Source organism: Kitasatospora sp. NPDC001664 (assembly GCF_053596675.1).
Genome location: NZ_JBSFGS010000002.1, coordinates 112,933 through 225,979 on the forward strand (window position 1 = coordinate 112,933; position 113,047 = coordinate 225,979).

At 73.3% G+C, this 113,047-nt stretch carries 109 protein-coding genes and 1 pseudogene (2 of these 110 running past the window's edge); 77 read left to right on the forward strand and 33 right to left on the reverse strand.

Going from position 1 to position 113,047, the window contains the following annotated elements; translation table 11 throughout:
* Positions 1-847: the 5' portion of a hypothetical protein gene (locus tag ACWCYY_RS02905; RefSeq protein ID WP_345278978.1), read on the reverse strand. Its footprint begins 797 nt before the window's first position; the window shows 847 of its 1,644 coding nt (coding positions 1-847); it begins with the start codon at positions 845-847; its stop codon lies beyond the left edge, outside the window.
* 174 nt (positions 848-1,021) lie between these two features.
* On the opposite strand from ACWCYY_RS02905, the gene ACWCYY_RS02910 reads away from it, so the two are divergent.
* Entirely contained in the window at positions 1,022-1,453 is a 432-nt protein-coding gene (locus tag ACWCYY_RS02910; protein ID WP_449794893.1) for a thiol-disulfide oxidoreductase DCC family protein, read from the forward strand.
* Between the two features lie 231 nt (positions 1,454-1,684).
* On the opposite strand, the gene ACWCYY_RS02915 is transcribed toward ACWCYY_RS02910, so the two are convergent.
* The gene (locus ACWCYY_RS02915; RefSeq protein WP_449794894.1) at positions 1,685-3,664 is read right to left on the reverse strand and encodes an elongation factor G; all 1,980 of its coding nucleotides are present in this window, start codon (positions 3,662-3,664) and stop codon (positions 1,685-1,687) included.
* A 203-nt stretch (positions 3,665-3,867) separates the two neighbouring features.
* Between ACWCYY_RS02915 and pgsA the strand changes: the two genes are divergently transcribed.
* From pgsA to ACWCYY_RS02995, 16 genes are all read left to right on the forward strand, one after another.
* Entirely contained in the window at positions 3,868-4,518 is a 651-nt protein-coding gene (pgsA, locus tag ACWCYY_RS02920; protein WP_345279070.1) for a phosphatidylinositol phosphate synthase, read from the forward strand.
* Positions 4,519-4,520: 2 nt separating this feature from the next.
* Positions 4,521-5,420, forward strand: a complete 900-nt coding sequence (locus tag ACWCYY_RS02925; protein WP_345279071.1) for a phosphatidylinositol mannoside acyltransferase — start codon at positions 4,521-4,523, stop codon at positions 5,418-5,420.
* Positions 5,417-6,589 (forward strand): glycosyltransferase family 4 protein, encoded by a 1,173-nt coding sequence (locus tag ACWCYY_RS02930; protein WP_345278983.1) that lies wholly within the window; start codon positions 5,417-5,419, stop codon positions 6,587-6,589. The genes ACWCYY_RS02925 and ACWCYY_RS02930 overlap by 4 nt, the downstream gene beginning before the upstream one ends.
* 25 nt (positions 6,590-6,614) lie before the next feature.
* Positions 6,615-6,965 carry a 5-carboxymethyl-2-hydroxymuconate Delta-isomerase gene (locus tag ACWCYY_RS02935; RefSeq protein ID WP_345278985.1) on the forward strand — a complete coding sequence of 117 codons (351 nt, stop codon included), beginning with the start codon at positions 6,615-6,617 and terminating at the stop codon, positions 6,963-6,965.
* Between the two features lie 11 nt (positions 6,966-6,976).
* Positions 6,977-7,522 (forward strand): hypothetical protein, encoded by a 546-nt coding sequence (locus tag ACWCYY_RS02940; protein ID WP_449794895.1) that lies wholly within the window; start codon positions 6,977-6,979, stop codon positions 7,520-7,522.
* 153 nt (positions 7,523-7,675) lie between these two features.
* Complete coding sequence (gene pdxS / locus ACWCYY_RS02945; RefSeq protein WP_345278988.1) at positions 7,676-8,587, forward strand: pyridoxal 5'-phosphate synthase lyase subunit PdxS; 912 nt, start codon at positions 7,676-7,678, stop codon at positions 8,585-8,587.
* An 84-nt stretch (positions 8,588-8,671) separates the two neighbouring features.
* The gene (pdxT, locus tag ACWCYY_RS02950) at positions 8,672-9,280 is read left to right on the forward strand and encodes a pyridoxal 5'-phosphate synthase glutaminase subunit PdxT (RefSeq protein WP_449794896.1); all 609 of its coding nucleotides are present in this window, start codon (positions 8,672-8,674) and stop codon (positions 9,278-9,280) included.
* Positions 9,281-9,345: 65 nt separating this feature from the next.
* Positions 9,346-10,104 carry a YebC/PmpR family DNA-binding transcriptional regulator gene (locus ACWCYY_RS02955; protein WP_345278992.1) on the forward strand — a complete coding sequence of 253 codons (759 nt, stop codon included), beginning with the start codon at positions 9,346-9,348 and terminating at the stop codon, positions 10,102-10,104.
* Between the two features lie 120 nt (positions 10,105-10,224).
* On the forward strand, positions 10,225-10,779 hold the full coding sequence (gene ruvC, locus ACWCYY_RS02960; RefSeq protein WP_380150341.1) for a crossover junction endodeoxyribonuclease RuvC: 555 nt from the start codon (positions 10,225-10,227) through the stop codon (positions 10,777-10,779).
* Complete coding sequence (gene ruvA / locus ACWCYY_RS02965; RefSeq protein ID WP_345279073.1) at positions 10,776-11,387, forward strand: Holliday junction branch migration protein RuvA; 612 nt, start codon at positions 10,776-10,778, stop codon at positions 11,385-11,387. The genes ruvC and ruvA overlap by 4 nt, the downstream gene beginning before the upstream one ends.
* Before the next feature lie 28 nt (positions 11,388-11,415).
* Positions 11,416-12,516, forward strand: a complete 1,101-nt coding sequence (ruvB, locus tag ACWCYY_RS02970) for a Holliday junction branch migration DNA helicase RuvB (protein ID WP_345278994.1) — start codon at positions 11,416-11,418, stop codon at positions 12,514-12,516.
* A gap of 208 nt (positions 12,517-12,724) precedes the next feature.
* The gene (gene yajC / locus ACWCYY_RS02975; RefSeq protein WP_345278996.1) at positions 12,725-13,120 is read left to right on the forward strand and encodes a preprotein translocase subunit YajC; all 396 of its coding nucleotides are present in this window, start codon (positions 12,725-12,727) and stop codon (positions 13,118-13,120) included.
* Positions 13,121-13,261: 141 nt separating this feature from the next.
* Positions 13,262-15,028 carry a protein translocase subunit SecD gene (secD, locus tag ACWCYY_RS02980; protein ID WP_449794897.1) on the forward strand — a complete coding sequence of 589 codons (1,767 nt, stop codon included), beginning with the start codon at positions 13,262-13,264 and terminating at the stop codon, positions 15,026-15,028.
* A 4-nt stretch (positions 15,029-15,032) separates the two neighbouring features.
* Positions 15,033-16,151 carry a protein translocase subunit SecF gene (gene secF, locus ACWCYY_RS02985; RefSeq protein WP_345278998.1) on the forward strand — a complete coding sequence of 373 codons (1,119 nt, stop codon included), beginning with the start codon at positions 15,033-15,035 and terminating at the stop codon, positions 16,149-16,151.
* 14 nt (positions 16,152-16,165) lie between these two features.
* Entirely contained in the window at positions 16,166-16,717 is a 552-nt protein-coding gene (locus ACWCYY_RS02990) for an adenine phosphoribosyltransferase (protein ID WP_449794898.1), read from the forward strand.
* A 131-nt stretch (positions 16,718-16,848) separates the two neighbouring features.
* Positions 16,849-19,233 (forward strand): RelA/SpoT family protein, encoded by a 2,385-nt coding sequence (locus ACWCYY_RS02995; protein WP_380150339.1) that lies wholly within the window; start codon positions 16,849-16,851, stop codon positions 19,231-19,233.
* A 69-nt stretch (positions 19,234-19,302) separates the two neighbouring features.
* Here ACWCYY_RS02995 and ACWCYY_RS03000 read toward each other — a convergent pair whose 3' ends face one another.
* Both ACWCYY_RS03000 and ACWCYY_RS03005 read right to left on the reverse strand, forming a co-directional pair.
* Complete coding sequence (locus tag ACWCYY_RS03000) at positions 19,303-20,532, reverse strand: DUF349 domain-containing protein (RefSeq protein WP_345279002.1); 1,230 nt, start codon at positions 20,530-20,532, stop codon at positions 19,303-19,305.
* A 247-nt stretch (positions 20,533-20,779) separates the two neighbouring features.
* Positions 20,780-21,580, reverse strand: a complete 801-nt coding sequence (locus tag ACWCYY_RS03005; protein WP_345279004.1) for a peptidylprolyl isomerase — start codon at positions 21,578-21,580, stop codon at positions 20,780-20,782.
* 222 nt (positions 21,581-21,802) lie between these two features.
* Here ACWCYY_RS03005 and ACWCYY_RS03010 point away from each other — a divergent pair, with 222 nt between their 5' ends.
* The 4 genes from ACWCYY_RS03010 (at position 21,803) to ACWCYY_RS03025 (ending at position 26,183) form a co-directional block, all read left to right on the forward strand.
* Positions 21,803-22,510, forward strand: a complete 708-nt coding sequence (locus tag ACWCYY_RS03010) for an MBL fold metallo-hydrolase (protein WP_345279006.1) — start codon at positions 21,803-21,805, stop codon at positions 22,508-22,510.
* Between the two features lie 11 nt (positions 22,511-22,521).
* Complete coding sequence (gene hisS, locus ACWCYY_RS03015) at positions 22,522-23,787, forward strand: histidine--tRNA ligase (RefSeq protein WP_449794899.1); 1,266 nt, start codon at positions 22,522-22,524, stop codon at positions 23,785-23,787.
* Positions 23,784-25,580 carry an aspartate--tRNA ligase gene (gene aspS, locus ACWCYY_RS03020; protein WP_345279010.1) on the forward strand — a complete coding sequence of 599 codons (1,797 nt, stop codon included), beginning with the start codon at positions 23,784-23,786 and terminating at the stop codon, positions 25,578-25,580. Before hisS ends, aspS begins: the two co-directional genes overlap by 4 nt.
* Positions 25,581-25,673: 93 nt before the next feature.
* Positions 25,674-26,183: a GNAT family N-acetyltransferase gene (locus ACWCYY_RS03025; protein WP_345279012.1), complete on the forward strand. Its 510-nt coding sequence runs from the start codon at positions 25,674-25,676 to the stop codon at positions 26,181-26,183.
* A gap of 136 nt (positions 26,184-26,319) precedes the next feature.
* Here ACWCYY_RS03025 and ACWCYY_RS03030 read toward each other — a convergent pair.
* The 3 genes and pseudogenes from ACWCYY_RS03030 to ACWCYY_RS03040 all read right to left on the reverse strand — a co-directional run.
* Positions 26,320-27,411 (reverse strand): annotated as a pseudogene (locus ACWCYY_RS03030) (MFS transporter); the annotation flags it as partial.
* Complete coding sequence (locus tag ACWCYY_RS03035; protein WP_449794900.1) at positions 27,408-28,382, reverse strand: hypothetical protein; 975 nt, start codon at positions 28,380-28,382, stop codon at positions 27,408-27,410. The pseudogene ACWCYY_RS03030 and the gene ACWCYY_RS03035, both read right to left, overlap by 4 nt.
* A 64-nt stretch (positions 28,383-28,446) precedes the next feature.
* A complete protein-coding gene (locus tag ACWCYY_RS03040; protein WP_345279016.1) occupies positions 28,447-29,559 on the reverse strand; it encodes an alkene reductase in 1,113 nt (370 codons plus the stop codon).
* A gap of 118 nt (positions 29,560-29,677) precedes the next feature.
* Between ACWCYY_RS03040 and ACWCYY_RS03045 the strand changes: the two genes are divergently transcribed.
* Positions 29,678-32,734 (forward strand): BTAD domain-containing putative transcriptional regulator, encoded by a 3,057-nt coding sequence (locus tag ACWCYY_RS03045; RefSeq protein WP_449794901.1) that lies wholly within the window; start codon positions 29,678-29,680, stop codon positions 32,732-32,734.
* 19 nt (positions 32,735-32,753) lie between these two features.
* On the opposite strand, the gene ACWCYY_RS03050 is transcribed toward ACWCYY_RS03045, so the two are convergent.
* The 3 genes from ACWCYY_RS03050 to ACWCYY_RS03060 are packed head-to-tail and all read right to left on the reverse strand — an operon-like array spanning position 32,754 to position 34,199.
* Entirely contained in the window at positions 32,754-33,005 is a 252-nt protein-coding gene (locus ACWCYY_RS03050; RefSeq protein WP_449794902.1) for a type II toxin-antitoxin system RelE family toxin, read from the reverse strand.
* On the reverse strand, positions 33,002-33,256 hold the full coding sequence (locus tag ACWCYY_RS03055; RefSeq protein WP_449794903.1) for a type II toxin-antitoxin system Phd/YefM family antitoxin: 255 nt from the start codon (positions 33,254-33,256) through the stop codon (positions 33,002-33,004). The genes ACWCYY_RS03050 and ACWCYY_RS03055 overlap by 4 nt, the downstream gene beginning before the upstream one ends.
* A 49-nt stretch (positions 33,257-33,305) precedes the next feature.
* A complete protein-coding gene (locus ACWCYY_RS03060; RefSeq protein WP_449794904.1) occupies positions 33,306-34,199 on the reverse strand; it encodes a LysR family transcriptional regulator in 894 nt (297 codons plus the stop codon).
* Positions 34,200-34,431: 232 nt separating this feature from the next.
* Here ACWCYY_RS03060 and ppk2 point away from each other — a divergent pair, with 232 nt between their 5' ends.
* From ppk2 to rpsD, 3 genes are all read left to right on the forward strand, one after another.
* The gene (gene ppk2, locus ACWCYY_RS03065) at positions 34,432-35,256 is read left to right on the forward strand and encodes a polyphosphate kinase 2 (protein ID WP_345279025.1); all 825 of its coding nucleotides are present in this window, start codon (positions 34,432-34,434) and stop codon (positions 35,254-35,256) included.
* A 31-nt stretch (positions 35,257-35,287) separates the two neighbouring features.
* Positions 35,288-36,637: a replication-associated recombination protein A gene (locus ACWCYY_RS03070; protein WP_449794905.1), complete on the forward strand. Its 1,350-nt coding sequence runs from the start codon at positions 35,288-35,290 to the stop codon at positions 36,635-36,637.
* A gap of 312 nt (positions 36,638-36,949) precedes the next feature.
* On the forward strand, positions 36,950-37,564 hold the full coding sequence (gene rpsD / locus ACWCYY_RS03075) for a 30S ribosomal protein S4 (protein WP_345279029.1): 615 nt from the start codon (positions 36,950-36,952) through the stop codon (positions 37,562-37,564).
* Here rpsD and ACWCYY_RS03080 read toward each other — a convergent pair.
* Complete coding sequence (locus ACWCYY_RS03080; RefSeq protein ID WP_449794906.1) at positions 37,552-39,711, reverse strand: ATP-binding protein; 2,160 nt, start codon at positions 39,709-39,711, stop codon at positions 37,552-37,554. The genes rpsD and ACWCYY_RS03080 overlap by 13 nt on opposite strands.
* 238 nt (positions 39,712-39,949) lie before the next feature.
* Here ACWCYY_RS03080 and ACWCYY_RS03085 point away from each other — a divergent pair, with 238 nt between their 5' ends.
* The 12 genes from ACWCYY_RS03085 (at position 39,950) to ACWCYY_RS03140 (ending at position 52,213) form a co-directional block, all read left to right on the forward strand.
* Complete coding sequence (locus tag ACWCYY_RS03085) at positions 39,950-40,429, forward strand: DUF948 domain-containing protein (protein ID WP_345279035.1); 480 nt, start codon at positions 39,950-39,952, stop codon at positions 40,427-40,429.
* 5 nt (positions 40,430-40,434) lie between these two features.
* On the forward strand, positions 40,435-40,875 hold the full coding sequence (locus ACWCYY_RS03090; protein WP_380150337.1) for a DUF6167 family protein: 441 nt from the start codon (positions 40,435-40,437) through the stop codon (positions 40,873-40,875).
* Entirely contained in the window at positions 40,875-43,544 is a 2,670-nt protein-coding gene (alaS, locus tag ACWCYY_RS03095; protein WP_345279075.1) for an alanine--tRNA ligase, read from the forward strand. The genes ACWCYY_RS03090 and alaS overlap by 1 nt, the downstream gene beginning before the upstream one ends.
* Entirely contained in the window at positions 43,544-44,026 is a 483-nt protein-coding gene (gene ruvX / locus ACWCYY_RS03100) for a Holliday junction resolvase RuvX (protein ID WP_345279039.1), read from the forward strand. The genes alaS and ruvX overlap by 1 nt, the downstream gene beginning before the upstream one ends.
* A gap of 114 nt (positions 44,027-44,140) precedes the next feature.
* Positions 44,141-45,331 carry an endolytic transglycosylase MltG gene (gene mltG / locus ACWCYY_RS03105; RefSeq protein ID WP_345279041.1) on the forward strand — a complete coding sequence of 397 codons (1,191 nt, stop codon included), beginning with the start codon at positions 44,141-44,143 and terminating at the stop codon, positions 45,329-45,331.
* Between the two features lie 110 nt (positions 45,332-45,441).
* Complete coding sequence (gene mltG, locus ACWCYY_RS03110) at positions 45,442-47,136, forward strand: endolytic transglycosylase MltG (RefSeq protein WP_345279043.1); 1,695 nt, start codon at positions 45,442-45,444, stop codon at positions 47,134-47,136.
* Between the two features lie 7 nt (positions 47,137-47,143).
* Positions 47,144-47,977 (forward strand): shikimate dehydrogenase, encoded by an 834-nt coding sequence (locus ACWCYY_RS03115; protein ID WP_345279044.1) that lies wholly within the window; start codon positions 47,144-47,146, stop codon positions 47,975-47,977.
* Positions 47,978-48,112: 135 nt separating this feature from the next.
* Positions 48,113-49,297, forward strand: a complete 1,185-nt coding sequence (gene aroC, locus ACWCYY_RS03120; protein ID WP_449794907.1) for a chorismate synthase — start codon at positions 48,113-48,115, stop codon at positions 49,295-49,297.
* Complete coding sequence (locus ACWCYY_RS03125; protein ID WP_449794908.1) at positions 49,294-49,806, forward strand: shikimate kinase; 513 nt, start codon at positions 49,294-49,296, stop codon at positions 49,804-49,806. The genes aroC and ACWCYY_RS03125 overlap by 4 nt, the downstream gene beginning before the upstream one ends.
* Complete coding sequence (gene aroB / locus ACWCYY_RS03130) at positions 49,803-50,891, forward strand: 3-dehydroquinate synthase (RefSeq protein ID WP_449794909.1); 1,089 nt, start codon at positions 49,803-49,805, stop codon at positions 50,889-50,891. Before ACWCYY_RS03125 ends, aroB begins: the two co-directional genes overlap by 4 nt.
* Positions 50,892-50,905: 14 nt before the next feature.
* Positions 50,906-51,346, forward strand: a complete 441-nt coding sequence (gene aroQ / locus ACWCYY_RS03135) for a type II 3-dehydroquinate dehydratase (RefSeq protein ID WP_449795117.1) — start codon at positions 50,906-50,908, stop codon at positions 51,344-51,346.
* Positions 51,347-51,448: 102 nt separating this feature from the next.
* Positions 51,449-52,213 carry an AAA family ATPase gene (locus tag ACWCYY_RS03140; RefSeq protein ID WP_345279052.1) on the forward strand — a complete coding sequence of 255 codons (765 nt, stop codon included), beginning with the start codon at positions 51,449-51,451 and terminating at the stop codon, positions 52,211-52,213.
* A 37-nt stretch (positions 52,214-52,250) separates the two neighbouring features.
* Here ACWCYY_RS03140 and ACWCYY_RS03145 read toward each other — a convergent pair whose 3' ends face one another.
* Positions 52,251-53,612: a ParB/Srx family N-terminal domain-containing protein gene (locus ACWCYY_RS03145; RefSeq protein WP_449794910.1), complete on the reverse strand. Its 1,362-nt coding sequence runs from the start codon at positions 53,610-53,612 to the stop codon at positions 52,251-52,253.
* Positions 53,613-53,841: 229 nt separating this feature from the next.
* On the opposite strand from ACWCYY_RS03145, the gene ACWCYY_RS03150 reads away from it, so the two are divergent.
* Both ACWCYY_RS03150 and ACWCYY_RS03155 read left to right on the forward strand, forming a co-directional pair.
* Positions 53,842-54,651 carry an Fpg/Nei family DNA glycosylase gene (locus ACWCYY_RS03150; protein ID WP_345279056.1) on the forward strand — a complete coding sequence of 270 codons (810 nt, stop codon included), beginning with the start codon at positions 53,842-53,844 and terminating at the stop codon, positions 54,649-54,651.
* A gap of 59 nt (positions 54,652-54,710) precedes the next feature.
* Positions 54,711-56,375 (forward strand): peptide-N4-asparagine amidase, encoded by a 1,665-nt coding sequence (locus ACWCYY_RS03155; RefSeq protein WP_449794911.1) that lies wholly within the window; start codon positions 54,711-54,713, stop codon positions 56,373-56,375.
* 154 nt (positions 56,376-56,529) lie between these two features.
* On the opposite strand, the gene ACWCYY_RS03160 is transcribed toward ACWCYY_RS03155, so the two are convergent.
* From ACWCYY_RS03160 to ACWCYY_RS03180, 5 genes are all read right to left on the reverse strand, one after another.
* Positions 56,530-57,540 (reverse strand): DUF2278 family protein, encoded by a 1,011-nt coding sequence (locus ACWCYY_RS03160; RefSeq protein WP_449794912.1) that lies wholly within the window; start codon positions 57,538-57,540, stop codon positions 56,530-56,532.
* Positions 57,541-57,681: 141 nt separating this feature from the next.
* The gene (locus tag ACWCYY_RS03165) at positions 57,682-58,467 is read right to left on the reverse strand and encodes a hypothetical protein (RefSeq protein WP_345279060.1); all 786 of its coding nucleotides are present in this window, start codon (positions 58,465-58,467) and stop codon (positions 57,682-57,684) included.
* 150 nt (positions 58,468-58,617) lie between these two features.
* Positions 58,618-58,782, reverse strand: a complete 165-nt coding sequence (gene rpmG / locus ACWCYY_RS03170) for a 50S ribosomal protein L33 (RefSeq protein ID WP_345279061.1) — start codon at positions 58,780-58,782, stop codon at positions 58,618-58,620.
* A 61-nt stretch (positions 58,783-58,843) separates the two neighbouring features.
* A complete protein-coding gene (locus tag ACWCYY_RS03175) occupies positions 58,844-59,623 on the reverse strand; it encodes a potassium channel family protein (protein ID WP_449794913.1) in 780 nt (259 codons plus the stop codon).
* Between the two features lie 236 nt (positions 59,624-59,859).
* A complete protein-coding gene (locus tag ACWCYY_RS03180) occupies positions 59,860-61,095 on the reverse strand; it encodes an MFS transporter (RefSeq protein WP_449794914.1) in 1,236 nt (411 codons plus the stop codon).
* Between the two features lie 98 nt (positions 61,096-61,193).
* Between ACWCYY_RS03180 and ACWCYY_RS03185 the strand changes: the two genes are divergently transcribed.
* From ACWCYY_RS03185 to ACWCYY_RS03210, 6 genes are all read left to right on the forward strand, one after another.
* A complete protein-coding gene (locus ACWCYY_RS03185) occupies positions 61,194-62,057 on the forward strand; it encodes a winged helix-turn-helix transcriptional regulator (RefSeq protein ID WP_449794915.1) in 864 nt (287 codons plus the stop codon).
* Positions 62,058-62,239: 182 nt separating this feature from the next.
* On the forward strand, positions 62,240-63,259 hold the full coding sequence (locus tag ACWCYY_RS03190) for an LLM class flavin-dependent oxidoreductase (RefSeq protein WP_449794916.1): 1,020 nt from the start codon (positions 62,240-62,242) through the stop codon (positions 63,257-63,259).
* Between the two features lie 264 nt (positions 63,260-63,523).
* Positions 63,524-64,636 (forward strand): M24 family metallopeptidase, encoded by a 1,113-nt coding sequence (locus ACWCYY_RS03195; protein ID WP_345279066.1) that lies wholly within the window; start codon positions 63,524-63,526, stop codon positions 64,634-64,636.
* 70 nt (positions 64,637-64,706) lie between these two features.
* The gene (efp, locus tag ACWCYY_RS03200; protein WP_345283286.1) at positions 64,707-65,267 is read left to right on the forward strand and encodes an elongation factor P; all 561 of its coding nucleotides are present in this window, start codon (positions 64,707-64,709) and stop codon (positions 65,265-65,267) included.
* A gap of 2 nt (positions 65,268-65,269) precedes the next feature.
* Positions 65,270-65,710, forward strand: coding sequence for a transcription antitermination factor NusB (gene nusB, locus ACWCYY_RS03205; RefSeq protein WP_345283287.1), 441 nt, complete (start codon positions 65,270-65,272; stop codon positions 65,708-65,710).
* Positions 65,711-65,827: 117 nt separating this feature from the next.
* The gene (locus ACWCYY_RS03210; protein WP_380150334.1) at positions 65,828-66,652 is read left to right on the forward strand and encodes a thioesterase family protein; all 825 of its coding nucleotides are present in this window, start codon (positions 65,828-65,830) and stop codon (positions 66,650-66,652) included.
* On the opposite strand, the gene ACWCYY_RS03215 is transcribed toward ACWCYY_RS03210, so the two are convergent.
* Positions 66,653-67,525: a hypothetical protein gene (locus ACWCYY_RS03215; protein WP_449794917.1), complete on the reverse strand. Its 873-nt coding sequence runs from the start codon at positions 67,523-67,525 to the stop codon at positions 66,653-66,655.
* Between the two features lie 209 nt (positions 67,526-67,734).
* Here ACWCYY_RS03215 and ACWCYY_RS03220 point away from each other — a divergent pair, with 209 nt between their 5' ends.
* Entirely contained in the window at positions 67,735-68,592 is an 858-nt protein-coding gene (locus ACWCYY_RS03220) for a hypothetical protein (protein ID WP_449794918.1), read from the forward strand.
* 82 nt (positions 68,593-68,674) lie between these two features.
* Here ACWCYY_RS03220 and bldD read toward each other — a convergent pair whose 3' ends face one another.
* Complete coding sequence (gene bldD / locus ACWCYY_RS03225; RefSeq protein WP_345283293.1) at positions 68,675-69,178, reverse strand: transcriptional regulator BldD; 504 nt, start codon at positions 69,176-69,178, stop codon at positions 68,675-68,677.
* Positions 69,179-69,479: 301 nt separating this feature from the next.
* Here bldD and pyrR point away from each other — a divergent pair, with 301 nt between their 5' ends.
* The 15 genes from pyrR (at position 69,480) to ACWCYY_RS03300 (ending at position 86,931) form a co-directional block, all read left to right on the forward strand.
* Positions 69,480-70,088 (forward strand): bifunctional pyr operon transcriptional regulator/uracil phosphoribosyltransferase PyrR, encoded by a 609-nt coding sequence (gene pyrR, locus ACWCYY_RS03230; protein WP_345283295.1) that lies wholly within the window; start codon positions 69,480-69,482, stop codon positions 70,086-70,088.
* A gap of 75 nt (positions 70,089-70,163) precedes the next feature.
* The gene (locus tag ACWCYY_RS03235; RefSeq protein ID WP_449794919.1) at positions 70,164-71,468 is read left to right on the forward strand and encodes a dihydroorotase; all 1,305 of its coding nucleotides are present in this window, start codon (positions 70,164-70,166) and stop codon (positions 71,466-71,468) included.
* Positions 71,468-72,034, forward strand: coding sequence for a PH-like domain-containing protein (locus ACWCYY_RS03240; protein WP_449794920.1), 567 nt, complete (start codon positions 71,468-71,470; stop codon positions 72,032-72,034). Before ACWCYY_RS03235 ends, ACWCYY_RS03240 begins: the two co-directional genes overlap by 1 nt.
* Positions 72,031-73,206, forward strand: a complete 1,176-nt coding sequence (gene carA / locus ACWCYY_RS03245; RefSeq protein ID WP_345283297.1) for a glutamine-hydrolyzing carbamoyl-phosphate synthase small subunit — start codon at positions 72,031-72,033, stop codon at positions 73,204-73,206. The genes ACWCYY_RS03240 and carA overlap by 4 nt, the downstream gene beginning before the upstream one ends.
* 3 nt (positions 73,207-73,209) lie before the next feature.
* Positions 73,210-76,518 carry a carbamoyl-phosphate synthase large subunit gene (gene carB, locus ACWCYY_RS03250; protein WP_449794921.1) on the forward strand — a complete coding sequence of 1,103 codons (3,309 nt, stop codon included), beginning with the start codon at positions 73,210-73,212 and terminating at the stop codon, positions 76,516-76,518.
* An 87-nt stretch (positions 76,519-76,605) separates the two neighbouring features.
* Positions 76,606-77,703: a quinone-dependent dihydroorotate dehydrogenase gene (locus tag ACWCYY_RS03255; RefSeq protein ID WP_449794922.1), complete on the forward strand. Its 1,098-nt coding sequence runs from the start codon at positions 76,606-76,608 to the stop codon at positions 77,701-77,703.
* Positions 77,704-77,875: 172 nt separating this feature from the next.
* Positions 77,876-78,661 carry a dihydroorotate dehydrogenase electron transfer subunit gene (locus ACWCYY_RS03260; protein WP_449794923.1) on the forward strand — a complete coding sequence of 262 codons (786 nt, stop codon included), beginning with the start codon at positions 77,876-77,878 and terminating at the stop codon, positions 78,659-78,661.
* Positions 78,661-79,620 (forward strand): dihydroorotate dehydrogenase, encoded by a 960-nt coding sequence (locus tag ACWCYY_RS03265; protein ID WP_449794924.1) that lies wholly within the window; start codon positions 78,661-78,663, stop codon positions 79,618-79,620. Before ACWCYY_RS03260 ends, ACWCYY_RS03265 begins: the two co-directional genes overlap by 1 nt.
* A 9-nt stretch (positions 79,621-79,629) precedes the next feature.
* Positions 79,630-80,463, forward strand: coding sequence for an orotidine-5'-phosphate decarboxylase (gene pyrF / locus ACWCYY_RS03270; protein WP_345283305.1), 834 nt, complete (start codon positions 79,630-79,632; stop codon positions 80,461-80,463).
* 292 nt (positions 80,464-80,755) lie between these two features.
* Positions 80,756-81,082: an integration host factor, actinobacterial type gene (gene mihF / locus ACWCYY_RS03275; RefSeq protein ID WP_345283306.1), complete on the forward strand. Its 327-nt coding sequence runs from the start codon at positions 80,756-80,758 to the stop codon at positions 81,080-81,082.
* A 60-nt stretch (positions 81,083-81,142) separates the two neighbouring features.
* A complete protein-coding gene (gmk, locus tag ACWCYY_RS03280) occupies positions 81,143-81,700 on the forward strand; it encodes a guanylate kinase (RefSeq protein WP_345283307.1) in 558 nt (185 codons plus the stop codon).
* Between the two features lie 48 nt (positions 81,701-81,748).
* Complete coding sequence (rpoZ, locus tag ACWCYY_RS03285; RefSeq protein ID WP_030056185.1) at positions 81,749-82,015, forward strand: DNA-directed RNA polymerase subunit omega; 267 nt, start codon at positions 81,749-81,751, stop codon at positions 82,013-82,015.
* 165 nt (positions 82,016-82,180) lie between these two features.
* Positions 82,181-83,389: a bifunctional phosphopantothenoylcysteine decarboxylase/phosphopantothenate--cysteine ligase CoaBC gene (gene coaBC, locus ACWCYY_RS03290; RefSeq protein WP_345283309.1), complete on the forward strand. Its 1,209-nt coding sequence runs from the start codon at positions 82,181-82,183 to the stop codon at positions 83,387-83,389.
* 149 nt (positions 83,390-83,538) lie between these two features.
* A complete protein-coding gene (gene metK / locus ACWCYY_RS03295; RefSeq protein ID WP_449794925.1) occupies positions 83,539-84,747 on the forward strand; it encodes a methionine adenosyltransferase in 1,209 nt (402 codons plus the stop codon).
* An 87-nt stretch (positions 84,748-84,834) separates the two neighbouring features.
* A complete protein-coding gene (locus tag ACWCYY_RS03300) occupies positions 84,835-86,931 on the forward strand; it encodes a primosomal protein N' (RefSeq protein ID WP_449794926.1) in 2,097 nt (698 codons plus the stop codon).
* On the opposite strand, the gene ACWCYY_RS03305 is transcribed toward ACWCYY_RS03300, so the two are convergent.
* Positions 86,859-87,551, reverse strand: coding sequence for a DUF4386 domain-containing protein (locus ACWCYY_RS03305; RefSeq protein ID WP_345283314.1), 693 nt, complete (start codon positions 87,549-87,551; stop codon positions 86,859-86,861). The genes ACWCYY_RS03300 and ACWCYY_RS03305 overlap by 73 nt on opposite strands.
* A 107-nt stretch (positions 87,552-87,658) precedes the next feature.
* On the opposite strand from ACWCYY_RS03305, the gene ACWCYY_RS03310 reads away from it, so the two are divergent.
* From ACWCYY_RS03310 to ACWCYY_RS03320, 3 genes are read left to right on the forward strand one after another with little or no spacing between them, the layout of a single operon-like run.
* On the forward strand, positions 87,659-88,324 hold the full coding sequence (locus tag ACWCYY_RS03310) for a TetR family transcriptional regulator (RefSeq protein WP_449794927.1): 666 nt from the start codon (positions 87,659-87,661) through the stop codon (positions 88,322-88,324).
* Positions 88,325-88,335: 11 nt separating this feature from the next.
* Entirely contained in the window at positions 88,336-88,839 is a 504-nt protein-coding gene (locus tag ACWCYY_RS03315) for an NUDIX hydrolase (protein WP_449794928.1), read from the forward strand.
* Entirely contained in the window at positions 88,836-89,333 is a 498-nt protein-coding gene (locus tag ACWCYY_RS03320; RefSeq protein WP_380150331.1) for a hypothetical protein, read from the forward strand. The genes ACWCYY_RS03315 and ACWCYY_RS03320 overlap by 4 nt, the downstream gene beginning before the upstream one ends.
* A gap of 63 nt (positions 89,334-89,396) precedes the next feature.
* Here ACWCYY_RS03320 and ACWCYY_RS03325 read toward each other — a convergent pair whose 3' ends face one another.
* The 4 genes from ACWCYY_RS03325 to ACWCYY_RS03340 form a co-directional block, all read right to left on the reverse strand.
* Entirely contained in the window at positions 89,397-89,765 is a 369-nt protein-coding gene (locus tag ACWCYY_RS03325; protein WP_449795118.1) for a hypothetical protein, read from the reverse strand.
* Positions 89,766-89,770: 5 nt separating this feature from the next.
* Entirely contained in the window at positions 89,771-90,028 is a 258-nt protein-coding gene (locus ACWCYY_RS03330; protein WP_345283319.1) for a hypothetical protein, read from the reverse strand.
* Between the two features lie 182 nt (positions 90,029-90,210).
* Entirely contained in the window at positions 90,211-90,660 is a 450-nt protein-coding gene (locus ACWCYY_RS03335; RefSeq protein WP_449794929.1) for a DUF3237 domain-containing protein, read from the reverse strand.
* A 22-nt stretch (positions 90,661-90,682) separates the two neighbouring features.
* Positions 90,683-91,852, reverse strand: a complete 1,170-nt coding sequence (locus tag ACWCYY_RS03340; protein ID WP_449794930.1) for a flavin-dependent oxidoreductase — start codon at positions 91,850-91,852, stop codon at positions 90,683-90,685.
* Between the two features lie 116 nt (positions 91,853-91,968).
* Here ACWCYY_RS03340 and ACWCYY_RS03345 point away from each other — a divergent pair, with 116 nt between their 5' ends.
* Positions 91,969-92,583 carry a hypothetical protein gene (locus ACWCYY_RS03345; protein ID WP_449794931.1) on the forward strand — a complete coding sequence of 205 codons (615 nt, stop codon included), beginning with the start codon at positions 91,969-91,971 and terminating at the stop codon, positions 92,581-92,583.
* Positions 92,584-92,597: 14 nt separating this feature from the next.
* Positions 92,598-93,107 (forward strand): MarR family winged helix-turn-helix transcriptional regulator, encoded by a 510-nt coding sequence (locus ACWCYY_RS03350; protein WP_380150330.1) that lies wholly within the window; start codon positions 92,598-92,600, stop codon positions 93,105-93,107.
* A 163-nt stretch (positions 93,108-93,270) separates the two neighbouring features.
* Here the strand turns inward: ACWCYY_RS03350 and ACWCYY_RS03355 are convergent, their stop codons facing one another.
* The 4 genes from ACWCYY_RS03355 to ACWCYY_RS03370 all read right to left on the reverse strand — a co-directional run bounded on the left by ACWCYY_RS03355 (position 93,271) and on the right by ACWCYY_RS03370 (position 96,736).
* The gene (locus tag ACWCYY_RS03355; RefSeq protein ID WP_449794932.1) at positions 93,271-93,906 is read right to left on the reverse strand and encodes a hypothetical protein; all 636 of its coding nucleotides are present in this window, start codon (positions 93,904-93,906) and stop codon (positions 93,271-93,273) included.
* A 162-nt stretch (positions 93,907-94,068) separates the two neighbouring features.
* Entirely contained in the window at positions 94,069-94,794 is a 726-nt protein-coding gene (locus ACWCYY_RS03360; protein ID WP_449794933.1) for a hypothetical protein, read from the reverse strand.
* Between the two features lie 139 nt (positions 94,795-94,933).
* On the reverse strand, positions 94,934-95,716 hold the full coding sequence (locus ACWCYY_RS03365) for an aminoglycoside phosphotransferase family protein (protein WP_449794934.1): 783 nt from the start codon (positions 95,714-95,716) through the stop codon (positions 94,934-94,936).
* Between the two features lie 9 nt (positions 95,717-95,725).
* Positions 95,726-96,736: a hypothetical protein gene (locus tag ACWCYY_RS03370; protein ID WP_449794935.1), complete on the reverse strand. Its 1,011-nt coding sequence runs from the start codon at positions 96,734-96,736 to the stop codon at positions 95,726-95,728.
* A 58-nt stretch (positions 96,737-96,794) separates the two neighbouring features.
* On the opposite strand from ACWCYY_RS03370, the gene ACWCYY_RS03375 reads away from it, so the two are divergent.
* Together ACWCYY_RS03375 and ACWCYY_RS03380 are read left to right on the forward strand one after the other, a co-directional pair.
* Positions 96,795-97,448, forward strand: coding sequence for a TetR/AcrR family transcriptional regulator (locus tag ACWCYY_RS03375; RefSeq protein ID WP_449794936.1), 654 nt, complete (start codon positions 96,795-96,797; stop codon positions 97,446-97,448).
* A 72-nt stretch (positions 97,449-97,520) separates the two neighbouring features.
* On the forward strand, positions 97,521-98,642 hold the full coding sequence (locus tag ACWCYY_RS03380) for a DUF7638 domain-containing protein (protein ID WP_449794937.1): 1,122 nt from the start codon (positions 97,521-97,523) through the stop codon (positions 98,640-98,642).
* Between the two features lie 710 nt (positions 98,643-99,352).
* Here the strand turns inward: ACWCYY_RS03380 and ACWCYY_RS03385 are convergent.
* Complete coding sequence (locus tag ACWCYY_RS03385; protein WP_345283256.1) at positions 99,353-99,529, reverse strand: hypothetical protein; 177 nt, start codon at positions 99,527-99,529, stop codon at positions 99,353-99,355.
* A 154-nt stretch (positions 99,530-99,683) separates the two neighbouring features.
* Between ACWCYY_RS03385 and ACWCYY_RS03390 the strand changes: the two genes are divergently transcribed.
* Together ACWCYY_RS03390 and helR are read left to right on the forward strand one after the other, a co-directional pair.
* Positions 99,684-100,703: an endonuclease/exonuclease/phosphatase family protein gene (locus ACWCYY_RS03390; RefSeq protein ID WP_449794938.1), complete on the forward strand. Its 1,020-nt coding sequence runs from the start codon at positions 99,684-99,686 to the stop codon at positions 100,701-100,703.
* A 150-nt stretch (positions 100,704-100,853) separates the two neighbouring features.
* Positions 100,854-103,019, forward strand: a complete 2,166-nt coding sequence (gene helR, locus ACWCYY_RS03395; protein WP_449794939.1) for an RNA polymerase recycling motor ATPase HelR — start codon at positions 100,854-100,856, stop codon at positions 103,017-103,019.
* A 117-nt stretch (positions 103,020-103,136) separates the two neighbouring features.
* Here helR and ACWCYY_RS03400 read toward each other — a convergent pair whose 3' ends face one another.
* Complete coding sequence (locus ACWCYY_RS03400) at positions 103,137-103,736, reverse strand: hypothetical protein (protein ID WP_345283283.1); 600 nt, start codon at positions 103,734-103,736, stop codon at positions 103,137-103,139.
* A gap of 228 nt (positions 103,737-103,964) precedes the next feature.
* Between ACWCYY_RS03400 and def the strand changes: the two genes are divergently transcribed.
* From def to ACWCYY_RS03425, 5 genes are all read left to right on the forward strand, one after another.
* Complete coding sequence (gene def, locus ACWCYY_RS03405; RefSeq protein WP_345283260.1) at positions 103,965-104,510, forward strand: peptide deformylase; 546 nt, start codon at positions 103,965-103,967, stop codon at positions 104,508-104,510.
* A 175-nt stretch (positions 104,511-104,685) separates the two neighbouring features.
* Positions 104,686-105,624: a methionyl-tRNA formyltransferase gene (gene fmt / locus ACWCYY_RS03410; protein WP_345283261.1), complete on the forward strand. Its 939-nt coding sequence runs from the start codon at positions 104,686-104,688 to the stop codon at positions 105,622-105,624.
* 32 nt (positions 105,625-105,656) lie between these two features.
* Positions 105,657-105,944, forward strand: coding sequence for a hypothetical protein (locus ACWCYY_RS03415; RefSeq protein WP_345283263.1), 288 nt, complete (start codon positions 105,657-105,659; stop codon positions 105,942-105,944).
* Between the two features lie 45 nt (positions 105,945-105,989).
* Positions 105,990-107,429, forward strand: a complete 1,440-nt coding sequence (locus ACWCYY_RS03420) for an RsmB/NOP family class I SAM-dependent RNA methyltransferase (protein ID WP_449794940.1) — start codon at positions 105,990-105,992, stop codon at positions 107,427-107,429.
* Between the two features lie 90 nt (positions 107,430-107,519).
* Positions 107,520-108,494: an aldo/keto reductase gene (locus ACWCYY_RS03425; protein WP_345283265.1), complete on the forward strand. Its 975-nt coding sequence runs from the start codon at positions 107,520-107,522 to the stop codon at positions 108,492-108,494.
* Between the two features lie 80 nt (positions 108,495-108,574).
* Here the strand turns inward: ACWCYY_RS03425 and ACWCYY_RS03430 are convergent, their stop codons facing one another.
* Together ACWCYY_RS03430 and ACWCYY_RS03435 are read right to left on the reverse strand one after the other, a co-directional pair.
* The gene (locus tag ACWCYY_RS03430) at positions 108,575-108,751 is read right to left on the reverse strand and encodes a hypothetical protein (protein ID WP_345283266.1); all 177 of its coding nucleotides are present in this window, start codon (positions 108,749-108,751) and stop codon (positions 108,575-108,577) included.
* A gap of 118 nt (positions 108,752-108,869) precedes the next feature.
* Positions 108,870-110,987 (reverse strand): sensor histidine kinase, encoded by a 2,118-nt coding sequence (locus tag ACWCYY_RS03435; RefSeq protein ID WP_449794941.1) that lies wholly within the window; start codon positions 110,985-110,987, stop codon positions 108,870-108,872.
* Positions 110,988-111,189: 202 nt separating this feature from the next.
* Between ACWCYY_RS03435 and ACWCYY_RS03440 the strand changes: the two genes are divergently transcribed.
* Complete coding sequence (locus ACWCYY_RS03440) at positions 111,190-112,302, forward strand: hypothetical protein (protein ID WP_449794942.1); 1,113 nt, start codon at positions 111,190-111,192, stop codon at positions 112,300-112,302.
* 121 nt (positions 112,303-112,423) lie between these two features.
* Entirely contained in the window at positions 112,424-112,831 is a 408-nt protein-coding gene (locus tag ACWCYY_RS03445) for a hypothetical protein (RefSeq protein ID WP_449794943.1), read from the forward strand.
* Between the two features lie 29 nt (positions 112,832-112,860).
* Here ACWCYY_RS03445 and ACWCYY_RS03450 read toward each other — a convergent pair whose 3' ends face one another.
* On the reverse strand, positions 112,861-113,047 hold the 3' end of the coding sequence (locus tag ACWCYY_RS03450; protein WP_449794944.1) for a tetratricopeptide repeat protein. It continues 4,139 nt past the right edge of the window; 187 of the gene's 4,326 nt are visible here — the last part of the coding sequence; its start codon lies off the right edge, out of view; its stop codon occupies positions 112,861-112,863.

Genomic DNA, 113,047 nt, shown 5'->3' on the forward strand with positions numbered 1-113,047 from the left:
GCCGGCCCTCCAGCGGGCGCAGCTCCTCGACCACCTGCCAGTCGCCCCACCGCATCCCGGCGCCCAGGATGCCCTTGCCACCGGCGTAGTGGTGGACGTTGGTCTCCTGCTCCACCGTCAGGCGCTCCAGCGAGGCGCGCAGGTCGGTGGCCTTCTTGTCCAGGTCGTCCCGGGGCACCGCCTTGGGCACCGTCGCGGCCAGCGCACTGCCCTCGACCAGGCCGCCCCAGCGGTTGCGCAGCTCGATGGTCGAGCGCAGCACCAGGCGCTTGGCCAGGAACCAGCCCAGCACCGGGGCCAGCATCATCACCCGGAAGTACAGCGCGAACGGACCGCCGACCGGCGGGCGCAGCGCGAGCAGCACGGCGAGGCCGACGGCTGCCGTCACCAGCAGGGCGTTGTAGGCGCCGTGGCGGTTCGCCGGGCTCTTGCGCTTGAGCCAGATCCGGCCGTAGAAGACCGCGAGCCAGATCAGCGTGCCGGGCAGGAAGAGCACGCCGGTGAGCAGCGTGATCACCTGGAGCTGCCGGTCGCGCGCGTTGCGCAGCTCCTCGGCGGCCAGGCAGTGCTCGACCACCATCCGGGTGTCGGTCCCGAAGGAGGGCACCAGCGGGTTCCGCCCGGCGCCGAGCGTGCGGGCGATGATCGCCTTGGCGTAGGCCTCGCCGACGCTGGGCCGGAACAGGAGGTTCTTGCCCCCGTTGACGGTGACTCCGGGCAGCTTCTCCAGGTCCTTGACGTCACCGTCGCGGTAGGCCACCGACGAGAGCAGCTGGGTGACCGCAGTCTGTGGTCCGACGTCCGTACGGGGTATCTGCGCGCCCGGGGTCATGTCCAGCTTCGTCACGGCGGCCTCCCCTCCTCCCCTTGTCAGCGGCAGGTTACCGTGCGACCGGCACCCCGCGTGCTTGATCGTCTGAACCGCCGTCACTTCCCGTCGTGCGGACGGGGCGTGGAGTGATCGTGCCCACTTTCGAGCGGCGCCGATCCTCCGCCGGGCGGATGGTGCAGGATCGGGGGCATGAGCGAGACGCGGGTGGTCGATCCGGTGCTGGTCTACGACGGCGACTGCGGGTTCTGCACCAGCAGTGAGCAGTTCGCCGAGCGCTACCTGAGGGCGAGCCTCTCCTCGGCGAACTGGGAGGGGGTGCCGTTCCAGTTCGCGGACCTGGAGGCGCTGGACGCCCGTGCGGGCGGGCGCGGGCTGGTCAGCCGGGAGCGGGCCGAGCGGGAGATCCTCTGGGTGACGCCGGCCGGGGACGTGTACGGCGGGGCACAGGCCGCGGCGCGGCTGCTGATGCGGTCCGGCGGCGCCTGGGCCTACCTCGGCGCGGCGTTGACGCTCGCCCCGGTACGGCCACTCGCCGCCGCGCTCTACCGCTGGGTGGCGGACCACCGCCACAGCCTCCCCGGCGGGACGCCCGCCTGCGCCCTGCCGCGGCGTTCCGGCTGACGTACGTGGTCATGCCTTCGGGGGCGCGGGGAACTGCGCGAGTTCGGAAGGCGGACCAGTGTGAGATCGGGGCATGCGGGCCAGTTGCAGCATGTGCCGTTCCCCTGCGCGCAGTTCCCCGCGCCCCCAGAGGCGTAGCCACTTCCGTCAGGGGCTGGCCTTCCGCCCTCGCGCCCGCGCGGCGGAGCCGCAGGTCAGCAGAGTCCCGCGCCCCCGGCATCACCGAGTTCCTCAGGCGTACTGGGAAGCCAGGGCGGGCGGCATGGGGGCGTGGCGGAGGTAGGTGCGGGAGAAGGTGCCGGTGCCGTGGGAGAGGGAGCGGAGGTCGATGGGGTAGCGGCTGAGCTCCAGTTCGGGGACTTCGGCGCGGACCAGGCTGAGGCCGGGGCCGCCGGGCTCGGTGCCGAGGACGTGGCCGCGGCGGGCGGAGAGGTCGCCGAGGACCGCGCCCTGGTACTCGTCGGGGAGCAGGACCCGGACTTCGTCCACCGGTTCGAGCAGCTGCACGGTGCCGTGCTCCGCGGCCTCCTTGAGGGCGAGGGCGGCGGCGGTCTGGAAGGCGGCGTCCGAGGAGTCGACGGAGTGCGCCTTGCCGTCGGTGAGGGTGACCCGGACGCCGACCACCGGGTGGTCGCCGCGCAGGCCATGGGCCAGCTGCGCCCGGACGCCCTTCTCCACCGAGGGGATGAAGTTGCGCGGTACGGCCCCGCCGACCACGTGGTCGACGAACTCGACCTCCTCGCCGGGCAGCGGATCCACCGTCAGGTCGCAGACCGCGAACTGCCCGTGGCCGCCCGACTGCTTGACGTGCCGGCCGTGCCCGCTGCTGCTGCCCGCGAAGGTCTCGCGCAGGGCCACCTCGTACGGGACGGAGTCCACGTGCACGCCGAAGCGGCCGCGTAGCCGGTCGAGGACCACGGCCTGGTGGGCCTCGCCGGTGCACCAGAGGACCAGTTGGTGGGTGTCGGGGTTCTGTTCCACGCGCAGGGCCGGGTCCTGGGCGGTGAGTTTGGCGAGGCTCTGGGAGAGCCGGTCCTCGTCGGCCTTGCTGTGGGCCCGGACGGCCACCGGCAGCAGGGCCTCGGGGCGGGGCCAGCCGGGGAGCGGGGGGCCGCCGAGGGTGTCGCCGGTGCGGGCCCGGGCCAGCTTGGCCAGGCAGACCAGGTCGCCGGGCAGGGCCTGCGGGACGGGCCGCTGGCGGGCGCCGAAGGGGCTGGTGAGGGCGGTGACGCGCTCCTCGGGGCCGCCGTCCAGGTGGAGGGAGGTGTCGGGGCGCAGGGTGCCGGACCAGATCCGGGCCAGGCTGAGCCGGCCGACGTACTGGTCCTCGCCGGTCTGGATGACCTGGGCGGTGACGGGGGCGTCCGGGTCGCAGGGCGGGCGGTCGTCGGTGCGTTCGGTGGGGGCGGGGAGCACGGTGACGATCAGGTCGAGCAGTTCGGCGGCGCCGAGCGGGGCGGCGGTGCAGAGCAGCGGGTGGACGGCGTCGGCCCGGACCTCGCGGCGCAGGGCCTCGGTGAGCGAGGCCGGGTCCAGCTCCTCGCCGGCGGCCCAGCGCTCCAGCAGGGCGTCGTCCTCACCGGCGATGGCCTCCACCAGGGCGCCGCGGGCGGTCTGGTCGACGGCGGGGGCCTCGCCGTAGGTCCTCCCGGTGAGCAGGTCGACGGAGCCGGTGAGGCGGCCGCCGTCGAAGCGGGGCTGGAAGAGCGGCAGCACGGTCTCCGGGTGGCCGTCGCCGAAGGCCTCCTGACAGGCCGTCACGGCCTCGGGGCCGTGCACGTGGGTGAGGGCGACGGCGGTGGGCAGGCCGGCGGCGCGGCACTCGCGCCAGAGGGCGAGCACGGCGGGGCCGACCTGGTCGGTGGCGGAGACCACCAGGACGGCGGCCTCGGCGGCGTGCATCCCGGCCTGCCGCTGGCCGGCGAAGTCGGCGTACCCGGGGGTGTCCAGCAGGTTCACCTTGTGGCCCTGCCAGGCCAGGGGGAGCAGCGAGAGCTGGACGGAGCGCTGCTGGTGGTGCTCGATCTCCTCGTGGTCCGAGGCGGTGGTGCCCTCGGTCACGGAGCCGGCCCGGGTGAGGGCGCCGGCGGTGAGGGCGAGGGCCTCGGCGAGGGTGGTCTTCCCGGCCCCTGCGGCGCCGACGAGCACGACGTTGCGCAGCCGGGCCGGATCTTCGACCGGTACGGGGGGCGGGGTGGTCCGGTCGGTCATGGCGCACCTGCGATCACGGTCGGTGTGCCGTCAACTGCCCTGGGTGGCCGCCGGTTGGGCCGGATGGCGCTCGCGGGCGTGGGGCGGCGAGGGGTGCGAGCGGCGTGGATACCATTGTCCGGCCGGGCGGGCCGATCCGCTCGGCCGCCCGCCGCCCTGAGGGCGGGGGTGGGTTTCGGAAGATCGGGGCGGTCCGGAAGGCCATGCTCAACAAGTACGCACGTGCCTTCTTCACACGTGTCCTGACGCCGTTCGCCGCGATGCTGCTCCGCTGGGGCGTCAGCCCGGACGCCGTGACGCTGATCGGGACGGCCGGTTCGGTCGCCGGTGCGCTGGTGTTCTTCCCGCGCGGGGAGTTCTTCTGGGGCACCATCACCATCACCCTCTTCATCTTCTCCGACCTGGTGGACGGGAACATGGCCCGCCAGGCCAACACCTCCAGCCGCTGGGGCGCCTTCCTGGACTCCACGCTGGACCGGGTCGCCGACGCGGCGATCTTCGGCGGGCTGGCGCTCTGGTACTCCGGGCACGGGAACAGCAACGTGCTGTGCGCCGTCGCGGTGTTCTGCCTGGCGAGCGGTCAGGTGGTCTCGTACACCAAGGCCCGGGGCGAGAGCCTGGGCTTCCCGGTGAACGTCAACGGGCTGGTGGAGCGCGCGGAGCGGCTGGTGATCACGCTGGTCGCGGCCGGGGTGACGGGGCTGGGCACCTTCGGGGTGCCGTACCTGGAGTGGCTGCTGCCGACGGCGCTCTGGGTGGTGGCCGTGGGGAGCCTGGTGACGGTGTTCCAGCGGATGCTGACGGTGCGTCGGGAGTCGCGGGAGGCCGACGCGGCGGCGGAGGCGACGGCGTGAAGATGACCAAGGAGGGCCTGGTCGACGGGGCGTACGCGCTGGGCTGGGCGGCGCTCAAGCACCTGCCCGAGCCGCTGGCGCGCGGACTGTTCGACCAGCTGGCCGACTTCACCTGGCGGCGCCGGGGCAAGGGCGTGCTGCGGCTGGAGGCCAATCTGCGCCGGGTCCGGCCCGAGCTGGACGAGGCCGGGATCCGGGCGCTGTCCCGGGCCGGGATGCGCTCCTACCTGCGGTACTGGAAGGAGTCCTTCCGGCTGCCGGTGTACTCCACCGCGCGCCTCGCCGAGGACTGCCGGGTCAAGGGCCTGGAACGGCTGGACGAGGCGCTCGCCGCCGGGCGCGGCGCCGTGGTGGCCCTGCCGCACATGGGCAACTGGGACCTGGCCGGGGCCTGGGTGGCCGCGGTCGGCGGGCACCCGTTCACCACCGTGGCCGAGCGGCTCAAGCCGGAGTCGCTGTTCGACCGCTTCGTGGCCTACCGCGAGGGGCTCGGCATGGAGGTGCTGCCGCTGACGGGTGGTCAGGTCTCGGTGATCGGGACGCTGGCCCGGCGGCTGCGCTCCGGCAAGCTGGTCTGCCTGGTCGGCGACCGCGACCTCTCGGAGGCGGGCCTGCCGGTGGACTTCTTCGGCGAGACCACCAGGATGCCGGCCGGCCCGGCCGCCCTGGCGCTGCGCACCGGGGCCGCGCTCTTCCCGGTGACGCTCTGGTACGACGGCGCGGTGATGCGCGGCGAGATCCACCCCGAGGTGCTGCCCCCCGAGGAGGGGGACCAGAAGGAGCGGACCTCGGCGATGACCCAGGCGATGGCGGACATCTGGGCCGAGGGCATCCGGGAGCACCCGGAGGACTGGCACATGCTGCAGCGCTTCTGGCTGGCCGACCTGGAGGTCAAGCGGTGAGGATCGGGATCGTCTGCCCGTACGACTGGGACGTGCCGGGCGGGGTGCAGTTCCACATCCGCGACCTGGCCGAGCACCTGATCGCGCTCGGCCACCAGGTCTCGGTGCTGGCCCCGGCCGAGGACGAGTCGGCGCTGCCGCCGTACGTGGTCTCGGCCGGGCGGGCCGTCGCGGTGCCGTACAACGGCTCGGTGGCGCGCCTGAGCTTCGGCATCCTCTCCGCCGCCCGGGTGCGGCGGTGGCTGAACGACGGCCACTTCGACATCCTGCACGTGCACGAGCCGGCCTCGCCGAGCCTGTCGATGCTGGCCGCCTGGTCCGCCTCCGGGCCGATGGTCGGCACCTTCCACACCTCCAACCCGCGCTCGCGGGCGATGATCGCGGCCTCGCCGATCCTCCAGCCCGGGCTGGAGAAGATGAGCGCCCGGATCGCGGTCAGCGAGTACGCCCGCCGGACCCTGGTCGAGCACCTGGGCGGCGACGCGGTGGTGATCCCCAACGGGGTGGACGTCGGCTTCTTCGCCGGTGCCGAGCCGGACCCGCGCTGGACCGGCACGGTGGCCGCGCCCACCATCGGCTTCATCGGCCGGATCAACGAGCCGCGCAAGGGCCTGCCCACCCTGCTGGCCGCGCTGCCGAAGATCCTGGCCGAGCGCCCGGGCGTGCGGCTGCTGGTGGCCGGCAAGGGCGACGAGGAGGAGGCCGCCGAGGGGCTGACCCCCGAGGTGCGCCGGCACGTGGAGTTCCTCGGCATGGTCAGCGACGAGGAGAAGGCCCGGCTGCTGCGCAGCGTGGACCTGTACGTGGCGCCCAACACCGGCGGCGAGAGCTTCGGCATCATCCTGGTCGAGGCGATGTCGGCGGCCGCGCCGGTGCTCGCCTCCGACCTGGACGCCTTCAAGCAGGTGCTGGACGGCGGCGGTGCCGGGGAGCTCTTCCCGGTCGAGGACGCCGGCGCGCTGGCCGACGCCGCGGTGCGGCTGCTGGCCGACCCGGAGCGGCTGGCCGAGCTGCGCGAGGCGGCCTCCCGGCACGTGCGCCGCTTCGACTGGTCGACCGTGGGGGCGGACATCCTCGCGGTGTACGAGACGGTCACCGACGGCATGCCGGAGGTGGCCGAGGACACCCGCGGCGGCTGGCGCGAGCGCCTCGGCCTGGCCCGGGACTGACGGAACGACAGATGGGGGAGTGACGATGCCGCAGGTGCTGATCGACCACTCGGCGGGGCTGGACGTGGACTGGGCGGGGCTCGCGGGCGAGCTGCACCGGGTGATCCCGGAGGTGATCGACACCGACACCGCCGCCTGCAAGACGGTGGTCCGCGAGGCCGGGCGGGTGCTGGTCGGTGACGGTGCGTCGGACGAGGCGCTGGTGCTGGTCGAGGTGAAGGTGCTGGCCGGGCGCTCCACCGAGCTGCGGGCCGAGCTGAGCCGCCGGGTGCTGGAGCTGCTGCGGGCGCACGTCACGGTGCCGGCCGCGCTCGGCGTGCAGATCACCGAGCTGGACCGGGAGACCTACCGGTTCGAGCACCACCCGGCGCGGTAGCGTACCTGCCCGTGAGCAACTGGATCTGGGCCGCGGTGGCGGTCGTGCTGTTCGGCGTGTACCTGAGTTGGACGGCGGGGCGGCTGGACCGGCTGCACGCCCGGATCGACGCGGCGCGCGCCTCGCTGGACGCGCAGCTGCTGCGCCGGGCCTCGGTGGCGATGGAGCTGGCCACCTCCTCGCTGCTCGACCCGGCCGCCTCGATCCTGCTGCTGGAGGCCGCGCACGCCGCGCGCCAGGCCGAGGACGACCACCGCGAGGTGGCCGAGAGCGAGCTCAGCCTGGCGCTGCGGGCGGTCTTCGCCGAGCCCGAGCAGCTGGCCGCGCTGGCCGGGGCGCCCGGCGGGGCGGAGGCGCTGAAGGACCTGACGGCCGCGGTGCGCCGGGTGCCGATGGCCCGGCGCTTCCACAACGACGCGGTGCGGGCGGCCCGGGCGGTGCGCGAGCACCGGCTGGTCCGGTACTTCCGGCTGGCGGGGCGGGCGCCCTTCCCGCTGGCCTTCGAGATGGACGACGAACCGCCGCTCGCGCTCACCCCGCAGGGCGCCCCGGCCTGAGAGCCTTGGGCACCTGAGGGTCGTTCAGACTTCTGTCGTAAGCCGCTTTGTCGTAAGCCCGAGGACCTTCTGGCCTTGGTGGTGCATGGTCCCCACCTGCTTCGGGCCTACGATAGGGCGATAGCACTGGTACATCTTCGAGTGAGGTCACACGTGTCCACCACCCCCATCACCGCTGACCAGCCGCAGATCGGCACCGCCCGCGTGAAGCGCGGCATGGCCGAGCAGCTCAAGGGCGGTGTGATCATGGACGTGGTCAACGCCGAGCAGGCCAAGATCGCCGAGGACGCCGGTGCGGTGGCCGTCATGGCCCTCGAGCGCGTCCCCGCCGACATCCGCAAGGACGGCGGCGTGGCCCGGATGTCCGACCCGAACATGATCGAGGAGATCATCGCCGCGGTCTCCATCCCGGTCATGGCCAAGTCCCGGATCGGCCACTTCGTCGAGGCCCAGGTCCTGCAGTCGCTCGGTGTCGACTACATCGACGAGTCCGAGGTGCTGACCCCGGCCGACGAGGTCAACCACTCCGACAAGTTCGCCTTCACCACCCCCTTCGTCTGCGGCGCCACCAACCTGGGCGAGGCGCTGCGCCGCATCGCCGAGGGCGCGGCCATGATCCGCTCCAAGGGCGAGGCCGGCACCGGCAACGTGGTCGAGGCCGTCCGCCACCTGCGCCAGATCAAGAACGAGATCGCCAAGCTGCGCGGCTTCGACAACAACGAGCTGTACGCCGCCGCCAAGGAGCTGCGCGCTCCGTACGAGCTGGTCAAGGAGGTCGCCGAGCTCGGCAAGCTGCCGGTCGTGCTGTTCTCCGCCGGTGGCGTGGCCACCCCGGCCGACGCCGCGCTGATGCGTCAGCTCGGTGCCGAGGGCGTCTTCGTCGGCTCGGGCATCTTCAAGTCCGGCGACCCGGCCAAGCGCGCCGCCGCCATCGTGAAGGCGACCACCTTCTTCGACGACCCGAAGGTCATCGCGGACGCCTCCCGCAACCTGGGCGAGGCCATGGTCGGCATCAACTGCGACACCCTGCCCGAGGCCGAGCGGTACGCCAACCGCGGCTGGTAATCACGTCCGGTCGGCCCGCCGCGCAGCCTTGATCGCGCGGCGGGCCGCCGCACGTCCAACGATCTTCCCGAATGAGGTAACACCGTGAGCACCCCCGTCATCGGCGTCCTGGCACTCCAGGGCGACGTCCGCGAGCACCTGATCGCGCTGGCCTCGGCCGACGCCGTCGCCCGCGAGGTCCGCCGGCCGGAGGAGCTGGCCGAGGTGGACGCGCTGGTGATCCCCGGCGGGGAGTCCACCACGATGTCCAAGCTGGCCCTGCTGTTCGGGCTGATGGACCCGCTGCGCGAGCGCGTCCGGGCCGGCATGCCGGTCTACGGCACCTGCGCAGGCATGATCATGCTGGCCGACAAGATCCTGGACGGCCGGGACGACCAGGAGACCGTCGGCGGGATCGACATGACGGTCCGCCGCAACGCCTTCGGCCGGCAGAACGAGTCCTTCGAGTCCGGCATCGCCTTCGAGGGCATGGAGCAGCCGGTGCACGGCGTCTTCATCCGTGCCCCCTGGGTCGAGGAGGTCGGCGCCGGGGTCCGGGTGCTGGCCGAGCTGCCGGCGGCCGACGGCCCGGACAGCCGGATCGTGGCGGTCCGTCAGGGGAACCTGCTGGCCACCTCGTTCCACCCCGAGCTCACCGGCGACCACCGGGTGCACGAGTACTTCGTGCGCATGGTGGAGGACGCTGCGCACTGACCGGAGCGCGGCACCGGTAAGATCCCTTCTGTTCATTTCCCTTTGGCGACGTAAAGGAGCTGGCGATGTCCGGCCACTCTAAGTGGGCTACCACCAAGCACAAGAAGGCGGTCATCGACGCCAAGCGCGGGAAGCTCTTCGCCAAGATGATCAAGAACATCGAGGTGGCGGCCCGCACCGGTGGCGGCGACCCGGCGGGCAACCCGACGCTCTACGACGCCATCCAGAAGGCGAAGAAGAGCTCCGTCCCGATCGACAACATCAACCGCGCCGTCAAGCGCGGCTCGGGCGCCGAGGCCGGCGGGGCCGACTACTCGACCATCATGTACGAGGGCTACGGCCCGAACGGCGTGGCGGTCCTGATCGAGTGCCTCACCGACAACCGCAACCGCGCGGCCTCCGACGTGCGCGTCGCGATGACCCGCAACGGCGGCAACATGGCCGACCCGGGTTCGGTCTCCTACCTCTTCAACCGCAAGGGCGTCGTGATCGTCCCCAAGGCGGACGGGGTCGACGAGGACCGGGTCATGGAGATCGTCCTGGAGGTCGGCGCCGAGGAGGTCACCGACCTCGGTGACACCTTCGAGGTGCTCAGCGCGGCCACCGACATGGTCGCCGTCCGCACCGCGCTGGTGGACGCCGGGATCGACTACGACTCGGCCGACGCCAACTTCGTCGCGGACCTCCAGGTCCCGCTGGACGTGGACGGCGCCCGCAAGATCTTCAAGCTGATCGACGCCCTCGAGGACAGCGACGACGTGCAGAACGTCTTCGCCAACTTCGAGATCAGCGACGAGGTCGGCGCGCAGCTCGACGCCGAGTGAGCTGACGGTGCGTGACACCGGCCCGGCGGTCCTCCAGGACCGCCGGGCCGGTGTCGTTGGTCCGGCTGTCGGACCAGGGCGGTAGCCTTCGCAGGTCGGAGCGTACGGAGGCGGGGCAGAGTGCGGGTGCTGGGTGTGGACCCTGGGCTGACCAGGTGCGGGGTCGGGGTGGTCGACGGCACGCCCGGGCGGCCGCTCACCATGGTCGGGGTCGGGGTGATCCGCACCCCCGCCGAGGAGGAGATCGGGCCCAGGCTGCTCCGGGTCGAGCAGGGCATCGAGGCCTGGCTCGACGAGCACCGGCCCGAACTCGTCGCCGTGGAGCGGGTGTTCGCCCAGCACAACGTGCGCACCGTGATGGGCACCGCGCAGGCCAGTGCGGTCGCGATGCTCTGCGCCACCCGGCGCGGCATCCCCGTCACCCTGCACACCCCGAGCGAGGTCAAGGCCGCCGTCACCGGCTCCGGCCGGGCCGACAAGGCCCAGGTCACCGCCATGGTGACCAGGCTGCTGCGGCTCGCCGAGCCGCCCAAGCCCGCCGACGCCGCCGACGCGCTGGCGCTGGCGATCTGTCACATCTGGCGCGGCGCCACCACCAACCGCCTCGCCGCCGCGGTCGCCACCGCCAAGCAGACCGCCCCCCGTCCGCGCACCACCAGGGAGTACCGCCGATGATCGCCTTCGTCCAGGGCCCGGTCGCCGCCGTCACCGCCGGCAGCGCGGTCGTCGAGGTCGGCGGGGTCGGCATGCTGGTGAAGTGCACGCCCCGCACCCTCGGCACGCTGCGGATCGGCGAGCCCGCCCGGCTCACCACCGCACTGATCGTCAAGGAGGACTCGCTCACCCTCTACGGCTTCGCCGACGAGGACGAGCGCGCCACCTTCGAGGTGCTGCTCACCGCCAGCGGGGTCGCCGCCACCATGGCGCTCGGCATGCTGGCCGTCTTCACCCCCGACGAGCTGCGCCGGATCGTCGCCCAGGGGGACGCCAAGTCCCTCACCGCCGTCCCCCGGATCGGGCCCAAGCTGGCCCAGAAGCTGCTGCTGGAGTACAAGGACAAGCTCGGCGCGCCGAGCGGGGCCGTCCCCGCGCAGAAGCCGCTGGCCGCCGGGCCCGCCCCGTGGAGCGAGCAGCTGCACGCCGCGCTGGTCGGCCTGGGCTACGCGGCCCGGGAGGCCGACGAGGCGGTCACCGCCGTCACCCCGGAGGCCGAGGAGCAGACCACCACCGACGTCGGTGCCCTGCTGAAGGCCGCCCTGCGCACCCTCAACCGCACCCGCTGAGACCGCACCGCCGAGACCGAATCCGCTGATGGACCGTCAGGAGCCCGCCCCGATGAGCCCGTACGACTCCGACCCCGCCGACCGCGTGGTGGCCGCCGCCGCCGACGGTGAGGACCAGGCGGTGGAGGCGGCGCTGCGGCCCAAGCTCCTGGACGAGTTCATCGGCCAGGAGCGGGTCCGCGAGCAGCTCTCACTGGTGCTCCAGGCGGCCCGTCAGCGCGGTACCGCCCCGGACCACGTGCTGCTCAGCGGCCCGCCCGGGCTGGGCAAGACCACCCTGTCGATGATCATCGCGGCCGAGCTGGGCGCGCCGATCCGGATCACCTCGGGCCCCGCCATCCAGCACGCGGGCGACCTCGCGGCGATCCTCTCCTCGCTCACCGAGGGCGAGGTGCTGTTCCTGGACGAGATCCACCGGATGTCCCGCCCGGCCGAGGAGATGCTCTACCTGGCGATGGAGGACTTCCGGGTCGACGTGATCGTCGGCAAGGGCCCGGGCGCCACCGCGATCCCGCTGGAGCTGCCGCCCTTCACCCTGGTCGGCGCCACCACCCGGGCCGGCCTGCTGCCCCCGCCGCTGCGGGACCGCTTCGGCTTCACCGGGCACATGGAGTTCTACGCCCCGAGCGAGCTGGAGCGGGTGGTGCGGCGCTCGGCCGCACTGCTGGACGTGGAGATCGACGGGGCGGCCGCGGCCGAGATCGCCGGGCGCTCGCGCGGCACGCCCCGGATCGCGAACCGCCTGCTGCGCCGGGTGCGGGACTTCGCCCAGGTGCGGCACGACGGGCTGGTCAGCCAGGAGATCGCGGCCAAGGCGCTGGACGTCTACGAGGTCGACGCACGTGGTCTGGACCGCTTGGACCGGGCGGTGCTGGACGCGCTGCTGCGGCTCTTCGGCGGCGGCCCGGTGGGCCTGTCCACGCTGGCCGTCGCGGTGGGGGAGGAGGCCGAGACGGTGGAGGAGGTGGCCGAGCCCTTCCTGGTGCGGGAGGGCCTGTTGGCCCGCACCCCGCGCGGCCGGATCGCCACCGCCGCGGCCTGGCACCACCTGGGGATGACGCCGCCGCAGCAGGGGGCCCGCGGGCCGGTGCCCGGGCAGGGCGACCTGTTCGGTGCGGCGGAGCGCTGAGGGGCGGTCGGCTCGTGGGGATCCGACAAAGATCGTGAGCAAACCGTTCCTGGTGGAGGTCGCCACCAACGGCGGCAGGATGACATGCTTGGCGTTGTCCGATCAGCGGAGGTCGCTTAGACTCCGCCGGACCGCCCCTCTCACCCGACGGGCCGACCCAATGCCGATGGCCGTCGCACCGTAGGCGGCCTGGACAAGGACACAGGCTGTGGAAACGCTCATCCTCCCTCTGATCATGATCGCCGTTCTGTTCATGATGTTCCGGTCGAACAAGAAGCGGCAGGAGCAGGCGCAGCAGATGCGTTCCGGCCTCGAGCCGGGCGCCGGCGTCCGCACCATCGGGGGGATGTACGCCCTGGTCAAGTCGGTCAACGAGGAGACCGTCGAGCTGGAGCTCGCCCCCGGCGTGGTCGCCCACTTCACCAAGGGCGCGATCGCCGCGGTGCTGGAGCCGCAGGAGTACGACGCGATCATCAACGGCCGCCCGGCCGACGAGGAGCCGCAGGACGAGGCGGCCGAGGCCGACGAGAAGCCGGTCAGCTTCGACAAGTCGGACGACTCGGACAACGGAGGTGCCGACGACGAGGCCCCGAAGAGCAAGTAGTACGGTCGGGCTTCCCCGATCGAGCGGCAACTCGCCGCGCGCACACAGGACCTCACGGGCCGTCAGGCCACCCTCCCCCTATCCGCCACCTACCGGACAGGGTCCGGTGGGCGGCGGCATGGACAGGGAGAAACGAGCAAGGTGGCAACACCCAAGTCGCGCCCGCGCGACGGTTACCCGGGACGGGCACTGGCCTTCATCCTGGTCGTCACCGTCGGACTGGTCGCCCTCATGTTCGGGACGGGCCACACCACGCCGCGTCTCGGGATCGACCTCGCCGGTGGTACCAGCATCACGCTGACCGCCAAGTCGGATGACCCCGCCGCGATCAACAAGTCCAACATGGACACCGCGGTCAACATCATCCAGAAGCGCGTGAACGCCTTCGGTGTCTCCGAGGCCGAGGTCCAGACCCAGGGCTCGGACACCATCATCGTCAACATCCCGAACAAGGATGGTGGCAACGAGAAGGCGATCAAGGACGTCGGTCAGACCGCCAAGCTCTACTTCCGCCCGGTGCTGGCGCTCGCGCCCACCGGCTCCCTTCCGCAGCCCTCGGCCACCCCGAGCGCCTCGGGCAGCCCGTCGGCCTCCGCCTCCCCGAACGCCGGCGCCTCCGCCGGCGCGCCCTCGGCCACGCCGAGCCCGTCCGGGAGCAAGGCCGGCCGCGCCGTCACCGACGCGCTGAAGGCCGACCCGACCGCCTCCGCCTCGGCCACGCCGAACGCGTCCGGCACCCCGAGCGCCGCGCCGAGCGCCCCGAGCGCCGCCGACCTCTCGGCCGCCCTCACCCAGGGCACCGTCCCGGCCGAGCTGCAGCAGCAGTTCGCCGCGCTGGACTGCTCGGACCCGTCCAAGCGCCTGGACTACCAGAGCGAGCCGACCAAGAACGCGGTCGCCTGCTCCTACGACGCCGAGCAGGGCATCTGGTACAAGTTCGCGCTCGGCCCGGTGGCCGTGAACGGTGACAGCATCTCCAAGGCCACCGCCGTGTACGACACCCAGCAGGGTGCCGGCTGGCAGGTCCAGCTCCAGTTCAACAGCGCCGGCTCGGACGCCTTCGCCGCGATCACCGGTCAGCTGGCCACCCAGGCCCCGCCGGCCAACCAGTTCGCCGTGGTCCTCGACGGCAAGGTGGTCTCCCACCCGTACGTCCAGCAGGCCATCCCCGGCGGCTCGGCCGTGATCTCCGGCAGCTTCACCCAGCAGGAGGCCAAGGCCCTGGCCGACGTGCTCTCCTTCGGCGCGCTGCCGCTGACCTTCCAGATGAGCGACGTCACCACGGTCTCCCCGCAGCTCGGCGGCGACCAGCTGACGGCCGGTCTGATCGCCGGCGCCATCGGTATGGTCCTCGTGGTGCTCTACTCGCTGGTCTACTACCGCGGCCTCGGCCTGGTCTCGATCGCCGGTCTGCTGGTCTCGGCCGCGCTGACCTACGCGATCATGTCGCTGCTCGGCGCGGGCATCGGCTTCGCGCTCAACCTGCCGGCCGTCTGCGGCGCCATCGTCGCGATCGGCATCACTGCGGACTCCTTCATCGTGTACTTCGAGCGCATCCGCGACGAGGTCCGCGAGGGCGCCCCGCTGCGCCCGGCCGTCCAGCGCGCCTGGCCGCGGGCCCGGCGCACCATCCTGGTCTCGGACTTCGTCTCCTTCCTCTGTGCCGCGGTGCTCTACTTCGTCTCGGTCGGCAAGGTGCAGGGCTTCGCCTTCACCCTCGGTCTGACCACCGCCCTGGACGTCGTGGTGATCTTCTTCTTCACCAAGCCGCTGATCACCCTGCTCGCCCGCACCAAGTTCTTCGCCGAGGGTCACCCCTGGTCCGGCCTGGACCCGAAGCGCCTGGGCGCCCGTCCTCCGGTGCGCGGTCGTCGCCGCACCTCCGCCACTGCCGCCAAGGAGGTCTGACGCGATGTCACGCTTCAGCAACCTCGGTCACCGTCTCTACCAGGGCGAGGTCAGCTTCGACTTCGTCGGCCGGCGCAAGCTCTGGTACAGCATCTCCGCCGTCATCGTCCTGGTGGCCGGCATCGGCCTGGCCATGGGCCTCAAGCTCGGCATCGAGTTCGAGGGCGGCTCGGTCTACACGGTCACCAAGCCGGGTCTGACGGTCTCCCAGGCCCAGTCCGCGGCCGACTCGATCCTGCACGACACCAAGGCCCTGGTGCAGTCCACCGACAAGGGCGCGGTCAAGATCCAGATCTCGGCCGAGGAGCAGATCCCGGCGGAGACCTTCATCGCCGAGCTCTCCAAGGACCTGGCCGTCCCGGCCAACGAGATCAACGCCCAGGTGATCGGCCCCAGCTGGGGCGAGGAGATCTCCAAGAAGGCGCTGCTCGGCCTGGTCATCTTCATGGTGCTGGTCACCGTGTACCTGGCCATCGCCTTCGAGTGGCGGATGGCCATCGCCGCCCTGGTCGCCCTGATCCACGACCTCCTGATCACCATCGGCGTCTACGCCCTGGTCGGCTTCGAGGTCACCCCGGGCACCGTGATCGGCTTCCTCACCATCCTCGGCTACTCGCTCTACGACACGGTCGTCGTCTTCGACACCGTGAAGGAGAACGCCAAGGGCATCACCCGGCAGAACAAGGTCACCTTCAGCGAGGCGGCCAACGCCGGTCTGAACCAGACCCTGGTCCGCTCGATCAACACCACCGTGGTGGCGCTCCTCCCGGTCGCCGCGCTGCTCTTCATCGGCGGCGGCATCCTGGGCGCCGGCACCCTGAACGACATCTCGCTGGCCCTGTTCATCGGCCTCGCGGCCGGTGCCTACTCCTCGATCTGCGTCGCGACCCCGCTCTACGCGCAGCTCAAGGAGGCCACCCCCGAGATGCGCGCGCTGGCCAAGAAGGTCGCCGCCCGCCGGGCGGCCGACGCCAAGGCCACCGCGGAGAACCCCACCGTCGAGGAGGCCGGCGAGGAGCTGTCGGCCAACGAGGGTGACGACGACTCAGCGGGTATGGTCGGACAGCGCAACCAGCCGGTCAGCAAGTCCCGCACCCGGGGACGTCCGTCCGGCAAGCACTGACGACAAGGACCCCCGTGACCTCTCCCGACCCCGCCCTGGCCGAGCTGCTCAACAGCCGGATCAAGGACGTCCCCGACTACCCCAAGCCGGGCGTGCTGTTCAAGGACATCGCGCCGCTGCTGGCCGACGCCGAGGCGTTCGGCGCCCTCACCCGGGCGCTGGCTGCCCGGGCGGCGGAGCTCGGGGCGACGAAGGTGGTCGGTCTGGAGGCACGGGGGTTCGTGCTCGCCGCCCCGGCGGCGTACGCGGCCGGGCTCGGCTTCGTGCCGATCCGCAAGAAGGGCAAGCTGCCCGGCGAGGTGTTCGCCAAGTCGTACGACCTGGAGTACGGGTCGGCCACCCTCGAGGTGCAGTGCGACGCCTTCGCGCCGGGCGAGAAGGTGCTGGTCGTCGACGACGTGCTGGCCACCGGCGGGACCATCGCGGCCTCGCTCGACCTGGTCCAGCAGGCCGGGGCCGAGCTGGCCGGCGTGGTGGTCCTGATGGAGCTGAGCTTCCTGCCGGGCCGCGAGCGGCTGACGCCGCACCTGAACGGGGCTCCGCTCGAGACGCTCGTCACGGTCTGAGAACTGGTCATACCGGGGGCGCGGGGAACTGACATCTGCGGCTCCGCCGCGGGGCGCGACCAGCCCTCTACGGAGGTGCATGGTTGGCAGCGCAGTTCCCCGCGCCCCCAAAGGTTTAACCACTCGGTACCATGAAACCCCAACCGCACCACGAGGAGTCGTCCTTGCCCGACGAGGTTGTGCCCCCGGCGCCCGCCACGCCCAAGCCCTCGGCCACCGGCGGCATGCGGGCCCGCCTCGCCCGCCTCGGCGGTCAGCGCTCCACCGTGCTCAACCCGGTGCTGGAGCCGCTGTTCCGGACCATCCGGGCCCAGGACCCGAAGGCCGACCCGGCCCTGTTGCGCGACATCGAGCGCGCCTACGCGGTGGCGGAGAAGTGGCACCGCGGTCAGAAGCGCAAGAGCGGCGACCCGTACATCACCCACCCGCTGGCCGTGGCCACCATCCTGGCCGAACTCGGGATGGACGCGCCCACCCTGATGGCGGGTCTGCTGCACGACACCGTCGAGGACACCGACTACGGCCTGGAGACCCTGCGCCGGGACTTCGGCGACTCGGTGGCCCTGCTGGTGGACGGCGTCACCAAGCTGGACCGCGTGAAGTTCGGCGAGGCCGCGCAGGCCGAGACCGTCCGCAAGATGGTGGTCGCGATGGCCAAGGACCCCCGGGTCCTGGTGATCAAGCTGGCCGACCGGCTGCACAACATGCGGACCATGCGGTACCTCAAGCGGGAGAAGCAGGAGAAGAAGGCCCGCGAGACGCTGGAGATCTACGCCCCGCTGGCGCACCGGCTGGGCATGAACACCATCAAGTGGGAGCTGGAGGACCTCGCCTTCGCGATCCTCTACCCCAAGATGTACGACGAGATCGTGCGTCTGGTGGCCGAGCGCGCCCCCAAGCGGGACGAGTACCTGGCCACCGTGATCGACCAGGTCCAGGGCGACCTGCGGAGCGCCCGGATCACCGCGCAGGTGACGGGCCGTCCGAAGCACTACTACTCGGTCTACCAGAAGATGATCGTGCGCGGCCGCGACTTCGCCGAGATCTACGACCTGGTCGGCATCCGGGTCCTGGTGGACACCGTCCGCGACTGCTACGCGGCGCTCGGCACCATCCACGCGCGGTGGAACCCGGTCCCCGGCCGGTTCAAGGACTACATCGCGATGCCGAAGTTCAACATGTACCAGTCGCTGCACACCACGGTGATCGGTCCGGGCGGCAAGCCGGTCGAGCTGCAGATCCGCACCTTCGACATGCACCGCCGCGCGGAGTACGGCATCGCCGCGCACTGGAAGTACAAGCAGCGCGCGGTGGCCGGCGCCTCCAAGGTGCGCACCGACACGCCGACCCAGGTCCGCAAGGACGACAAGGCCGGGGCCGTCAACGAGATGGCCTGGCTGCGGCAGCTGCTGGACTGGCAGAAGGAGACCGAGGACCCGAGCGAGTTCCTGGAGTCGCTGCGCTTCGACCTCTCCAACAACGAGACCTTCGTCTTCACCCCCAAGGGTGACGTGATAGCGCTGCCCGCCGGGGCCACCCCGGTGGACTTCGCCTTCGCGGTGCACACCGAGGTCGGCTACCGCTGCATAGGAGCACGGGTCAACGGCCGGCTGGTGCCGCTGGAGTCGACGCTGGAGAACGGCGACACCGTGGAGGTCTTCACCTCCAAGGCGGAGAACGCGGGCCCGTCCCGGGACTGGCTGGGCTTCGTCAAGTCGCCGCGCGCCCGGAACAAGATCAAGGCCTGGTTCTCCAAGGAACGCCGTGAGGAGGCGATCGAGCAGGGCAAGGAGGCGATCGTCCGGGCGATGCGCAAGCAGGGCCTGCCGATCCAGCGGATCCTGACCGGCGACTCGCTGGTCACCCTGGCGCACGAGATGCGCTACCCGGACATCTCCTCGTTCTACGCGGCGATCGGCGAGGGCCACGTCGCGGCGCAGAACATCGTCCAGAAGCTGGTTCAGGCGCTCGGCGGCGAGGAGGGCGCGACCGACGACCTGGCCGAGACCGCCACCCCGACGGCCCATCAGAACCGGGCCACCCGGCGCCGGGCCAAGGGTGACCCCGGGGTCATCGTCAAGGGCGTGGACGACGTCTGGGTCAAGCTGTCCCGCTGCTGCACGCCGGTGCCGGGCGACCCGATCGTCGGCTTCGTCACCCGGGGCAACGGCGTCTCGGTGCACCGGGCGGACTGCGTCAACGTCGAGGCGCTCTCCCAGCAGCCGGAGCGGATGATCGAGGTCGAGTGGGCCGCGACCCAGTCCTCGGTCTTCCTGGTGGCCATCCAGGTGGAGGCGCTGGACCGCTCCCGCCTGCTCTCGGACGTCACCCGGGTGCTCTCCGACCAGCACGTCAACATCCTGTCGGCGGCGGTGCAGACCTCCCGGGACCGGGTGGCGATGAGCCGCTTCACCTTCGAGATGGGCGACCCGAAGCACCTCGGGCACGTGCTCAAGGCGGTCCGCGGGGTCGAGGGCGTGTACGACGTCTACCGGGTCACCTCGGCCCGCCGGTAGGCACCGGAACGACGGAAGGGCCCCACCGCCGAGGCGGTGGGGCCCTTCTGACGTGCGGTCGGCGGAGGATCAGCCGCTGAACTCCTCCAGGCTCTTCTGGGCCTGGTCGAGCAGGGCCTGACGGCCCGCCAGCTCGTTCTCCAGCTTGGCGACCTTGGACGCGTTCCCGGCGGCGCGGGCCTTGTCCAGGTCGGCCTGCAGCTTGTCCACGGCGGCCTGGAGCAGGGCGGTCATGCCGGTGGCACGGGCCTTGGCCTCCGGGTTGGAGCGCTGCCACTCGGCGTCCTCGGCCTCGCGGACCGCCCGCTCGACCGTGTTCAGCCGGGCGTCCAGGCGGGGCTTGGCGTCGCGCGGGACGTGGCCGATGGCCTCCCAGCGCTCGGAGACCTCGCGCAGCGCGGCCTTGGCGGCCTTGAGGTCGGTGACCGGCAGGATCGCCTCGGCCTCGACCAGCAGGGCCTCCTTGAGCTTCTGGTTCTCGCCCTGCTCGGCGTCACGCTCGCTGAAGACCGAGGAGCGCGCCTGGAAGAACACGTCCTGGGCGCCCCGGAAGCGTGCCCACAGCTCCTCCTCCGCGTCCCGCTGGGCGCGGCCGGCGGCCTTCCAACGGGCCATCAGGTCCCGGTAGGCGGCGGCGGTGTCGCCCCACTCGGTCGAGCTGGAGAGCGCCTCGGCCTCGGCCACCAGGCGCTCCTTGACCGCCTTGGCCTGGTCGCGCTCGGCGTCCAGGGTGGCGAAGTGCGCCTTGCGGTGCTTGGAGAAGACCGAGCGGGCGTGCGAGAAGCGGTGCCACAGCTCGTCGTCGCTCTTGCGGTCCAGCCGGGGCAGCGCCTTCCAGTTGTCCACCAGCGCGCGCAGCCGGTCCCCGGCCTCGCGCCACTGGGTGGACTCGGCCAGCTGCTCGGCCTCGGCGACCAGCTTCTCCTTGGCCGCGCGGGTCTCCTCCTGGGCCTTGGCCCGGGCCGCCTTGCGCTCGGTCTGGCGGGTCTCGACCTCACCGGCCAGGGTCTCCAGGCGCTGGGCGAGCGCGGCCAGGTCGCCGACCGCGTGCGCCTCGGTGACCTGCTCGCGCAGGTGGTCGAGGGCGGTCTGGGCGTCCTTGGCGGCCAGGTCGGTCTTGCGGACCCGGTGCTCCAGCAGCCCGATCTCGGCCGACAGGCCCTGGTACTTGCGCTCGAAGTAGGCGAGGGCCTCCTCGGGGGAGCCCGCCTGCCAGGAGCCGACGACGCGCTCGCCATCGGCGGTCCTGACGTAGACGGTCCCCTGCTCGTCGACACGGCCCCACGGGTCGCTGCTCACAGCGCGCCTCCTCCACATGACGCCGCACCCCTTCCGGGGGCGGTACGTCGTCCACAGTTGATGTGCGGCGGACCGATGGAGTCCGCCGTCCGGGCCGTCGGGGTTCGGTGCCGAGGGTGACGGCCGACGGTCAGGGCACCCTATACAAGAAGCAAGATAGGCGACCAGCACCGGCGTTGTCCGTAATCCGGGCCGGGCGGATCGTCACGGCGCCGCGCCCGGTGGCCGGGCGCGGCGCCGTCGGGGCTCAGGACTTGGTGGTGGTCACCGCGTTGAGCACCACGTTGGCATTGGGGGCGCCGTCGCCCCCACCGCCCTTCACACCGCCGGCGGCGATGTTGGTGAGCACGTCCAGACCGCCGGTGATCTTGCCGAACGGCGTGTAGTTCGGGGGCAGTTGGGTGTCCTTGTAGACCAGGAAGAACTGGCTGCCGTTGGTGCCCGGGCCCGCGTTGGCCATCGCCAGGGTGCCGGCCGGGTAGGTGGCGCCGGTGAGGTTCTCGTCCGGGAACTGGTAGCCCGGGCCGCCGGAGCCGGTGCCGGTCGGGTCACCGCACTGGAGCACGTAGATGCCCTCGGTGGTGAGGCGGTGGCACTTCACGTGGTCGAAGTACTGCTCGCCCGCCAGGAAGGCGAAGGAGTTGACCGTCTTGGGGGCCTTGGCGGCGTCCAGGGAGACCGTCACGTCGCCGCAGCTGGTCTTCAGCACGGCGGTGTAGGCGGCCTTGGCGTCCAGCGACATGGCCGGCTCGGTCTTCCACTGCTTGCCGTTGGGCTTGCCCTCGGCCGGGGCGGTGCAGCCCTTGACGTCCACCGGGGTGGGCGCGGGAGCGGTCGGCGCGGCCTGCGCCGAGGGCTCCTTCTTCGGGTCCGAGTCGAAGAGGCCGCCGGCCCAGGCGCCGCCGGCGGCGATCAGCACGACGGCCAGCGAGCCGCCGACGATCGCGTTGCGCTGACGGGCCTTCTTCTGGGCCTCGGCCCGGCGCTCCGCCTGGCGCTCGTACTTCTCGCGGGCGAGCTGCCGCCGCCGCTGTTCGCTGGTGACCACCGGGCGTGTCTCCTGAGGAATGGACGTCTTGGTCGGTATCTAGGGACGGATCATCGCACCCGTCGGCGGCCAAGTGTAGGGACCTCGTGTGTAAGTACGAGATCAGCCGTGCGGGCCGACAGGTCACGATTGCGTCGACAACCGGTTAGGAACCCGTGCGGTGGCGCCGGTAGGCTGCGGGATGACTCGTAATGGTCCGTTACCCGATGGAGAGGAAACACGTTGTTCGTCGCCGGATTTCCCGCCGGAGCCTGGGGCACCAATTGCTACCTGGTCGCACCGGCAGCCGGTGAGGAGTGCGTGATCGTCGACCCCGGGCACGAGGCCGCCCAGGGCGTCGAGGACCTGATCCGGGAGCACCGGCTGAAGCCCGTCGCCGTGCTGCTCACCCACGGACACATCGACCACATCGCCTCGGTGGTGCCGGTCTGCGGCGCGCGGAACGTGCCCGCCTGGATCCACCCCGAGGACCGCTACATGATGACCGACCCGGCACGCGGCCTCGGCCGTGCGCTCGGGCAGCAGATCATGGGCTCGATCACGGTCGGCGAGCCGGACGACGTGCGGGAGTTGACCGACGGCGCGGTCCTGGACCTGGCCGGCCTCCAGCTGACGGTGGATCACGCCCCCGGCCATACCAAGGGGTCGGTGACCTTCCGGACGCCCTCGAGCGAAGACATCCCACCGGTGCTCTTCTCGGGTGACCTGCTGTTCGCCGGCTCGGTAGGGCGTACCGACCTCCCGGGGGGAGACGGCGAGGCGATCCTGCGCTCGCTGGCCCGGGTGTGCCTGCCCCTCGACGACTCCACCGTGGTCCTCTCCGGCCACGGCGGCCAGACCACCATCGGCCGCGAGCGCGCGACCAACCCCTACCTCAGGCAGGCGGCGGGAGCGCACGGCGCTCCGGCCTTCCCGCGACGAGGAATGTGACGGAAGAGAAGTTGAGCACCTTCACCGCCCCCAAGGGCACCTACGACCTGCTGCCGGGCACCAACTCCGCCGAGTTCCTGGCCGTCCGCGACCAGCTGAGCGCCCCGCTGCGCCGGGCCGGGTACGGCTACATCGAGACCCCGGTCTTCGAGGACATCAAGCTCTTCTCCCGCGGCGTCGGCGAGTCCACCGACATCGTCACCAAGGAGATGTACACCCTCACCACCAAGGGCGGCGACGAGCTCGGTCTGCGCCCCGAGGGCACCGCCTCCGTGGTCCGCGCGGCCCTCCAGGCCAACCTGCACAAGCAGGGCAACCTGCCGGTGAAGCTCTGGTACTCGGGCAACTTCTACCGCTACGAGCGGGCCCAGAAGGGCCGCTACCGCCAGTTCTCGCAGATCGGCGCCGAGGCGATCGGGGCCGAGGACCCGGCGCTGGACGCCGAGTTGATGATCCTGGCGGACGACGCCTTCAAGGCGCTCGGCCTGCGGAACTACAAGCTGCTGGTCAACTCGCTGGGCGACAGGCAGTGCCGCCCGGTCTACCGCGCCGCGCTGGTCGACTTCCTCTCCGGGCTCGACCTGGACGAGGAGACCCGCCGCCGCGCCGAGATCAACCCGCTCCGGGTGCTCGACGACAAGCGCGAGTCGGTGCAGGCCCAGCTCACCGACGCGCCGATGCTCCGCGACTACCTCTGCGAGGACTGCACGTCCTACGACGAGCAGGTCCGCGCGCTGCTGACCGCCGCCGGGGTGGCGTACGAGCAGGACCCCAAGCTGGTCCGCGGCCTGGACTACTACACCCGCACCACCTTCGAGTTCGTGCACTTCGGCCTCGGGGCGCAGTCCGCGATCGGCGGCGGCGGGCGTTATGACGGCCTGTCGGAGATGCTCGGCGGTCCGGCCCTGCCCTCGGTCGGCTGGGGCCTGGGCGTGGACCGCACCTACCTGGCGCTGGAGGCGGAGGGCGTGACCCTCGACCTGCCGGTCACCACCGAGGTGTACGCCGTGGCGCTCGGCGAGGAGGCCAAGGCCGTGCTGTTCGGCAAGGTCACCGAGCTGCGCCGGGCCGGCATCGCCACCGACCTCGCCTTCGGCGTCAAGAGCATCAAGAACGCCATGAAGTCCGCCGACCGTAGCGGCGCCCGCTTCGCCCTGGTCGCCGGGGACCGCGATCTCGCCGAGGGCGTCGTCCAGTTGAAGGACATGACCTCCGGCGAGCAGAGCCCCGTCGCCCTCGAAGCACTCGTCACCACCCTGAAGGAGAAGCAGCTGTGATCCGCACGCACGACGCGGGCACGCTCCGCGCGGAGCACGCCGGCACCACCGTCACCCTGGCCGGCTGGGTCGCCCGCCGCCGCGACCACGGCGGCGTCGCCTTCATCGACCTCCGGGACGCCTCCGGCACCGTGCAGATCGTCGCCCGTGACCTGGAGGCCATCGGCGACCTGCGCTCCGAGTACTGCGTCAAGGTCGTCGGCGAGGTCCGGGTCCGCCCCGAGGGCAACGAGAACCCGGAGATCCCGACCGGCAAGATCGAGGTCGTGGTGGGCGCGCTGGAGGTCCTCTCCGAGGCCGCCGCGCTGCCCTTCCAGGTCGCCGAGTACGAGCCGGGCACGGTCAACGAGGAGGTCCGCCTCCGGTACCGCTACCTGGACCTGCGCCGCGAGGGCCCGGCCCGCGCGCTGCGGCTGCGCTCGAAGGTCAACCACATCATCCGCACGGTGATGGAGGAGAACGACTTCCTCGACATCGAGACCCCGTACCTCACCCGCTCCACCCCCGAGGGCGCCCGCGACTTCCTGGTGCCCGTCCGCCTGCAGCCGGGCCACTGGTACGCCCTGCCGCAGTCGCCGCAGCTGTTCAAGCAGCTGCTGATGGTGGCCGGCATGGAGCGGTACTACCAGATCGCCCGCTGCTTCCGCGACGAGGACTTCCGCGCCGACCGGCAGCCGGAGTTCACCCAGCTGGACATCGAGGCCTCGTTCGTCGACCAGGAGGACATCCTGGCCCTCGGCGAGAAGGTCGTCTCCCGGATCTGGTCCGAGGTCCACGGCTACGAGCTGCCCAGCCCGCTGCCCCGGATGACCTACGCCGACGCGATGAACCGCTACGGCTCGGACAAGCCGGACGTGCGCTTCGGCCAGGAGCTCACCGACCTCACCGAGTACTTCGCGGGCACCGAGTTCCGGGTCTTCCAGGCCCCGTACGTCGGCGCCGTGGTGATGCCCGGTGGCGCCTCACAGCCGCGCAAGCAGCTGGACGCCTGGCAGGACTGGGCCAAGGCGCGCGGCGCCCGCGGCCTGGCCTACGTGCTGGTGGACGCCGAGACCGGCGAGCTGCGCGGCCCGGTGGCCAAGAACCTCTCCGAGGAGCACCTGGCCGGCCTGGCCGCCGCGGCCGGCGCCAAGCCGGGCGACGCGGTGTTCTTCGCGGCCGGCAAGAAGACCGCCTCGCAGGAGCTGCTCGGCGCCGCCCGTCTGGAGATCGGCCGCCGCTGCGAGCTCATCGACGAGTCGCAGTGGGCCTTCCTCTGGGTGGTCGACTTCCCGATGTTCGAGCCGATCGAGGACGACAAGGGCGAGTTCCAGGGCTGGCACGCGGTGCACCACCCCTTCACCGCCCCGACCGCCGAGTCGCTGGCCACCTTCGACACCGACCCGGGCTCGGCGCTCTCCAACGCCTACGACCTGGTGCTCAACGGCTCGGAGCTGGGCGGCGGTTCGATCCGTATCCACCAGCGGGACGTGCAGAAGCGGGCGTTCGACGCGATCGGCCTCAGCGAGGAGGAGGCCCAGTCGCAGTTCGGCTTCCTGCTGGACGCCTTCAACTACGGCCCGCCGCCGCACGGTGGCGTCGCCTTCGGCCTGGACCGCATCGTCACCCTCCTCGGCGGGTACGACACCATCCGTGACGTCATCGCGTTCCCGAAGACCTCGACCGGCGGCGACCCGCTGACCGGCGCCCCGACCCCGATCACCCCGGCCCAGCGCCGGGAGGCCGGTGTCGACGCCAAGCCGAAGTCGGAGACGGCCGCGGCCGCCAAGTCGGAGGCCCCGAAGGAGTCCTGACGAGGCTTCAGTAACATCGTGGCCCCGGTGGATGCGACTCGTCGCAACTGCCGGGGCCGCTCCGTCGTCCACAATGGCGTGGAAGGAACACCGATGACCGTCAGCACCAGAGTCGAGCTCCCCGAGGACGCGCCCGCGACCAGACGGGTGCACATGGCCGCGTTCCCCGGCCCGGACGAGGCCGACCTGGTCGACGCGCTGCGCCGCGACCACGCCTGGCTGCCGGAGCTCTCGGTGGTCGCGGTGGACGAGCGGGACCTGGTGGTCGGCCACGCCCTGCTGACCCGGCTGGAGGTCGGCGGCGGTGAGGCACTGGCGCTCGCCCCGGTGGCGGTCGCGCCCGAGTGGCAGCGGCAGGGGGTCGGGCAGCTGCTGGTGCGGGCCGTGCTGGAGGCCGCGGCGGCGGCGGGCGAGCAGCTGGTCGTGGTGCTCGGGGATCCGTCCTACTACGGGCAGTTCGGCTTCACGCCGGCCGCCGAGCACGCGGTGACCGGGCCCTTCGAGGTGCCCGCCGAGTACTTCCAGGCGCTCCGCCTGCCGGGGGCCAACGGCTCCACGCCGAGCGGGCACTGCCGCTACCCGGAGCCGTTCGGCTCGTTCTGAGCGTGAGTAGGCCTCGACGGGAGGCGGCCAGACCGAGGGCCGCTTCCGGCAGGACGAGCGCCAGCAGCAGGAGCAGCGGTGCCGTCCAGCCGCCGGTGACGGTGTGCAGCAGACCCACCGTCAGCGGGCCGAGGGCGGCCAGCCCGTAGCCCGCCGTCTGGGCCAGCCCGGAGAGCCGGGTGGCGGTGGCCGGGTCCGGGGTGCGCAGGCCCAGCAGGGTGACGGCGAGCGGGAACCCGATGCCGTTGGCCACCCCGAGCAGCACCACCCAGAGCCAGGCCGCCCGCGGTGCCAGCAGCAGCCCGGCCAGTCCGAGGGCGGTGGCGGCGGAGACGGCGGCGGCCAGCGGGCGCTGGTCCGGCAGCCGGGCGGCGAGCACCGGAGCGGCGAACCCCAGCGGGATGCCGACCAGCAGGAAGACCGAGAGCATCGCCCCGGCCTCGGCGGCGCCGTGCCCCTGATCCCGCATCAGGGTGGGGAGCCAGGCGGTCAGGACGTAGAACATCAGCGAGACCAGCCCGAGGAAGCCGGCGACGGACAGGGCCAGGGCAGCGCCCCGGGGGCGCGGGGAACGGCGCGCTGCGGAAGAACACGACCCGCGTGCCGGGTACGGAGATTCACGTGCAGGTGAGCGCCCGTACCCGGCAGACAGGTCCGAACCTTCCGCAGCGCGCAGTTCCCCGCGCCCCCGAGGCGGCCCGTCTGCCTCGTGCCCCCGCCTCCAGAGCAGGGCGGCCGCGAGGGACGGCACGGCCCAGAGGGCGAGGGCCGCGTGCGGGCCGGTGGCGCGGGCCAGGGGGACGGCCAGCGCGGCGGCGAGGGCGGCGGTGCCGGACATCGCGGCCATGGCCAGGCCGGTGGCGGGGCCGGTCCGGCCGGGGAACCGCTGCTTGACCACGGCGGGGAGCAGGACGTTGCCGACCGCGATGCCCGCGCCCGCCAGGGCGGTACCGGCGAACAGGGCGGCGGTGGCGGGGAGGCCCCGGAGGAGTTGACCCGCCGTCAGCAGCGCCAGGGCGGCGGCCACCGTCGCGGAGCTGCCGAAGCGGCGGGCGAGCGGCGCGGCGAACGGGGCGACCAGGGCCAGGCAGAGCACGGGCAGGGTGGTGAGGGCGCTCGCGGCGGCCCCGCCGAGGCCGAGGGCCGGCAGCAGCGGGGGGAGTGCGGTGAAGGCGGCCCGCAGGTCGGCGGCCAGCAGGACCAGCCCGACGGCCGCCCGCCGACTCACGCGGCCCGGCCCCGGTAGGGGCAGGAGAGCTGCTCCAGGATGGTCTCCGAGAGCAGGTCCTCCTGGCCCTTGAGGGCGTCGGCCACCTCCTGGTCGACCGGGAAGACCAGTTCGGCGGCGACGTTGTCCTGGACGATCCGGGCCAGGTTGTCCAGCGCGGTGGCCACCGGGTCGGCCGGGAGCTGGGCGGTGGTGATGTCGAGCAGGTGGTCGTCGGCCCGGGCCGGGTCGAGGAAGCGCCGGATGACGATGCTGTTCTGGTTGAGCACGGCGGTGGTCCAGATCGAGAGCACCACCACGTAGAGGTCCGGCCACTCCCGCTCGCCGACCCGCTGCCGCCAGCGCCGCATCAGGCGGCCGACCCCGGCGATCTGGGCCCGGGCGGCGTGCGCCATGTTGGTGCGGATGTCGGCGTAGACGGAGCCGGTGAACTCGGTGAAGGACTCGACGGTGAAGCCGTCCCGGGCCGTGGAGGTCTCCGCGAACTCCACCGCCGCGTCCAGGATCCGCCGCGAGGAGGCCTCCAACTCCTGCGGCAGCCGCGCCGCTTCGAGGAGGCGGCGGGCCGTGCCGAGCGTCCCGGCGAACTCCCGCAGCGGCCCGGCCCAGCCGGCCGCCCCGGTCGGTCCGCTCAGGTACGGGGCGAGGATCGAGAAGACGCCGAGCGGGACGTGGGCGATGGACTTGGCGAGTTCGAACTCCTCGGCCACCGGGTGCAGACTCTCCCGCTCGCCCCGGTGGATCAGGGTGTAGCGGCCGCCCCGGGAGTCGTTCTCCACCACGATCACCGGGCCGAGGTGCGGGGTGAGGTCGGCCTTCAGGGTCGCGTAGGCGCTGCGCATCCCGGCGTTGACGGCCAACAGCGAGTCGCGGGCCCGCCGGGTGGGGTCGGAGCGGAAGGCGACCAGGTCCAGGTCGTGCGGGTCCACGTCCTGGCCGTGGTCGTTCCGGGTGGGCGGGGCGGTGGCCATGGTGATCCTCCGTCAGGGTCGGATGCACCCACCCTGGCCGTCCCGCCGTCCCGGCCGTGAGGGTTCAGCGTCCCGCCCCGGTCCCGGCCGGCTCCAGCGCGGGGTAGTCGGTGTAGCCCGTCGCCCCGCCGACGTACATCAGGTGGGCGTCCCGGATCGGGTTCAGCGGTGCGCCGGTGCGCAGCCGGGCGACCAGGTCGGGGTTGGCCAGGAAGGCGCGGCCGAGCGCGATCAGGTCGGCGCCCGCGGCGAGCAGCCGCTCGCCGGCGGCGCGGCCGCCGTCCACCGGGAGCGGGCCGGGCCAGGGGAGCACCGGGTTGGCGATCAGGGTGCCCGGCCAGGCGCGGCGCAGGGCGTGGAAGAGCGGCTGCTCCGGATCGGCGAAGACCACGTGCAGGTAGGAGAGGCCGCCGAGCCCGGCCAGCGCCTCGACCAGGGCCGGGTAGACCTCCTCGACGTCGTCCTCCGCCATGCCGTTGGCGGTCACGCCGGGGGCGATCCGGACGCCGACCCGCTCCGGGCCGATGGCCTCGGCGACCGCGCGCACCACCTCGACGGTGAAGCGGATCCGGTTCGCGACGGAGCCGCCGTAGCCGTCGGTGCGGCGGTTGGTGTGCGAGGAGAGGAACTGGTGCAGCAGGTAGCCGTTGGCGGAGTGCACCTCGACCCCGGCGAAGCCCGCCTCCACGGCGCGGCGCGCGGCTGCGGCGAAGTCGGCGACGGTGTCGCGGACGTCCTGCTCCGTCATCTCCCGCGGCACCACGGTCTCCTGGTGTCCGGACGGGGTGAAGATCGTGCCGGGCAGCGGGACGGGGGAGGGCGCGAGCGGGTGCAGCCCGGTGGTCTCCGGGTGGCCGACCCGGCCGCCGTGCTGGAGCTGCAGGTACATCTGCCCGCCCTCGGCCCGGACGGCCTCGGTGACGCGCCGCCAGCCGGCGACGTGGGTCTCGTCGTGGATGGCCGGGATGTCGGGGTAGGTGGCGCCGACCGGGTTGGGGGTGGCGGCCTCGGCGATGATCAGGCCGGCGGTGGCGCGCTGGGCGTAGTAGGTGGCCATCAGCTCGGTCGGGACGCCCTGCGAGTCGGCCCGGTTGCGGGTCATCGGGGCCATCACCAGGCGGTTGGCGAGGCGGAGCGCGCCGAGACGGGCGGGCTGGAAGAGGTCGGTGCTGGTCATGGCTGGCTCCTCGGGAGGTCTCTCGTTCCGTTGGCCTGACGATCGCTCAACTCGCTTCGGGAGCACTGACGGTCCGCTGACGGCGGGCTGATGATCTTGGCTGTGTAGGGTGGGCCGCATGAGGTACGGGGTGCTCGGTCCGCTGGCGGTGTGGGACGCGGACGGTGCGGTGGTGCCGGTCCCCGAGGCCAAGGTGCGGACGCTGCTGGCGGTGCTGCTGGTCCACGGGGGACGGGCCGTGCCGACCGACCGGCTGGTGGACGCCCTCTGGGGCGACGCCCTGCCGGGCAACCCCGCCAACGCCCTCCAGGCCAAGGTCTCCCAGCTGCGCCGGGCGATCGGGCGTGATCGGGTCACCCACCAACCGGCCGGGTACCGGCTGGAGTTGGCGGAGGGCGAGCTCGATGCGGGCGCCTTCCGCACCCGGACGGCCGGGGCGCGGCTGATGGTGGACCCCGGGGAGCGGGCGACGGCCCTGGGTGCGGCACTGGAGCTGTGGCGCGGCGAGCCGTACGCCGACTTCGGTGACGAGGAGTTCGCCCGGGCGGCGGTGCAGCGGCTCGCGGAGGAGCGGCTGTCGGCGGAGGAGGAGCGGGCCGAGGCCCGGCTGGCGGCGGGCGATCCGCTGCTGGTGGGCGGGCTCGCCGAACTGGTGGACCGTCACCCGCTGCGGGAGCGGCTGCGCGCGGTGCAGCTGCGGGCGCTGTACCGGGCGGGGCGGCAGGGGGAGGCGCTCGCCGCGTACGGGGAGCTGCGGGCGCTGCTGGCCGAGGAGTTGGGCATCGATCCGGGACCGGAGCTGACGGCCCTGCACGCGGCGATCCTGCGGCAGGACCCGGCGCTGCTGCCAGCACCGGCGGAGCTCGGTGGTGGGGCGGCCGTGCCGACGGGTGTCGGTGCGGCGGTGCTGCCGGTGCCGCGGACGGGGCTGGTCGGGCGTGGCCCGGCGCTGGAGCGGCTCCTCCGACTGGTGCGCGGTGAGCGGCTGGTGACGCTCACCGGCCCCGGCGGGGTGGGCAAGACCCGGCTCGCGCTGGCCCTCGCCCACCGGCTGTCGGAGGATCCGCGGGAGGACGTCCGGCTGGTGGAGCTCGGCCCGCTGCCCGTCGGCACGGCCGACCTGGCCCAGCCGGTGGCCGCCGCCCTGGGCGTCCAGCAGGCCGCGATGCCGCTGGCGCCCGACTCGGCCGCCGCCTCGCTGGCCGCCGCGCTGCGGGGGCGGCGGACGCTGCTGGTCCTGGACAACTGCGAGCACGTGATCGACGCGGCCGCCGCGCTGGTCGCCGAGCTGTTGGCGGTGGCGCCCGGCCTGCGGGTACTGGCCACCAGCCGGGAGTCGCTGCGCCTCCCGGAGGAGACCCTCCACCCCGTCACCCCGCTCGAACCCGCCGACGCCGCACGGCTGTTCACGGAGCGCGCCACCGCTGCCGCCCCGGGCTTCGGGGCGAGCCCGCAGGACGCCCGGACCAGGGAGGCCGTGGAGCTGATCTGCGGCCGCCTGGACGGCCTGCCGCTCGCCCTGGAGCTGGCCGCGACCCGGGTCCGGTCCATGGGCGTACGGGAGTTGGCGGACCGGCTGGGCGACCGGTTCCGGCTGCTGGCCTCCGGGCAGCGCGGGCTGCCGGCCCGGCAGCAGACCCTGCGCGCGGTGATCGACTGGAGCTGGGACCTGCTCACCGAGTCCGAACGCGCCGTGCTGAGACGGCTCTCCGTCCCCGTGGCGGGGTGCACCTTGGCGGCCGCCGAGGCGGTCTGCGCGGCGGACGGCACACCCGAGTGGGAGGTCCTCGACCTGGTCGGCCGGCTGGTGGACCGCTCGCTGGTCGACGCGGTGCACGGAGCCGACGGCCCGCGCTACCACCTGCTCGAATCGGTGGCCGCCTACGCGCGCGAACGCCTCCACGAGGCGGGGGAGTTGGGCCCCACGGCTGACCGCCACGCCCGTCACTACGCCGACCTGGCGGTCCGGGCCGAACCCGCACTGCGCGGCCCGCACCAGCGCGAGTGGCTGGCCCGGCTGGACGCCGACGCCGCCAACCTGCACGCCGCACTCCACCGTGCGGACCCGTCCGGCGCCGCCCGGCAGGCCGCCGCGCTCGCCCCGTGGTGGCTGCTGCGCGGCCGCCTGCACGAGGCCCGCACCACCCTCGCCACCGTTCTCGACCGGCTGCCGCCCGGGGCCCCGGGGGAGGTCGAACTCCGGCTCCAGTACGGCGCGTTCGCGATGCTGACGGGTCACCAGAAACCCGGCGGGGAGGGGCCGGTCGGGGTGACGCCCGACCCGGGACGGCACGGGCGGGCGCTCTGGCTGCACGGCTACGGCCTGCACCACGCCGGCGACCCGGTGACCGCACGGGAGGTCGCCGGCCGGGCCCTGGAGCTCTGCGAGGCGGCGGACGACGCCTGGGGCACGGCCGCCGTCCGGGCCCTGCTGGCCGTCACCGCCCTGGTGGCAGGCGACCTGGAGGCAGCCGGGCGGGACGGCCGAGCGGCCGCCCTGGCCTTCCGTCAGCTGGGCGACGGCTGGGGCGAGTTGCAGACCGTCCCGGTGCTCGCCGCACTGGCCGAGATCGCCGGGGACCACACCGCCGCGGCCACGCTCCAGACCGAGGGCCTGGCCCTCGCCGAGGGGCTCGGCCTGGCCGCCGAGGTCTCCGCCCGGCTCGGCGGCCTGGGCCGGCTGGCCCTGCTGGCCGGTGACTGGGACCGGGCCCGCGAGCTGCACGAGCGCGCCCGCCAGGCGGCGGTGGCCCAGGGCTACCTGTACGGCGAGGTGTTCGCCCTGATGGGGCTGGCGCTGGGGGCTCGGCGAGCGGGCGAGCTCGACGAGGCCGAGCGCCACCTGCGCACGATGCTCGACGACTACCCGTCGTCCCTCGCCGGGAAGCACCTCCTCCACGTCGAGCTCGGCTTCATCGCCGAGCTGCGCGGCCAGGCGGCCGAGGCAGCGGACTTGCACCGCCAAGGCCTGTCGTACGCGAGGGAGTTGGGCGATCAGCGAGCCGTTGCACTCTCCCTGGAGGGCCTGGCCGGAGCCGCCGTCCTCGCCGCCGACCCGGCCGAGGCCGCCCGCCTGCTGGCCGAGGCGGACGCCCTCCGCCGGGCGAACGGCGGCCCGCTCCCGCCCGCGGAACGCGGCGACGTCGACCGGATCACCGCCGCCGTCACCTCGTGAGCAGGCCGCGGTAGGGAGGTCAGGCCACGCGGCCGAGGTTGACGATCACGATCGTCACGGTGCTGTCGGCGATCTCGTACATCACCCGGTAGCGGCCGACGTGCATGCGGCGCAGGTCGGGTGAGCCGTATGCGGTGGAGCCGGTCGGCCGGGGATCGTCGGCCAGGAGGTCGACGGCGTCCATGACCTGGCGCAGGCCGTCCGGGTCGTCCTTGAGGAAGCGGGCCGCGGCGTTGATCGCGTGCTCGTCCCAGGTGACGCGGTGGGTCACTCGCGCTCCAGGCCGAGCTGGGTGCGGACGTCGTCGTGGGCGACGGTCACGACGGTACCGGCGGCCTGGCGGGCGCGGTACTGGGCCAGCGCGAGGGCGTCCTCGAGGTCGGCGAGTTCCTGGGGGTTGATGAGGACGGCGGCGGGCTGGCCGTGGTCGGTGATGATGATCCGCTCACGGCTGTGCGAGGCCCGGCGTACCAGCGAGCCGAACTTGGCCCGCGCTTCGGTGATCGGCAGCGTATCGCTCATGACAGAACTGTACACTTCACGCACCTTCGTGGCGCCTGGAAGCCGGTACCTACAGCTCGAAGGTGCTGCGGCAGCTCTCGATGAAGGCGGCCATCGCCGCGGTGAGCGGGCGGTCGCGGAGCCAGTAGAGGCCGACGTGGCTGGGGGAGAGGCCGGTGACCTCGCGGTAGACCACGTCGGGGCGGGAGGCGAGGCGGCTCATGGCCGAGGGGGCGAAGCCGATGCCCTGGCCGCAGGCGACGGCGGCGAGCCATTCGTCGGCGTTGTGGACGACGGCGCCGATCCGGGCCGGGCGGCCGCCGCGTTCGGGGCAGCCGAGCCAGTAGTCGCGCCAGAAGCCGGCCTCGGCGGGGATGGCGACGAAGGGGTCGTCGAAGAGCTCGGTGACGTCGATGGTCGCGCGGCCGGCCAGGGGGTGGGAGACGGGGAGGACCGCGAGCCGGGGGGAGGTGGCGAGGCGTTCGCCGGCGAACTCGGGGGAGAGGTCGGCGGGGGCGTGCCAGAGGGCGAGGTCGATCTCGCCGCTCGCCAGGCCGGAGGTGACGTCGAACCAGTTGTTCTGTCGCATCCGGGCCTGCCAGCCGGGCATCCGCCGTTCGAAGTCGGCCATGGTGGCCAGGCTCATCAGGTTGACGGTGGCCCCCTCGAAGCCGACCCGGAGCACTCCCTCGGCCTCGGTGGCCGCCTGGCGGACGGCGCGGACGGCGCCGTCCCAGCCGGCCAGCAGGGAGGGGGCCCGGCGGGCGAGCTCCTCGGCGGCCTGAGTGGGCGTCACGCCGGTCCGGGTGCGCTCGAAGAGCTGGACGCCGAGCAGGGCCTCCAGCTGGCGCACCTGCTTGGTGAGGGCGGGCTGGGACACCAGCAGCCGGGCAGCGGCGGCCGTGAGCTGGCGCTCCTCGTAGACCGCCGCGAAGGAGCGGAGCAGCCGGGTGTCGATGTCCATGCCGTCAGGTTATGGAACCGGGAATTGGACCGGCCCGCCGGGGCTGGGGCAGAGTGGGCCACCCGTCGCGGGGGGTCCGGTACCGGCAGCACAGGGGACGGTCGGTCCCGGGCGCCCCGCGCCGTTCCCACGCAGTTCGCCCGGAGTTCGCACGCAGTGCGCGGCCGACCTGCGACCGGGCCTGATCCGCCGTAACGTGAGTGCCCATCAGCACCCGTGAGCGGAGGGCCGGATGGCGTCGAAGTCCCCCAAGCCGAGCAGCACGACGAGGCTCCCGAAGAAGCCGTACGAGCGCGAGCTGCTCCGGCTCCAGGGCGAGCTGGTCAAGCTCCAGGAGTGGGTGCGGGCCGAGGGCGTCCGGCTGGTGGTGGTCTTCGAGGGCCGGGACGCGGCCGGCAAGGGCGGCGCGATCAAGCGGGTCACCGAGTACCTCAACCCCCGGGTGGCGCGGATCGCCGCACTCCCGGCGCCGACCGAGCGCCAGCGCAGCCAGTGGTACTTCCAGCGGTACGTGGAGCAGCTGCCGGCCGCCGGGGAGATCGTGCTGTTCGACCGGAGCTGGTACAACCGGGCCGGGGTGGAGAAGGTGATGGGCTTCTGCACGCCGGAGGAGTACTGGCAGTTCCTGCACCAGTGCCCGACCTTCGAGCGGATGCTGATCGAGGCCGGGATCATGCTGCGCAAGTACTGGTTCTCGGTCAGCGACACCGAGCAGGAGAAGCGCTTCCGGGACCGGCTGGAGGACCCGATGCGGCGCTGGAAGCTGTCGCCGATGGACACCGAGTCGATCTCCCGGTGGGAGGAGTACTCCCGGGCCAAGGACGAGATGTTCGTCTACACCGACATCCCCGAGTCCCCCTGGCACGTGGTGGAGAGCGACGACAAGCGCCGGGCCCGGATCAACATGATCGCCCACCTGCTGTCCACCGTCCCGTACCACGAGGTCAGCCCGCCCTCCGTGCACCTGCCGGCCCGTCCGCCGGGCCACGGCTACCAGCGGCCCCCGCGCGACCTGCAGAAGTACGTGCCCGACCACGCCGCGAAGCTGGCCGACTGAAGCGTCGGCGCTCTGGCATACGCTTCACAGCGTGGAACCGGACCTCTTCACCGCAGCCGCCGAGGAACGCCAGGCCCAGGAGCCCGGGCGGGCCCCGCTCGCCGTGCGGATGCGCCCGCGCACCATCGACGAGGTGGCCGGGCAGCGGCAGCTGCTCAAGGACGGCTCCCCGCTGCGCCGGCTGGTGGCCAACTCGCGCGGCCCGGCGGCGACCAGCTCGGTGATCCTCTGGGGTCCGCCCGGCACCGGCAAGACCACCCTGGCGCACGTGATCAGCCAGGCGGTGGAGGGCCGCTTCGTGGAGCTCTCGGCGATCACCGCCGGGGTCAAGGAGGTCCGCGCGGTGATCGACGGCGCCCGTCGCGCCGTCGGCATGTCCGGCCGGGAGACGGTGCTCTTCCTGGACGAGATCCACCGCTTCTCCAAGGCCCAGCAGGACTCGCTGCTCCCGGCGGTGGAGAACCGCTGGGTCACCCTGATCGCCGCCACCACCGAGAACCCCTACTTCTCGGTGATCTCCCCGCTGCTCTCCCGCTCGCTGCTGCTCACCCTGGAGTCGCTGACCGACGAGGACGTCCGGGCGCTGCTGCGCCGCGCGGTGGAGGACGAGCGCGGCCTGGGCGGTGAGGTGACGCTCGGTCAGGAGGCCGAGGACCACCTGGTGCGCCTCGCCGGCGGGGACGCCCGGCGGGCGCTCACCACCCTGGAGGCGGCGGCCGGGGCGGCGCTGGAGAAGGGCGAGGCGGAGATCACCCTGGCCACCACCGAGACGGCGGTGAACCAGGCGGCCGTCCGCTACGACAAGGACGGCGACCAGCACTACGACGTGGCCAGCGCCCTGATCAAGTCGATCCGGGGCAGCGACGTGGACGCCACCCTGCACTACCTGGCCCGGATGATCGAGGCCGGCGAGGACCCGCGGTTCATCGCCCGGCGGCTGATGATCTCGGCCAGCGAGGACGTCGGCCTGGCCGATCCCACCGCCCTGCAGACGGCGGTGGCGGCGGCCCAGGCGGTGGCCCTGATCGGCTTCCCGGAGGCCCGGATCATCCTCAGCCAGGCGGCCATCGCGCTGGCGCTGGCCCCCAAGTCCAACGCGGCTTACCTGGCCATCGACGCCGCCCTCGCCGACGTCCGGGCCGGCCTGGCCGGGGCGGTGCCGCCGCACCTGCGCGACGGCCACTACAAGGGGGCGGCCAAGCTGGGCCACGCCCAGGGCTACCAGTACCCGCACGACCGGCCCGAGGGCATCGCCCGCCAGCAGTACGCGCCGGACGCGGTCCACGGCAAGGAGTACTACAAGCCGACCAGGCGCGGCGGCGAGGCCCGGTACGCGGACACCGTGGAGTGGACCAGGGGCCGGCTCAGGGGAGAGTCGTGACGCCTGTATAGTTGCCCGGAGTGCCTTGTCCCGGGCCCGGCGGTGAGCTTCGGCTGACCGACCGGCCGCACCAGCGGGGCGATGGCCGTGAAGTCCTCCACGGACTTCCTGGAGCGTTGCGCACCGATTTCGGTGTCGCGTGCAGCCCACCACCTCACGGCGGTGGGCCGAACGTGTGCAAGCACAGTAGTGCCCGGCTGCGGAGAGCGGCTGATCGTCCGTCCTGCGGGCGGTTTTTCTCCGGGTCGCGAGGAGCAACCTCCGTCAACACCTGGTGAAGCCGTATTCGCAACTGAAAGAGGTAATGGTTCCATGGCGAACCAGAAGCGTCCCAAGGTCAAGATTGCCCGTGCGCTGGGTATCCCGCTGACCCCGAAGTCCGTCAAGTACTTCGAGGCCCGCCCGTACCCGCCCGGCCAGCACGGCCGTGGCCGCAAGCAGAACTCTGACTACAAGGTCCGTCTGACCGAGAAGCAGCGTCTGCGCGCCCAGTACGACCTGAGCGAGAAGCAGATGGCCCGCGCGTTCGAGAACGCGAAGAAGGTCGAGGGCAAGACCGGTGAGGCGCTCGTCGCCCTGCTGGAGACCCGTCTGGACTCGCTGGTCCTGCGTTCGGGCATCGCCCGCACGATCTACCAGGCCCGTCAGATGGTCGTCCACGGCCACATCGAGGTCAACGGTGGCAAGGTCAACAAGCCGTCGTTCCAGCTGAAGCCGGGCTACGTCGTCACCGTGCGTGACCGTAGCAAGGAGAAGACCCCGTTCGTCGTCGCCCGTGAGGGTGGCAACGCGGGCGAGGGCCAGACCCCGAAGTACCTCGAGGTCAACCTCCGCGCCCTGGCCTTCCGCCTGGACCGCGCCCCGCAGCGTCGTGAGGTCCCCGTGATCTGCGACGAGCAGCTGGTCGTCGAGTACTACTCGCGCTGACCTGCCGCAGGCACAGCCGAGCCCCGCAGCCTTCCGGCTGCGGGGCTCGGCCCGTTCCGGGGCACCCGCACGGCACGGCCTGAGGCCACCCGGGCCGCCGCCCGGTCCAGGTCCAGGGCCACGCCCAGCTCGAAGGCCTCGGCGAACTCCTGCTCCGTCAGACCGCTCCTGGCCCGCTCCAGGCCGGTGCGGTGCGGGGTGTTGAAGGTGGTCGAGCCGCAGAACGGCTTGCCGACCGCCCGCCAGGTCCGGTGCGCCGCGCCGAGCAGCACCGCCGCCTCGTACAGGTCCGGGTCCGGGCCCTCGGTCTCCAGCACCGCCAGCACGTCCAGCGCCAGCACCACGCCGAGCAGGTCCTGGAAGAGGTGGTTCAGCCGCACGCACTCGCGGGCGTGCGCGCGGGCCGGGCGCAGCTCGCCGGAGAGCCAGGCCGCGTACGCCATCGCGTAGCGGCCGTAGGCGTAGGCCCACTGCTCGCCGTGCTCCTCGCAGACCTCCCGGACCTTCTCCAGCCAGATGGTGCCGCGCTCGGTCTCGCCCTGGAAGAGGTGCGCCACGCCGAGCTCGAACATCGCCATCAGCACGTTGCTGTTCAGCTCGCCGATCGCCTCGTAGTGCCAGAGCGCCTCTTCGAACAGCTCGGTGGCGCGCGCGAGTTCGTCGCCGATCAGGGCCGCGCAGCCCTGCCGGTGCACCGCGTAGGCGAGCGCCCGGTCGTCCCCGGTCTCCACGGCCTGCCGGTGGCACTCGGCCAGGGCGGGGCGGGCCCGGTGCAGGTCGCCCTGGAGGGTGGCCAGGTAGCCCGTCACCCAGAGGGCCTTGGCCCGGGCCTCGGTCGGCTCGGGGGCCAGCGCCAGCGCGCGGTCCAGCCAGTGCCGGCCCTCGCCCAGGTGGCCGGAGCCGACCCAGTAGTACCAGAGGGTGCCGGCCAGCAGCAGGGCCAGCTGCTCCTCGCCCGGCTCGGCCAGGCTGAACTCCAGCGCGGCGCGCAGGTTGGAGTGGGCCAGTCTGGTCCGCTCGGCGGTCTCCGGCTGCCGCGGGCCGAACCACTCGACCTCGCCCCAGGTGGCCACCCCGAGGTACCAGTCCCGGTGGCGCCGGCGCAGGCGCTGCTCCTCGCCGCTCGCCCGCAGCCAGCCGGCGCCGTACTCGCGCAGGGTGTCCAGCAGCCGGTAGCGGGCGCCGAGCGGGCCCTGCTCCCGCAGCAGCACCGACTTGGCGATCAACTCGCCCACCAGGTCGAGGAGTTCCTCGGCGGCCAGGCCCTCGCCCGCGCACACGTACTCGACCGCCTCCAGGTCGAAGCCGCCGGTGAAGACCGAGAGCCGGGCCCAGAGCAAACGTTCCTGCGGCGTGCAGAGCTCATGACTCCAGCCGATCGTGGTGCGCAGCGTGCGGTGCCGCTCCGGGCCGCTGCGCGAACCGCCGACCAGCAGCCGGAAGCGGTCGTCCAGCCGGTCGGTGATCTGCTCCACCGAGAGCGCCCGCAGCCGCCCGGCGGCCAGCTCCACCGCGAGCGGGATGCCGTCCAGCCGGCGGCAGAGCCGGGTGGCCTCGGCCAGGTTGCGCTCGGTCAGCTCGAAGCCCGGAAGCACGGCGGCGGCCCGGTCGGCGAACAGCCGCACCGCCGCCGGGACCCGGCCCGGCTCCGCCGACACCGGCAGCGGCGCCAGGGGGTGGAGGTGTTCGCCCGCGATCCCGAGCACCTCCCGGCCGGTGGTCAGCACCCGCAGCCCGGGGGCGGCCCGCAGCAGCGCGGCGGCCAGTGCGGCGCAGGACTCCACCAGGTGTTCGCAGCCGTCCAGCACCAGCAGCAGCTCCCGGTCGGCCAGTTGCTCGACCAGCACCTCCTCCGGCTGCCGGGGGGTGGAGTCGGGCAGTCGCAGCGCCTCCAGCACCGCGTGGCCCAGCAGGTGCGGGCCGCGCACCCCGGCCAGCTCCACCAGCCGCACCCCGTCGGCGTACCGCCGGGCCGCCCCGGCCGCGGCGCGCAGGGCCAGCCTGGTCTTGCCGACCCCGCCGGGGCCGGTCACCGTCACCAGCCGACCCGCCGTCAACAGCTCGTCCAGATCCGCCAGTTCGGCCTCCCGGCCGACGAAGCTGGTCAGCTCGGCGGGCAGCCGGTGGCCGGGTGAGTCACTGCACACTGAGCCGCCCCCGTGGCCTGCAAGGGCCCGCACCCTGCGGACCACCCCGTCAACGAGGTGGCGGGGCGGGGGGTTACGAGGGCCGCCTCGGGCGGGCCGGGCCGGCCGTCCTGCCCCGCCGGGGGAGGCAGCGCCGCCGCGGCCCCAGGTCGAGCCGGGTGCCGCACGTAATCTCCTTGCCGAATCGCGGTAGGGTTCAACCCTGAAGTGTGGGGATGACGGCGAGGGAGCGCACAAGGTGTCCGTGGGAGAGCTGGCCGGCCTGTTGGTGGCCGTGTTCTGGGCGGTCCTGGTCACCCTGCTGGCGGTCGTCCTGGTACGGCTCTCCAAGGTGCTCCGGGAGGCGACCGTGCTGGTCGCCGCCGTCACCGAGCAGGCTGTGCCGCTGCTGACCGACGCGGGCACCGCCGTGCGCAGCGCCAACGAGCAGCTGGAGCGGGTGGACGAGATCACCGCCAACGTGCAGGACGCCGCCGCCAACGCCAACGCCCTCTCCTCCACCGTGGCCGCCACCCTCGGCGGCCCGCTGGTCAAGATGGCCGCCTTCTCCTACGGCGTGCGCAAGGCGGTGGCCCGCCAGCAGTCCGGTCTGACGGTGCCCCAGCAGGCGGGCGAGCGCGAGGAGCTGGCCCGGCTGATCCGGGCCGAGGTCCGCGCCGCCACCGCCCCCCGCCGGGGCGGACTGGTCGGCCGGCTGCGCCGCGCGGTGAAGGGCTGACGGCGATGGTGCGACGCATCTTCTGGATGGCGGTCGGCGCCGGCGCCACCGTCTGGGCCATGAACAAGGCCAACGAGGCCGTGCACCGGATGACCCCGGACAGCCTCTCCGGCACCGCCGCCCGCGGCGCGCTCCAACTCGGCGACGCCGCCAAGCGGTTCGCCGCCGACGTGCGCGCCGGGATGACCGAGCGCGAGCGCCAGCTCCGCGACGACCTGGGCCTGGACGGCACCGCCGTGGTCGAGCCCCCGCGCCGCAAGGCGCTGCGCGGCGCCGCGGCGGACCCGGCGATCGGGGCGGCGCGAGCTATCAAGGCGGCACCGGGCTCCCCGGCCGCCGCCCAGCGCCCCCGTCTCGGCAGTGCCCGCACCACCCCCTCAGACATGGATTCGACGCCGCGTCAGCTCCCGGAGCTGCCCGGCGGCCCCAACCGGAAGGACCAATGATGGAGTCGGCAGAGATCCGCCGCCGGTGGCTGCGCTTCTTCGAGGAGCGCGGCCACACCGTCGTGCCGTCGGCCTCCCTGGTCGCCGACGACCCCACCCTGCTGCTGGTCCCGGCCGGCATGGTGCCGTTCAAGCCCTACTTCCTCGGCGAGGTCAAGCCGCCCTTCCCGCGCGCCACCAGCGTGCAGAAGTGCGTCCGCACCCCGGACATCGAGGAGGTCGGCAAGACCACCCGGCACGGCACCTTCTTCCAGATGTGCGGCAACTTCTCCTTCGGCGACTACTTCAAGGAGGGTGCCATCGGCTTCGCCTGGGAGCTGCTGACCACCCCCGTCGCCGAGGGCGGCTACGGCCTGGAGCCCGAGAAGCTCTGGATCACCGTCTACCAGGACGACGACGAGGCCGAGGCCATCTGGCGCGACAAGATCGGCGTCCCGGCCGAGCGCATCCAGCGCCTGGGCAAGGCCGACAACTTCTGGTCGATGGGCGTCCCCGGCCCGTGCGGCCCGTGCTCGGAGATCAACTACGACCGCGGCCCCGAGTACGGCGAGGAGGGCGGCCCGGCGGTCAACGGCGAGCGCTACATGGAGATCTGGAACCTGGTCTTCATGCAGTACGAGCGCGGCGCCGGCTCGGGCAAGGACGACTTCCCGATCCTCGGTGACCTGCCCAGCCAGAACATCGACACCGGCCTCGGCCTGGAGCGTCTGGCCACCATCCTGCAGGGCGTCGACAACCTCTTCGAGATCGACACCACCCGGCACATCCTCGACCGGGCGGCCGAGCTGACCGGCCACCGCTACGGCGCGGCCGAGAAGTCCGACGTCTCGCTGCGCGTGGTCGCCGACCACATCCGCACCTCGGTGATGCTGGTCTCCGACGGCGTGACCCCCGGCAACGAGGGCCGCGGCTACGTGCTGCGCCGCATCCTGCGCCGCGCGATCCGCAACATGCGCCTGCTGGGCGCCACCGACCCGGTCGCCAAGGCGCTGACCGACGTCACCATCGAGGCCATGGGCCCGCAGTACCCGGAGCTCTACAAGGAGCGCGAGCGGATCACCACCGTGATCGTCGCCGAGGAGGTCTCCTTCCTCCAGACGCTCCGCTCGGGCACCACGATCCTGGACGGCGCGGTCGCCGAGACCAAGTCGGCCGGCTCCTCGGTGCTGGCCGGTGACAAGGCCTTCCAGCTGCACGACACCTACGGCTTCCCGATCGACCTCACCCTGGAGATGGCCGCAGAGCAGGGCCTCTCGGTGGACGAGGACGGCTTCCGCCGCCTGATGAAGGAGCAGCGGGACCGGGCCAAGGCCGACGCCAAGGCGAAGAAGCACGGCCACGCCGACGTCTCCGCCTACCGCGAGGTGGCGGACCGCTCCGGCGCCACCGTCTTCACCGGCTACACCGACTCGCACGGCGAGTCCACCGTTGTCGGCCTGCTGGTCGACGGCGTCTCCGCCCCGGCCGCGCACGAGGGCGACGAGGTCGAGGTCGTCCTGGACCGCACCCCGTTCTACGCCGAGGGCGGCGGCCAGCTCGCCGACCAGGGCCGGATCCGGCTGGACTCCGGCGCGGTGATCGAGGTCCGCGACGTGCAGGCCCCGGTGCCGGGCGTCACGGTGCACAAGGGCACGGTCGTGGTCGGCGAGGTGGTGCTCGGCGCCGCCGCGTACACCCAGATCGACCTGGACCGCCGCCGGGCCATCGCCCGCGCCCACTCGGCCACCCACCTGACCCACCAGGCGCTGCGCGACGCGCTCGGCCCGACCGCCGCCCAGGCCGGTTCGGAGAACGCCCCGGGCCGCTTCCGCTTCGACTTCGGCTCCCCGGCCGCCGTGCCGGGCTCGGTCCTGGTGGACGTCGAGCAGAAGATCAACGACGTGCTGACCCGTGAACTCGAGGTCACCGCCGAGGTCATGACGATGGACCAGGCCCGCAAGGCCGGCGCCATCGCGATGTTCGGCGAGAAGTACGGCGACTCGGTGCGCGTGGTCACCATCGGGGACTTCTCCAAGGAGCTCTGCGGTGGCACCCACGTCGGCAACACCGCCCAGCTGGGCCTGGTGAAGCTGCTCGGCGAGTCCTCGATCGGTGCGGGTGTCCGCCGGGTCGAGGCGCTGGTCGGCTCCGACGCGTACAAGTTCCTGGCCAAGGAGCACACCGTGGTGGCCCAGCTCACCGAGCTGGTCAAGGGCCGCCCGGAGGAGCTGCCGGAGAAGATCTCCGGGATGCTCGCCAAGCTCAAGGACGCCGAGAAGGAGATCGAGCGCTTCCGCGCCGAGAAGGTGCTCGCGCTGGCCTCCGGCCTCGCCGCGGGCGCCGAGGACGTGCAGGGGGTCTCGGTGGTCGCGGCCCGCGTCGCCGACGGCACCGGCGCCGACGACCTGCGCAAGCTGGTCCTGGACGTCCGGGCCCGGCTCGGCGCCCGCCCGGCCGTGGTCGCCGCCTTCACCGTGGCGAACGACCGTCCGCTGACCGTGATCGCCACCAACGAGGACGCCCGCTCGCGCGGCGTCAAGGCCGGCGAGCTGGTCAAGGTCGCCGCCAAGACCCTCGGCGGCGGTGGTGGCGGCAAGGACGACGTCGCCCAGGGCGGCGGCACCAACCCGGCCGCCCTGGACGAGGCGATCGCCGCCGTCAAGGGCCTGGTCGCGGAGCGCGCCCGCTGATGGAGGCTCAGGAGGAGAAGGTCTTCCGCCGGGGCCGCCGGATCGCCGTGGACGTGGGGGACGCCCGGATCGGGGTCGCCAGCTGCGACCCCGACGGGCTGATCGCCACCCCGGTGGAGACGGTCCCGGCGGGGGGCCGCTCCCAGGCCCGGCTCAAGGCGATCGCGGACGAGTACGAGGCGATCGAGGTGGTGGTCGGCCTGCCGCGCTCGATGAGCGGCAAGGAGGGCCCGGCCGCCGCGAAGGTCCGCGAGTACGCGGGCCGGCTGGCCATGCTGCTCTACCCGGTGCCGGTCCGGCTGGTGGATGAGCGGATGACCACCGTCACCGCCGCCCAGGGCCTGCGGGCCTCCGGCCGCAACGCCAAGAAGGGCCGCTCGGTGATCGACCAGGCGGCCGCCGTGGTGATCCTGCAGAACGCCCTTGAGACCGAACGGGTGAGCGGCAGGCCCCCCGGTGAGAGCGTCGTGCCGGTCGGCTGATCATCGTGCAATAGCGTCCCGGACGGGGCACCTGCGGAATGCCGCAGGTGCCCCGTTCCGCATTCCCGGGCCGTTGCGACCCCCGGGTTCCAGGGCAGCCGGAGGGGACGAGCCGTGACCGATCCGTACAGCGCGCCGGGCCTGACGCCCGGTCACCTGGGCGCCCCGGTGGTCGAACCCGAGGGCCGCACCCCGGGCCCGCCGCCCGGCGCCCCCGCGCACGACCCGCGGCGGCTGCGCACCGGCCTGGCCTGCTGCCTGAGCGTGCTGGCGCTGGCCGGGGTGCTCGGCGCCGCGGTGCTGGTCGGCTACCTCTGGTGGCCGCGGGACGAACCGGTCCGGGCGGCCGACTTCAGCGGCTCCGGCACCGGCTCGGCCCAGGTATCGGTGGTCCAGGGCGCCACCGTGGCCCAGATCGGCCAGACCCTGGTCAAGGAGGGCGTGGTGGCCAGCACCCGGGCCTTCACCGAGGCGGCCGCCAAGAGCCCGGCCGGCAACAGCATCCAGCCCGGCACCTACACGCTCCGTCAGAAGCTGCCCGCCGCCTCGGCGTTGAACGTGCTGCTCGACCCCGCCAACGCCAACGCCCTCACCATCCCCGAGGGCCGCCGGGCCGCCCAGGTCTACGAGGCCGTGGACCAGAAGCTCAAGCTGACCGCGGGCACCACCAAGGCGGTGGCCGAGCAGCGCACCGGTGAGCTCGGCCTGCCGGCCGAGGCCGGGGGGAACCCGGAGGGCTACCTCTTCCCCTCGACCTATCCCGTCACCGCGGAGACCACCCCGCTGGCCATGCTCCAGCAGATGGTCCGTCAGGCCGGCAAGGCCCAGGCGGCGGACGACCTGGAGACCGCCGGGCCCCTGCTCGGCCGCAGCCCGTACGAGCTGCTGGTCATCGCCAGCCTGGTGCAGGGGGAGGCGGACAACGCGGAGGACATGGCCAAGGTGGCGCGGGTGGTGCACAACCGGCTGGCGAAGCGGATGCCGCTCCAGTTCGACTCCACCATCAACTACGCGCTGGGCCGCTCCACCCTGACCACCACGACGGGTGACACCAAGCTGGACTCGCCGTTCAACACCTACCTGCACCCCGGCCTGCCGCCCGCCCCGATCGCCAACCCCGGCCGGGACGCCCTGCAGGCCGCCGTCCAGCCCGCCGAGGGGGACTGGCTCTACTTCGTCACCGTGGCCCCCGGGGACACCCGCTTCACCGACAGCTTCGAGCAGCACCAGCGCAACGTCGCCGAGTTCAACGCACGTCAGGCGGCACGCGCCGCCCGTCCGTCCCCGGCGGCCACCGGCCACTGAGGGTGAGACCGTCCAGCGGGGACGTACCCTGCGGTACGGTAACGTCTCCCTCCAGGCGTGTCGCTAGCACGCCGGTTCGAGAGGCTTGCCGGATCGGCTTAAGGGGATCGATGACGGATCTGGGCGGGGGCTACCAGCCCCAGGGCACGCAGCCGTGGCACCCGGGCGACCCCGGGTACGGCGGCTACGCCCAGGGACAGCAGCCCGGACAGCAGGGGCAGCAGCCGGGGCAGTACGGCTACCCTCAGCAACCGCAGCAGCCCCAGCAGCCCGGTCCGTACGGCTACCCGCAGCAGCAGGGCTACCCCCAGCAGCCGCAGCAGCCGCAGTACGGTCAGCAGCCGCAGGCCCCGCAGCAGCCGCAGTACGGCCAGCAGCCCTACCAGCAGCAGCCGCAGGCCCCGCAGCAGCCGTACCAGCAGCAGGGCTACCCGCAGCAGCAGGTGCCCCAGCAGCCGATGCCTCCGCAGCAGGCCCAGCCGCAGCCGGCGCGCCGGCGCGCCGAGCCGGTCTCCGGCCCGGGCCCCGACGGCATCGACTGGGAGGCCGAGGCCGCCGCGCTGGACGCCCCCGCCCGCGTGCCGGCCGAGCCCGAGCCCGAGGACGACTGGGCGGAGGAGGAGTACGCCGAGGAGCACGACCCGGAGCGGGAGTCCTTCTTCGGCGAGCAGGACGACTCCCGCTCGGCCGAGAAGCGCCGCAAGGAGAAGGGCAAGAAGGCCGGCCGCAAGAACAGCGGCGCCTGCCTGGTGGTCGCCCTGGTCCTGATCGGCGGCCTGGCCGGCGGTGGCTACTGGGGCTACAACTTCTACCAGAAGCACTTCGGCCCGCCGCCGGACTTCGTGGGCGAGGGCACCGGCACGGTCCAGATCGAGATCAAGCCGGGCACGGGCGACGCGATGGGCAAGGTGCTGCTCGACGCCGGCGTGGTGAAGAGCCTCGACGCCTTCCGCAACGCCTACGGCAAGAACCCCAAGGCGATGACCATCCAGCCGGGCTTCTTCACCATGCACCACCAGATGTCCGCCGAGGCGGCCGTCAAGCTGTTGGTGGACTCGGCCGGTGGCGCCGCGCTGATCCTGCCCGAGGGCCAGAAGGCCGTCGACATCTACAAGCGGATCGACGCCAAGCTCAAGCTGGCCCCGGGCACCACCGCGAACGTGGCCAAGGCCCAGGTCAACGACCTCGGCCTGCCCCCGTACGCCAACGGCAACATCGAGGGCTTCCTCTGGCCGGCCAAGTACTCGATCAGCGAGGGCATGAAGCCCGAGGACCTGCTCAAGCAGATGGTCAAGACCGCGACCGAGAAGTACCAGGCGCTCGGCCTGGACGCGGGCGCCCAGAAGGCCGGGGTCAAGAACGGCTATGAGGTCGTCATCGCGGCCAGCATCCTGCAGGCCGAGGGCAACAACTCGGCCGACTTCGGCAAGATGGCACGGGCGATGTCCAACCGCCTCAACATCAACGCCGGTCCGCCCAAGGGGACTTGGGGCCGGCTCGAACTGGACACGACCCTGCAGTACGAGCTGGGGCGCACCACCTTCTCGGCGGCCGAGCACGAGAAGGACACCCCGTACAACACGTACAAGCGGAAGGGCCTGCCGCCGACCCCGATCGCCAACCCCGGCGAGGAGGCGATCAACGCCGTCCTGAACCCGCCCGCGGGTGACTGGATCTACTGGATCGCCATGAACCCGCAGGAGACCCGCTTCGCCGCCACCTGGGACGAGCACCTGAAGAACGTCCAGGAGTGGTGCACCGGGCAGGGCAAGGGCTTCGACCAGAAGGCAGGTCAGTGCAAGTGAGGACGATGTGACCACGCAGCACCGGGCCGCCGTGCTCGGCTCGCCGATCGCCCACTCGCTCTCCCCGGTGCTGCACCGGGCCGGGTACGAGGCGCTCGGGCTGACGGAGTGGCGGTACGGGCGGCACGAGGTGGACGAGGCCGGGCTGGCCGGGTTCGTCGAGGGGCTCGACCGGGCCGAATGGGCCGGGCTGTCGCTGACCATGCCGCTGAAGCGGGCGGTCATGCCGCTGTTGGACGAGGTGAGCGCGGCCGCGCTCTCGGTGGACGCGGTGAACACCGTGGTGTTCGGTGCGGACGGCCGTCTGCGCGGGGACAACACCGACATCCCGGGCCTGGTCAACGCGCTGCGCGAGCGCGGCATCGAGCGGGTGGAGGCCGCCTCGGTGCTCGGCGCCGGGGCCACCGCCTCCTCGGCGCTGGCCGCGCTGGCACAGGTCTGCACCGGCGAGGTGACCGTCCACGTGCGCAGCCCCGAGCGGGCCGCCGAGATGCGGGAGCTCGGCGAGCGGCTCGGTCTGACGCTCCGTACGGCGCCGTGGGAGGACGGGGCGGCCGCGCTGGCCGCGCCGCTGACCGTCTCGACCACCCCGGCCGGGGCCACCGACCACTTCGCGGACGCCCTGCCCGCCGCGCCCGGGGCGCTGTTCGACGTGCTCTACCACCCCTGGCCGACGGCCCTGGTGGCGGCGGTGGAGGCGCGCGGGGCGACCGTGCTCGGCGGCCTGGACCTGCTGGTCCATCAGGCGGTGCTCCAGTTCGAGCAGTTCACCGGCATCGGGCGCGGCCCGCTCGACGCGATGCGCGCCGCGGGCGAGAAAGCCCTGGCAGGAGAGGTCTGACGGGGTCCGTTCGAGCTGACAAGGTTCGGACCGTTCCTGTCCGCAACGCGGACCGTGCGACCGTTCCGTTTCCCGGCATGAAAGGATCGAGGGGAACGAACGCCTGGCCTGCGGGCCGCTGACGAAGGAGCTCCGTTGGGTACGTTGCGCTGGCTGACGGCGGGGGAGTCGCACGGCCCCGCACTGGTCGCGACGCTGGAGGGCCTGCCGGCCGGGGTGCCGGTGACCACCGCGATGGTCGCCGACGCGCTGGCCCGCCGTCGGCTCGGCTACGGCCGCGGTGCCCGGATGAAGTTCGAGCAGGACGAGGTGACCTTCCTCGGCGGCGTCCGGCACGGCGAGACCATGGGCAGCCCGGTGGCGATCATGGTCGGCAACACCGAGTGGCCCAAGTGGGAGCAGGTCATGTCGGCCGACCCGGTCGACCCGGAGGTCCTCGCGGGCCTGGCCCGGAACGAGGCGCTGACCCGCCCGCGCCCCGGCCACGCCGACCTGGCCGGCATGCAGAAGTACTCGATCGAGGAGGCCCGCCCGATCCTGGAGCGCGCCTCCGCGCGTGAGACCGCGGCCCGCGTCGCGCTCGGCGCCGTCGCCCGCTCCTACCTCAAGGAGACCTGCGGCATCGAGATCGTCTCGCACGTGGTCGAGCTGGCCGCCGCCAAGGCCCCGGCCGGTGTGCTGCCGCTGCCCTCCGACGAGGCCCGCCTCGACGAGGACCCGGTGCGCTGCCTGGACGCCGACGCGTCCAAGGCGATGGTGGCCGAGATCGACCAGGCCCACAAGGACGGCGACACCCTGGGCGGCGTGGTCGAGGTGCTGGCCTACGGCGTCCCCGTCGGCCTGGGCTCGCACGTGCACTGGGACCGCCGTCTGGACGCGCGCCTGGCCGCCGCCCTGATGGGCATTCAGGCGATCAAGGGCGTCGAGGTCGGCGACGGCTTCGACCTGGCCCGCGTCCCCGGCTCGAAGGCGCACGACGAGATCGTCCCGACCCCCGAGGGGATCAAGCGCACCTCCGGCCGCTCCGGCGGCACCGAGGGCGGCCTCTCCACCGGCGAGCTGCTGCGGGTGCGCGCCGCCATGAAGCCGATCGCCACCGTGCCGCGCGCCCTGCAGACCCTGGACGTGCGCACCGGCGAGCCCGCCAAGGCGCACCACCAGCGCTCCGACGTCTGCGCCGTCCCGGCGGCCGGCATCGTCGCCGAGGCGATGGTGGCGCTGGTGCTGGCCGACGCGGTGGCCGAGAAGTTCGGCGGCGACAACGTCTCCGAGACCCGCCGCAACGTGCAGGGCTACCTCGACAACCTGATCGTCCGATGACCGCACCGGTGGTCGTGCTGGTCGGCCCTCCCGGGGCCGGCAAGAGCACCGTCGGCAGGCTGCTCGCCGAGCGCCTCGGCGTCACCTTCCGGGACACCGACGCGGACATCGAGGAGACGGCCGGCAAGCCCATCCCGGAGATCTTCGTGGACGAGGGCGAGCCGCACTTCCGGGAGCTGGAGGTGGCGGCCGTCGCGGCCGCCGCCTCCGGGCACCCCGGGGTGCTCTCGCTGGGCGGCGGCGCGGTGATGGCCGAGGCCACCCGCGAGGTGCTGCGCGAGCTGCCGGTGGTCTTCCTGGAGGTCGCGCTCGGCGACGCGGTCAAGCGCGTCGGCCTGGACGCGCCCCGGCCGCTGCTGGCGATCAACCCGCGGGCCCGCTGGCGCGAGCTGATGGAGGCCCGCCGTCCCCTCTACCTGGAGGTGGCGACGGCCGTGGTGGACACCGAGGGCCGCACCCCCGAGCAGGTCGCGGACGCCGTACTGGAAGCACTGGAGTTGAAGGCATGAGTGACACCGTCACCATCCACGTCGGCGGCAGCGCCGGGCACGACCCGTACGACGTGCTGATCGGGCACCAGCTGCTGGGCGAGCTGGGCGGGCTGATCGGCACCAGGGCCAAGCGGGTCGCGATCATCCACCCGGAGGCCCTGGAGGCCACCGGCGAGGCGATCCGCGAGGACCTGGCGGCCGAGGGCTACGAGGCGATCGTCCTCCAGGTGCCCAACGCCGAGGAGGCCAAGAGCGCCGAGGTGGCCGCGTACTGCTGGTCGGTGCTCGGCCAGACCGGCTTCACCCGCAGCGACGTCATCGTCGGCCTCGGCGGCGGCGCCACCACCGACCTGGCCGGCTTCGTGGCGGCCACCTGGCTGCGCGGGGTGCGCTGGGTCTCGATGCCCACCACGCTGCTCGGCATGGTGGACGCGGCGGTCGGCGGCAAGACCGGCATCAACATCGCCGAGGGCAAGAACATGGTCGGCGCCTTCCACCCGCCGGTGGGCGTGCTGGCCGACCTGGCCACCCTGGAGACCGTGCCCAAGCACGACTACGTCTCCGGTCTGGCCGAGGTGATCAAGTGCGGCTTCATCGCCGACCCGGTCATCCTCGACCTGATCGAGGCGGACCCGGAGGGGGCGAAGACCCCGGCCGGCCCGCACACCGTGGAGCTGATCCGGCGGGCCATCCAGGTCAAGGCCGACGTGGTCTCCGGCGACCTCAAGGAGTCGGGCCTGCGGGAGATCCTCAACTACGGCCACACCCTCGGCCACGCCATCGAGCGCAACGAGCGGTACAAGTGGCGGCACGGCGCCGCGATCTCCATCGGCATGGTCTTCGCCGCCGAACTCGCCCGCCTCGCCGGGCGGTTGGACGACGAGACGGCCGACCGGCACCGCTCGGTGCTGGCCTCGGTCGGCCTGCCGCTGAGCTACCGGGCGGACGCCTGGCCGAAGCTGCTGGACGCCATGCGGATCGACAAGAAGTCCCGCGGCGACCTGCTGCGCTTCATCGTGCTGGACGGCCTGGGCAAGACCTCCGTGCTGGAGGGCCCGGATCCGCAGGTGCTGGTCGCCGCCTACGCGGAGGTGTCCTCGTGACCGGGGCGCCCGAGGTGACCAGGGTGCTGGTGCTCAACGGCCCCAACCTCGGCCGCCTGGGCAGCCGGGAGCCGGACGTCTACGGCGCCACCTCCTACGCCGGCCTGGTCGAGCGCTGCACCGCGCTCGGCAAGGAGCTCGGCCTGGAGGTCGAGGTCCGGGAGACCAACTCCGAGCAGGCGATGATCGAGTGGCTGCACGAGGCGGCCGACGGGCGGACCCCCGTGGTGATCAACCCCGGGGCGTTCACCCACTACTCGTACGGGATGCGGGACGCGGCCGCGCAGCGCACCGCGCCGCTGATCGAGGTGCACATCTCCAACCCGTACGCCCGGGAGACCTTCCGGCACAACTCGGTGATCGCCGCCGTCGCCTCCGGAACGGTGGCCGGCTTCGGCATCGGCTCCTACGAGCTGGCGCTGCGCGCGCTGGCCGAGCAGCTCGTCACCAAGTGACCCCCGGCGCGTCCGGCCCGGCCTGACGGACGATCAGTTGCCTGGTGGCGGGCTTGTGCCCGCCACCAGGGCGCCGTGTAGTCTCCCGGACGGGAGGTGCAAGTGACGCAGTACGCAGGGGGTACGGGGGGCCACGTGCCGCCGCCGGGCCACTCCTTCGCGCCCGCGGGCGGGCACCCGCCGTACCCGGTCGGGCCCCCGCCGCCGGCCCGGCCGCCGTACCCCGTAGCGCCGCCCCCGCACACCGGCCACTTCCCGATGGCGCACGGCGCCCCCGTGCCCCCGCCGTTCGCGGTGCAGCCGACCCTGGCGGTGCTGCTGATCGGCCCGGCCGGGGCCGGCAAGACCACGGTGGCCCGGTACTGGGCCGAGCGCCGTCCGACGCCGACCGCGCACATCTCGCTGGACGACGTCCGCGAGTGGGTGCAGGCAGGCTTCGCCGACCCGCAGTCCGGGTGGAACGACGCCTCCGAGGCGCAGTACCGGCTGGCCCGCCGCACCTGCGGCTTCGCCTGCCGCAACTACCTGGCCAACGGCATCTCCTGCATCATCGACGACGCGGTCTTCCCCGACCAGCCCGCCGTCGGCCTCGGCGGCTGGCAGCGGCACATCGGCCCGGGCATGATCCCGGTGGTGCTGCTCCCCGGCCTGGACTCGGTGCTGGCCCGCAACGCCCGCCGCAGCGGCAACCGGCGGCTGGCGGACGAGGAGGTGGCCCGGATCCACGGCCGGATGGCCGGTTGGTACAGCACCGGGCTGCCGATCATCGACAACTCCCAGCTGGACGTGGCGGGCACGGCGGCCGCACTGGACCGCGTGGTGGCGGCCCGGCTGTCCGCCCACGCGGGGGGACAGCCGGGCCGCTGACGGGCCGTCAGCCGGCGGCCCGGGTCCGTCCGGTGGATCAGGCCGGGTTGCCGACCAGCTGGACCGGGCCGTTCAGGGTGTTCGGGGTGCAGCCGGGGGCCGACAGGGTGAGCTTGTCCTTGGTGTGGACGACGCTCAGCGGGCCGGTCAGCACGGTGCCGCAGAGCTGCACGGTGCCCGCGCCGACGGCCTGGACCGGACCGGTGACCTCCGAGCCCTTCACCACCAGGCTGGCGCCGCCGTACACCACGACCGGGCCGAACTGCTGGGCGCCGGTCAGGCAGGTGGTGCCGGAGCCGACCACCAGCGGGCCGTTGTGACGGCCGGTCAGGGTGGTGGTGCAGGCCGGGCCGGCGGGGACCTTGGCGCGGAAGTCCAGCGCGTAGGCGATCTTGCCGGGCTTGGCGTCGGTGATCGGCGTGCTCAGCTTGCCGAACTCGCCGCCGGTGGGCTTCTTGCCGTTGTTCCAGGAGGCCATCCGGCCGAGCTGGTCGGCGGTGCGGCCGTCCGGGGTGACCACGGTGGAGCCGGGCACGGCGGTCATCGCCTGCGAGGCGGTGCGCACCGCGTTCAGGTAGGAGGCCGCGTTGGTGGCGTCGTACGAGCCCGGCAGGCCGATGCCCTGGCCGCGCAGCCAGTCGCCCCACTGGAACTCCAGGTACTCGGCCGCGTCGGCCGGCACCGCGTAGCCGATGTCCCGGGTGAAGTAGACCAGGCTGCGGTACGGGTCGTCGTGGAAGTTGGCCAGCCCGAGGCGGGTGGGCAGCTGGGCGACGGTGACTGCCTGGTTGTTCTCGTCCAGCAGGCGCACCCACTTGTGCTCCTGCATCTGCTGCCAGAACTCGGCCTGCGGGAGCTTGCTGTAGTTGGCCTGGACGATCAGGCGGATGTGCAGCTTCTGCCCGCCGTCCGGGGCCTCCAGGAAGGAGGTCAGGGTGTGGTGGCCGTCCGTCAGGTAGAGGGCGCCGCCCGGGCCCACCACCACGGTCTTCATCTCGGAGCGGCTCTCCTCGGTCTCCTGGCCCACCGCGATGGTGCAGGTGAAGGTGGAGGCGTCGGAGATCTTCGCGCCCGGCTGGACGGTGGCGGCCACGCCCTGGCCGTTGGTCTCGCACCAGTCGTCGAAGCGCTTGTTGAAGTTGCCGTTGGCCTCGTCCTTGGCGGAGGTGTAGCGGCCGAGCTTGTAGTAGACCTCGTCGTAGCCGACGGCCGGCTGGGTCGGGCGCAGCTGGTCCAGGGTGACGTCCAGCAGGTCGCCGGGCTGGGCCTTCAGCGCCGGGTTCGGGGCCGCGGCGGCGGGGGAGGCGACGGCGGTCAGGCCGGTCACCGCGAGCAGACCGGCCGCGGCGGCGGCGAGCACGGCGCGGGTGCGGTGCTGCGGGGCGGGGGCGGGGCTCATGGGGCGACTCCTGCGGTGGTGGCCGGTGTGCGACGGGTGCTGGCGCATATCCATCCACTGACGGCACCTCGGCGGGTGGCCACAGGGTGGTGCGGAGATGGCGGGGGCGTGAACCCTGTCCGTCGCGCCCCTGGGAAGTCCCTGGAGGGGCGGCCGGCGGCCCGTCGGGGGTGTCGGTCCGGGCTGAGAGAATGGAGCCCTCGCCGTCACCGTCCGGGAGGGGACCGTCTTGCCCGAGGGCCACATCATCCACCGTCTCGCCACCGAGCACGCCAAGGGCTTCGCCCACCGTCCGGTCGCCGTCTCCAGCCCGCAGGGGCGGTTCGCCGACGGCGCGCGGCTGATCGACGGTCAGGTCCTGACGGAGGCCCAGGCCCACGGCAAGCACCTCTTCCTCGGCTTCTCCGAGGACCGCTGGCTGCACGTCCACCTCGGCCTGTACGGGGAGTTCACCTTCGGCCCGGCCCCCGCCCCCGCCCCGGTCGGCCTGGTCCGGCTGCGGCTGGAGAACGACGAGCTCTTCTCCGACCTGCGCGGGCCGAACACCTGCGAGCTGCTCACCGGCGCCGAGAAGGCCGCCGTGCACGCCCGGCTCGGCCCCGACCCGCTGCGGCCCGGCGCCTCCTCCGAGGACGCCTGGCGGTACGTCAGCCGCAGCCGCACCACCGTCGCCGCGCTGCTGATGGACCAGAAGGTGCTGGCCGGCGTCGGGAACGTCTACCGCGCCGAGGTGCTGTTCCGCCTGGGCATCGACCCGCACCGGGCGGGCAGGGACCTCACCCGGGAGGAGTGGGACGCGGTCTGGGCGGACTTGGTGGTGCTGATGGCCGACGGCGCGATGATCGGCCGGATCGACACCGTCCGCCCCGAACACACCCCCGAGGCGATGGGCCGCCCGCCCCGGGTGGACGACCACGGCGGCGAGGTCTACGTCTACCGCCGCGCCGGGATGCCCTGCCTGGTCTGCGGCACCGAGGTCCGCACGGAGGCGCACGCGGCACGCAACCTCTTCTGGTGCCCGAGCTGCCAGCGGGCGTGAGGGCGGCCCCGCGGGCTGATTGACAGGTTCAGTACAGCAGCGGAAGGATGCCGGTGCCCTTGACGATCCGTCAGCACCGGCATCCGGAGGCCGTCTTGCCCGCACCCTCGCTCCTGCGCCGCGCGGCCCGCGCGATCGGCGCCGTCCTGCTGGCCCTGGCCGCCGTGCTGGCCGGTGGCGCCCCCGCCCACGCCGACTTCGGCAGCGACTACCACGACCCGATGACCGCGGCCAAGCCGCTGACCCGCCCGGACACCCGCTCCTGCACCGTCGAGGTGATGCACGAGCGGGCCTTCCGCGAGGGGTACGGCAACCCTCCGGACACCCCGTACGCGGGCACCCTCACGGTGCCGCCCGCCTGCGCCGGCGCCTGGTCGATGGTGGTGCTGGACCTGCACGGCAGTGTGGCCGGGCGGCAGTACGACCGCCTGTTCACCGTCCGGGTCGGCGGGGTCGAGGTGCTGCTCTCCTCCACCCCCGAGCCCTCCAAGGACGGCATCGAGTGGCGCCTGGAGCGCGACCTCACCCGCTACGCGCCGGTGCTGACGGGCAGCCGGCCGTTCGAGTTCGACCTGGCCAACGTCACCAACGAGACCTACACCGGGGTCTTCGTGATCTCCGCCTCGGTCACCTTCTACACCGCCTCGCCGAAGTGGCCGGCCGCCCGCACCGCCGACCGGGTGCTCACCTCCGGCCCGTTCACCCTGGACGCCTCCCGCCTCTCCACGGCCCGGGAGTACAGCTTCCCGCCCAACCTGGAGGCGCTCACCGCCGAGCTCTACGTGCGCGGCGGCGGGGCCTGCGAGGAGTTCGCCTACGCCTCCGCCCCGCAGGAGTTCGTCACCGCCAACCCCGGCCGGGGGTACTGCGGCCAGGGCCCGTTCCGCGAGCTGCGGCTCGCCGTGGACGGCGTGGTGGCCGGCGCGGTCTGGCCCTACCCCGTGATCTACACCGGCGGCTGGGACCCGCTGCTCTGGCGGCCCACCCCCGGCCTGTTCGCCTTCGAGCTGCCCGCCTACCGCCTGGACCTCACCCCGTACGTCGGGCTGCTGCTGGACGGCCGCCCGCACACCCTCTCGGTCACCCTCAACCGGGCCGAGCAGCAGAGCAACGACTCCTGGACCGGCCAGCTCAACCTCTTCGCCGAGGTCGACGAGGGCAGCGCCCGCACCACCGGCGCCCTGACCCGCCACCAGGTGGCCGCCGCCGTCGAGCCGGTCACCGCGCTCACCGACCTCGGCGGCGGCAGCGGGGACTGGACCGTCACCGCACGGCGGCAGGACGTGGCCGAGGGCTGGGTGCAGACCTCGCACGGGCGGGTCCGCACCGAGGTGAGCAGCAGTCAGCTCTTCGGCTCCACCCAGCAGCTGCGGGAGGAGGGCGCCGCACTCAAGCTGGCCAACCGGCTGGACCAGACCTGGACCACGCACCGCAGGGGCGGCGGGCCGCAGCGGGTGGAGACGGTGAGCGAGGGCGTCCCGTTGACGGTGGACTACCGCTACGGCCAGGACGGCCAGCGCACCTCGATGGTGATGGGCCGGCACCGCACCGAGACCGCCGACGGGGTGCGCCGCACCCTGGACCACACCTACGCCCCGACCGCCGAGCGCCGCGACGGCGCCACCCCGGTCCGCACCGCCACGGCGGTCGAGAGCTACCGCTCCACCGGCCCGGAGGGCCCGTACGCCCGGACGATCACCACCCGGGACGGCTGGCCGCTCTGACGCACCGTCGCCCGCCCGGGGGCAGCGCTCCGGGCGGGCGACGACGGCCGGGTGAGTGAGCCCTCCGGGCGGGAGGACCGGGGTGAAGCGGGGGCCGGAGGGGAGCTCGCGCCTTCGGCCCTTCCCGCAGCTGCCCCGCCCGGAGGGCCGCGGCTCAGAAGGTGAGCGTCCGGCCCTCCTGCTTGGCCTGCTTGGCCGTGTACGAGACGCCGTGCACCTTCAGCCCGGCCGGGTCCAGCAGGGTGATCACCCCGCCGCCGTTCTCCAGCTCGAAGCCGCTCCCGCCGCTCACCGCGAGGCTGGCGCCGGGCTCCAGCCGCTGGGCCGGGAGCGCCAGGCGGCGCTTGGAGCGGTCGGCCAGCTGCCAGCCCGTCAGGTCGACCGGGGCGGCAGAGGTGTTGAGCACGGTGACCTTCTCCCGGCCCCGGTCCGGCCCGACCGGGTTCACCAGGGCGGAGACGATCCGCAGGCCGGCCGGGGTGTGGTCGTCCGGGCGGCCGGGGGTGCCGGGGAGGGTGTGGCCGGTGGCGTCGTCGGTGTGCCAGGCCTGTGACTGGAAGGCCAGGAAGACCGCGATCCAGCGGTCCTCGGCGGGCAGGTGGACCAGCAGCGCGCCGTCCTGGTAGACCCCGTCGTCGCCCTTGAACCGGCCGCTGTTGCCCTGGTTCATGTGGACGTCGTGCACGCCGTTGCCCGGCTCGAAGCCGAAGACCTTGTCCGGCTTGCCGGGCTCCGGGCCGAAGCGCTCGCCGAAGACGTGCAGCACCGCCGCCGGGTCGGCGACCGCGCGCAGCACGAAGTGGTCCAGCAGGTCGGCCAGGTCGTTGTCCACGCCCGGCAGGTCCGGCGGCAGGGTGCGCAGCTTCGCCGGGTCGAAGAGGTTGCCCCGGATGAAGTCCACCGCGGCGGTGCCGGCCTTGGAGGGCAGCGGCGCCCACCCGGTGCCGGTGGCCGGGAGCAGCGCGGTGAGTGGGTGGCGGAAGTCGTCCACCACCGCGTACAGCAGCTCCGAAGGGGCCTGCTGGGACTGGACGTTGACGGCGGCCCGGTAGTCGGTGCCGTGGGTGTCGCGCAGGTGGATCTGGTAGTGCGGGGTGTCGGTGGCGCCCTCGCGGCGGCGGGCGACGGCGCGGGCGGAGAGCACGCCGTAGTTCTTGAGCGGCATGGGTCACGGTCCTTCGAGGGTGCGGCGGTCCGGTTCGGCCACCGTTATCCCGCAGTGCGGCGCGCGGCGTCCGGGGAACGGCCTCCTGTTCACCCGTCGGTGGCCGAACCGTTGCCCGGGCCCGGTTCACCCCTGCGGGGATCAGCGACGGCGGCGCCGGAGGATCGAGTGCACGGTGAAGGCGGCCAGCGCGACGGTGAGCAGCCCGGCGAGCCAGAGCGAGAACGGGTCCGGCCCGGTGGCGGCGGCCGGGGCCGCCACGGGGGCGGGCTCCTCGCTGGAGGGCTGCGCGTTCGGCGAGGCGGTGCCGGAGGGCTTGGCGGTGGCCTTGGGCGAGGCGGTGCCGCGGCCGGAGCGGCTGGGGGTGGGGCTCGGGGCGGGGCCGCCGTACTGGAAGACGGCCAGCGCCTGCTCCTTGCCCTCCAGGCCACCGGTGGCCGGATCCTCGCCGGTGCTGATCAGGACGGGCGCGTCGAGGCCGCTGCTGACGAGCTGGTAGCTGCCCTTGGCGGCCTTGCCCGCCAGGGTGACCTTCGCCTTGACCGTCAGGGTGCCGTGCGGCTGGACGGTGACGGCGCCGGCCGGCTCGGTCAGGCTCCAGCGGCCGCTCGGGTCCACCCGGTCGGAGGGGCGCCAGCCCCCGTTCGCCGGGTCCTGCCAGACCACCGTGATCCCGTCGGTGGGGACGCCGCCGGTGCGGGCGTTGGTGGAGACGGCGAGCGAGAAGCCGCCGGGCTGGATGCGGTGCGGGGAGGTCGAGCTGACGGTCAGGGTGACTTCGAAGGTCCCGCCGACCGGCAGGGTGGCGGGCACCCCGCCGAAGGTGGTGGTGATCCTGCCGTTGCGCACTTCGGCGGCCTGCGCGGTCTGAACCGCCGTCAACACCACCGACGCTGCCAGCAGCCCCGCGGCCAGCGGACGTGCCATCTCCCTGCCCCCTCCGACGTACCGGCCGAGCTGCGCCGAGGACCGGATGCTAGCAACCGGGACGGGTGAGCCTCCGGCCGCCCCGCAGGCGGGGACGTGGACCGGCCCCGGACGGTTCCCCCGGAGGGGCCGCCCGGGGCCGGGCGGGGCTCAGCGCTCTTCGCGGAAGAGCACGTGCTCGCGGGCGACCGGGTCGAACTTGCGCAGGACCAGGCGGTCCGGGTCGTTGCGCCGGCTCTTCCGGGTGACGTAGGTGTAGCCCGTCCCGGCCGTGGACTTCAGCTTCACGATCGGGCGCAGGTCGGTGCTGGCCATCCGGTCCTCCTGGGTTCGGGGTTCCCGGCCGTCACCGACTGGAAACCGTTTTCACCTCGGCTCAACGCGGCCCCGCCCCGGTCCATTCCCCCGCACCTGACGGAGTGCCGACCAGTCCGTCCGGAACGGTGGCGGACAGCTCGGCCACCTGGCGGCGCAGCTCCCGGACCTCCTCGGTGAGTTCGCGGATCGCCAGGTGGTTGACGTGGTCCATCCGCTCCTCCGCGTCGGCGCGCGAGATGAACCAGGCGGCGATGTTCGCCGTCACCACGCCCAGCAGGGCGATGCCCGAGAGCATCAGCCCGACCGCCAGCAGCCGGCCCAGCCCGGTGGTCGGGGTGTGGTCGCCGTACCCGACCGTGGTCATGGTGGTGAAGGACCACCAGAGCGCGTCGTCCAGGGTCTTGATGTTGGCGGTGGGGGAGGAGCGCTCGATGTCCAGCACGGCCAGCGAGCCGAAGACCAGCAGCCCGATCACCGCCCCCACCACGTAGGTGGTCAGCCGCACCTGGGCGGCCATCCGCACCCGCTGCCCGGCCAGCACCGCGGTGGAGACCAGCCGCAGCAGCCGCAGCGGCCCCGCCAGCGGCAGCACCACGGCCAGCAGCGAGAGCGGCTGCGAGCGGACGAACCGCCAGCGCTGCTCGGCCAGGTAGAACCGCACCAGGTAGTCGCAGGTGAGCGCGGCCCAGACCACCCACTCCGTCCACCAGGCCGCGTGGAGCAGCGCGACCGAGCCCTCGGGGTGCAGGATCGGCGCGGCGTACGCGACCGCGAAGAGCACCGACAGGACCATCAGCGGGAGCTGGGTGCGGCACTCCCAGCGCTCGAGGCGGGTCATCCGCGCTACCTCCTGGGCGGTGCGGGCCCCGTGGCGGTCCGGGACCCCGGACGGGTGGGGCGGCACGACCTTCTCACATCCCCGCCGCCCGACGGTTCCTGTACGCGCGGTCCGTCAACTCCGGCTGACCTGCCCCGGCGCGGCCGCCGGGCCGCTCGCCGGGTCGGGCGGCCGGAGCCTTCCGGAGGCCGCCGACCGGATCAAGTCCTGCCCGCCGAGGGCACCGTGACGGCTGCTCAGGCGTGCTCCAGGGCCCCGGCCGCCCCGGCCGCCCCGGCCGCCCCGGTCGCCGTCGCGGGCAGCGGGGGCCGGGAGCGCAGGGCGGGGGAGGCGGCCAGCAGGACCGCCGCCCCCGCGAGCAGGCCGGCCCCGGCGCAGAGCGGCCAGAGCAGGCCGGGCGCCGCGTCGTACACCGCCCCGCCGATCGCCGGGGCGAGTACGGAGCCGCTGATCGAGGCGCCCGCGTACAGGCTCTGGAAGCGCCCCTGGAGGTGGAGCGGGGCGCAGTCCGCGACGTAGGCGGTGGCGGGGGTCTTGTAGAGGATCTCGCCTAGGGTCAGCAGTGCCATGGTGGCGACCGCGAGCCAGACCGAGGCACCGAGCGCCAGCAGGCCGTAGGCGAGACCGACCAGGCCCAGGCCGGCGCCGATGATCCGCAGCGGGGAGCGCTTGCGCAGGGCCACGGTGGCGGGCAGTTCCAGGCAGAGGATCACGCCGCCGTTGATCGCCATCAGGGCGCCGTACACCTCGCTGCCGATGCCGTGGTCCCGGAGGAAGACCGGCAGGGTGCCGTACTGCTGACGGTAGACGGTGTCGATCACCACGACGGCCGGCAGCAGCACCAGGAGGCCCGGCCGGGCCCGCAGCGCGCTCCACAGCGACTCGCCCCCGGCGGCGACGGCGGCCCGCTCAGCCCTGCCCGGGTCGGCGGTGAGCACCAGCGCCGCGTACCCGGCGAACAGCAGCGCGCCGATCCCGTCGGCCAGGAAGAGCCACCCGTACGAGACCTGAGCCGCGATCAGACCGCCGAGCGGCGCGCCGAGCGCGAAGCCCGCGTTCCCGGCGAAGCGCATCACCGCGACGCCCTGCCGCCGTGCCCCGGCCGGGACGGCGGCGGTGACCAGGGTGGCGTTGGCCGCCCGGGCCGCGCCGGAGGCGTACATCGACAGCGGCAGCACCAGCAGCAGGGCGGCGACCGGCAGCACCGGCAGCACGATCAGCCCCGCGCCGGAGACCACCGAGCTGATCAGCAGGACCCGCCGGTGGCCGAAGTGGTCGCCGAACCAGCCGCCGGTGAAGTTCCCCGCCACCGACCCGATCCCGCCCACGCCCGCGACCAGGCCCGCCTCGGCGACGCCGATGCCGCGCTCGGCGGTCAGGAAGAGGAAGAGGTAGACGAAGGTGAAGGCGGTCATGGTGTTGACGAAGATGCCCACCGACAGGAGCCAGACGGCCCTCGGTACTGCTCGCACGTGATCGGCCCCCGCTAGTCAGTTCCTTTGAGGAATGGACTATGCCAGCATGGGAGGGTGAGGGTCAACGGCAATCGGTGGTCGGCGGAGGAGGTCGGGTGCCCAGACGAGGCGGGCCCGGGGACGAGAACTGCGCCGTCGCCCAGTCCCTGGACGTGGTCGGCGACGCCTGGACGCTGCTGATCGTCCGCGACATCGCGCGCGGCCAGCACCGCTTCGACGGCCTCCAGCACGAACTCGGCCTCTCCCGGAAGGTCCTGACGGAGCGTCTGGCCCTGCTGGTGGACTCCGGGGTGCTCAGCCGCGAGCCGTACCAGAGCCGCCCGCCGCGCTACGAGTACCGCCTCACCGAGCGCGGGCGCGGGCTGCTGCCGGTGCTGGTCGCGCTCCAGGACTGGGGCGACACCTGGCTGCTCGGCGACGGCAGCTACACGGCCACCGCCGACGAGCACTCCCGCGAGGCCGAGCGCGTCCACGCGCTGCTCGGCACCCGGGTCCCCGAGCTGCTGCTCCCCACGGCGGACGGCCCGCTCGACCCGGTGGCCGGGCTCACCGTCCTCTACTGCTTCCCCGGGGCCTTCGCCCGCCCCGAGCTCTACCCGCCCGGCTGGGGCGCCGTCCCCGGCGCGGCCGGCTGCACCCTCGAATCCCGTGGCTACCAGGCCCGGCTGGCCGAGTTCACCGCCGCCGGGGCCGCCGTGCACGGCGTCTCCACCCAGCGCACCGACGAACAGCGCGCCTTCACCGAGGCCGAGGGGCTCGCCTTCCCCCTGCTCTCCGACGCCGCCCTCGAACTGGCCGCAGCGCTGCGCCTCCCCACCCTCCGGGCCGGCGGCACCACCCGCCTCAAGCGCCTCACCCTGGTGATCGGCCCCGACCGGACGGTCCGTCAGGTCCAGTACCCGGTCACCGACATCGCGGCGAGCATCGAGACGGCGCTGCGGGAGGTCGCGGCCGGCTGACCGGGGCCCACGTACTGCCGGGACGTCACGGCCGTGTTGCCCCCGATGTCCATTCCGGCCCGACCCTTGATCGTCTCCCCCGTCGCGTGTGACGGTGGCCGGGCGCCCGGTGACCGGCCGGGCCGTGTCGGTCGACCCGCGCCGTACCGCGTCCGGCCCGTCGCGGAGAACGGAGGCCCCCGGTGCCCTCGCCCTCCCAGCCCCTGCGCAAGCTGGGCTTCCTGACCATCGGGCTGTTCGACCCCGCCGATCCCGGCAAGGGCCACGAGTCGACCCTGCGGATCATCGAACTCGGTGAGCAGCTCGGCTTCGACGGCGCCTGGGTGCGCCACCGGCACCTCCAGTACGGGATCTCCTCGCCCGTCGCCGTCCTGGCGGCCGCCACCCAGCGCACCCACCGGATCGAACTGGGCACCGCGGTCATCCCGCTGGGCTGGGAGAACCCGCTGCGCCTGGCCGAGGACCTCGCGACCGTCGACCTCCTCTCCGGCGGCCGGCTCAACCCCGGAGTCAGCGTCGGCCGCCCCGGTCACTGGGACCAGGTCGCCCCCGCGCTGTACCCGGACACCGCGGCGGTCGAGGAGTTCGGCTACGAGCGGGTGCGGCGACTGCTGGACTTCGTCAAGGGCGAGCCCGCCACCGACTTCAGCGGCGTCGAAGGCATCGAGGTGTACTCCGACCGGGTCCAGCCCGTGGCCCCCGGCCTGGCGGACCGCCTCTGGTACGGCGGCGGGAGCCTGCGCTCGGCCCGCTGGGCGGGCGAGCAGGGGCTGAACCTGCTGACCAGCAACGTGGTCCGGGCGGAGGAGTCGGAGGACTTCGCCACCATCCAGCGCTCGCAGATCGACGCCTTCCGCAGCCACCACCCGGAGGGCGCCCGCGCCCGGGTCTCCCAGGGGCTGGTGGTCGTCCCCACCGACAGCGCCACGCCCGAGCAGCGCGCGAAGTACCTGGCGTACGCGCGGAACCGGCTCCCGCGCACCGCCACCCCGCAGGGGCCGTCCCGGATGATGTTCGCGCCGGACCTGGTCGGGACCTCCGCCGAGATCGCCGAACGGCTGTACGCCCACGCCGGGTTCCAGGCGGTCGACGAAGCGGTCTTCGCGCTGCCGTTCAGCTTCGAGCACGAGGACTACGTCCAGATCCTCACGGACATCGCCACCCGGCTCGCTCCGGCCCTCGGCTGGCGTTCGGCGGCGTGACCGAGGTCGACCGGCGTGGGGTGGTGGTCACACCGGGGGCGCGGGGAACTGCGCGCTGCGGGAGGCGTCGACCGTGTGCCGGGTACGGACATTCACTTGCAACTGGTTCTCCGTACCCGGCAAACGGGTCTCCTTCTCCGACTCGCGCAGTTCCTCGCGCCCCTGACCGCCCTCCGGGCGGTGCGGGGGCGGTGCGGGGGCGAGGCGGCCACGGGCGGGTGCGTTCGGCGGGCGGGGCGGGCGTGGGGTTCTTAGGCTCGGGGCATGGTTGACGCACACGGGGCTCGGCGGGAACGGCTCAGGCAGCACTGCAGCGCCTCCGGCGCCGACGCGGCGCTGGTCACCCGTCCCGCGAACGTCCGGTACCTGACCGGCTGCGCGCCCTGCGGGGCCACCCTCCTGCTCACCCGGGACAGGGCGCTGCTCGCGCTGCCCGAGGACCTGCCCCCCGACGACACCGGGGAGCACCTGGTGCCGGACGACCCCGAGCTCTCCCGGGTGCCGGTGCCCGGCGAGACCGACACGGCGCTGGCCGCCGCCGAGGCCGCGGCCCGGCTGGGGGTGCGCGACCTGGCGGTGGAGGAGCACGACCTGACGGTCAGTCGGCACCGCGCGGTGGCCGGGCTGGCCAAGGGGGTCAACCTGCTGGACCTGGCCCGCGCGGTGGAGCGCCAGCGGGTGGTCAAGGACGAGCACGAGATCGCCGACCTGCGGATCGCCGCCGAGATCGCCGACCAGGCGCTCGGCGAGCTGCTGGAGTCGATCCTGGTCGGCCGCACCGAGCGCCACCTGGCGATGGAGCTGGAGCGCCGGATGATCGACCACGGCGCGGACCGGGCCGCCTTCCCGGTCTCGGTCGGCACCGGCAGCCACTCCGGCCAGGAGGCCCACCTGCCCACCGACCGCCGGGTCGAGGAGGGCGACTTCCTCACCGTGGTGCTCGGCGCCCAGTACCGCGGCTACCGGGTCTCCACCGCCCGCACCTTCGTGATCGGCGCCGCCCCTGCCCCCTGGCAGGTCGACCTGCACCGCCTGGTCTTCCGCGCCCAGCGGGCCGGCCGGGAGGCCCTCCAGCCGGGTGTCCCGCAGCACGCACCGGACCTGGCCGCCCGCGAGATCCTCCAGTCCGCTGGCCACGCGGGCAACGCCGTGCACCCGCTCGGTCACGGCATCGGACTCGAGATCAGGGAGGCGCCGCGTCTCGGGCCCGCGGACATGGGTAAACTGGACAATCGCGTGCCGGTCACCGTCGGCCCCGGGGTGCACATCCCCGGAAAGGGCGGAGTCCGGATCGAGGACACGCTCGTGGTGCGCCCCCTCGAAGAGGGCGGGCCCGAGCTGCTCACCATCACGACCAAGGAGCTCCTCGCGCTGTAGCCGCCCCGGCGGCCGCGGCACGCGCAATCCCTTGGTTCCTTGACAGCTATATCCAGGAGTAAGTGCGCCCGTGGCTTCCACGAACGATCTCAAGAACGGCATGGTCCTCAACATCGACGGCAAGCTGTGGTCCGTCGTCGAGTTCCAGCACGTGAAGCCCGGCAAGGGCCCGGCCTTCGTGCGCACCAAGCTCAAGGAGGTCCTCAGCGGCAAGGTCGTCGACAAGACCTTCAACGCCGGCGTCAAGGTGGAGACCGCCAACGTCGACAAGCGCACCATGCAGTTCTCGTACAAGGACGGCGAGAACTTCGTGTTCATGGACATGGACACCTACGACCAGCTCACCATCGAGCCGTCCGTGGTCGGCGACGCCGCCAAGTACCTGCTCGAGGGCTTCGAGGCCCTGGTCGCGCAGAACGACGGCTCCCCGCTGTACGTCGAGCTCCCGGCCGCCGTCGAGCTCGTGATCGCCGAGACCGAGCCGGGCGTCCAGGGCGACCGCTCCACCGGTGGCACCAAGCCGGCCACCCTGGAGACCGGCACCGAGATCCAGGTGCCGCTCTTCGTCACCACCGGCGAGAAGGTCAAGGTCGACACCCGCGACGGCAGCTACCTGGGCCGGGTCAAGTAACCGTGTCCGCTGCTCGCACCAAGGCCCGCACCCGGGCCTTCCAGATCCTCTTCGAGGCCGACCACCGCGGGGTCGACCCCCAGCGGGTGCTCGCCGACTGGATCGCGCGGGCGCGCGACCCCAAGCCGGACGAGGGCATCCCGCAGGTCGGCGAGTACACCATGCAGTTGATCGAGGGCTACGTGCAGCACGCCCGCAAGATCGACGAGCTGATCTCGACCTACGCCGTGGGCTGGACCCTCGACCGGATGCCGATCGCGGACCGCAACGTCCTGCGCCTCGGTGCCTACGAGCTGATCTGGGAGGACGGCGTCCCGGACGCGGTCGTCCTGGACGAGGCCGTCGAGATCGCCAAGGAGTACTCCACGGACGACTCCCCGGCCTTCGTCAACGGCCTGCTCGCCCGCTTCCTGGAGCTCAAGCCGACCCTGCGTCGCGACTGAGCACCGAGCCACGGAGCCGCCGGCCCCTTCGGGGGTCCGGCGGCTCTGTCGTTCCCGGGGGCGGCTGGCCTATGGTGGCTACTGACGGGTAACTGCTCTGCGAAGGCGGCTCCACCGATGACCACCGCGATCCTCAGCGAGTTCGACCAGGGCATCGCCCTCAAGACCGACGGCCCCGGGGCGTACCGGGCGGAGTTGGGCGAGGGCTGGCAGATCGGCGGCGGGATCAACGGGGGACTGCTGCTGGCGGTGGCGGGGCACGCGCTCTCGCTGGACCACCCCGAGCACCCGGATCCGGTCTCGATCAGCGGGTACTACCTGTCGGCCTCGGTGCCCGGGCCGGCGGAGGTGCGGACGGAGTCGGTGCGGCGGGGGCGTTCGCTCTCCACCGCGACGGCCTCGCTGAGCCAGGGCGGGGAGGAGCGGCTGCGGGTGCTCGCCACCTACGGGGACCTGAGCACCCATCAGGGGGAGGTGCGGACCACCGCGGTGGCGCCGCAGCTGCCGCCGGTGGAGCAGTGCATCGGCGTGGAGCACGCGCCGCCGCAGCTGATCTCGCAGGCCGCGCTGCTGGAGCGGTTCGACCTGCGGCTGGACCCGGCCAGCGTCGGCTGGGCGCTCGGGCAGCCGTCCGGGCGGGGGCTGATCCAGGGCTGGTTCAAGCTGGCCGACGGGCGCGAGCCGGACCCGCTCTCGCTGCTGCTGGTGGCCGACGCGCTGCCGCCGGTCACCTTCGACCTCGGCATGCCCGGCTGGGCGCCCACCATCGAACTGACGGTCCATCTGCGGGCCCGGCCGGTGCCCGGCTGGCTCCGGGTGGTGCACTCGACCAGGAACCTGGCGGCGGGTCACTTCGAGGAGGACTGCGAGGTCTGGGACGCCTCCGGCCGGCTGGTCGCCCAGTCCCGCCAGCTGGCCCGGGCGCCGCGGCCGCCGAAGTAGTCAGCCGAAGTAGGACGGCTGCCGGACGGCGAGGCTCGCGGCCATCGCGGCCAGGGTCTCGTCCGTCACGTGCGTGCCGTCGGCGGTGAGGGTGACCATCGAGTCCCCGCGGTGGACGAAGAGCACCACGGTGCTGGACTGCATGACGGCCCGCCAGGTGGTGTCGGTGAGCGCGGTGCAGGCCAGGGAGAGCGGCTCCCGGGCGGGGCCGTCGGCGCGGCAGTACGGCGGGCCGAAGTCCGGGTGGGCGACGGAGACCGTCACCTCGACGTCCCGGTTCGCGGGCGCGCCGTCCGGGTGGAGGGCGTAGGAGAGCGTGCGGCGTTCGCTGTCGACCCTCGGCGGGCTCACCCGCAGGCCGGTGGCGTCCGGGCCGAGCAGCGGGACCGTGGCGGTGGCCACGTAGTCGGCCCGGCGCTGGTCCGCCCGCCGGTCGCCGAGCGCCGAGGCCAGCGGCCAGAGCGGGAGGAGGGCCGCCACCAAGGCGACCCGGGCGGCGAGGGGTGGGCGGCCGGGCAGCACCACGGGCGTGACGAAGGCGTACGCGGCTCCGGTGAGCAGCGGGAAGAGCTGCCAGGGCGGGGCCAACTCGGCGCGGCCGGTCTGCGCGGCGACGAACCAGACGACCAGCGGCGCCGTGGTGACCACCCGGACGGCGGGGCGGACGTCGAGCAGGTGCAGGGCGATGCCGGCCAGCACCGAGAGGACGGTGACGGAGCCGAGGACGCCGAGGACGATCCAGTTCAGGCAGCCCCAGCCGTCGGCCGTGCACCAGCTGCGGTCGGCCCGGGCGGTCAGCCACCCCGCGCCGAGCAGGGCCGCGCCACCCACCGATCCCACCAGGGCCGCCCGCAGCACCCGTGATCCGAACATCCCGCTTCCCCCCGTCGGCGTGCCATCCGCAGAGCAGTGTGGGGGGCGCGGGTGAACCGCGCATGAGCACCCGTACTCAGGCGCTCGCGGTGGCGGATGCGTCACGGACGGTTACAGGCTTGTGACGTGCGGTACGTGTGCGCCCGCCGGGGAGGGGGAGGTAGAGGGGCAGCGGCACTCCGCCGCCGACGAACCATCAGGAGCCTCCGATGAGCCGTAACGGTCGCCCGTCCCGCGCCTCCCGCTGCACCTCCCACCAGCCGGCCCGACACGAGGACCAGGCGTTCGTGACCGGCATCCTGGCCGGCCCGGAGGACTTCGAGCGGGTGCGGGAGTGGCGGCTGACGGACGCTCCGGACTACGACGCCTACCTGCTGGACACCGCGGTGCTGCTCCAGGAGGCGCGGCGCAGCTTCGGGGTGGTGCAGGCCCGGGTGTTCCACCCGCAGGACTTCGCCGAGTTCTGCCTGCTGCACGGGCTGGACCCGGCGGAGCAGACCTCCCGGGACCGCTACCTGGTCAACCCGTCGCTGCAGACCCAGCTGCTGCCCTACCAGGGCGAGGAGCTCTCGGGGGACTTCCTGCCGCGCCTGGTGCGGGCCCGGGAGAACGGGCTGACCCTGCGCCACGCGGACCTGCTGCTGGACGGCGGGCTGTACGCGGCGGAGGAGGACGCCGACCCGGCGGTGCGGCGGGCCTACCAGGCGGGGGCGGAGGTGTTCCGCCGGATGCTGGTGGGGGCCGGCCCGGGCACGTACGAGTTCCGCTGCGCGGTCGGGGCGCCGGGCGGGCGGCTGACGGCGGAGGCCCGGATCCTGCACTGGGAGGACGGCGTGGTGCGGATCAACGACGAGGACCTGGACCTGGTCTGCGCGGTGCTCTGCGCCGGGCTGTACCGGGAGCTCCCGGGAGCGGCGCTGCTGCACGGGACCCAGGGCTCGGCCTGCGGGGAGTACCGGCAGACGGCCTGGGGCTGGCAGGGCGGCGGGCACGGGTACGTGCCGGCGGCGGTGGAGCTGGACGGGGTGGCGTCCGGGCCGGGGTTCAGCCTGGGGACGGTGTGCTGACCGGGGGGCCGGGACGCGCGAACGGCGGAGCGGGCCCCGCGGGGGGCCGCTCCGCCGTGACGTTTCTGCAGGTGACGTCAGGTCAGTTGACGTCCTCCTCCCGCACCGCGCGGCGCGCGTCCGGGTTGAGCACGCCCCAGCTGATCAGCTGCTCGGTGAGGATCGAGGGGGACTGGTCGTAGATGACGGCCAGGGTGCGGAGGTCGTCCTGACGGATCGACAGCACCTTCCCGTTGTAGTCGCCGCGCTGGCTCTGGATGGTGGCCGCGTAGCGCTGCAGCGGGCCGGCCTTCTCGGACGGCACCTGAGTCAGTCTCTCCAGGTCGAGCACCAGGCGCGGCGGCGGCTCGGCCGCGCCGCCGGGGGTGCCGCCGGGCAGCAGCTCCTGGACCGGCACGCCGTAGAACTCCGCCAGCTCCGCGAGGCGCTGCACCGTGACCGCGCGGTCGCCGCGCTCGTACGAGCCGACCACCACGGCCTTCCAGCGCCCCTGGGACTTCTCCTCGACGCCGTGCAGGGAGAGCCCCTGCTGAGTGCGGATCGCCCGGAGCTTGGCCCCGAGCTGCTTCGCGTAGTCGCTGGACATTGGTCTCCCCGGACGAGATTGCTTCGCGTTGAAGGGTGAGCACGAGCGGGCTGGTGGTTCAGCTGCCGGACCCGGCTGCGTTACCGGTGGGTTCGGCGGCGGTCTCGTAACTCACTGTGAGGTTACGTAGAGTGAGGTAGTTGCGTCAAGCCGAATGGTGCACTCGTGCGATTGGGCCCCTGACCAGGCAGACATGATCCCCCTGTTAGGATGGCGTCGGCTTCCGGCGCAGCCCGGGGGTCGTTCCACAGACATCCTTTAAAGCCCGTCCTGTGAGGCGGGGAAGGAGGTCGGCTTCGGCATGACCACACGCACTGACTCAGCGCGTCCACCGCACCAGGTGCTGGACGCCACCGATGTGACCCGGGTGATCACCCGGATCGCGCACGAGATCGTCGAGCGCGCCAAGGGCGCGGAGGACGTCGTGCTGCTCGGCATCCACACCCGCGGGGTGCACCTCGCCCGCCGCCTGCAGGCCAAGCTGGCCCAGATCACCGGCCGCGAGATACCCATGGGCACCCTGGACATCACGATGTACCGGGACGACCTGCGGCTGAAGCCCGCCCGGGCCGCCGAGCACACCGAGATCCCGGCCGACGGGATCGAGGGCAAGCTGGTCATCCTGGTCGACGACGTCCTCTTCTCAGGCCGCACCATCCGCGCCGCGCTCGACGCGCTGAGCGACATCGGCCGCCCGCGCGCCGTCCAGCTCGCGGTGCTGGTCGACCGGGGCCACCGCGAACTGCCGATCCGTGCCGACTACGTGGGCAAGAACCTGCCGACCTCGCTGCGCGAGGCGGTCCAGGTCCGGCTCGCCGACGTGGACGGCCGGGACGCCGTGCTGGTCGGGGACCGCGACTACGCGGCCCGTTCCTCGCAGGCCTTCGCCTCCGAGCCCTCCGGGGAGTAGCGGCCGGGCGGTGCTCCGTGCCCGCCCCGCCGTGCTGCCTCGTACCCCCGTACCGAAGACCCCCGGAGCACAGTCATGACCACGTACCTGATCCGCAACGCCCAGATCCTGGGCGGCGCCCCGCAGGACCTCCTCCTCGCCGAGGGCGTCATCCAGCAGATCGGCACCGACCTGGACGCCTCCGCCGACGTCGAGATCGACGCCCGCGGCCTGCTGGTGCTGCCCGGCCTGGTGGACCTGCACACCCACCTGCGCCAGCCCGGCAAGGAGGAGGCCGAGACCGTCCTGACGGGCACTCAGGCCGCCGCCATGGGCGGCTTCACCGCCGTGCACGCGATGGCCAACACCACCCCGACCGCCGACACCGACGAGGTGGTCGAGCAGGTCCACCGCCTGGCCCTGGAGGCCGGCTACTGCGACGTGCACCCCGTCGGCGCCGTCACCGTCGGCCTGGAGGGCAAGGAGGCGGCCGACTGGGACGGCATGCACCGCTCCGCCGCCGCCGTCCGGGTCTTCTCCGACGACGGCAAGTGCGTGGACGACGCCGTGATGATGCGCGCCGCGCTGGAGTACGCCAAGAGCATCGACGGCGTGGTCGCCCAGCACGCCCAGGAGCCCCGCCTGACCGAGGGCGCCCAGATGAACGAGGGCACCGTCTCGGCCGAGCTCGGCATGCCCGGCTGGCCCGCCGTCGCCGAGGAGGCGGTCATCGCCCGCGACGTCGCGCTGGCCGCGGCCACCGGCGGCCGGCTGCACGTCTGCCACCTCTCGACCAAGGGTTCGGTGGAGATCGTCCGCTGGGCCAAGTCCCGCGGCCTGGACGTGACCGCCGAGGTGACGCCGCACCACCTGCTGCTCACCGACGAGCTGGTCCGCACGGGCGACGCGGTCTACAAGGTCAACCCGCCGCTGCGCACCGAGGAGGACGTGCTCGCGCTGCGCGCCGCGCTGGCCGACGGCACCATCGACGCGGTCGGCACCGACCACGCGCCGCACCCCGAGGCGGACAAGACCTGCGCCTGGGCGGTGGCCGCGATGGGCATGGTCGGTCTGGAGACCGCGCTCTCGGTGGTCCAGCAGACCATGGTGGACACCGGTCTGATGAACTGGCAGGGCGTGGCGGACCGGATGTCGCACCGCCCGGCCCGGATCGGCCGTCTCACCGGGCAGGGCCGCCCGATCTCGGTCGGTGAGCCCGCCAACCTGGTGCTGTTCGATCCCGCGTACCGTGGGACCGTGACCCCCGCCGCCTTCGCCACCCGCAGCCGGAACACCCCCTTCAAGGGCCTCGACCTGCCCGGGAAGGTGCACGCCACCTTCCTGCGCGGCACCGCCACGGTGCTCGCCGGGGCCCTGACCGAGCTGGGTGAGGACGCGTGATGCTCCTTCAGCTGGCCCAGGAGAAGGCGAAGATCACCGACTGGACCCCGTACCTGGGGTGGATGGCCGGCCTGGCGATCCTGGTCGGGCTCGTCTACTGGCTGATGCGCCAGGGCTGGAACTGGCGCCGCACGCTCCAGTCCGACCTGCCCCCGCTGCCGGAGGTGCCCACCGACCCGGGCGCGCCGCTGCTGGAGGCGAAGGGCCGCTACCACGGCTCGACCACCGCCGGGAACTGGCTGGACCGGGTCGTCGCGCACGGCCTCGGCACCCGCAGCCTGGCCGAACTCACGCTCACCGAGCGGGGCCTGCTGGTCCGCCGGCCCGGTGACGTGGACCTCTGGATCCCTGCGGGCAGCCTGACGGCCGCCCGGACGGACTCCGGGATCGCGGGCAAGGTCGTGCCCGCCGGACTCCTCGTCATCACCTGGGACAACCAGGGTGTCGCGCTGGATTCCGGCTTCCGGGCCGACCACCCTGAGGAGCACACCGCCTGGGTCGAGGCGGTCGAGGCTCTCGTGACACGACGTACGACGAAGAAGACGGAAGAAGAGGCCGCCAAATGACCGCACCTGCCCCCACCACCACGCGCCACAGGCGGGAGCGCATCCCCGCCGTGCTCGTCCTGGAGGACGGCCGGGTGTTCCGCGGCCAGGCCTACGGCGCGGTCGGCGAGACCTTCGGCGAGGCCGTCTTCAACACCGGCATGTCCGGCTACCAGGAGACCCTGACCGACCCGTCCTACCACCGCCAGGTGGTCGTCATGACGGCCCCTCAGATCGGCAACACCGGCTGGAACGACGAGGACGACGAGTCCTCGCAGATCTGGGTGGCCGGCTACGTGGTCCGCGACCCCTCCCGGGTCACCTCCAACTGGCGCTCCGAGCGCTCGCTGGACGAGGAGCTGGTCCGCCAGGGCGTCGTCGGCATCAGCGGCGTGGACACCCGCGCCCTGACCCGGCACCTGCGCGAGCGCGGGGCGATGCGGGTCGGCATCTTCTCCGGCGAGGCGCTGGCCGACGAGGCCGAGCTGCTGGCCCGGGTCGGCCGCGCGCCCGAGATGAAGGGCGCCGACCTGTGCGCCGAGGTCGCCACCAAGGAGACCTACGTCGTCCCGGCGATCGGTGAGAAGAAGTACACCGTCGCCGCGCTGGACCTCGGCATCAAGGGCATGACCCCGCACCGGATGGCCGAGCGCGGCATCGAGGTGCACGTCTTCCCGGCGAACTCCACCGCCGAGGAGCTGTACGCGGTGAACCCGGACGGCGTGTTCTTCTCCAACGGCCCCGGCGACCCGGCCACCGCCGACCACCAGGTCGCGGTCGCCCGCGAGGTGCTGGCCAAGAAGACCCCGTTCTTCGGCATCTGCTTCGGCAACCAGATCCTCGGCCGGGCGCTCGGCTTCGGCACCTACAAGCTGAAGTACGGCCACCGCGGCATCAACCAGCCGGTGCAGGACCGCACCACCGGCAAGGTCGAGGTCACCGCGCACAACCACGGCTTCGCCGTGCAGGCCCCGCTGGACAAGGTGAGCGACACCCCGTTCGGCCGCGCCGAGGTCTCCCACGTCTGCCTGAACGACGACGTGGTCGAGGGCCTCCAGTGCCTGGACACCCCGGCCTTCTCGGTCCAGTACCACCCCGAAGCGGCAGCGGGCCCGCACGACGCGGCCTACCTCTTCGATCGCTTTGTCGACCTGATGGCCGGTGCCCCGGCCCGCACCACCGCAGGGAGCTGACCCGTGCCGAAGCGCACTGACATCAAGTCCGTCCTGGTGATCGGCTCCGGCCCGATCGTCATCGGCCAGGCCGCCGAGTTCGACTACTCCGGCACCCAGGCCTGCCGGGTGCTCCGCTCGGAGGGCCTGCGGGTCGTCCTGGTGAACTCCAACCCGGCCACGATCATGACCGACCCGGAGATCGCCGACGCCACCTACGTCGAGCCGATCACCCCGGAGTTCGTCGAGAAGATCATCGCCAAGGAGCGCCCCGACGTGCTCCTGCCGACCCTCGGCGGCCAGACCGCGCTCAACACCGCGATCTCGCTGCACGAGAACGGCACCCTCGCCAAGTACGGCGTCGAGCTGATCGGCGCCAACGTCGAGGCGATCCACAAGGGCGAGGACCGCCAGCTGTTCAAGGGCGTGGTCGAGGCCGTCAACGCCAAGATCGGCCACGGCGAGTCGGCCCGCTCGGTGATCTGCCACTCGATGGACGACGTGCTCAAGGGCGTGGAGACGCTGGGCGGTTACCCCGTCGTCGTGCGTCCCTCCTTCACCATGGGCGGCGCCGGCTCCGGCTTCGCCCACGACGAGGAGGACCTGCGCCGCATCGCCGGCCAGGGCCTGACCCTCTCGCCGACCACCGAGGTGCTCCTGGAGGAGTCCATCCTCGGCTGGAAGGAGTACGAGCTCGAGCTGATGCGCGACAAGAACGACAACGTCGTGGTCGTCTGCTCGATCGAGAACTTCGACCCGATGGGCGTGCACACCGGTGACTCGATCACCGTCGCCCCGGCGATGACCCTGACGGACCGTGAGTACCAGACGCTCCGTGACATCGGCATCGCGATCATCCGCGAGGTCGGCGTCGACACCGGCGGCTGCAACATCCAGTTCGCGATCAACCCGGTCGACGGCCGGATCATCGTGATCGAGATGAACCCGCGCGTCTCCCGCTCCTCGGCGCTGGCCTCCAAGGCCACCGGCTTCCCGATCGCCAAGATCGCGGCCAAGCTGGCGGTCGGCTACACCCTGGACGAGATCCCCAACGACATCACCGAGAAGACCCCGGCCTCCTTCGAGCCCTCGCTCGACTACGTCGTGGTCAAGGTGCCCCGCTTCGCGTTCGAGAAGTTCCCGAGCGCCGACGCCACGCTGACCACGACCATGAAGTCGGTCGGCGAGGCGATGGCCATGGGCCGCAACTTCCCCGAGGCGCTGAACAAGGCGCTGCGCTCGCTGGAGAAGAAGGGCTCGCAGTTCAACTGGACCGGCGAGCTCGGCGACAAGGCCGAGCTGCTGACGAAGAGCCAGGTCCCGACCGACGGCCGGATCAACACCGTCATGGACGCGATCCGGGCCGGCGCCACCCCGGAGGAGGTCTTCGACAACACGAAGATCGACCCGTGGTTCGTCGACCAGCTCTTCCTGATCAACGAGATCGCCGAGGAGCTCGCCGAGGCCGAGAAGCTCGACCCCGAGCTGCTCCGCCACGCCAAGCGGCACGGCTTCTCCGACCAGCAGATCGGCGAGATCCGCGGCCTGCGCTCCGACGTGGTCCGCGAGGTCCGGCACGCGCTGGGCATCCGCCCGGTCTTCAAGACCGTGGACACCTGCGCCGCCGAGTTCGCCGCCAAGACCCCGTACTTCTACTCGTCCTACGACGAGGAGACCGAGGTCGCCCCGCGCTCCAAGCCCGCCGTGATCATCCTGGGCTCCGGCCCGAACCGCATCGGCCAGGGCATCGAGTTCGACTACTCCTGCGTGCACGCCTCCTTCGCGCTCGCCGAGGCCGGGTACGAGACCGTCATGGTCAACTGCAACCCGGAGACCGTCTCCACCGACTACGACACCTCCGACCGGCTCTACTTCGAGCCGCTCACCCTGGAGGACGTGCTGGAGATCGTCCACGCCGAGCAGCAGGCCGGCCCGGTGGCCGGCGTGCTGGTCCAGCTCGGCGGGCAGACCCCGCTCGGCCTGGCCCAGGCGCTCAAGGACAACGGCGTGCCGATCGTCGGCACCCAGCCCGAGGCCATCGACCTGGCCGAGGAGCGCGGCGCCTTCGGCCGCGTGCTGCGCGACGCCGGCCTGCCGGCCCCCAAGCACGGCACCGCCTTCTCCTTCGAGGAGGCCAAGGCGATCGCCGACGAGATCGGCTACCCCGTGCTGGCGCGCCCCTCGTACGTGCTCGGCGGCCGCGGCATGGAGATCGTCTACGACGAGGCCTCGCTGGCCTCCTACCTGGAGCGGCACGCCGGTCTGATCTCCGAGCACCCGGTGCTGATCGACCGCTTCCTGGACGACGCGGTCGAGATCGACGTGGACGCCCTCTACGACGGCCACGAGCTCTACCTCGGCGGCGTGATGGAGCACATCGAGGAGGCCGGCATCCACTCCGGCGACTCGGCCTGCGCCCTGCCCCCGATCACCCTGGGCGGCTACGACATCAAGCGCCTGCGGGTCTCCACCGAGGCCATCGCCAAGGGCGTCGGCGTCCGCGGCCTGATCAACATCCAGTTCGCGCTGGCCGGGGACATCCTGTACGTCCTGGAGGCCAACCCGCGCGCCTCGCGCACCGTGCCCTTCACCTCGAAGGCCACCGCGGTGCCGCTGGCCAAGGCGGCGGCCCGGGTCTCGCTCGGCGCCACCATCGCCGAGCTGCGCGCCGAGGGCCTGCTGCCGAGCGAGGGCGACGGCGGCACGCTGCCGGCCGACTGCCCGATCTCGGTCAAGGAGGCCGTGATGCCGTGGAGCCGCTTCCGCGACATCCACGGCCGCGGCGTGGACACCGTGCTCGGCCCGGAGATGCGCTCGACCGGTGAGGTCATGGGCATCGACAAGGTGTTCGGCACCGCCTACGCCAAGGCCCAGGCCGGCGCCTACGGCGCCCTGCCCACCAAGGGCAAGGTCTTCGTCTCGGTCGCCAACCGCGACAAGCGCAACCTGGTCTTCCCGGCCCGCGCACTGGTCGAGATGGGCTTCGAGGTGCTCGCCACCTCCGGCACCGCCGAGGTGCTGCAGCGCGGCGGCATCCCGTCCACCGTGGTGCGCAAGCACAGCGAGGGCGAGGGCCCGAACGGCGAGAAGACCATCGTCCAGCTGATCCACGAGGGTGAGGTCGACCTCATCATCAACACCCCGTACGGCACCGGCGGCCGTCTGGACGGCTACGAGATCCGCACCGCGGCGGTGTCGCGCGGCGTCCCGTGCCTGACGACCGTTCAGGCGATGGGCGCGGCGGTGCAGGGCTCCGACGCGCTGCTGCGCGGCGAGGTCGGCGTGATGTCGCTCCAGGAGCACGCGGCCCTGATCAACGCCGGGCGCAAGTAGCTCATCCCCGTGGGGGGCACACCGCAGGTTGGGGTGCCCCCCACACCCATGTCCGCTTTCTGTTCCGAGGAAGGGTGCGACCCCGTCGTGTACAAGCTGCTGTTCGATCTGGTCTTCAAGAAGATGGACCCGGAGAAGGCGCACCACCTGGCGTTCTTCTGGATCCGGCTGGCCGCTTCGGTGCCCGGGCTGCGGCAGCTGGTGAAGCTGGTGCTGGCGCCGCGTCACGCCTCGCTGCGCACCACCGCCTTGGGGCTGGACCTGCCCGGGCCGTTCGGGCTGGGGGCCGGCTTCGACAAGAACGGGATCGGGATCGACGGGCTGTCGATGCTGGGCTTCGACTACGTCGAGATCGGCACCGTGACCGGTGAGCCGCAGCCGGGGAACCCGGCGCCGCGGCTGTTCCGGCTGGTCGAGGACCGGGCGCTGATCAACCGGATGGGCTTCAACAACCAGGGCTCGGCGCGGGTCGCGGCGCGGCTGGCCGGACGGGCCCGGACCGGGCTCACGCCGGTGGTGGGCGTGAACATCGGCAAGACCAAGGTGGTGGAGGAGGTCGACGCCACCGCCGACTACGTGAAGAGCACGGAGCGCCTGGCCGAGCACGCGGACTACCTGGTGGTGAACGTGAGTTCGCCGAACACGCCGGGGCTGCGCAACCTGCAGACGGTGTCGACGCTGGCACCGCTGCTGGTCGACGTGCGACGGGCGGCGGACCGGTCGGTGCCGCACCACGTGCCGCTGCTGGTGAAGATCGCGCCCGACCTGGCGGACGAGGACATCGACGCGATCGCCGACATGGCGATGGAGATCGGGCTGGACGGGATCATCGCGACCAACACCACCATCGGGCGGGAGGGGCTCAAGGAGTCCGCAGCCCGGGTGGAGGAGATCGGGATGGGCGGGCTGTCCGGGGCTCCGCTGAAGGCGCGGTCGCTGGAGGTGCTGCAGCGGCTCCGGGCGCGGACGGAGGGTCGGCTGGTGCTGGTCGCCGTGGGCGGCATCGAGACGGCGGACGACGCGTGGGAGCGGATCACGCACGGGGCCGATCTGGTGCAGGGGTACAGCGCGTTCATCTACGAGGGGCCGTTCTGGATGCGGAAGGTGCACCGGGGGCTGGCGGCCCGTCTGAAGGCGAGCGGGTACGCGACGATCGCTGACGCGGTGGGGACGGCGAAGGCCTGACCGGACGGGGCGCGGGGGTGGCCGCGCGTCGCGGAGTGCGGCAAGTGCCGTTCCCCTGCGCGCCCGCGCGGCGGAGCCGCAGGTGTCACGGCCTCGCGCCCCTGACGGGGCGCGTCCTGGGCCGCCGGTTGCTCGTTCTTGGTCCGGGGCGATTCCGAGGGAGTGAGGGCTGATGGCTCATCCAGTGGTGACCGAGGCGGAGTTGGTGGAGTCGGCGCCGGCCGGGGCGTACCGGCGGTTGGTGCTGCGGGCTCCGGAGGTGGCGCGGCGGGTCGGGCCGGGGCACTTCGTGATGCTGCGGGGGCGGGCGTTCTGGATCCACCGGGCGGATGTCGGGGGCGGGACGGTCGAGCTGGTGGTGGCCGAACGCGGGCCGGGGACACGGGAGTTGGTGCGCAGTCGGGTGGGGGACCGGTTGAGCCTGATCGCTCCGCTGGGGACGCCGTTCCCGGTGCCGGAGGGGCCGGTGAGTGCGTTGCTGGTGGCCGACGGGTACGGGAGCGCGGCGCTGTTCGGGCTGGCGGAGGGGATCCGGCGGCGGGGCGGGCAGGTCGGGTTCATCCTGGGGGCGGCGAGCGAGGAGCGGCTGTTCGGGACGGAGGCGGCCCGGGAGCTGACGCAGGACGTGCTGGTGGTGACGGAGGACGGTTCGGCGGGGCTGGCCGGGGTGGTGACCGAGGTCGTCGCGCAGGCGGTGAAGGCGATCGACGCCACCGTGGTGTACGCCTGCGGGCCGACCCCGATGCTGGCCGAAGTCGCGGCTGTCGCAGGTGAGTTGGGCGCACGGTGCTGGGCGGCGGTGGAGGAGGCGATGGCGTGCGGGACGGGGCTCTGCGCGGCCTGCCTGATGCCGGTGATCGGGGCCGACGGGGTGAGCCGGTCGGTGCGTTCCTGTACGGACGGGCCGGTGTTCGACGGGGCGCGGGTGCGCTGGGCGGAGACGGGGAAGGCGGCCTGATGGACCCTCGGGAGATCGACCTGACCGCCCCGCTGGGGCACCGTACGCTGCCGAACCCGCTGACCACCGCCTCGGGCTGCGCCGGGTACGGCCGGGAGCTGGCCAAGTTCGTGCCGTTGGACGCGCTGGGCTCGGTCACCACCAAGACGGTCATGCGGGAGCCGCGCACCGGCGGGCCCGCGCCGCCGACGGCCCGGACGCCCTCGGGGATGCTCAACGGCGTCGGCCTGCAGGGCGTCGGCGTCGCGCACCTGGTCCGGAACGAGCTGCCCTGGCTGGCCGAGCGCGGCGCCCGGGTGGTGGTCTCGGTCGCGGGGGAGCGGTTGGAGGAGTTCGCCGAGGTCACCGCCGCGCTGGACGGGCAGCCCGGGGTGGTCGGCGTCGAGGTCAACCTGTCCTGCCCGAACGCCGCCGACCGCGGCCAGGTCTTCGCCTGCAACCCCGCCACCTCCTACGACGTGGTCCGGGCGGTGCGCCGCGCGGCCGATGCCCAGCTGCCGGTCTACGCCAAGCTCTCCCCGGACGTCACCTCGGTCACCGAGATCGCCGCCGCCTGCGTGCAGGCCGGCGCCGACGGACTGTCCCTGATCAACACCCCCCTCGGGATGGCCATCGACCCCGTCACCCTGCGCCCGGTGCCGGGCGGCGCGGCCGGCGGGCTGTCCGGCCCGGCGATCCGGCCGCTGGCCGTGCGCTGCGTGCACCAGGTGCACGCGGAGATGCTGGCCGGACGGATCCCGAGGGTGCCGATCCTCGCCATGGGCGGGCTCCGGACCGGGCTGGACGCCCTGGAGTTCACCCTGGCCGGTGCCGCCGGCGTCGCCGTCGGCACCGCGCTGTTCCACGACCCCACCGCCCCGCTGCGCATCCTCGACGAGCTGCGCACCGAGCTGGCGGCGAGGGGCTTCGCCTCGTACACGGACGCGGTGGGGTACGCCCACCGCGCGGAATCCACCTGAAAGGCCGTCATGACGCTCGCTCCCTTCGGTACCCGCCTCGCCGCCTCCCTGGAGGCCCGGGGCCGGCTCTGCGTGGGCATCGACCCGCACGCCTCGCTGCTCACCGCCTGGGGCCTGAACGACGACATCGCCGGTCTGGAGACCTTCAGCCGCACGGTGGTCGAGGCGCTGGCCGGTGAGGTGGCGGTGCTCAAGCCGCAGGCCGCGTTCTTCGAGCGGTTCGGCTCCCGGGGCATCGCGGTGCTGGAGCGGACCGTCACCGAGGCCCGCGAGGCCGGCGCGCTGGTGCTGATGGACGCCAAGCGCGGCGACATCGGCTCCACCATGGCCGCCTACGCGGAGACCTTCCTGTCGCCGGACCGGGCGCTGTTCTCGGACGCGCTGACCGTCTCGCCGTACCTGGGCTTCGGCTCGCTGCAGCCGGCCGTGGACCTGGCGAAGGCGAACGGCTGCGGCCTGTTCGCGCTGGCGCTCACCTCCAACCCCGAGGGCCACGAGGTCCAGCGGGCCGTCGGCGCCGACGGGCTGACGGTGGCCCAGGGCGTGCTGAACCGGCTGAAGGCGGAGAACGCGGGCGCCGAGCCGCTCGGCTCCTTCGGCGCGGTGGTCGGCGCCACCCTGGCCGAGGCCGGGGCGGACCTGGCGATCAACGGCGCGCTGCTGGCCCCCGGGGTCGGCGCCCAGGGGGCGACGGCGGCCGACCTGCCGCGGGTGTTCGGCGACTCGGTCGGGAACGTCCTGCCCAGCGTGAGCCGGGACGTGCTCAAGCACGGGCCCTCGGTGGCGGCCCTGCGGGCGGCCTCGGAGCGCTTCGTCGAGGAGATCGCCGCCGTGGTGAAGTGACGCAGTTCATGACGGGCGCCCTGTGAGGCGCGTCACAGCGGCCCGGCGGATGGGTCGTCAGGGCGGCTGATTTGCCCGGAAAAGTCCTGGTCGACCTTGGCTGACCAGGACTTTTCGTGTTCTTTTCCTGACGTGCGGCCTCAAGTTGGGTAGTGTCCGGCGAGAGGTCACCGAGGGGCGGCGGAACCGTTGCTCTCGCAGGTCAGAGCCGTGAGGTTCTGCGCTCGGTGCGCTTCGAAGGCACCACCCAGTCATAGCTCATTTCCTTCCATCTACACCTGAGGTGAACGGCGTGGCTCTTCCGCCCCTTACCCCTGAACAGCGCACCGCCGCGCTCGCGAAGGCTGCCGAAGCCCGTCGGAAGCGCGCCGATGTGAAGAACAAGCTGAAGCACTCCGGTGCCTCGCTGCACGACGTGATCAAGGCGGGCAAGGCCGACGACGAGGTCATCGGCAAGATGAAGGTCTCCGCACTGCTGGAGTCCATGCCCGGCGTCGGCAAGGTCCGCGCCAAGCAGATCATGGAGCGCCTGGGGATCTCCGAGAGCCGCCGCGTCCGCGGGCTCGGAACGAACCAGATCGCTTCGCTGGAGCGGGAGTTCGGCTCCACCGCCTCCTGACCTCGGCCGAAAGCCGACCCGGTGGTCCCCGGATCGTCCGCGATCCGGGATAATCGGTGCATGAGTGAACGTCCGCGGCTGACCGTGCTCTCCGGCCCTTCGGGGGTCGGCAAGAGCACGGTCGTCGCTCATCTGAGGAAGCAGCACCCCGAGCTCTGGCTCTCGGTGTCGGTCACCACCCGGCACCCGCGGCCCGGCGAGAAGAACGGGGTCCACTACTACTTCGTCGACAACGACGAGTTCGAGAAGCTGGTCGCCAACGGCGAACTGCTGGAGTGGGCCGTGTTCGCCGGGAACCGCTACGGCACCCCGCGCGCGGCCGTGCTGGAGAAGCTGGCGAGCGGGAAGCCGGTCCTGCTGGAGATCGACCTCCAGGGCGCCCGGCAGGTCCGGGAGTCGATGCCCGAGGCCCAGCTGGTCTTCCTCGGCCCGCCGAGCTGGGAGGAGCTGGTCCGCCGGCTCACCGGCCGCGGCACCGAGCCGCAGGACGTGATCGACCGCCGGCTGGAGGCCGCCAAGGTCGAGCTCGCGGCCGAGCCGGAGTTCGACACCACGCTGGTCAACCACTCCGTCGAGCAGGTCTCGGCCGAACTGCTACGGTTGCTCGGTGTAGCCTGAGCAGACAGTTCTGCTCAGGATTTGTTTCTTCTTTCGGAAGGTTTTCGCGTGTCCTCTTCCATGACCGCGCCCGAGGGCATCATCAACCCGCCGATCGACGAGCTGCTCGAGGCGACCGACTCGAAGTACAGCCTGGTCATCTACGCCGCCAAGCGCGCGCGTCAGATCAACGCGTACTACTCGCAGCTCGGTGAGGGCCTGCTCGAGTACGTCGGCCCGCTCGTCGACACCCACGTGCACGAGAAGCCGCTGTCGATCGCGCTGCGCGAGATCAACGCGGGCATGCTGACGGCCGAGGCCGTCGAGGCCGCCTGAGTCTCCCGGTACGTCACCGCAGGGCCCGTCGGAGCTGATGCTCCGACGGGCCCTGCGGCGTTCCCGGGGGCTCGCGCGGTGTGTCGCGGGCCATGGTGCGACGGGCTTCTGATGGGTCGTAGGGTGGGGCTCGTCCCCGCCCGACCGGCAGAGAGAGCCACCGCGATGAACGCCAGCCCGCCCAGTGTCGTCCTCGGCGTGAGCGGCGGCATCGCCGCGTACAAGGCGTGCGAGCTGCTGCGCCGGTTCACCGAGTCCGGCCACGCCGTGACCGTGGTGCCGACCGCCGCCGCGCTGCACTTCGTCGGCGAGGCCACCTGGGCCGCCCTCTCCGGCCGGCCGGCCGCCACCGAGACCTGGGAGCGGGTGCACGAGGTCCCGCACGTGCGGATCGGCCAGCAGGCCGACCTGGTGGTGGTGGCCCCGGCCACCGCCGACCTGATGGCCAAGGCCGCCCATGGCCTGGCCGATGACCTGCTCACCAACACCCTGCTCACCGCCCGCTGCCCGGTGGTGCTGGCCCCCGCCATGCACACCGAGATGTGGGAGCACCCGGCCACCCAGGAGAACGTGGCCACCCTGCGCCGCCGCGGCGTCATCGTGCTGGAGCCCGCCGTCGGCCGGCTCACCGGCAAGGACACCGGCAAGGGCCGGCTGCCCGAGCCGGCCGCGATCTTCGAGGCCTGTCGCCGGGTGCTGGAGCGCGGCGGCCTGGAGGCCGACCTGACCGGCCGTCACGTGGTGGTCTCGGCCGGCGGCACCCGCGAGCCGCTGGACCCGGTGCGCTACCTGGGCAACCTCTCCTCCGGCAAGCAGGGCTACGCGCTGGCCACCACCGCCGCCGCCCGCGGCGCCCGGGTCACCCTGCTCTCCGCCAACGCCACCCTGCCGGACCCGGCGGGGGTGGACGTGGTGCACGTCTCCACCGCGCTGGAGCTGCGGGACGCCGCGCTGAAGGCGGTGGCCGACGCCGACGCCGTGGTGATGGCGGCCGCGGTGGCCGACTTCCGCCCGGCCGAGTACGCCACCGGGAAGATCAAGAAGGTGGACGGGCAGGATCCCGCGCCGGTCGCCCTGGTGCGCAACCCCGACATCCTGGCCGAGCTCTCCGCCCACCGGGCCCGCCCGGGCCAGGTGGTGGTCGGCTTCGCCGCCGAGACCGACGACGTGCTCGCCAACGGGCGGGCCAAGCTGGCGCGCAAGGGCTGCGACCTCCTGGTCGTCAACGAAGTGGGCGGCGGTAAGGCTTTCGGTCAGGACACCAATGCGGCGGTTCTGCTGAGCGCGGACGGAACCGAGACCGAGATCGCCGACGGGCCCAAGGAATCGCTGGCCGACGCGGTCTGGGACGCGGTCGGGGCCCGCTTGGGCTGAGCTGGAGGCGTGGTCGAATACGTCTCAATCTTTGAGGGGGGAGTGCCGCCACCTGGTAGCGGACCGTTACACTCGCGGAATCAAAGTCTTTCCGGATGTCCGGACACCCGGGCATTCAGTCAGCAGCCGCTGCAACCCCAGGGAGCGCTGTGTCTCGCCGCCTGTTCACCTCGGAGTCCGTCACCGAGGGGCACCCCGACAAGATCGCTGACCAGATCAGCGACACCATCCTGGACGCGCTCCTCGCGGCCGACCCCACCTCGCGGGTCGCCGTCGAGACGCTGATCACCACCGGCCTCGTGCACATCGCCGGTGAGGTCACCACCAAGGCGTACGCGCCGATCGCGCAGCTCGTCCGGGAGAAGATCCTGGAGATCGGCTACGACTCCTCGAAGAAGGGCTTCGACGGCGCTTCCTGCGGCGTCTCGGTCTCGATCGGCGCGCAGTCGCCCGACATCGCGCAGGGCGTCGACACCGCGTACGAGGCCCGGGTCGAGGGTGACGAGGACGACCTCGACAAGCAGGGCGCCGGCGACCAGGGTCTGATGTTCGGCTACGCGAGCGACGAGACCCCCGAGCTGATGCCGCTGCCGATCACCCTGGCGCACCGGCTCTCCAAGCGGCTCTCCGAGGTGCGCAAGAACGGCCAGATCCCGTACCTGCGTCCCGACGGCAAGACCCAGGTCACCATCGAGTACGACGGTGACAAGGCCGTCCGCCTCGACACCGTGGTGGTCTCCTCGCAGCACGCCAGCGACATCGACCTGGACTCGCTGCTGACCCCGGACATCCGCGAGTTCGTCGTGGAGCCGGAGCTCAAGCGGCTGGCCGAGGACGGCATCAAGCTGGTGACCGAGGGCTACCGCCTGCTGGTGAACCCGACCGGGCGCTTCGAGATCGGCGGCCCGATGGGCGACGCCGGCCTCACCGGCCGCAAGATCATCATCGACACCTACGGCGGCATGGCCCGTCACGGTGGCGGCGCCTTCTCCGGCAAGGACCCGTCCAAGGTGGACCGCTCGGCCGCCTACGCGATGCGCTGGGTCGCCAAGAACATCGTCGCCGCGGGCCTGGCCTCGCGCGCCGAGGTCCAGGTCGCGTACGCGATCGGCAAGGCCGAGCCGGTCGGCCTGTTCGTGGAGACCTTCGGCACCGAGACTGTCCCGGTGCTGAAGATCCAGGCCGCGGTCTCCGAGGTCTTCGACCTCCGCCCGGCCGCGATCATCCGCGACCTCGACCTGCTGCGCCCGATCTACGCGAAGACCGCCGCGTACGGCCACTTCGGCCGCGACGACGCTGACTTCACCTGGGAGCGGACCGACCGGGTCGAGCAGCTGAAGAAGGCCGTCAGCGCCTGACGCTTCTCCTCGGAGCGGCGGTCACCCCTCGCGGGGTGGCCGCCGCTTCGTCGTGTCGTCGGTGCGGTCTGGTAGATGTGGGGAACGATGAGCAGCACAGACGACGGCAGCACAGACAACGGCGCTGTGGCCGGCACCGGGGAGCAGCTGGCCTTCATCCGGGACACGGTCCGCAGGGCCAAGCCCCGGACGTGGCGCGGCGCGCAGCTGGCCGAGCAGCTGCCGGTGGCCCGGGTGGTGGTGGACAAGGGGCTGCTCAGCCTGGACAAGTTCTTCGACTACGCGGTGCCCGCCAACCTGGCGGACGAGGCCCAGCCCGGCGTCCGGGTCCGGGTCCGCTTCGGCGCCCGGGTCGGGACCAACGGGCGGCGCGAGGGCGGTGAGCTCCACGACGGCTTCGTGGTGGCCCGGCTGGAGCACTCCGACTTCCCCGGCGTGCTGGCCCCGCTGGCCCAGGTGCTGTCCCCGGAGCGGGTGCTGACGCCCGCTCTGCTACGGCTGTGCCGCACCGTCGCCGACCGCTACGCGGGCTCGCTGGCCGACGTGCTCCAGCTGGCGGTGCCGCCGCGGCACGCCCAGGCCGAGGCGGAGGCCTCGCCGGAGCCGCTGCCCGCACCGCCGTTCCCCTCGGCGGAGAGCTGGGCCCGGTACGAGGAGGGCCCGGAGTACCTGACGGCCCTTCGGGACGGGGTGGCCCCGCGCGCGGTCTGGACGGCGCTGCCCGGGCCCGACTGGCCGGGGGAGATCGCCCGCGCGGTGGCCGCCACCCTGGCCGGGGGCCGCGGTGCGCTGGTGGTGCTGCCCGAGGGCCGCTCGGTGGCCCGGGTGGACGAGGCGCTCACGGCGCTGCTCGGCGATGGCCGGCACGTCGCGCTGGCCGCCGACCTCGGGCCGCGCGAGCGGTACCGGCGCTGGCTGTCCGTCAGCCGGGGCTCGGTGCGAGCGGTGATCGGGACCAGGGCCGCGATGTTCGCCCCGGTGCGTGACCTCGGGCTGGTGGTGGTGTGGAACGACGGCGACGGCAACCACAGCGACCAGCGCGCCCCGCACCCGCACGTGCGCGAGGTGGCGCTGCTGCGGGCGGCGGAGGAGAAGGCCGGGGTGCTGCTCGGCGGGCTGTCGATGACGGTGGAGGCGGCGCAGCTGCTCTCCACCGGGTGGGCCCGGCCGCTGGCGGCGCCGCGGGCGGTGGTGCGTGCGACGGCTCCGCGGGTGCGGACCGTGACCGACCAGGACCAGGGGCGGGACGAGGCCGCGCAGTTCGCCCGGCTGCCGAGGCCGGCCTGGGAGGCGGCCCGGGACGCGCTGGCGCACGGGCCGGTGCTGATCCAGGTGCCCCGGCGCGGCTACGTGCCCAGGCTGGCCTGCGGGCGGTGCCGGACTCCCGCGCGCTGCCGGACGTGTGAGGGACCGTTGGCGGCGGGCGCGGCCGGGGCGGCGCTGAGCTGTGCCTGGTGCGGGCGGGAGGAGCCGGACTGGCACTGCGTGGAGTGCGGCTCGTTCCGGCTGCGGGCGCAGGTGGTCGGGGCGGGGCGGACCGCGGAGGAGCTGGGCAAGGCCTTCCCCCGGGTGCCGGTGCGCACGTCCGGGCGGGATTCGGTGCTGTCGGTGGTGTCGGGGGAGCCCGCGCTGGTGATCTCCACGCCGGGGGCCGAGCCGGTGGCCGAGGGCGGGTACGCGGCGGCGCTGCTGCTGGACGGCTGGGCGCTGCTCGGCCGTCCCGACCTGCGGGCGGGCGAGGAGGCGCTGCGGCTGTGGATGGCGGCGGCGGGGCTGGTGCGGCCGGCGGAGGAGGGCGGTGCCGTGGTGGTGGTCGCCGAGCCGACCGCCCGGCCGGTGCAGGCGCTGGTGCGCTGGGACCCGGCCGGGCACGCGGGGTTGGAGCTGGCGGAACGGGCCCAGCTGCACTTCCCGCCCGTCTCCCGGATGGCCTCGGTGACCGGCTCCGCGCAGGCGGTCGAGGACCTGCTCGGGCTGATCCGCCTGCCGGAGGGCGCGGACGTGCTGGGGCCCGTACCGGCTTCGGGCGGGCGGGGCGTCGAGCTGGAGCGGGCGCTGCTGCGGGTGGCGCCCGGTCAGGGGGCCGCGCTGGCGGCCGCGCTGAAGGCGGCTCAGATCGCCCGGGTGGCGCTGCGGCCGCCGGACTCGGTGAAGATCCGGGTCGATCCGCTCGACATCGGCTGAGGCTCCTTGAACCCTCGGGCGAGCAGGTGGACGGCGAGGGCGAGCTCCCAGGCGAGGACCGGGAGGGCGGCGAGCGAGCCGGCGGCCGAGACCTGCTGGTACGCGCCGAACAGGACGGCGACGGCGGAGGCGAGGATCAGCGGGCCGCCGAGCAGGCCGAGGACGGTGATCGGGCGGGGGAGCAGCCGGGCCCGGTGGAGCGCGTACGCCAGCACGGTGGTGTTGAGGCCGAGGGCGACGTTCGGACCGAGCAGGAAGGTCCTGGCGTGGAGGGCGGTGAGCAGCTCGCGGGCGGGGCCGGGCTGCTGAGGGAGCGTCACCAGGGTGAGCACGGCCAGGATGCCGACGGCGATCACCGCGCCTTCGAGCAGCCGTCCGGCGAGGTAGGCGTGGGCGGCCGCCGCGCTGCGCCTGCTGAGCACCGGGTGGAGCGCGGTGGCGGTGCCGACCACGGCGGTGACCAGGACGATCTCGGCGAGGGCGCCGGACAGCGCGCGCTGTCCGGCGCCCTCCCGGCCGTCCAGCAGCGGTTGGTAGAGCAACAGGCCCGCGACGGCGGCGACTTCGGTGAGCAGGAACAGTGCGCCGGTGATGACGGCGGTCTTCCGGTCTTGGTGCATGACGGCCCCCTCGACGAGGTGTACGGCGTACACCTGCTGATGGCCCGTCACGGTAGGCGTACGCCGTACACTCAGTCAAGCGGCGCTGATGAGAGGGGTGGTGCGGGGTGGCCGGTGCGGGGCGGCGGGAGTCGTTGAACCGGGGGCGGGTGCTGGCGGCGGCGGTCGAGCTGGCGGACGCGATCGGGATCGACGCGCTGAGCATGCGGCGGCTGGCCCAGGAGCTCGGCGTGGTGCCGATGGCGCTCTACAAGCACGTCGCCAACAAGGAGCAGCTGCTGGACGGCATGGTCGACGCGGTGCTCGCCGAGATCGACCCGGTGGGGGAGGGGCCCTGGCGGGGGGTGGTGCGGGCGCGGGTGCTCTCGGCCCGGGCGGCGCTGCTGCGGCACCCCTGGGCGGCGCGGGTGATCGAGACCCGGCCGGTGCCGACGGCGGCCGTGCTGGCGTACCTCGACGCGATGGCGGGCGCGTTCCGGGGCGGGGGGCTGTCGGTGCAGCTGACGCACCATGTGATGCACGCGATGGGGAGCCGGCTGCTGGGCTTCAGCCAGGAGCTGTTCCAGGCTTCGGGCGGCTCCGGGCCGCCGCCGGCCGCGTTCGTCGAGGCCTTCCCCCGGCTCGCGGAGCTGGCGGGGGGCGGTCATGACGAAGCGTCGGTGGTCGGCGGCGGGTGCGACGACCAGTTCGAGTTCGAGTTCGCGCTGGACCTGCTGCTGGAGGGCTTCGCCCGGCTGCACGAGGCGGGCTGGGCTCCGCCGGTGCGGGGGTAGGGTCGGTGGCCGTGGAGCTGCGCAGGCGCGAGGCGTCGAGGGTGCTGCTGGTCGACGAGGCCGAGCGGCTGTTGCTGCTGCGCGGGGGCGACCCCCGCCGGGCGGGCCACCGGTGGTGGTTCACCGTCGGCGGCGGGGTGGACCGGGGAGAGGGTCATCTCGGCGCCGCCGTGCGGGAGTTGCGGGAGGAGACCACACTGGCGCTGCCCGCCGGGCGGTTCGGCCCGGTGGCCTGGACCCGGCGGGCGTTCTTCACCTACGACGGGCAGGCCTACGACCAGCGCGAGGAGTACCGGCTGGTGAGGATCACCGCCGCCGAGGCCGGGCGGATCCGCGTCGACTCGACGGAGGCCACCCACGGCCACCACTGGTGGACCCTCGACGAGCTCGCGGCCACCGAGGAGACCGTCTACCCCGAGCGGATGGCCGTGCCGCTCGCCGAGCTGCTCCGCGCGGGGCCGCCCGAACTGCCCTTGCACCTGGGCGACTTCACCGAAGGGGTCGATCCGGAGTGACCGGGAACATGCACTGGACCGACGCCGTCAAGGCCTTCACCCGAATCCTCCGGACCCACGGGCTCGACCCGGACGCGGTGGTGGACGTGGGGCGGGCGTGGGAGGCGTTCCGGGAGTTCGTCCAGCTGCCACTGGGTGGGGTCGCGCCGGTGGAGGAGGACGGCGACGGCTTCATCGTCCAGTGGGGGCGGTGGAGTTGGGACGACGGGCAGCCGTCGCTGGGCTTCACCCGGCAGGTGGGGGTCTGGGAGGAGGGCGAGGTGGAGCTCTGGGGCGTGGAGCTCACGCTGTACTACGGCGAGGACCCGGCCTGGGCTGGTCTCGGGTCCCTGGCCTGGAACGACAGCATGGGGTTCGACTTCGACCCGATCGGCCCCGAGCGATCCGTGGCACTGGACGGGATCGCGGCGTTCGTCGCGACGATCCCGGAGGTCCGTGCGCTCTGGCAGGCCGTCCCGGTGTCGAGCGCGCTCAAGATGGAGCGGGCCGGCTGAGGGTGCTGCCGGGCGACCTCGGAAGTCTGATCCGGCCCATCCGCGCACGAGGAGGCGTTGCGTTCAGGGGGTCAGGTCGATGACTCGGACGGGCTCGCCCTTCCAGCGGGACGGGTCCACGGTGGCGACGACCGCGCCGTCGGGACGGTCCGGCGTGGGGGATGCGGCGTAGCGGGTGTGGGCCTGCGCCCACGTCGTGTCCGTGGCGACGGCCATGGCGGCGGGGAGGTCCAGCTCGAGGACGGTGACGGCCGGAAGGGCCGCGAGGTGAGCGGCGGTGCCGGGGCGTTCGCGGTCCGCCTCGACCAGTGCGCAGGCAGGTGCGTAGAGGTACCAGCCCGGCTCGGTGTGCGCGCGGTGGATCAGGCGTGACGCGAGGAGGTTTCCGCGGTCGGCGGCGACCATGGCCGTGTCGTCGAGGACGACGTGCAGGCCGGTCACCGGAGCTCGGCCTGCGCCAGGCGGCGGTCGAGCTCGGCGTCGAGGCGATCGGTGTCGGTGGTGTCGGGGTCGTAGCCGTTCCAGGCCTGGAGCTGTTGCCGGGCCTGCTCGGCGCGCTCGGCGCGCTCGGCGGGGGTCAGAACGGTTTCGGCCAGGCGGGCGAGGTAGGCCCGTAGGGAGAGGTGCTCGGCGGCGGCGACCTCGGCAAGACGGTCGCGAGCCTCGGCGGGGATGCGGACGTTGGCGTCGGCCATGGGGCCTCCTCGGGATCGACTCCGGGACGGCGGTGCGTACCTGTGGGCCATTGTAGCGGGTACGGCTGCGTACCCGTACCCGGCTGAGAGGCTGCGGTGTTGATGGCGGTGTCAGGTGGCGAGGCACAGGGCAGCGGCGACCGGGGTGGTCGTGCGTTGGTCGCCGCAGGTGCATCGGGTGCTCAGGTGAGGGCGAAGGCCGTGTAGCGGACGGCCTCCGGGGTGCGAGCGGCGGTGGCGACGGCGAGGGTGCGGGTCAGCCACTGGTAGCGGGGGTCGCCGGACTCGAAGCGGCAGAAGAGGCGGAAGTAGTAGGCGGTGGAGGGGACTTGGTGGCCGGCGGCGAGGGCGGCGAGGATCTCGGGTGGGCCGGTGCGCAGGCCGGTGGTGGTGAGGTGGAGGTGGGCGCCGTCGTCGGTGTGCAGGGTGTAGCGGGTGTCGATGGCGATGGTGCCGTCCGGGTGGAGGAGCTGCCAGTCCGCGCCGCCGGGGAGGATCTCGCCGCGCAGGCCGGGGCCGGTGAAGCGGCCGCCGGTGATCGGGACGATGCGGCGGTGGCCCTGGGGGGAGGGGCCGAGGTCGAGCGGGGTGGCGACCTGGACGGTGAAGTCGGCGAGGGGTTCGAGGTTCATGCTGAGGTGCTCCGGGTGAGGGCTACTGCGGGACGGTCCAGGAGGGGCGGGAGTTGAGGACGGCCGGGTCGAAGCCGGCGGTGCGCTTGTAGGCCTCGGCGATGGCGGTGCGTTCGGCGAGCGGGACGACGGCCTCGATGTCCTCGAAGCCGAGCGGTGCGCGTTCGTGGGCGAGTCGCATGACCACCTCGGGGCCCTGCTGCCGGTTGGCGAGCTGGAGGGCGGTGGTGGCGGGGCGCCGGTTCTCCTCGTACGCGGTGGTGGAGCCGGTGGTGGCGAGGGAGTGGGCGAGGGCGCGGGCGTCCAGGATGGCCTGGGAGGCGCCGTTGGAGCCCACCGGGTACATCGCGTGGGCGGCGTCGCCGAGCAGGACGACGCCGTCCGCGCTCCAGGAGGCGAGCGGCTCGCGGTCGACCATGGGGTACTCGTAGACGGCCTCGGCGCCGGTGATCAGGGCGGGGACGTCCAGCCAGTCGAAGCGCCAGTCGGCGAAGTGGGCGGCGACGGCGGCCGGTTCTGCCGGGCGGTTCCAGTTGCCGCGGTCGGGGGCCTCGCCGGCCAGGGGCTGTTCGGCGATCCAGTTGACGCGGGTGCCGTCGCCGATCGGGTACGCGACGAACTTCTGGGTGCCGTCGCCCGCCATGATCATCGAACGGCCCGTCAGGAAGGGCGGGGCGACGGTGGTGCCGCGCCAGAGGACCAGGCCGTTCCACGGGGGCGCGCCCTCGCCGGGGTTGAGGGCGGCCCGGACGGTGGAGTGGATGCCGTCGGCGCCGATGAGGAGGTCGGAGTCGTGCTCGAGGGTGGCGATGCGGCTGCCGGTGCGGACGGCGTCGGCGCCGAGGCGTTCCCGGACGGCGTCGAGGAGGAGCATCTGGAGCTCGCCGCGGTGGACGGAGTACTGCGGCCAGCGGTAGCCGGCGGCGAGGCCGCGGGGCTCGGACCAGACGGGCCGCCCGAAGCGGTTGAAGTAGGCGAGTTCGGCGGTCGGGACCGCCATCGCGGCGAGGCGGTCGGCGAGGCCGAGTTCGGTCAACTCGCGGACGGCGTGCGGCAGGAGGTTGATGCCGACGCCGAGCGGGCGGATCTCGGGGGCGGCCTCGTGGACGGTGAGGTCGGTGAGGCCGGCGGCGTGCAGGCTGAGGGCGGTGGCGAGGCCGCCGATGCCGGCGCCGGCGATGGTGATGCGCACGTGCTTCGCTCCTTCGGAGAATGTTATGGCCGTAACAATCTCCTGTCGGAGCCGTCCGCGCAAGACCTGTCGGCTGTCGGAGGGCTGCTGCATGATCGGTGGCGGAGGTGGCAGGCGTGGATGGTGGCGCTGATGAGGTGGAGGGCCTGGTCTCCGACGGGCTCGCGGTCCTGCGGGCGCTCGAACGAGCCCTCGGCCGGAGGTACTCGGACCGGACACCGGTGTGGGCGGAGCTCGGCTTCCCGGTGGTCGAGCGGGGGAGGTACGCGATCTTCCCCCTGGCGGTGGTTCCGTCGGCGGGGAGCGGCGAGCGGGCGGCGGCGCTGCGGCTGGCGGAGCTGAGGCACGGTCTGCAACGCGCCTGCGTGCACTTCTACGGCGGCGACGACTTCCACGCGGAGCTGGAGCTCGACGTCGGGGAGGGGTACGGGCGCAAGCTCGTCGAGGCCGGAGCCGTCGCCGCCGGGCCGTGCCTGTGGCGCATCGAGCGGTTCGGGGTGGTGCTCGCGCACGTGGTCGACCGGGAGCGGGCACGGGAGACCCTGGCCCTGCACATCGTCCCCGTCGACTGGGTCCACTACCGCCCGATCGGTACGGGGACGAAGCGCGAGGCGTCGCGCCACCGACGGACCGTCAGAGAGCGGGACGCCGCCGACGTGGTGTGGTCGTGGCCGCCCGTCGGCCCGGGGAGTGAGGCCATGAGGGCCGGTGGATCACCGGAGCCGGGATGAGCGAGACTCGGGGCGTGGAGAGCACTGATCGTCCGGACCTCAGGTACGCCGAGTTCGCCCGGGAGCGGTTGGCGGGGATGCCGCCGCCGGCCGATCCGGAGGCGTTCGCGCTGGCGCACCACCTGCTGCACCTGTCGTACCTGGTGGTGGCCGACCTGGAGAGCCGGATCCACCGGCCGCGGGGGTGGACGCTGCCGGGGTTCCGGCTGATGTTCAAGCTGTGGCTGCTCGGGCCGACGCAGCCCGCCCGGCTGGCGGAGCTGTCGGCGATGTCGCGGTCGGCGGTGACCAACGCCGTCAACACGCTGGAGCGGGACGGGCTGGTGGAGCGGCGGCCGCTGCCGGAGGACAGGCGGGCGGTCACGGTGGCGCTGACGGAGGCGGGGGAGGCGGCGGTCCAGGAGGCCTTCGGCGAGCAGACCCGGCGGGAGCAGGAGTGGTTCGCCGGGCTGGACGACGATGAACGGGCCGTGCTCACACGGCTGTTGGGCCGGATCCTGGCCGCCCGGCCCGAGGGGGCCTGAGCCTGCGGGGATGGGCCGGGACCTCGGGCCTGGCGACCGGACCTCCGGGCTCCGTCACCCGACGGGCGGGCAGGCCGAGCCGTTCTCGGCGCCGGGCCGGGCCGGACCGCGATCGGCTGGATCGGCCGGGAGGGGTGTGCCGCGCCGCCGGGCACGGTTGGTGTCACTCGTCGAACCAGACGACCAGGCGGACGGCGTCCTCGCCGTGGACGTCCGCGAGGGTGCGCATGGTTGACCAGACGGGTTGCCAGGGGCCGTCGGTGGGGACGGCGTCGCGGCGGAGGGCGCGTTCGGCGCGGAAGAGGGTGCGGCCGGTGTCCCATTCGGTGCCCTCGGGCCAGAGGTCGGGGATGCGCGCCGGGTCGGTGGTGAGGGTGTCGATGCCGCTGACGTGGGCGAAGCCTCGGCTCCAGTCGTCGCGGTGGCGGCGTTCGAGGGTGCCGTCGGGGAGGCGGCGGTAGCGGGTGATGTGGGTGGCGCGGGGGAGGGCGGGCTCGTCCCAGTCGATGGCGAGGACCTCGGGCCAGGTGAGCCAGGTGGCGCCGAAGGCGGCTTCGCCCCAGGCGGCGTGGGCGGTGCGGGTGGTCTCCGAGGCGTCGGCGGGCAGGCCGCGGCCGGCGGCGACCGGGCGCCAGTGGTGGTCGATGTCGCGGACGCCGAAGAGGCAGGGGAAGCCCGCGTAGTCCCTGGTCATGCCGAGCATGGAGAGCTCGATGGCGGCGAACCAGGCCCGCTGGTCGTAGGCGAGGCCCGGGCCCCAGGTGTGGCACTCCAGGTAGCCGTGAATGTCTGTTCCCACGGCTGCGACCCTGCCCGGGCGGGCGGCGGGTCGGCAAGCGGATTGCCGTTCGCGGCCGAGCCGGCGTCGCGCTCGCGTCGCGTTCGCGGGTGATGTCCATCGCTTCGTGAGGCGTGCACGATCCGGCGCGGGACCACCAGCCCTGCCGGGACGGCCGCCCTCTCAGGACGTGGCGCGCAGGTGGCGGAGGCTCTGCCGGAGGTAGCCGCGGGGGTTGGTGTCGAGGTGGCGGGCCCAGGCCGGGGCCGGGTCGCCGCGCAGGAGGGTCCAGCGGGCGAGGGCGTAGCCGTACTGCTCCTGGGAGAGGTAGCCGAGGCGGCTCCTGGTCACCCGGTCGCCGTCGGTGACGCGCGTGAAGACGGAGTTGGCGTTGAAGACGCCGAAGCCGAAGTACACCGTGAGCAGGTCGGTGAGCTCCTCCCCGTCCGGGGCGTCCCAACTCAGGCGGCCGGTGTCGAGCAGGGCGACGTGGCCGAGCTCGTGCGCGATGGTGGCCACCAGGGAGACCGGACGGCGGGCCTGGGCGCGGTCGATGCTCACCACCGGGCGGCCGGTGGCGTCCCGGCGGAAGTGTCCCGCTGCGCCGCGGCTTTCGATGGTGGCCCCGATGGCCGCCGCCAACTGGCGCTCGGCGTCCGCCTCTTCGCTGTCCTCCACCTCGACGACCAGCCGCTCCGGATCGACCTCGAAGCGGTCGCAGAACCGCCGCACCAGCCCCCGGATCTCCTGCGGCGTCCCGCCGAACGTCCCCGGAAACTCCTCGGCCGTCGGCAGGACCGGTGCCCGCAGTGCCGGCGCCGTGCCGAACTCCGCTTCCAACCAGGCCAACGACCGGTCCAGCCAGGACCGTTCGGTCTCCCCGACCGGGCACTTCACTCGTCCGAACATCTGCTCCCCCGTTGCGTGTGCCGTGCCACCCAGAATGGCCCGGTGGAGAGGCACCGGCGATGCGGAGCGCCCCCTGAAGGCACTGAACATGCTGCCGTTCCTGAACAGGAGGCGCCGGTGGTGTGGACCCGGCCGGTGGTCAGGGGTGGGTGAGGAGGGAGCTGCGGCGGGACAGGGCCCAGGTGCGTTCGGCTTCGATGTCGGGGACGAAGTCGCGGTGCAGGAAGGTGGCCCAGGGGTCGGTGCCGGTGGGGCCGAGGCGGGTGATGCGGGTGGTCTCCTCGCGCTGGAGGTCGGCGAGGGTGTCGAGGACGGTGGCCGGGGTGGCGCCGTAGGCGGTGCAGAGGAGGTGGAGGCGGCGGGCTAGGGGTGCGCCGAAGGGGCCGAAGCCGGCCCGGCGTTGGCGTTCGAGGGTGCGCAACGGGACGGTGTACCAGGCGAGTTGGGCGAGGTCCTGGAGGGGTGTGCCGGGGAGGGCGAGGTCCCAGTCGATGACGCCGGTGAGACGGCCGTCGGACCAGACCGTGTTCCAGGGGGTGAGGTCGCCGTGACGGATGATCAGGCCGGGGCGCCACCGGGCGCCGGGGTCGCACCAGACGGCGTCCGGCGGGGGACGGAAGTCGCGGACGGCCTCGTGGTAGTCGCGGAGCCAGTGGCCGAGGGCGGTGATGCCCTCGTCGGTGCGGAGGGCCTCGGGCCAGGGGGAGAGGCCGACCTCGCCGGGGAGGAAGGAGAGCACCTCCTCGCCGAAGTCGGCGCTGCCGCCGAGGACGCGCGGGGCGCCGGTGAAGCCGGCGTTCTCCAGGTGGCGGAGCAGCTCGTGCACGGCGGGGGTCCAGTCCCGCCAGGGGCGGCGGACGGTGTCGCCCTGGCGCCGGACGAGGGAGAGGCCGCCCTGCATCGATTCGCCGTCCTGGATCACGGTGGGAGCCTACGCCGTGCGGGCGCCGCCGTGGACGGAGGGCTGACGGGCCGTCGCGGTGCCGAGTTCGTGGATGAGGCGGCGGTAGGTCGCGAAGGCGGGCTTGGGGGAGTAGTCGTCGTGGAGCAGGCCGAAGTGGTGGAAGAGGCCGCCCGCGTGGCTGTCGGCGTCGCGCAGGGAGAAGAGGGAGTAGCCGTCGACGTTGAGGGTGGCGGCGGAGGCGGCGACGGTGCGGATGACGGTTTCGAGGGTGGCGGCCTGCTGGGCTTCGCTGCGGCCGGGGCCGGTGGGCCAGCCGTTCTCGCAGACGCGGATCGGGACGGTGTCGGGGATGCCCGCCTGCGGGAGGCTGGTGCGGCGGAAGCCGGTGAGCACGGCGCCCACGGCGGCGGCGAGTTGGCCGGCCGGGATCGGGCGGAAGACGTCGGGGAAGAAGTCCAGGCCGACGTAGTCGAGGCTCGGCCGGAAGCGCGGCTCGGTGTCGGCGAGGGCGCCGAGGTCGGGCCAGAAGGTGTCGGCCGGGTCGAAGGTCGGGACGGCGTTGAAGCCGACGGCGACGGGGTGGTCGAGGGCGTCGGCCTCCTGGCGGGCGGCGAGGACGCCTTGGACGAGGGCGTTCAGGACGTTGGGCCGGCTGCCGTCGACGGTGGGGAGGTCGAGGTTGGGCTCCTCGCAGATCTGGACGGAGGCCAGGTGCGGGCCGCCGGTGCGGACGGCGTCGCGGACGAACTCCGCCCAGCCGTCCAACTCGCCGGAGGGTTCGCGGAATTGGAGGACCAGGTCGAGGGTGCGGCCGTCGCCGAGGTAGCGGTGCGGGTCGGCCGGGGTGGGGACCGTCTCGGGGGTCGTGGTGGCGGCGAAGGAGCGGTAGGCCCGGACGGAGAGGGTGCGGGCGTCGCCCTGTAGTTCGGCCAGGGCGGCGGTGATGTGCTCGGGGGAGTCCGGGGTGGCCGGGTGGATGATGCCGCGCTCGTCACCGAGCATCCCGCCGGGGTAGATGCCGAAGGTCAGGGTCGTCATGGAGGCCTCCAGAATTTTGGTGTCACACCAAATTTGTGGTGACACTACCATGGGGGCCATGGGCCTTCGAGAGACCAAGAAGCGGCAGACCCGGACGGCCATCGCCGACGCGGCGCTGGGGCTGTTCCTGGAGCGCGGCTTCGACCGGGTGACGGTGGCGGAGGTGGCGCGGCAGGCGGGGGTGTCCACCAACACGGTGTTCAACTACTTCCCGGCCAAGGAGGACCTCTTCTTCGACCGGCAGGAGGAGGTGGAGGGCCGGCTCGCCGCGCTGGTGCGCGACCGGGCGCCGGGCGCGTGTCCGGTGGCCGTCGTCCGGGACGACCTGCTCGAGGCGCTGCGGCGGGACGATCCGATGCTCGGACTCCAGTCCGGTGCGGCCGCGTTCTGGGAGGTGGTGCTGGAGAGTCCGGCGCTGCGCGCCCGGGAGCGGGAGATCGGCGAGCACGTCGAGGCGGCACTGGCGCGGGCCCTGACGGAGCGTCCGGTGGGGGCGCCGTACCGGGAGGGCGCAACGGCGGCGGCCGTCCTGGCGGGCGCGGTGGCCGGGGTGCACCGGGCGGCACTGGGGGAGCTACGGCGGATGGTCATGGCGGGAGAGGTTCCCGGGCGTGCGCGGGACGAGGTGTTGGGCGTGGCGCGGCAGGGGTTCGACCTGCTCTGCACCGGGCTGCACGGCGAAGGTGACCCGGCGTCACACGGACACGGGTAGGGGCGCAGTGATCACCGGCGGGCCCTGCGGAAACCGGTGGTCCGCCGGTGATCACTGCGCCAGACTCCCGGGATGAGCGGCAACCGGATCATCCATCGCACCGCGGACGGCGTCCGCATCCCCGGCACCTGGCGGCACGTCTTCATCTGCAACGGCGGCCAGTACTTCCTCACCGACCTCTTCGTCTACGCGGACGGGCTCGTCGACTGCTGGGGCCTGGTCACGTTCGAGGAGTTCGAGGAGAAGCTGCGCACCGGCTGGGTGGCCACCACCCTCCCGGAGGGTGGCGAGGCGTCCGCGCACGAGCTGGCCGACTGGACGTTCGGCGAGCCGGAGAGCTGGCTCACGCCCGAGGAGCTCGCCGCCGAAGTCAGGGACACCATCGAGGAGTTGAACGGGCGGCCCGACTCGACAGGCCGCTGCCTGGCCGCCGTCGACGCCTTCCTCGCCGACCGGACCGAGGAGAACCGGGCAGTGGCCCGCGCCGCGTACCTGGCGATCCCGGTGACGCAGCGCCACTTCGCCCTGGGCGACATGGACGCCAAGGACTGGCCGCTGCGCGTCCTGGTGTCCGGGCCGGGCGGCCGGGTCTTCGTGGAGTCCGGTGAGGTGATCACGCAGCAGGGCTACGACAGGGCCGTCGCGTACTTCGAGGACCGGGCCCGTTGGCGGGCCGAACGGGCGCAGGCCCTCCCCGCGGACGGACCGGTGCGGTCGTACGCGCCGGCCGTCCAGCTCGGCCACTGGTTCCCGCGCGAGCCGCAGGCCGATCCCGGCAAGCTCGGCCTGCGCCACGACTACCCCGCTCCGATCACGGTCGCGGACGCGGTCCACCCGTCCGCCGCGCACGCCTACTGGGCGCTGTCGGCCGCCGATCCCGACGACCGGCGGGCGATCTCGGCTGCGGGGAGCGCCGCCGCCGCACGCACGCTCGCGGGCGGGGTGGCCCGTCGCGAGGGCTGGGAGGGTGTCCGAACCGCCGTCATGACGAGCCTGCTGCGCGCCAAGTACGACCAGCACCCCGGGCTGGCCGAGATCCTGCTGGCGACGGGCGACGCCACGGTGATCTACGACGACATGGACTCGGAGTACTGGGGTGACAACACCGGCCGGGGCCGCAACTGGTCGGGGCGGCTGCTCGAACTCGTGCGCTCGGAGCTCCGGTTGCGGCGATCGGGGATCCTCGCGGAGTGAGGCCGGGAGGCCTGGCTGGACCTCACCACCGTACGGGGATGCTCCGGGCGACGAGGCGGCGGTAGGCGCGGGCTGCGGGGGTGGTGGGCGCGATGAGGTGGTGGGGGTCGGGGAAGGCCGGGCTGCCCGCGGTCGGGGGGTGGGGGCCCGGGCCGAAGGCGTTGCCCTGGAGGCGGCCGGTGACCAGGCGGTGGCGGTGGTGGGGGAGCGGCCTGGGGCAGCCTGCGAGGGCCGGCCGCGGTTGACCTGGAACCACACCTCGCGGCCGTCGGCGAAGCGCAGGACGCTCTCGCGGAGGTCGTTCCGGTCGGTGCACACGGTCCAGGCCCGGCCGCCGGGGGCGTGGTGCGTGCGGAGGCGGTGCAGGAAGCGCGCCAGGTCGACGGCGGCGCCGAAGGGGATCAGCGCGTCGGCGTAGGGCTCGCCGCCGAGGAAGTGGAGCCGGAACTCCAGGCCGTACGGCCGCCCGTGGACCGTGCGGCGGACGGGGAGGGAGAAGGTGTCCGCGTCCTCGTGGCGCCAGTGGTGCTCGGGGCGGACGTGCCGGAGCAGGTGCTCGTAGGAGAGTCCGCCCTGACCGGCCGTCAGGCCCGGGATGCGGTCGGCCGAGCCGTGCAGCAGGTAGAGGCACATCAGGTCGACCGGATGGGTCTCGTGGGCCGGCCGGCCGAGGAGCCCGTCGGAGAAGGCGTCGCGCACGGGGCGCCGCCTCAGAAGCTGCGGACGATGAACCAGATGGCGGTCCCCGTGACCGCCAGGCCCCCGCCGATCGTGACGGTGCGGCCGAGGCCTTCGTGGACGTACTCGGCGAGGAGGTTGCCGGTCAACGCGATCAACGGCGTGCCGATGACGAGCAGAGCGATGCCGATCACGTGGTAGATCATCATGGGAGCCCCCCGGAACGATCACCCGAGTGGTGATCCGGAGGCAAGATCGTAGAGCGGTGCGGCACGCGGGGAAAGCGGGTTGCCGAGGGGGTCGGCGGAACCGTGCGGCGGGGGCGGGGCGTCTCCGGGCGGAACAGGTGATCAAGGTCGGACGGTGGGAGTGCCCGTGGCGGGTGTGGTGACGGAGACGGTGGCGGGCAGCGCTCCGCCGGTGGCGGCCGGGAGGCGGCGCGGGGCGTGGTGGCGGGTGGGGTACGTGCTCTGCGGGCTGGTGGCGCTGCCGGCGCTGGTGCTGGGGGCGGTGCGGCTCGGGGGCTTCGACGACGGGACGTACTGGGCGGTGCCGATGGCCACGCTGCCGTACGCCGCGCTCGGGGCGGTGCTGGGGGCGGCCGGGCTGCTGGGGCTGCGGGCGTGGCGGACGGCGGTGCCGGCGGTGCTGCTGGTGGCGGTCCAAGTGGCCTGGTTCGCACCGCGGTTGGTTGCGGACGCCGGTGCGGCTCCGGCGGAGGCGCCGCGGCTGCGGGTGGCGGTCAGCAACGCGTACATGGGGCAGATCGACCCGGCCGCGCTGGTCGGGCTGGTGCGGGACCAGCGGGTGGACGTGCTGGCCGCGGTGGAGCTGAACCCGGTGGCGGCCCGGCGCGTGGAGGCCGCGGGGCTGGCGGAGTTGATGCCCCATCGGATCGTCACCGGGGACACCGTGCTCTACTCCCGGACGCCGCTGACGCCCGTCGGGATCGGCACCACCGCCGGGGCGGCGGCCGCGGGCGAGGTGACGGTGGGCGGGAAGAGCGTGCGGGTGGTCCCCGTGCACACCTTCTACCCGATGGGCGACCCGGCCAAGTGGGCAGGCGGGATGCGGGAGTTGAAGGCGGAGGCGGCGCGGTCCCCCCGCAACACCGTGATGCTGGGGGACTTCAACGCGACCCTCGACCACGCGCCGATGCGCGAGCTGCTGGGCGTCGGACTGGCCGACACGCACGAGCAGTTGGGCAAGGGCCTGGTGCCGACCTGGCCGGAGGACTACCACGACCTGCCGGGGCTGCCGCCGGTGATCCAGATCGACCACGTGCTGCACGGGGAGGCACTGCGACCGGTGGCGGTGTCGGAGCACACCCTGAAGGGCACGGATCACCGGGCAGTGGTGGCGGAGTTGGCCCTGACGGGCTGAGGGCGGCTGGGAGAGGGAGAAAGCACTCTTCTGGCCACTACCAACTTATAGCGCGAGGGGGGCCTTGTGGCAAGGCCCCCCTGATGCCCCACAATCGCAGGCCGAAGCCAGAACCTGCGCAAATGGGAGATTCGCGAGTTGCACACCTCTATGTCGGAATCCGGTTCGCGCACCGCCGAGAGCGCCTTCGACCTGCCGGACCGTCTGGCCGCCAAGGCCGACCCGGCTCTGACCGCAGCCGACGAGCGGCACTTCGCCGCCATCGCGACCAGTCTGGAGGAGACCGTCGCCGAGCTGACCGAGCAGCTCGACTCCGCCCGCAAGGCCCCCGGCGGGGCCGGCCGGGCCGCCATGGACCGCGACATCGAGGTGCACCGCCTCGCCGGGCGGCTGCGCGCGCTGGGCCGCTTCGGACTCGACCTGTGCCTGGGCCACGTGGTGGAGGAGGCCACTGGCGAGGCGGTGTACATCGGCCGCCTCGGCCTGACCGACGCCGACGGCCGCCGCCTGCTGGTGGACTGGCGCTCCCCGGCGGCCGAGCCGTTCTTCGCCGCCACCCACGCCAACCCGATGGGCCTGGCCAGCCGCCGCCGCTACCGCTGGACCCGGGGCCGGATCACCGACTACTGGGACGAGGTCTTCACCGCCGAGGGCCTGGAGGGCCGGGCCGCGCTGGACGACCAGTCCGCCTTCATCGCCAGCCTCGGCAGCACCCGCTCGCCGAAGATGCGCGACGTGCTGGCCACCATCCAGTCCGACCAGGACGCGGTGATCCGGGCCGGCTCGCGCGGCGCCCTGGTGGTGGACGGCGGGCCCGGCACCGGAAAGACCGTGGTCGCCCTGCACCGCTCCGCCTACCTGCTGTACGCCGACCCCAGGCTCGGCCACCGCCGGGGCGGGGTGCTGTTCGTCGGCCCGCACCAGCCGTACCTGAACTACGTCGCGGACGTGCTGCCCAGCCTCGGCGAGGAGGGCGTGCGGACCTGCACGCTGCGCGACCTGGTCCCCGAGGGTGCCGTGGCGCTGCCCGAGACCGACCCCGAGGTGGCCCGGCTGAAGTCCACCGTCGAGATGGTCGGGGCGATCGAGTCGGCCGTCCGGATCTACGAGGAGGCACCCACCGCGGGCATCCAGGTCTCCACCCACTGGGGCGAGTTCTGGCTGAACGCGCGGGACTGGGCGCAGGCCTTCGAGGCCGTCGAGCCCGGCACCCCGCACAACGAGGCGCGCGAGCAGATCTGGGACGAGCTGGTCGCCATCGTGCACGAGCAGCTGGACGAGGAGGCCGGGATCACCACCGAGCTGCTCTCCCGCTCGATGCGCCGGGACGCGGAGCTGGTCACCGCCTTCCACAAGGCCTGGCCGCTGATCGAGGCGGCCGACCTGGTCGGCGACCTCTGGGAGGTGCCCGCCTACCTGCGGCTGTGCGCGCCCTGGCTGGCCCCCGAGGAGGTCCGGGCGCTGCGCCGGGCCGACCCCCGGGCCTGGACCACCGCGGACCTGCCGCTGCTGGACGCCGCCCGGCACCGGCTCGGCGACCCGGAGGCCGAGCGCCTGAAGCGCCGTCAGCGGGCCGCCGTGGCCTCCGAGCGGGCCCGGATGGACGACGTGATCCGGGAGATGACCGGCGCCGACGACGACGGCGAGGGCGCCGTCACCATGCTGATGGGCCGTGACCTCCAGGACTCGCTGCTGGACTCGGGCGCGGTGCCGCAGGCCGCCGCCGAGCCGCTGACCGGTCCGTTCGCCCACGTGGTGGTGGACGAGGCGCAGGAGCTCAGCGACGCGGAGTGGCACATGCTGCTGCTGCGCTGCCCCTCCCGCAGCTTCACCGTGGTCGGTGACCGGGCGCAGGCCCGGCACGGCTTCGCCGAGAGCTGGCAGGAGCGGCTGGACCGGATCGGCCTGGACCGCGTCACGGTCACCTCCCTGACCGTCAACTACCGCACCCCGGAAGAGGTGATGGCCGAGGCCGAGCCGCAGATCCGGGCCGCCCTGCCGGACGCCAACGTCCCGCTCTCGATCCGCAGCAGCGGGCTGCCGGTCCGGCACGGGGCCGTCGCGGAGCTGGACCGGGTGGTGGAGGAGTGGCTGGCCGCCAACGCCGAGGGCACCGTCTGCGTGATCGGTGCGCCGCGCCACCGGCCGACGGACCCCCGGGTCCGGTCGCTCACCCCGACGCTCGCCAAGGGCCTGGAGTTCGACCTGGTCGTGGTGGTCGAGCCGGCCGCGTTCGGCGAGGGCGTCGAGGGGGCGGTGGACCGGTACGTGGCGATGACCCGGGCGACGAGGGAGTTGGTGGTGCTCGCCGGCTGACGGCCGGTCACCGGTCGCGGCCGGTGGGGTCTGTGCGGGGGCGGTGCCCCGCACGGACCCGGTGAGGCGTTCGGCAGGGTCCGGTACGGGGTCCGGAACGGCGCCGCGGGGCTGCCGTCAGCCGCGCAGCGGGACGCCCGGGTGCTCGGGGTGACGGGCCGGCGGGATGGCGGGCGGCAGGCTGCGGGTGAGCGGGTGCTCCTCGGCGGGGCGGACCGGGCGGGCCGGCGGGAGGCCGTCGGCCGGGCGTGCGTGCGGGAGGCCGTCGGCGGGCCGCGTGTGCGGGATGCCGTCGGCCGTGCGGGCGTGCGGAAGGTCCTCGGGCGGGCGGCTCGGGGAGGGCACGGTGGTGGCGAGCAGCTCGCCGGTGGGCCGCCGCATGCCGTAACGGCGGTGCACCGCCTGCTTGGTGACGCCGAGGGCCGAGCCCACCGAGTCCCAGGAGAAGCCCAGCGCGCGGTCGAACTCGACGGCCGCCGCCACCAGCGTCTCCACGCTCTCCCGCAGCTCCTGCGCCAGCCGTACGGTCGGCGCGGGGGCCCGGCCGTAGACCACGAACCCGGCGGAGGTGGAGGGCCGCCGGGGGCGGTAGACGTTGCCCAGCTGGGCGGTGAGGGTGCGCAGCGCGTCCACCTGGCGCCGGACCCGCTCGATGTCGCGCACCAGCAGGTGCAGGCTGGCCCGCGCCCGGGCGTCGTGGTTGATCTGCTCGGCCATGGCCTCTGCTGCCACCTTTCCCAACGTGCTGCTTCCGGCTGCGTCCGGGCGCCGGCCCCGGCCCGGGCCTGGGCGGCCCGGTCAATCCCACTTGACCAACGCCCGAGTGCGCCGCTGGTCACGCGACCGGTGCAGACGGGATATGCCAGAAACGCCGCCGAACGGGTGCGCCGGGATTGCATAGACTGGCCGCTGCCCGTGCCGACCGACCGTCAGGAGACCTCCCGCATGGCGATCCAGCCGATCCGGCTGTTCGGCGACCCGGTCCTGCGGGCCACCGCCAAGCCCGTCACCACCTTCGACAAGGAGCTGCGCCGGCTGGTCAAGGACCTCACCGACACCATGGTCGACGCGCCGGGCGCGGGCCTCGCCGCCCCTCAACTCGGCGTCTCCCTCCGGGTGTTCACCTACCGGGTGGACGGCGTGCTGGGTCACCTGGTCAACCCCGACCTGTCGCTCAGCGAGGAGGAGCAGGACGGCCCCGAGGGCTGCCTCTCGCTCCCCGGCCTGCGCTTCGACACCAAGCGCGCCTACGGCGTGGTGGCCAAGGGCTTCACCATGTACGGCGACCCGGTGACCATCGAGGGCACCGAGCTGCTCGCCCGCTGCATCCAGCACGAGACCGACCACCTGGACGGCGTGCTCTTCCTGGACCGTCTGGACCGCGAGCAGCGCAAGGCGGCGATGAAGGCGATCCGGGACGCCGACTGGGGACAGGGCCTGGTGCCCCGGGTGAAGGTCTCGCCGCACCCGACCTTCGGCTTCCCGCGCTGACGCACCGGCGCCGACGCCGCCGCGCCGGCGCACCGGCGCCGACGCCGCCGCGCCGGCGCACCGGCGCCGACGCCGCCGCGCCGGCGCACCGGCGCCGACGCCGCCGCGCCGGCGCACCGGCACCGACGCACCGGCGCCGACGCAACCGTTCCACGAACCGAAAGGCCCCACCCGCATGCGCCTCGTCTTCGCCGGCACCCCCGACGTCGCCGTCCCCGCCCTGGACGCCCTGATCGCCTCCGACCGCCACGAGGTGGTCGCCGTGGTCACCCGTCCCGACGCGGTCTCCGGACGCGGCCGCAAGCTGGTCGCCAGCCCCGTCGCCCAGCGGGCCGAGGAGGCCGGGATCGAGGTGCTCAAGCCCGCGAAGCCGAGCGACCCGGACTTCCTCGCCCGGCTGGCCGAACTCGCCCCGGACTGCTGCCCGGTGGTCGCCTACGGTGCGCTGATCCGCCCGGGCGCGCTGGAGATCCCCAAGCACGGCTGGGTCAACCTGCACTTCTCGCTGCTGCCCGCCTGGCGCGGCGCCGCGCCCGTCCAGCACGCGGTGCTGGCCGGTGACGAGGTGACCGGCGCCTCCACCTTCCTGATCGAGCAGGGCCTCGACTCCGGCCCGGTCTACGGCGTCCTCACCGAGGAGATCCGTCCGAGCGACACCAGCGGCGAGCTGCTCGGCCGCCTCGCCGTCTCCGGTGCGCGGCTGCTGACCGCCACCATGGACGGGCTGGAGGACGGCACCCTGCACGGCGTCCCGCAGCCGGCCGACGGCATCACCCTGGCCCCCAAGATCTCGGTCGAGGACGCCCGGATCGAGTGGACCCACCCCGCCCTGCGGGTCGACCGCCTGGTCCGCGGCTGCGCCCCCAACCCCGGCGCCTGGACCACCTTCCGCGGCGAGCGCCTCAAGCTCTCCGGCCCCGTCAAGCTCCTGACGGACAGTGCGGAGCTGGCCCCCGGCGAGATCGCCGCCGTCGGCAAGAACTCCGTCCGGGTCGGCACCGGCTCCCACGACGTCGAGCTCGGCGAGGTCCAGCCCCAGGGCAAGAAGCCGATGCGCGGCGCCGACTGGGCCCGCGGCGTCCGCCTGGAGCCCGGCGAGCGCCTCGGCCTCTGAGGGGCCGGGCACTGCGGAGCTGAGGAGCCGTCATGACGTCGAACGGTCGCCGCACGGTGCTCGCCCGGTGGGCCGGTCCGCCGCCGGGGGCACCGCGGCGGACCGCCTGGCAGCGGTTCAACAGGCCCGGGACCGACTCGGGTTGGCTGCTGCTCGGGGCGAACTTCGGGCTGTTCGCCTTCCTGGGGCTGCGCGCCTTCGTCGGGGTGCTGCAGGGGTCGGTGCTGCTCGGGCTGCTGGCGCTGGCCTGCGGGCTCGGTGCGGCGCGGGCCGGATACGTGATGTGGCGCGTCGCGGGGCGGCGCGGGCGCTCCACGTAGACTGGCCGTTCTGAGATCCGCAGCACCTTTCGAGAGGCCCCGCACGTGAGCACCCCCGCCAGCCCCAGCGCCAAGCGTCCCCCGCGGCCGCACCGTCGTCCGAAGAAGGACCCGGCCCGGATCGTGGCGTTCAAGGCGTTGCGGGCGGTGGACGAGCGGGACGCGTACGCGAACCTGATCCTGCCCTCGCTGCTGCGGGAGGCGGAGCAGAAGGGGATGGACCGGCGCGACGCGGCGCTGGCGACCGAGCTGGTGTACGGGACGCTGCGGATGCAGGGGACGTACGACGCGGTGATCTCGGCGTGCATCGACCGGCCGCTGCGCGAGGTGGACCCGCCGGTGCTGGACGTGCTGTCGCTGGGTGCGCACCAGCTGCTGACGACCCGTATCCCGAGCCACGCCGCCGTGTCGGCGACCGTGGAGCTGGCCCGGGTGGTGCTCGGGGACGGGCGGGCGAAGTTCGTCAACGCGGTGCTGCGGCGGATCAGCGCGCAGGACCTGGAGACCTGGGTCGGGCAGATCGCGCCGCCGTACGAGGAGGACGCCGAGGAGCACCTCGCGGTGGTGCACTCGCACCCGCGCTGGGTGGTCTCGGCGCTCTGGGACTCGCTGGGCCGCTGGCAGCCGCAGGCGAGCGGCCGGGCCGCGGTGGAGGAGCTGCTGGCGGCGGACAACGTCCGCCCCGCGGTGACCCTGGTGGCCCGCCCCGGGCGGTCCACGGCGGCCGAACTGCGGGAGGCCAGGCCGGAGTCGGAGGCCGGCCGGTGGTCGCCGTTCGCGGTGCGCCTCGCCGAGGGCGGCGAGCCGGGCGGGATCGAGGCGGTCCGCGAGGGCCGCGCGGGCGTGCAGGACGAGGGCAGCCAGCTGGTGGCGCTCGCGCTGGCGGCCGCGCCGGTGGAGGGCCGGGACGCGCTCTGGCTGGACGGCTGCGCCGGGCCGGGCGGCAAGGCGGCACTGCTGGCCGCGCTGGCGGCCGAGCGCGGCGCCGCGCTGGTGGCCTCGGAGAAGCAGCCGCACCGAGCCCGCCTGGTGGCCCGCGCGCTGGCCGGGAACCCGGGCCCGTACACCGTGATCACCGCCGACGGCACCAGGCCGGCCTGGGCCGAGGGCACCTTCGACCGGGTGCTGGTGGACGTCCCCTGCTCGGGCCTGGGCGCGCTGCGCCGCCGTCCGGAGGCGCGCTGGCGCCGCCGCCCGGAGGACATCGCGGGCTTCGGGCCGCTCCAGCGGGACCTGCTGCGCGGGGCGATCAAGGCCACCCGGCCGGGCGGCGTGGTCGGCTACGCGACCTGTTCCCCGCACCTGGCGGAGACCCGCGCGGTGGTGGACGACGTGCTGCGCGAGGGCCTGGGCGTGGAGTGGATCGACGCCCGCCCGCTGCTGCCGGAGATGCCGGGCCTGGGCGAGGGCCCGGACGTCCAGCTCTGGCCGCACCTGCACGGGACGGACGCGATGTACCTGGCGCTGTTCCGCCGGACGGTCTGATCACCCGATCGTGTCACGGAGTTGACGGTTCGTCGGGGACGGCCGGAAGGGGCTGGACAGCGGCGGCGGCCGGGCGGGAGGGTGGCCGGTATGGAGTACACCCAGCTCGGCCGCACCGGCCTGTCCGTGTCCCGCCTCTGCCTCGGCACCATGAACTTCGGCCCGCACACCACGGAGCCGGACTCGCACACGATCATGGACACCGCCCACGAGGTGGGCATCAACTTCTTCGACACCGCCAACGTCTACGGCGGCCCCGGCCACCGCGGCCGCACCGAGGAGATCCTCGGCAGCTGGTTCGCGCAGGGCGGCGGCCGCCGGGAGAAGACCGTGCTGGCCACCAAGCTCTACGGCCAGACCGGCGACTGGCCGAACGAGGGCCGGCTCTCCGCGCTGCACGTGCGGCGCGCGGTGGAGGACAGCCTGCGCCGCCTCGGCACCGACCACATCGACCTGTACCAGATGCACCACGTGGACCGGGCCACGCCGTGGGAGGAGATCTGGCAGGCGATGGAGGTGCTGGTCGCCCAGGGCAAGATCCTCTACGTGGGCTCCAGCAACTTCGGCGGCTGGCACCTGGCGCAGGCCCAGGAGGCCGCCAAGGCGCGGCACTTCCTCGGTCTGGTCAGCGAGCAGTCCGTCTACAACCTGGCGGTGCGCACCGTGGAGCTGGAGGTGGCCCCGGCCGCCGAGCACTACGGCATCGGCCTGATCCCGTGGTCGCCGCTGTTCAGCGGCATCCTCGGCGGGGTGCTGCGCAAGGAGCGCGAGGGCGTGCGGCGCCTCGCCGACGGCTGGGTGGCGGACGAGGTGGCCAAGCGGCGCGAGCAGCTGGAGGCGTACGAGGACTTCGCGGCCGAGCTGGGCGAGGAGCCGGGCGACATCGCGCTGGCCTGGCTGCTCAGCCGCCCGGCGGTCACCGCGCCGATCGTCGGCCCGCGCACCCTGGACCAGCTGCACGCGGCGGTCCGGGCGCTGGACCTGACGCTGGACCAGAAGTCGCTGGACCGGCTGGACGAGATCTTCCCGGGCTTCAAGCCCGCCCCGGAGGCCTACGCCTGGTAGTCCCGCGGAAGTGGGCCGGGCCCGGAGGCGTGCTGCCTCGGGGCCCGGCCGGGTGACGGTTGGTCAGTGGGGCGGCGCGGTCACTGCCGGGGGCAGTGGCCGGGGTTGGGTACGCAGGAGACGTTCCGGCCGTGCGGCTGGCCCGCGAGCTTGCACCCGTTCTGGATGTCGGCCGGGCCGCCCGGCTTGCGCTGCGCGTCCTGCTCGCCGGCGGTGGCCTGCGGAGCGGCGTCCTGCGGGGTCGGGTCGGTATTCATGATCGGGTCCTTCCTCCGTGCGCCGGTCGATCAGCCGGCGCCCCACAAACGCTACGGTCGGGCGGGTGCCGTCGCATGAGGCAGCGGTCCCGACGAGGTCCCACGGGCCGTGCGCCGTTCAGGTGGTGACGGGCAGTGGCAGGACGGCCGTGGCCACCGTGCCGCCCGTCGCGGCCGGGGCCAGCGAGAAGCGGCCGCCCAGTTCCTCGGCGCGGTCCGCCATCGAGCGCAGGCCGATGCCGCCGCCCTCGGCCGGTGGGGTGAAACCACGGCCGTCGTCGGCCACTTCGGTCTCCAGGTGGCCGTCCCGCACGGTGAGGGCCAGCCTGATCCGGGTGGCCCGGGCGTGCCGGACGGCGTTGTTGAGCGATTCGGCACAGATCCGGTAGGCCGCGACCTCGACGGCGGCGGGCAGCGGCGGCAGCGGATCGGGCGTCAGCACGGCGGTGATCTCGGGGCCTGCCCCGGCCAGCCGGCCGACCAGGGTGGCGACGGCGTTGCCCAGCCCGTACTTGTCGAGGGCGGCGGGGGCCAGGCCGTCGGTGATGTGCCGCAGTTCGACGATGGCCTGGCCGATGCCGGCCGAGACCTCGGCCAGCGGCCGGTCGCCGGGACCGCCCGGGCCGTCGAGCGCCCGGATCGCGTCGACCCGCAGCCGCAGGCCGGAGAGCATCGGGCCCAGTCCGTCGTGCAGGTCGTGGCGCAGGCGGCGCCGGGCCTCCTCGCGGGCCAGCACGATCCGCTCCCGGCTGGCCTGGAGCTCCTCGTACAGGCGGAGCGAGGCGACCGCCGGTGCGGCGTGGGCGGCGAGGGTGGCGAGGATGTCCGCGTCCTGCCGGTCGACGGCGGGCTCGCCCGGGCGGGGCGGCACCAGCAGCCGCCCGATCACCTCGTTCTGATAGGTCATCGGGAACTCGGCCGCGTGCAGCGGGTCGACCGAGCCGAGCAGGGCCAGCTCCAGTTCGCCGTCCCTGGTGCGCACCACCACCCGGGCGCCGGGCAGGCGGAGGGTCTCCACCACGGTGGCGCAGACCAGCCGGGGCAGTTCGGCCGGGGAGACGGCCCGGCCCAGCCGGTCGGTCAGCCGCCGCACCACCTGGTAGGGCTCGGCCCGTTCGCCGTAGTAGTAGCGGTTCACCATCCGGGTGGCCCAGCGCACGGTGGGGCGCAGCAGCATCCCGATCAGCAGGGCGACCGGGGCGAGCAGCAGCCCGGTGGAGGGGGAACCGGCCGGGAGCAGGCGGTAGGAGAGCAGCGCGGCCGCGCCGTAGCCGGTGATCAGCACGGTGGCGGTGAGCAGCCCGGTGAGGGCCCGCAGGGCGGGCCGGTCCAGGTGGAGCGAGCGGTCCCGGACGCAGGCCAGCACGGTGGCGGCGGGCCAGGAGGCGGCGGTCAGGTACCAGAGCACCTCGGTGGTGGAGGAGCTCAGGCCCAGCAGCGAGGCGAGCAGCTCGACCACGATCCAGAGCAGGTACGGCAGCAGGATCGCCACCCCCGAGACCCGGGCGCGCGGGCCCGCCGCCCCGCGCGAGCGGATCCAACGGACCGTCATCACCAGCAGGTTCACCCCGACCACGGCGTCGCCCAGCCACTCGGCGTACGGCCAGTCCAGGGTCCACTCGTACGGGCGGGAGAGCAGCTCGGGGTCGAGCGGCAGCGGCTGCCCGTACCAGGGGTCGAAGGCACCGGTGCCGACCGTGGTCTGCACGCCGGCCAGCAGGGCCAGCAGCACCAGGTACGGCGGCCCCCAGCGGCGGGGCAGGCGGCCGCCGGGGAGGAACAGCGGCAGGGCGAACAGGCCGAGCAGGAAGAGGCTCTTGCCCGCCAGGGCCAGCGCGCAGGCGAGGGTGAACAGGGCCGTCCCGGGCGCGAGTTCGGCGGTCGCGGCGGGCAGTGCCTCGGCCAGCACCGCGCCCGCGCCGCCGGCCAGCAGCAGCCGGCCCAGGCCGATCGCCGGGTGCTGGGTGGCGAACAGCACCCCGGCCAGCGCCATCCCCGTCCCGGTCACCACCTGGACCCCGCCGTAGCCGGAGGCGAAGTCCACCAGCTCCTCGCTGGAGCTGCCCAGCACCACCAGCACCCAGACCAGGGCGCCGAGCAGGGTGAGGGCGAAGACCGCGTATGCGGGCAGCAGGCTGGACCGGGCGGCAGGCCGTCCGGTGCCGGAGGGGCGCTCCGACGCCGCCGCGGGCGGGCCGGCGGCGGTGGCGGGGGCGGCCGGTTCGGGTGCGGTCATGCGGGCCTCCTGCCCGGAGGCCGCCACCGCTCATGCGGCCCGGCCGGGGTTTCACTCTTCCGGTCCCGCCCGCCCGGGCTCCAGGGGCACCGGTCCCGCCCGGGTCCTGCGCGCGTCCGGGACGAGGGCGACGGCCCTGGCAGCAGGTGCGGATGTGGGGAAACGCGGGGCGGTCGGTGGGTGCGCGACGGTACTGTCAGCCATGCCTTTCACTGAGGGTGGACGCCCGCTGATAGCCGTCGTCGGCAGTGCGGCGGAGGACCGCGTCTACGAGCCGCCGTTGAAGGACCTGGCCAACGTGCGGGAGGCGTGTCGGCAGTTGGGCCGCGAGCTGGCGCTGGCCGGTTTCGATCTGGCGGTGTTCTCCAGCAAGCCGAAGTACGTCGAGCAGCACGTGGTCACCGGCTACGCGGAGGCCTTCGAGTCCGGGGCGGGCGGCAGGGTCATCGGTTTCGCGCCCCGGCACCGGCGTCTGGAGTTCGAGCTGCCGCCAGGGTCCACACTCGCCGTCGAGGTGGTCCGGGACACGAGCGGCGAGTGGGAGGTCAGCTACTACCGGACCTTGATGAACGCGGACGGTGTTCTCCTGGTCGGCGGCGGCCAGTCGACCCGGGTGGCCGGGATCGTGGCCATGGCGCAGCGGGTGCCGGTGCTGCCGGTGGCCGCGTTCGGAGGTGGCGCCGGTGAGGTGTGGGTGAACCTGGACAAGGTCCGCAACGATGCCGTGGACGGGGACGTCGCGGTGATGGGGGAGGACTGGACGGGGTCGGCGGCGGGGCGGCTGGTGGCCTCGTTGGCGGGACAGGTCGAGCGGCGCAGGGCGCGGGCGGCGGAGGAGGAGCGCGCGGAGCGTTCGGGGCGCTGGCGTTCCGGGGTGGGGGTGGCGGTGTCGGCGGTCTTCCTGCTGGCGGCGTTGGCGTTGCTGGTGACGGCTGGCGGGCCCGGTCCGGCGGGGGTGCGGAGTCTCGGGGTCCTGGTGGGAGCGCCGTTGTGTGCGGCGGGTGCTGGCGCGGTGATCCGCAACTCGTTCGAATCCGATGCGGCGTGGCTGCGGGCCCTGGTACGGGGGATCGGGGCCGGGCTGGTGTCGGTGCTGCTGTACTTCGCCTCGCAACTGCTGGCGGTTCCAGGGCTGTTCGATGCGATCGACGTACGGCGGCTGCTGTTCTTCGCGGTGCCGCTGGGCTTCTCCGCCGGGTTCACGTTCGACCTGGTCTACGAGCGGCTGCGGGCGGGCGCGGTGCCCGAGCCCTTGCCGGCCTCGGCGGGCGCGGGGCTGGGCGCGCCTCCTGGCGGCGGTGGTGCCGCGAGATGACGGAGATCCGCGGCGTCGGGAGTGCCGCCGGTGCCGTTCACCCGTTCGCGGCCTCGACGTGGGTCGTAGTGGGTAGCGTGACTCTGACAGCCTTGTGGCGTCGGCCTGCGAGAGGGCGGTGATGACGGTGGATCAGAGAGGCCTGGTATCCCCGGAGTTGCTCTTGGCTCTGGTGGCCGGCGAGGGCTGGGAGCAGAGTCGTACGTGGATGGAGCTGGTGGAGTTGGTGAGCTTGCCCGGGGAGGGTGCGGGGCAGCGGTCGGTACCGGCCCTGGCCGTGTTGGAGGAGTTCGGGAGCGCCCCTGGGCCCGGGACGGCACGACGTCTCAGCGAGTCGTTGCAGAGCAGAGCCGAGTCCGAGCCCGAGTTCTTCGACGGGCTCGTCGCCTGGCGGGACGGCCTGGAGGAGCCGCGCTCCCGGCACATCAACATGATCAATGGTGGGACCTTCAACGGGAACGTCGTCCAGGGCGGGGTGTCGGCGGGGAACGTGCACCTCTTCACCTGGGACACGGGGAACGGGAGCTGAGCCGTACGCCGTGCGTGTACGCATGGCCGTCACCTCGGTCGGCGCAGGGCGGCATCGCGGAGGGAGCGGACCAGCCTCGTGTTCCGGGCGTCCCCGAGTTCGAGGAACAGCCGCTCGGCCTGGACCATGGTGGCGAGTGCCCGGCCGGTCCGTCCCTCGCGGAGTTGGGCGAGCGCGAGGTTGGCGAGGGTCTGCGCGAGCCTCGGGCTGTCCTTG

Bases quoted from the DNA above. Each gene is read 5' to 3' on its own strand.
- secF (WP_345278998.1), top strand. From the start codon at position 15,033: ATGTCACGCTTCAGCAACCTCGGTCACCGTCTCTACCAGGGCGAGGTC.
- ACWCYY_RS03240 (WP_449794920.1), top strand. From the start codon at position 71,468: ATGCTCCTTCAGCTGGCCCAGGAGAAGGCGAAGATCACCGACTGGACC.
- ACWCYY_RS03165 (WP_345279060.1), bottom strand. From the start codon at position 58,467: ATGGCACGTCCGCTGGCCGCGGGGCTGCTGGCAGCGTCGGTGGTGTTG.
- ACWCYY_RS02915 (WP_449794894.1), bottom strand. From the start codon at position 3,664: ATGACCGACCGGACCACCCCGCCCCCCGTACCGGTCGAAGATCCGGCC.
- mltG (WP_345279043.1), top strand. From the start codon at position 45,442: ATGACGGATCTGGGCGGGGGCTACCAGCCCCAGGGCACGCAGCCGTGG.
- ACWCYY_RS03400 (WP_345283283.1), bottom strand. From the start codon at position 103,736: ATGGCCGAGCAGATCAACCACGACGCCCGGGCGCGGGCCAGCCTGCAC.
- ACWCYY_RS03195 (WP_345279066.1), top strand. From the start codon at position 63,524: ATGGTTGACGCACACGGGGCTCGGCGGGAACGGCTCAGGCAGCACTGC.
- ACWCYY_RS03445 (WP_449794943.1), top strand. From the start codon at position 112,424: ATGACGGTGGATCAGAGAGGCCTGGTATCCCCGGAGTTGCTCTTGGCT.
- ACWCYY_RS03435 (WP_449794941.1), bottom strand. From the start codon at position 110,987: ATGACCGCACCCGAACCGGCCGCCCCCGCCACCGCCGCCGGCCCGCCC.
- ACWCYY_RS03175 (WP_449794913.1), bottom strand. From the start codon at position 59,623: ATGACCCGCCTCGAGCGCTGGGAGTGCCGCACCCAGCTCCCGCTGATG.
- ruvA (WP_345279073.1), top strand. From the start codon at position 10,776: ATGATCGCCTTCGTCCAGGGCCCGGTCGCCGCCGTCACCGCCGGCAGC.
- ruvB (WP_345278994.1), top strand. From the start codon at position 11,416: ATGGACCGTCAGGAGCCCGCCCCGATGAGCCCGTACGACTCCGACCCC.
- ACWCYY_RS03145 (WP_449794910.1), bottom strand. From the start codon at position 53,612: ATGAGCCCCGCCCCCGCCCCGCAGCACCGCACCCGCGCCGTGCTCGCC.
- alaS (WP_345279075.1), top strand. From the start codon at position 40,875: ATGGAGTCGGCAGAGATCCGCCGCCGGTGGCTGCGCTTCTTCGAGGAG.
- ACWCYY_RS03305 (WP_345283314.1), bottom strand. From the start codon at position 87,551: ATGCACCAAGACCGGAAGACCGCCGTCATCACCGGCGCACTGTTCCTG.
- ACWCYY_RS03380 (WP_449794937.1), top strand. From the start codon at position 97,521: ATGAGCGGCAACCGGATCATCCATCGCACCGCGGACGGCGTCCGCATC.
- ACWCYY_RS03160 (WP_449794912.1), bottom strand. From the start codon at position 57,540: ATGCCGCTCAAGAACTACGGCGTGCTCTCCGCCCGCGCCGTCGCCCGC.
- ACWCYY_RS03025 (WP_345279012.1), top strand. From the start codon at position 25,674: ATGACCGTCAGCACCAGAGTCGAGCTCCCCGAGGACGCGCCCGCGACC.
- aroB (WP_449794909.1), top strand. From the start codon at position 49,803: ATGAGTGACACCGTCACCATCCACGTCGGCGGCAGCGCCGGGCACGAC.
- gmk (WP_345283307.1), top strand. From the start codon at position 81,143: ATGAGTGAACGTCCGCGGCTGACCGTGCTCTCCGGCCCTTCGGGGGTC.
- ACWCYY_RS02925 (WP_345279071.1), top strand. From the start codon at position 4,521: ATGACCAAGGAGGGCCTGGTCGACGGGGCGTACGCGCTGGGCTGGGCG.
- ACWCYY_RS03375 (WP_449794936.1), top strand. From the start codon at position 96,795: ATGGGCCTTCGAGAGACCAAGAAGCGGCAGACCCGGACGGCCATCGCC.
- ACWCYY_RS03300 (WP_449794926.1), top strand. From the start codon at position 84,835: ATGAGCAGCACAGACGACGGCAGCACAGACAACGGCGCTGTGGCCGGC.
- ACWCYY_RS02955 (WP_345278992.1), top strand. From the start codon at position 9,346: ATGTCCGGCCACTCTAAGTGGGCTACCACCAAGCACAAGAAGGCGGTC.
- ruvX (WP_345279039.1), top strand. From the start codon at position 43,544: ATGGAGGCTCAGGAGGAGAAGGTCTTCCGCCGGGGCCGCCGGATCGCC.
- ACWCYY_RS03360 (WP_449794933.1), bottom strand. From the start codon at position 94,794: ATGTTCGGACGAGTGAAGTGCCCGGTCGGGGAGACCGAACGGTCCTGG.
- pyrR (WP_345283295.1), top strand. From the start codon at position 69,480: ATGACCACACGCACTGACTCAGCGCGTCCACCGCACCAGGTGCTGGAC.
- ACWCYY_RS03385 (WP_345283256.1), bottom strand. From the start codon at position 99,529: ATGATGATCTACCACGTGATCGGCATCGCTCTGCTCGTCATCGGCACG.
- ACWCYY_RS03040 (WP_345279016.1), bottom strand. From the start codon at position 29,559: ATGACCAGCACCGACCTCTTCCAGCCCGCCCGTCTCGGCGCGCTCCGC.
- ACWCYY_RS03035 (WP_449794900.1), bottom strand. From the start codon at position 28,382: ATGGCCACCGCCCCGCCCACCCGGAACGACCACGGCCAGGACGTGGAC.
- ppk2 (WP_345279025.1), top strand. From the start codon at position 34,432: ATGGCGTCGAAGTCCCCCAAGCCGAGCAGCACGACGAGGCTCCCGAAG.
- ACWCYY_RS03235 (WP_449794919.1), top strand. From the start codon at position 70,164: ATGACCACGTACCTGATCCGCAACGCCCAGATCCTGGGCGGCGCCCCG.
- ACWCYY_RS03370 (WP_449794935.1), bottom strand. From the start codon at position 96,736: ATGACGACCCTGACCTTCGGCATCTACCCCGGCGGGATGCTCGGTGAC.
- carA (WP_345283297.1), top strand. From the start codon at position 72,031: ATGACCGCACCTGCCCCCACCACCACGCGCCACAGGCGGGAGCGCATC.
- ACWCYY_RS03260 (WP_449794923.1), top strand. From the start codon at position 77,876: ATGGCTCATCCAGTGGTGACCGAGGCGGAGTTGGTGGAGTCGGCGCCG.
- ACWCYY_RS02995 (WP_380150339.1), top strand. From the start codon at position 16,849: ATGAAACCCCAACCGCACCACGAGGAGTCGTCCTTGCCCGACGAGGTT.
- rpsD (WP_345279029.1), top strand. From the start codon at position 36,950: ATGGCGAACCAGAAGCGTCCCAAGGTCAAGATTGCCCGTGCGCTGGGT.
- ACWCYY_RS03330 (WP_345283319.1), bottom strand. From the start codon at position 90,028: ATGGCCGACGCCAACGTCCGCATCCCCGCCGAGGCTCGCGACCGTCTT.
- ACWCYY_RS03125 (WP_449794908.1), top strand. From the start codon at position 49,294: ATGACCGCACCGGTGGTCGTGCTGGTCGGCCCTCCCGGGGCCGGCAAG.
- ACWCYY_RS02910 (WP_449794893.1), top strand. From the start codon at position 1,022: ATGAGCGAGACGCGGGTGGTCGATCCGGTGCTGGTCTACGACGGCGAC.
- ACWCYY_RS03415 (WP_345283263.1), top strand. From the start codon at position 105,657: ATGACGTCGAACGGTCGCCGCACGGTGCTCGCCCGGTGGGCCGGTCCG.
- ACWCYY_RS03265 (WP_449794924.1), top strand. From the start codon at position 78,661: ATGGACCCTCGGGAGATCGACCTGACCGCCCCGCTGGGGCACCGTACG.
- def (WP_345283260.1), top strand. From the start codon at position 103,965: ATGGCGATCCAGCCGATCCGGCTGTTCGGCGACCCGGTCCTGCGGGCC.
- pgsA (WP_345279070.1), top strand. From the start codon at position 3,868: ATGCTCAACAAGTACGCACGTGCCTTCTTCACACGTGTCCTGACGCCG.
- ACWCYY_RS03090 (WP_380150337.1), top strand. From the start codon at position 40,435: ATGGTGCGACGCATCTTCTGGATGGCGGTCGGCGCCGGCGCCACCGTC.
- ACWCYY_RS03055 (WP_449794903.1), bottom strand. From the start codon at position 33,256: ATGAGCGATACGCTGCCGATCACCGAAGCGCGGGCCAAGTTCGGCTCG.
- ACWCYY_RS03425 (WP_345283265.1), top strand. From the start codon at position 107,520: ATGGAGTACACCCAGCTCGGCCGCACCGGCCTGTCCGTGTCCCGCCTC.
- ACWCYY_RS02935 (WP_345278985.1), top strand. From the start codon at position 6,615: ATGCCGCAGGTGCTGATCGACCACTCGGCGGGGCTGGACGTGGACTGG.
- coaBC (WP_345283309.1), top strand. From the start codon at position 82,181: ATGAACGCCAGCCCGCCCAGTGTCGTCCTCGGCGTGAGCGGCGGCATC.
- rpmG (WP_345279061.1), bottom strand. From the start codon at position 58,782: ATGGCCAGCACCGACCTGCGCCCGATCGTGAAGCTGAAGTCCACGGCC.
- ACWCYY_RS03210 (WP_380150334.1), top strand. From the start codon at position 65,828: ATGACCACCGCGATCCTCAGCGAGTTCGACCAGGGCATCGCCCTCAAG.
- ACWCYY_RS03220 (WP_449794918.1), top strand. From the start codon at position 67,735: ATGAGCCGTAACGGTCGCCCGTCCCGCGCCTCCCGCTGCACCTCCCAC.
- ACWCYY_RS03335 (WP_449794929.1), bottom strand. From the start codon at position 90,660: ATGAACCTCGAACCCCTCGCCGACTTCACCGTCCAGGTCGCCACCCCG.
- helR (WP_449794939.1), top strand. From the start codon at position 100,854: ATGTCGGAATCCGGTTCGCGCACCGCCGAGAGCGCCTTCGACCTGCCG.
- ACWCYY_RS03215 (WP_449794917.1), bottom strand. From the start codon at position 67,525: ATGTTCGGATCACGGGTGCTGCGGGCGGCCCTGGTGGGATCGGTGGGT.
- ACWCYY_RS03045 (WP_449794901.1), top strand. From the start codon at position 29,678: ATGAGGTACGGGGTGCTCGGTCCGCTGGCGGTGTGGGACGCGGACGGT.
- ACWCYY_RS03060 (WP_449794904.1), bottom strand. From the start codon at position 34,199: ATGGACATCGACACCCGGCTGCTCCGCTCCTTCGCGGCGGTCTACGAG.
- bldD (WP_345283293.1), bottom strand. From the start codon at position 69,178: ATGTCCAGCGACTACGCGAAGCAGCTCGGGGCCAAGCTCCGGGCGATC.
- ACWCYY_RS03430 (WP_345283266.1), bottom strand. From the start codon at position 108,751: ATGAATACCGACCCGACCCCGCAGGACGCCGCTCCGCAGGCCACCGCC.
- ACWCYY_RS03440 (WP_449794942.1), top strand. From the start codon at position 111,190: ATGCCTTTCACTGAGGGTGGACGCCCGCTGATAGCCGTCGTCGGCAGT.
- fmt (WP_345283261.1), top strand. From the start codon at position 104,686: ATGCGCCTCGTCTTCGCCGGCACCCCCGACGTCGCCGTCCCCGCCCTG.
- pyrF (WP_345283305.1), top strand. From the start codon at position 79,630: ATGACGCTCGCTCCCTTCGGTACCCGCCTCGCCGCCTCCCTGGAGGCC.